Here is an 87,769-nt window from a genome sequence, read left to right as displayed (position 1 = left end):
GTCCACACGTTCTTGCAGGTGACGGAACAGGTGTGACACCCGATGCATTTGTCGAGGTTCAGAACCTTGCCGATTTGCGCGCGAACTCTCATTCTGCTGCCTCCACTTTGCGGGTTGTGGGCTGATCCAGCCAGTCAACCTTTTTCATTTTCCGAACGATGACGAATTCGTCACGATTGCTGCCCACGGTGCCATAATAGTTGAAACCGTAGGACAATTGCGCATAGCCGCCGATCATATGCGTGGGTTTCAGCGTGGTGCGGGTCACCGAATTGTGGATGCCGCCGCGATGGCCGGTCTTTTCGGACCCGGGCGTGTTCACGATCTTTTCCTGCGCGTGATACATAAACAGGGTGCCCTGCTTGATCCGCTGGCTTACCACCACCCGCGCGGTCAGCGCGCCGTTGATGTTATAGGCCTCGACCCAGTCGTTATCGACAAGGCCCGCCTTTGCGGCGTCCACCTCTGACATCCAGACCACCGGCCCGCCCCGGTTCAGCGTCAGCATCAGCAGGTTGTCGGAATAGGTGCTGTGAATGCCCCATTTCTGATGCGGCGTGATGAAGTTCAGCACCACATGCGGGCTGCCCTCGGCGGCGTCGTTGTTGACGGCCTTGGTGATGGTTTTCAGGTCCACCGGCGGGCGGTAGCTGACGAAACCTTCACCAAAGGCGCGCATCCACAGGTGATCCTGATACAACTGCTGGCGGCCTGTCAGGGTGCGCCACGGGATCAGCTCATGCACGTTGGTATAGCCCGCGTTGTAGCAGACATCTTCGCTTTCGATCCCCGACCATGTGGGCGAGGAGATGATCTTGCGCGGTTGCGCGGCAATGTCGCGAAAGCGAATTTTTGTATGATGCGCGCCTTCCGCCAGATGGGCGTGGTGGCGGCCGGTGGGTTTCTCCAGCTCCTCCCAGGCCTTCACGGCCACTTCGCCATTGGTCTCGGGCGCCAGCATCAAGATCATCTCGGCCGCGTCGATGGCGGTTTCCAGCTTCGCGTGGCCTTTCGAGACACCCTCGTCCAGCACCACCCCGTTCAGGTCGCGCAGATGGCCGACCTCAACCGATGTATCCCAGTTGATGCCCTTGCCGCCGTTGCCGAGCTTTTCCAGCAGCGGGCCGACAGACGTGAACTTTTTATAAAGGTTTGGATAATCCCGTTCGACCGCGATATAATTCGGCGCGGTCTTGCCGGGGATCAGGTCGCATTCGCCCTTTTTCCAGTCGCGAACATGGGCCTGCGCCAATTCGCCGGGGGTGTCGTGCAGCAGGGGAAGCTGGACGATGTCGGTCTCGACCCCCAGCACTTCGGGTGCGACCTCAGAGAACTTTTTGGCTATCGACTTGAAGATTTCCCAGTCCGATTTGCTTTCATATGCCGGATCAACCGCCGCTTGCAGCGGGTGGATGAACGGGTGCATGTCGGACGTGTTCAGGTCGTCCTTTTCATACCAACTGGCGGTCGGCAGCACGATATCGGAGTAGACGCACGTGGTGGACATGCGGAAATCAATCGTCACCAGCAGGTCGAGTTTGCCCTTGGGGGCCTCGTCATGCCAGACGGCTTCCTTCGGCATTACGCCGCCTTCTTCGCCCAGATCCTTGCCCATCACACCGTGATCGGTGCCCAGCAGGTGCTTGAGGAAATATTCATGCCCCTTACCCGACGATCCCAGCAGGTTAGACCGCCACACGAACAGGTTACGCGGCCAGTTTTCCGGCGCGTCCGGGTCTTCGCATGACATTTGCAGCGCGCCGGATTTCAGCTGTTCCGCCACATAGGCGGGAATGTCCCTGCCCGCCGCCTTGGCGGCTTTTGATACCTCCAGCGGGTTGGATTTCAACTGTGGGGCCGATGGCAGCCAGCCCATGCGTTCGGCGCGGATGTTGTAATCAATCAACGACACGTCCCAATCGCCCTTGGGCGCTGTGGGCGACAGGATCTCGCCCGCGCGCAGGGTTTCATAGCGCCACTGGTCGGTATGCGCATACCAGCAGGATGTCGAATTCATGTGCCGTGGCGGGCGCGACCAATCGAGCGCAAAGGCCAGCGGCTGCCAGCCGGTCTGCGGGCGCAGCTTTTCCTGCCCCACGTAATGCGACCATCCGCCGCCTTCCTGGCCGATACAGCCGCACATCACCAGCATGTTGATGATGCCGCGATAGGCCATGTCCATGTGATACCAGTGGTTCAGACCGGCCCCGAGAATGACCATGGACTTGCCATGGGTCTTTTCCGCATTGCCGGCAAATTCACGCGCCACGGCGATGATTTTTTCGGCAGCCACGCCGGTGATTTTCTCGGCCCACGCAGGGGTATAAGGGCTGTCGTCGTTGAAATCCTTCGACACCCAGTCGCCGCCAAGGCCCCGGTCCAACCCGTAGTTGGCGCAGAACAGGTCAAACACCGTGGCCACCAACGCGCTGGAGCCATCTGCCAGCGTGACGCGCCGCGCGGGGATGGCCCGGGTCAGCACCTCGGGGTGGTCGCATTTCACGAAATCGCCTGTGGCGGCACCGCCGAAATAGGGGAAATCGACGCCGACAATGTCGTCGTGATCGCCCTCCAGAATCTGGCTCAGTCGCAGATTGGCCTCGGCCCCATTTGCACGTTCCTCAAGGTTCCACTTGCCTTCCTCGCCCCAGCGAAACCCGATCGACCCGTTGGGGGCCACGATCTGGCCGCATGCCGCGTCATAGGCGACGGTCTTCCAGTCGGGGTTGTTTGCTTCGCCAAGTTTCCCGTCAAAGTCATCTGCGCGCAGCATCCGGCCCGGCACAAGGCGGCCGTCCGTTTCATCCAGCCGCACCAGCATCGGCATGTCGGTGTATTTGCGGGCATAGTCCTCGAAATACGCGGCCTGACGGTCCAGATGGTATTCGCGCAGAATCACATGGCCCATGGCCATCGCCAGTGCCGCATCGGTGCCGGCCTGCGGGTTTAGCCAGATGTCACCGAACTTGGCGGCCTCGGAATAGTCGGGGCTGACAACCGCCGATTTGGTGCCGCGATAGCGCACTTCGGTATAGAAATGCGCGTCGGGCGTGCGCGTCTGCGGCACGTTCGACCCCCAAAGCATCAAAAAGCCCGCGTTATACCAGTCGGCCGATTCCGGCACGTCGGTCTGTTCGCCCCAGGTCTGCGGGCTGGCTGGTGGCAGATCGCAATACCAGTCGTAGAAGGACATGCACGTGCCGCCCAGCAGCGACAGATAGCGCGAGCCTGCGGCATAGCTGACCATCGACATGGCCGGGATGGGCGAGAAGCCGAACACCCGGTCGGGACCATGGGTTTTCGCGGTATAGGCGTTGGCGGCGGCGACGATCTCGGTCGCCTCGTCCCAGGTGGCGCGCACAAAACCGCCCTTGCCGCGTGTCTTGGTGTAGCTGGCGCGCAAGGTGGGATCGTTCTGGATCGCAGCCCAGGCGGCCAAGGGCGTCATCGTCTCGCGCATTTTGCGCCATGCCCGCATCAGCGCACCCCGGATCAGCGGGTTTTTCACGCGGTTGGCGCTGTAAAGATACCAGCTGTAGGAGGCGCCGCGCGCACAGCCGCGCGGCTCGTGGTTGGGCAGGCCCGCGCGGGTGCGGGGATAGTCGGTTTGCTGCGTTTCCCACGTGACGATGCCGGATTTGACATAGATCTTCCACGAACACGACCCGGTGCAATTCACCCCATGGGTGGACCGCACGATCTTGTCATGCCGCCAGCGGTTTCTGTAGGTGTCTTCCCAGTCGCGGTTCTCGCGGGTGGTCTGCCCCCAACCGTCCGAGAATTGCTCCAGCTCCTTGTTCTGGAAGAAGTTCAGTTTGTCGAGCAGATGGCTCATTGGGTTGTCCTTTCGGGTGTCTGGGTCCGGGCGACGACCTGCGCCGCCCGAGTAATCGGTTGGGTCATTGTGCGGGTTGCGTGGCGGCACCTAGCGGCGCGCGGCCGTGTTCGATGTCGTGCAGCAAGCCACCGGGGCGCGTGTAGACGACCCAGGTAATGACGACGCAGATGGCGTAGAACACCAAGAAGGCCCAAAGCGCCCCCACGGCAGACCCGGTCATCGCGATGGATGTGCCATAGGCCTTGGGGATGAAGAAGGCGCCATAGGCCGCGATGGCCGACGTAAAGGCGGTGATTGCCCCTGCCTCCATCCCGATCTGGCGTTTGGTCTCATCCGCGGTCAGATGCGGCATCAGGCGCGGCACTTCGCGGCCCATGATCACCGGGATCATCTGGAAGGTGGACGCATTGCCGACCCCTGTCAGAAAGAACAGCGCCATGAAGCAGGCGAAGAACCCGACGAAAGACCCCAGTCCAAGGAAAGTGATCACGCCAAAGGTGGCCACGATCATCAGCGCAAAGGTCCACAAGGTGACGCGCCCGCCGCCAAAGCGGTCGCTGATCCAGCCGGTGCCGGCACGGCTGAGCGCGCCCACCAGCGGCCCAAGGAACACGAAGTTCAGCGCGTTCACCTCGGGGAAGGCCAGTTTGGTCAGCAGCGGAAAGCCCGCCGAATAGCCGATGAAGCTGCCGAAGGTGCCGGTATAGAGGACGCACATCAGCCAGTTGTGCTTGCGCCCGAAGATGACCGCCTGATCGGCAAAGCTGGCGCGCGCATCGGCAATGTCGTTCATGCCCAACCACGCGGCAATCGTCGCCACAAGGATGAATGGCACCCAGACAAAGCCCGCGTTCTGCATCCAAAGCTGCCCGCCGTCCGACATTGTCACAGGCGCGCCGCCCAAGGCGCCGAACACCCCCGCTGTGATGACGATGGGCACAAGGAACTGCATCACCGACACGCCCAGATTGCCCAGGCCCGCATTCAGCGCCAGCGCATTGCCCTTTTCGGCCTTTGGGAAGAAATATCCGATATTGGCCATTGAGGACGCAAAGTTGCCGCCGCCGAACCCGCACAATAGCGCCAGCACGAGGAAGATCAGGTAAGGCGTCTGGGGGTTTTGCACCGCATAGCCGATGCCAAGCGCAGGCAGGATCAGCGAAGCGGTCGAGAGTGTCGTCCATAGCCGCCCGCCAAAGATCGGCACCATAAAGCTGTAGAAGATGCGCAGCGTGGCACCCGACAAGCCCGGCAGCGCCGCCAACCAGAACAACTGGCCCGGCGTAAAGTCGAACCCAATGGCAGGCAGGCGCGCCACGACCACCGACCACACCATCCAGACCGAGAAGGCCAGCAGCAGTGCCGGGATGGAAATCCACAGGTTGCGGCGCGCGACGGCGCGGCCCTTTTCGGCCCAGAACTGCGCGTCCTCGGGGCGCCAGTCCTCCAGCACGCGGGGCATTTCGGTGCGTTCCGGGTGGTGGATGTCCTGCATCTCGGGCAGTTGCGGCAGACGGTCCAGCGCGTCACCATGGGCGGCCCGTTCCATTGCACGCACCGACAGGTGCATCCAGACCAGCGACACGGCCACCAGCACGAACAGCAGCGCAAAGCACGAGGTATAAATGCCCGTCAGGTCCAGCAGCGCGCCAAAGGCGATGGGCAGGACGAACCCGCCAAGGCCGCCGATCATACCCACAAGACCGCCGACCGCGCCCACGTGGTTGGGATAATAGACTGGGATATGCTTGAATACAGCGGCCTTCCCGAGGCTCATGAAAAAGCCAAGCCCGAAGAGCGTGACGATAAAGGGCCACAGACCCATCTGTGTGGAAAAGGCGATCGCGCCGTCCTTGCCCCGGATGATGTAATCGGTCGGCGGATAGGACAGCATGAACAGGAAGATCATGCTGAAGCCGAAGGTCCAGTACATCACCTTGCGCGCGCCGAACTTGTCCGACAAGACGCCACCATAGGCGCGAAACAACGACGCCGACAGGCTGAACGATGCCGCCGCCATGCCTGCAAAGCGCACATCGATGCCATAGACGTCGATCAGGTAATGCGGCATCCAAAGCGCCAGCGCGACAAACGCCCCGAAAACGAAAAAGTAATAGAGCGAGAAGCGCCAGACTTGCAGGTTCTTAAGCGGCGCGAACTGTTCAGCAAAAGAGGGGGCGTTGGCACCGGTCCTGCGGCGTTCAACAAGTTGGGGGTCGTCCTTGGCAAAGACGTAGAACAACACCCCGATGATCGCAAGGCCGGCCGCCCAGGCATTGGCCACACCCTGCCAGCCATAGGCCACCATGACGAACGGCGCGACGAACTTGGTGACCGCCGCACCGATATTACCCGCGCCGAAAATCCCCAGCGCGGTGCCCTGCCGGCCCGCCTCATACCATCGGCTGACATAGGCCACACCGATGATGAACGATCCACCCGCAAGCCCGATCCCGAGCGCTGCAACCAGATACATCACATAGGTATGCGCCAGCGTCAGCGCCCATGTCGCCAGCGCCGCAAGAATCATCTGCGCCGAAAACACCAACCGCCCACCATATTTCTCGGTCCAGACACCCAGAAAGATGCGGGTCAGCGACCCGGTCAGGATCGGCGTTGCGACCAACAGGCCGAATTGGGTGTCGTTCAGACCCAGTTCAGCCTTGATGGCGACACCGATGATGGAAAATATCGTCCAGACCGCAAAACAGGCGGTAAAGGCGATCGTGCTCAGGCTCAATGCGCGATTTTGATCGGCGCGCGAGGCTGTGGCGTGGGTCTGCATGGCGGATCTCCGGCAAGAAAAGCAATGTCACCCCTGCGTGGGGTTCAAGGCCAAACCTGCGGCCAGAACGGCGCACATGACTTGATCCAGATCATGAAATTACAAGAAAATACAATGAAATAAATGGTTTAGATAAATATATCATCCTGTGCGCCGGGGTGGGTCAAGGTTTCTGCCGCGATGATCAACTGAATGATTGACTTTTATCAATCAGCCTTGCAAGACTTGCCGCGTACGAGATTACGGATGGGACACCATGCCAAATCCAGAATACCAAGATATCCGTAAACTCGATCTGTTCTCGCAGATGGCGGATGATAATTTCACATCCTTGATGCGCGGCGCCTATGTGCAAAATTTCCCGGCGCAGATCGAATTGATCACCGAAGGAGAGCCGAGCGATTTCCTCCACGTTGTCATTTCCGGTTCGGTTGATCTGTTCTCAGTCTGGAACGGGCGTGATACCAGCATGGCCACGGTCCGCCCCATATCGACCTTCATTCTTGCTGCGACAATCAAGGATGCGCCCTATCTGATGTCGGCCCGCACGCTGGAAAAAAGCCGCATTGCGCTGATCCCCAGCCAAGACGTGCGCGCAATCTTCGACGCTGACAACAACTTTGCCCGCGCCATCGTCACCGAGCTGGCGCAGTGCTATCGCTCTGTCATCAAGGCGCAGAAGGATCTCAAGCTCAGAACCTCGCTCGAGCGGGTCGCGAACTACCTGCTCAGGCAACAAAGGCACGCTGGCGGCGGGCCGGTCTTCGCGCTTGATTTCGAAAAGCGCCGCCTCGCCTCGGTGCTGGGCATGACACCTGAAAACCTCAGCCGTGCCTTTAAGGGCCTGCAGCCCTATGGCGTTAAAGTGACTGGCACCCGCGTCACTATCGACAATCAGGCGGACCTTGAGAACTTTGCAAAACCCAATCCGCTGATCGACAGTTTCAAGTCCTGACAACCATCATGGCAAGGGGCTGACACCAAAAAGAACAGGATGCACCCAAAGAAACGCCGCGTAGAGGATAGCACCGGCCACGGCCCGCGCAGGAACTGTTCCCGACCTGCGCCAGAACGGGATCGGCGCGCTTTTGGCCACCAAGCGCAGGCGCTGCCACTCCGCCCCCATTTCACGACGCTTCCTGCGGTCGATCAGACGACCGCCAAGGACCGCAAAACCGGCAAAGGTGCCGAACACGATCACATGCGCCAGATCCCCATTCGGCACAACATGGGCCGCCGCCCAAAGCGCCAGCGCCAATAGCAGCGGATGACGTGACCAACGGACGATGCCGGGCTGCGCCGGGTCGAACTGTTCGTTGCGCGCGCCACCGAAGGAAAACGGGTTGGGCCGCCCGATGGACAGCGCAAGGATCAGGCAGACCGGCCCCATGACCGTCAGTGGCACATGGACCTGCCATGGCGCCCAGTCCCACAGGGTCACATGTGGCGCGCGGCCTGCCGCTGCGATCAGCCATGCCAGCACCGCAAGCGAGAAGGTAGAATAGGCCAGCGTGAAGCCGGAAGCGCCAAGTCGCGCCTGAATCCAGGGCCGCAGCGGCGGGCGCACGGGCAAGGAATGCGACAGCAAGAACACAACATAGGCCAGGGCGAACGCGAACCATTCCATCGGTGCGCGCCTCAGACCCGCTTGGCGGCAGGCAGGCGCAGCAAAACCGCACCATAAACGACGGCGAAGCCGCCGAAGGCCAGCATCCAGGACAGCCCCGCCAAAATGTTCAACGCGCCAGAGAATTCGGGCCATACGCCGCCCGCAACCCGCGCCAACACCGACAGGATCAGGGCCAGATAGATCGTGACAGTCCCCGCCCCCGCCGTCAGCGCCTGCCCGGTATGGCCGAGCGTGGCGCGTGTCATCACGGCCAGTGTCATCAACCCGACCGCCCCAGCCATCCAGAAATGTTGCGCGCCCGCCATCCCGAAAGACCCCAGAGCCAAGATTTCAGCGGCCAGTGCCAAGGCCCCCAGCGGCACAAAGGCATAGCCCGCGTGCAGCACCGTCACCAACGGTTCGGCAAAGGTCCGGTGCCCTTTCCAACGGGACAGGCGGACCGCGTGCAACACGCCCGCCAGGGCAAGAACCACCCCGGTCAGCGGTGCCAGCGGCAGGGCGCCCCACAACACCAACGCCAGCGCCAGCACCACCAGCGCCGCCTTGTCAAAGTGTTGCATCGGCGGCACCGGCAGGACTCCGCTGCGCCGTTTCACCAGCCAGTTGCGGGTGAAGGACGGCACCACACGGCCGCCGATCACGGCTATCATCATGATGCCCGCACCAAGGCCCAGCCGCAGGCCATAGCCTTGGGCGGCATAACCGCCCTGTGCCGCTTCCCAGTGAAACAGCGCGTTGCCGGCGATAAAGACCACCAGCATCGCCAGCACCATCAGGTTGCGCCAGTTCTTGGCCGCCACGATCTCGCGCGCGATCAGCAGCGCAAAGACCACCGGAAACGCCAAATCGACCGCCGCCCCCAGCAGGGGCGACAGCCCCGCCGAAACGGCGACCGCCCCGCGCCCCGCCAGCCACAGGCCCGCCAGCATCCCCAGCCGCCAGCCGACAATGGGCAAGCGACCCGTCCAGTTCGGCACCGCGGTCAGCAGAAAGCCCGCGACGACGGCCCCCAGATACCCGAACAGGAATTCATGCGCGTGCCATGACACCGGGTCGAAAGCGGTGGGCAACATCAGATGCCCCGATAGCATCGGCACCCAAAGCGCCACCGCCAGCACCGCCCAGACCGCCGCGCCGAAAAAGAACGGGCGGAACCCAAAGGTCAGGATCGCGGGGCCGGTCCAGGCGCGCATTTGTTCGGACGTGGTGCTCATTTGTCTGTCCTTGTTTCTGGCCTTGTGGCTGCGACGCCGTCCTCGGTCAGGATCAGGCCCAGCGGGATGTCATGGGGTTGCGGAAAGATCGTAGGCAAACGCGCGGCGGAAAATGCCACACCGATGGTCAGGGGGCGCGGCGAAAGCGCGGCCAGCGTCCGGTCGAAATATCCGCCACCCCAGCCCAGCCGATAGCAGCCGTCAGCCCACCCAAGGCAAGGCGCGAGTGCGGTATCAGGCACCAACTCATCGGCCTCGGGCGGGGGAACCGGGATGTTCCAGTCGCCGCGCACCAGTCTGGTCTGGGGTGTCCAGCGGCGAAAAACCAGCGGCGCGGCGCGCGTCTCGACCACCGGCAAGGCGATGGTGACGCCCGTGCGGTGCAGATCGGACAAGGCCGGGCGCAGGTCGGGTTCGCCCTTGATCGGCCAGTAGCCGGACAGGACGCATCCGCGCCCCACCCCGCGATCGGCCAGCACTGTCACCAGATGCCCCACGATCCTGTCCGAAACCTGCGCCCGCCCGGCTTGGCCCAGGCCCTCTCTCAGCGCGGCCAGCCGTGCCCGTTCGGCGCGACGCCAGCGCGCCACATCACGCGCCTGTTCGGGGTCAATGCCCAGCGGATCAAAATATGCGCGATCCACTTCTGCCGCCATGCAAGGCGGCGATGCATATGTGCCGTCCTTGGTCATCTTGCCGGCGCGAACCGGGGGAAAAACACGTCGTTTTCCAGCGCGATGTGGGCGGCCAGTTCATCAATCAGCGTCGTCGTGCCAACATAAAGGGACCGCCAGAACCCGCAGGCATGTTTTGGCGGTGTCAGATCGCCTGTCAGCTTGCGGATCAGCGATATGGACACGGCGTGATCATCATGATCGGCGCGCGTCACCGCTATGGGGTGTTCGATGCCCGCCCCGCCACCCACGCGCATGGCCGGAAACAGAATCATTTCTTCTTTGGTCATGTGATCTTCCATCTCGTGCGCAAGCCTTGTCAGGACACGGGCAAGACCCTTGGGGGCATCGGAATCATCGGCGTGAACCTGTTCGACGCGTGCGGCCAGAGGGATCAGCGATGCAAGGTCGGCCCTGTGCATCGCATGATAATTGGTCAGGATGTGGTCGATCAGGGCGCCGGTTTCCTGCGGCACTGCGGCTGTGGCATCGTCGTGCATGGCATGTCCCTTTTGTGGGAATCATCAGCACCGAGTGAATTCGGCATTTGATTTACCGATTAAACCATCGTAATACGCATTGCAAATACCAAATCAGGAACGCGACCATGCGCCTCACCTCTTTTACCGACTACGGTCTGCGTGTGTTGATGCGCATGGCGGGCACGCCAGGTCGCGCATTCACAGCCGCCGAGCTTGCCGCCGAGTTCGGGGTGTCGCGCAACCATCTGGCCAAGGTGATTTCGGCGCTGGCGGCGGCAGGTCTTCTGGAAACCCGGCGCGGGGGCGGCGGCGGGGCGATGCTGGCCCGCGCGCCTGCGGACATCCGCCTGGGCGATGTCGTCGCGATCCTCGAGACCGATCAGGCGCTGGTGGAATGCTTTGCCGCTGGCGCCAACGCCTGCACCCTGACCCCGCACTGCCGGTTGAAGGCGCGGCTGGCCCATGCCGAGGCGGTCTTCATCGACGACCTTAACCACAGCACCCTGGCCGATTGCCTCTATCGCCCCGAAAGCGCCTGACGCGCCAACAGCGCGATGCCGCCCGAAAGAACCGTCAGCAGGCCAGAGGCAGTCGCAAAACCCCCGCAATGCGCAGCACATTACCTTGTGACTTCATCGAAAACGCCCTCCTGCACCTTTCGCTCTTGCGCGCTTTGACGGCCCGACATGTATAACCTTTTGTGAGTTATAGATCACCAACATACACGATTGACAGCTGCAACCTCTATCCCGAGTCGCCACCGTTGCGGTCGATCTGCCCGGCGCCGAGACACGGGCCAGCATCGCAGAGGTTACCGTGGCGCGGGGTTGGGACAGCATCACACGCCGCAACGGTCTGCGCGCACTGACCGATGCGGCCGAAGTGCACGGCCGGATTGGCAATGGTGACGCGATCATCGCACGGCTGGCTGACGAATTTCTGCCCGGTCTGGTGGCCACACCCCCGGCCTCATCTTCGAGATCGGCGGGCAAGCCGCGAATTTGGCGAAAACCGTCGGCTCCTTCCTGCGCGGGTTCCTGATCGGGCTCGTGGGTATCTATCTTGTGCTCAGTTTCCATTTCCACAGTTACGTCGCGCCGCTGATCGTGATGATGACCATTCCGCTGGCATTTCTGGGCGCGATCTGGGGCCGTGTTCTGATGGGCTACAAAATCGCGATGCCGTCGCTGGTAGGCGCGGCGTCACTTGCGGGCATTGTGGTGAACAACGCCGTCGTACCGAAGGACTTTCCGCAGCGCTGGCCGCAGGCTAGGCCGTGCGGTCGCGGTTCCGCCCGATCTTCGTCTCGGTGTCGATCACGATCATGGGCATGGCGCCCCACCTGCTGGAGACCTCGACCCAGGCACAGACACCCAAGCCATCGGTGATCTCGATCGTCTTCGGGCTCTTGGCGGCAATGGTCCTGATCCTGTTGGTGATGCCGGCGTTCTACACAACGCTTGAGGACATACGGCCAAGGACACCGCGCCATGCTACCGTTCCAAAAAGTCGCTGACACCGCCCCGACTCCGCAAGAGACACGAACAGTGGGAACTGGCGAAAACCGAAGCAAATTAACAAGAAAACGTTTATTTCGCCGCAATTTTCGGGCGCATTTCGCCCGGTCGCAAGCTGGACACCCAGCGGCGGTCGCGACCCCAAATAACCTGCAATGGAACACACCTGGCTGACAGTCACGCGCCTTCGCCCATTTGGCCGCACGAAAGATTCGATGGGTTATCGATACAGACTCAGGTCACTGCCGCGATTGCACTGCTTACGCGACTTTTCCACATAAGCGTAAGGTCCACAAATGCGCGGAATTGTAAGTTATTTATATATCCTGATTTTTGGTGCACCCGAGAGGATTCGAACCTCTGGCCTCTGCCTTCGGAGGGCAGCGCTCTATCCAGCTGAGCTACGGGTGCATTGCGGTTCTCTTACGCGTTCTTTCCGGTTGCTGCAACGGCCTGTTTTCGAAAATTTCAGGGTTGTCGTCATGGTCCACAACGCGCAATGTCACGTGACCCGAAATCCAGAGAAAACCAATGCGCACACCACCTTTATTTCTTCTTGTCTTGTTACAAGCTACTGTTTCAGCCGCATCGTTGGTTGTTGAAATCGTCGCCGGGCGGATGCTGGCACCCTATGTCGGCATGTCGCTTTATACGTGGACAGCGATCATTGCGGTGGTGCTGGCGGGATTTTCCGCAGGGCATTGGTGGGGCGGGCGACTGGCCGAACGCATAGGCGAAGATGCGCTGCGCCGCACCGGCTGGATCTTGCTGGCGGCGGCGCTCAGCACTGCGGGGGCGAGCGCGCTTCTTGCGATGACGGCAGGACCGATCCTGAATATTGTCGGGCATCCTGTCTGGTCGATCGTGATCATTGCAATGGCGGTGTTTTTTCTGCCGTCACTTTTCGCCGGCGTGCCTGCGCCGGTGCTGACGCAGATCGCGATTTCAGGTCAGGCGCGCTCTGGCCGGGCGCTGGGGGCGCTTTTTGCCTCGGGGGCAATCGGGGCGATTGCCGGGACGTTGCTGGCGGGCTTTGTCTTTATTTCGTGGTTGGGATCGACCGGCACGCTGGCCGTTGTGACGCTGGCTTATATCGGCACCGCATTGATCTGCCTGAGACTGGGGCGCGCGCGGCTCGTCTGGCCTTTGCTGTTGGCGCTGGCTGCGCTGGGTCTTGCGGCGCGTGGGGCCTTTGCCTCTGGCCCATGCGATGTGGAAAGCCACTATTTCTGCATCCGCACCGTTGATGTCAGTGCCGACCCGGCCTTTCCGGTGCGGTTGATGGTGATTGACCACCTTGTTCACGGGATCAGTGCGCAAAATACCCCCGATGTGGCCTTTACCGAACATGCCGCGATGCTTCAGTCGCTGGCGGCTCTGCGTGCGCCACGGCCGGACTTCAGCGCATTTTTCATTGGCGGCGGGACCTATTCGGTCCCGCGGGCGCTTCATGCCACGGGCGCAGGTCCGCTGACCGTGGCCGAAATTGACCCAATGGTGACACAGGTCGCCATGCGTGACTTCTGGTTCGATCCCGCCAGCGCCACGGTCTTGCACGAAGATGCCCGCACCGCCCTGCGGGGCCGTCCGGCGGCAACCTATGATCTGATCATCGGGGATGCCTTTACCGATATCGCCGTGCCGGCGCATCTGATCACGCAGGAATTTTTCAAGCTGGTCAAATCCCGGCTGAACCCGCAGGGCAGTTACCTCATGAATGTCGTCGATTTCGAGGATCGGCTGGATACATTGTCAGCATTCGTGCGGACATTACAAACGACGTTTCCCACGGTCGAGGTTTGGACGCAACAGATTGTGCCAGATCCCGGTGCGCGCATGGTTTTCATCGTTGTGGCGGGTGATGCGCCAACGCGGGTTGACAGTTTTGTCGCCCCTGCCCCTGATCCGATGATCTTTGGCGCATTGGCACAGTCTTGGGTTGACCAGCTGGTTGCGCGGTCGGACCTGATCCTGACGGACGACTATGCGCCCGTTGACCGCTTGATGGGGCGCACGGACTAAACCGCGCGCGTTACGCAAACAGATCGTGGCAAAGCTCCAACGCCTCGATCAGCACATCCACCTCTTTCGTTGTGTTATACATGCCAAAAGAGGCACGGCAGGTCGCTGTCGTGCCCATGTGATCCATCAGCGGCATGGCGCAATGGCTGCCCGCGCGCACAGCCACGCCTTTTTTATCCAGCACGGTGGAAATATCATGCGCGTGCGCTGCACCATCCAGCGTAAAGGAAAAAATCGCCCCCTTGTTTGCCGATGTGCCCTGCACGCTAAGCCAGTTCAACCCGTCCAGCCGGTCGCGGGCATAATCGCGCAAGGCGTGTTCGTGCGCTGCGATATTTTCCATACCGACATTTGTCATATAATCCAGCGCCACACCCAGCCCGATCATCTGGACAATGCCAGGTGTGCCTGCCTCGAATTTCATCGGCGGATCGTTCCACGTGACCGTATCGCGCCCGACTTCGCGGATCATGTCACCGCCCCCCATAAAGGGACGCATTTCCGCCATTCTTTCCTGGCGCACGTAAATCGCGCCAGAACCTGAAGGCCCATAAAGCTTGTGCCCTGTGATCGCATAGAAATCGCAACCGATATCCCGCACATCAACAGGCAGATGCACCGCCGCCTGTGACCCGTCCACCAGCACAGGCACACCTTTCGCATGGGCACCCTGCGTGATCGTCTTCACATCCACCACCGTGCCCAACACATTCGACATATGGGTCATGGCAACCAGCTTGGTTTTTGGGCTGATGGCGTCAATCACCTTTTGCGGGTCCAGATCGCCGTTACTGTCAACTTCAACCCATTTGATCACCACGCCTTGCCGTTCGCGCAGGAAATGCCATGGCACGATATTGGCATGGTGTTCCATGATCGACAGCACGATTTCATCGCCTGCCTGCATCCGCGGCATGGCCCAGCCATAGGCCACCATATTGATGCCTTCGGTGGTGCCCGAGTTCATGATGATCTCGTCCTCTGACCCGGCATTCAGAAACCGCGCGATCGTGCCGCGCACGCCTTCGTATTTTTCGGTCGCAAGGTTGGACAGGTAATGCAGGCCGCGATGCACATTGGCATATTCATCGCTGTAGGCGCGGGTAATCGCATCAATCACCACCTGCGGTTTCTGCGCCGAGGCCCCGTTATCAAGGTAAACCAGTGGCTTGCCGTTCACCTGACGCGACAGGATTGGGAAATCAGCGCGTATCTTTGCCACATCAAAGGTCATATTGTTCCTCCGGGCACATTCACGCCCACAACCGCAAGGATCATCGCCGCGCCGATCGCGGTGCCGATCAGGGCCAGCACAAGGGTGAACAGCGCCTTTCCCCGGCTTTCAAACCCATGCAATACATTAATAAAATTCAACATGCACCAGAACAAGACAACCAAGGATGCCATGCCGAACAGGCCACCCAGAAACGGGCTGACCAGCACAAGCAAGACCTGCACCGCCTCGAAAACCAGACTGATCACCTGAAACCAGACCATCAGCGTCAGCGTTGCGTCAAAGCTGCCCTGCCCGCCCAACATCCGGCCAAAGGCCTGAATGGAAATCACGAACAACACCAGAAACGACCCCACCAAAATGGTGTAAGTGAACGGCGTCAGCATGATGCCCTGTTGTTCTAGCGCATCCGGCACGGGCGACAGCATTTGCATCGTCGCCAGCAACAGAACATTCAACACCGTTACCAGCGCCAGGGCCGACCACAACGCGCTGCGGTCCCACTGTGTGGCCAGCACCTCGCGCGCGACAACCGCCGGTTCGGCGACGGACCGCCCCACCATGTTCAACAAATTCTGAAAATTAAATGCCATCAGTCGCTTTCCGCCTCGCGCAGGGATTGCACCCAGATGTACCCAAAGACCACAGCCCATGCAGCCCCCACCAGGGTGGATTGTATGCCAGGCCCAAGCAGGCCCCGCACCAGACCGTGTAGCAGCAAAAGAGGTGTCGTCGCCAGCAAAGTCCAGAAAAAAGCCAGCCGCGCGCCATACCAGCTGCCTTGCCCGCCGAACGCCTTCGCCACCAGCCGCGACAGTGCCGCCACCGCATAAAGAGCCAACGGCAAAATGATGACGACCGCATAAAACGTATAGGTCATCATGCCTTCAAAATTGATGTCACCGGGCCATGGAGATGGTTCAAAACCCGCTTGAATGCGTGACAGACGCGGCCATTGCGCCACGAAGATCAGGAAACACCCGATCAACAGATAGGCAATTGCCCGATCTTCGCGTTTGCCCTGATCAAGCAGGTCACGCATCACGGCACGCGGCGCGCGCCAGCTGCGCAACATGTCACCGGTCACCGACATCAGCGATGACGCGCCAGCCAGGATTCCAGTCGATCACGCAGATCGTTGGCCAAGGCCGGATCTGCAATTTCTTCCAGCGATTCAGCCAGAAAGGCCAAGGTCAGCAAATTGCGCGCCTGATCCGCAGGCACACCGCGCGACCGCAGATAATACAGCGCCGTTTCATCAATTGCCCCGGTGGTTGACCCATGCGAACAGGCCACATCATCGGCGTAGATTTCCAATTCCGGCTTGGCAAGGAATTGACTGTCATCATCCAAAAGCAACGACTGGCTGATCTGATAGCCATCCGTTTTCTGCGCGCCCTGTTTCACAAGGATCTTGCCCTGAAACACGCCCACCGCCCCGTTGCGCAACACCTTTTTGAACACCTGGCGGCTTTCGCCGCGCAGCGCGTCATGGGTGACGAACACCGTGTCGTCGTGGTGAAAATCATGCCCGTCGCCGACGCAAGCCCCCGCCACATGGGCGGTTGCATCATCGCCAACAATGTCAATCACACATTCATTCCGCGTCAGCACGCCGTTAAAGGTCAGCGTAAAGGACTTGAATGTGCTTTGGGCAGAAATCCTTGCAAAACAATGGGTTACAGCACGACGTTCATGATCGCGCCCCTGCACCCGCACGTGGTGAAACGCGCCACCTTCGGCCACATCCACCTCAAGACATTTCGAAAACCGCGCCGCCGCCGGGCCAGTTTCCAGCAATGTCACCTCTGCACCTGCATCGACCTTGACCAGATTGTGCAGCACAACGTCAGATGCCGGATCACTGTGCAGATAGATCAGGTTGATCGGCTTGGCTGCCTTGGCCGTTGCATGAATAACCACACCATCGGTGGCCATTGCCGTGTTCAGCGCCGCCAGCGCCCGTTCGACGGGTTTTTGGCCGCAGGTTTCCAGCACGCCGTAAATATCCCTGGCCCAATGAATATCCGCCGCCATCACATCGGCCAGCCGTTCGATCACGACCCCTTCAACGGTCAGATCGTCGGACGCAGCCGCATCCAGAATACCATCGACGAATACGATTTTCACGCGGTCGACGGCATCAAACAGCGGTGCCTCATCCGTATCAAACAAGGCCGCCGCAGGCGCATCCACCGCCGTCAGCGATGTCGGATCGGTGAATTTCCAATATTCATCCCGCCGGGTCGGCAGGCCCATCGCACGCACACGCGCCAAGGCATCAGCCCGCGCCGCATTTGCCCAAGCAGCACCCGTAGGCAGCGTCACATCCGCCAGCCGCGCCGCTGTCGTGTCCTGTTTCAGTTTTGCCAACGCCATCAGGCCACCTCTGTCAGGATATCTGCGTAACCGTTGTTTTCAACCTCAAGCGCCAATTCGGGGCCGCCGGTTTTGATGATGCGGCCATCGGCCATGATATGCACCACATCGGGTTTGATATGATCCAGCAAACGCTGATAGTGGGTGATCACCAGAAACGACCGCCCTTCGGACCGCAGCGCGTTCACGCCTTCTGCCACCAGTTTCATCGCATCGACATCCAAGCCGCTGTCGGTTTCGTCCAGAATGCACATCTTGGGTTCCAGCATCGCCATTTGCAGGATTTCATTGCGCTTTTTCTCGCCGCCGGAAAACCCGACGTTGACCGGACGTTTCAGCATTTCGGCGTCAATTTTCAGGCTTTTGGCTTTTTCGCGCACAACCTTCAGAAAATCCCCAGCGCTCAGTTCATCCTGCCCGCGCGCCTTGCGTTGGGCGTTCACCGCTGTGCGCAAAAATGTCATGTTGCCCACACCGGGAATTTCGACCGGGTACTGAAAGGCCAGAAACAAACCGGCAGCAGCACGTTCTTCGGGCGCCATGGACAGCAGATCAACACCGTCCAGCGTTGCCGACCCGTCGGTCACGACATAACCGTCGCGCCCGGACAACACATAGGACAGGGTTGATTTGCCCGACCCGTTTGGCCCCATGATCGCATGCACCATACCAGGCGCGATGTTCAGATCCACCCCTTTGAGGATTTCTTTATCTTCTTCTTCCAGTTTGACCTTCAGGCCCTTGATTTCCAGCATCTATTTCTCCTCAAAACGGTTATACGGCGGAACGGGAAAAGCCCCCGCACGGCGCGCGCCGTCGGAAGCATTTCCCAACAATGTAAACGGGATCAGAGGTTGATCGTCACGTCCTGCAACACCGGCAAACCGGGCTCTGTCGTGTCGCGCACGCTCTGCACGTAGTCGGCTGAATAGATCACCGCCATCTGGTCGGGATAATACCACATCAGATTGTGCCCCAGTCCCAGCACGGCGACCACGCCAAGCGCCTGCGCCACGCGGTAACGCAACAACCGGTATCGCAGCCCGCCCGTGACCGTCAGAACGATCAGCAATGCCAGCAAAAGATCGACAAACAGCGCGGCATTGCCGGGTTCTGTCAGCCCAAGACCGCGCAACCGCAACACTTGCGCGACAATCACCGCCCCTGCGCCAATCACCACTGACAAGCCAAACGCCTTGAACGATGGCCGCTTTGCCTTGGCGGTCCGCCGAATGGTTTCGTGCGATACGCGCTTGGGTATATTCATACCCAGTTCGGGGTCGAAATAGGATGTATTTCGCGCACTGTTGATCCGCTTGATCCGGCTGTTGAAATCGTCCAACCCACTGACTGACATGGCCTTCGTCTCCACCGCTCCGATATGATGTCGGGTATCGGCAGTAACTACGGCAATATCGCGGCCCCGCCGTGACGGTCCGGCGACGATTTGGTGCAACTGTCCCAAACATGATCAGCCAACCGACCCTTCCAGCGAAATGGCCACCAGCGCCTGCGCCTCCATGGCAAATTCCATCGGCAGGGCTTGCAGCACCTCTTTGCAAAATCCATTCACAACCAGCGCCACCGCCTCTTCTTCGTCCATGCCGCGCGACCGGCAATAGAACAGTTGGTCGTCGTCCACCTTGGATGTCGTCGCCTCGTGTTCGACGCGGCTAGAGTTATTCTTGACCTCGATGTAAGGCACCGTATGCGCCCCGCATTTATCGCCGATCAACAGACTGTCGCATTGGGTATAGTTACGGCTGTTTTTAGCCTTGGGGTGCATCGACACCAACCCGCGATAGGTATTCTGCGCCTGGCCTGCCGAAATGCCCTTGGATACTATCCGGCTTTTGGTGTTCTTGCCCAGATGCACCATCTTTGTGCCGGTATCGGCCTGCTGCATGTTGTTGGCGATCGCGATGGAATAGAATTCGCCCTGTGAATCATCCCCGCGCAAAATGCAGCTTGGGTATTTCCACGTCACGGCAGATCCGGTTTCAACCTGAGTCCACATCACCTTGGCCCGGTCGCCCCGGCAATCGGCGCGCTTTGTGACAAAGTTATAGATACCGCCAACACCGTTTTCATCACCGGGATACCAGTTTTGCACGGTGGAATATTTCACCTCGGCGTCTTCCTCGACGATGATTTCAACAACCGCGGCATGCAACTGCGCCACATCACGCTTGGGCGCTGTGCAGCCTTCCAGATAGGACACATAAGACCCTTTGTCGGCGATGATCAGCGTGCGTTCAAACTGGCCGGTGTTTTCGGCATTTATGCGGAAATAGGTGGACAGTTCCATCGGGCAGCGCACACCGGGCGGGATGTAAACAAACGACCCGTCCGAAAACACGGCACTGTTCAGCGTTGCATAAAAGTTATCCGAAGGCGGCACGACAGACCCGAGGTATTTCTTGACCAGGTCGGGATGCTTTTCGATCGCTTCGGAAATCGAACAGAAAATCACACCGGCCTTTTTCAATTCCGCCTGAAACGTCGTGCCGACAGACACGGAATCAAACACCGCATCCACCGCGACCTTGCGGCCTTCGGCGGGCGTGTTTTCGGCCCCCTCGACACCGGCCAAAATCGCCTGTTCCTTCAGCGGGATCCCCAGCTTGGCATAGGTCGCCAGCAGTTTCGGATCGACCTCATCCAGCGACTTGGGCTTTTCTGCCATGCTTTTGGGGCGGGCATAATAATAGATGTCCTGAAAGTCGATCTTGGGATAGCTGACCATCGCCCATTTGGGTTCGTTCATCTGGCCCCAACGGCTAAAGGCCGACAGACGCCATTCGGTCATCCAGTCGGGTTCGTTGTTCTTGGAAGAAATCAACCGCACGATGTCAGGGTTCACGCCCTTGGGGGCGTAATCCATCTCGATTTCGGTATTCCAGCCGTGCTTGTAGGTGCCAGACAGTTTCGAAACAGCATCTACCGTTTCCTGATCGACACCTTCCTTGACGTCCACATCATCCAAAGCAGCCATTGTTCTTCCTTCCATCAGGCAGCCATACGCGCCCGTTTTTTCGTCCAGGCCTCTGCGAAACGCAGAACCTGATCTTCTGTCGTGGCGATCCCCAGCGACACGCGCAATGCGCAGGCCGCAAGATCATCGTTCAATCCCAAAGCGCGCAACACGCGGCTTGTCTTGACCTTGCCGCTGGAACAGGCCGACCCCGCCGATACGGCAAACCCCGCCAGATCCATCGCCATCACTTGCGTCTCGCCTTTCCACCCCGGCGTGACAAAACAACTGGTGTTGGGCAAACGGTCATTTTCTTTCCCGACAAAAATAGTGCCCTTTTCAGTGTCAGCAATGGCCTTTTCTAGAATATTTCTAAGTTGTGCAACCCGTTCCCAGCGTCCTGCGGCCAAATCAGCCTGCGCCGCGATGGCCGCCGCCCCCATTCCGGCGATGCCGATCACGTTTTCGGTGCCTGACCGGCGCCCCATTTCCTGCCCACCACCCCGAATTTGCGCAGCTATATCCGTGCCTTGAGGGAAAACCAATGCACCCACACCCTTGGGGCCGCCAAACTTGTGCGCCGACAAAAACACCATGCCGACACCGACCCATGAAAAAGCAAAAGGCACGCGCCCAAATCCTTGCGTAATGTCCGACACAGCCAATCCGGCGGGCAGTGCCTGCAATATTCCGGTTTCGGAATTGGCCAGCTGCACCACCGATTGCGCCGGATCATCCACAATCACCCGGCCATCCACCACCGGCAAAACTGGATCAACCCAGGCATGAACCGCATCATGTTCAATCGGTGCCCCGCGCAAACCGCGCCCCGCCAGTGCCAGCGCCGCGGCTTCTGTCGCCCCGGATGTAAACACCACATCCGCTCCTGATGCGCCCACGGCATCTGCCACCTGCGCGCGCGCGCGCTCGACAATCGCCTTTGCCTTGCGCCCTTCTGCATGCACCGACGACGGGTTACCCACCACATCCATTGCCGCCAGCATTGCCGCGCGCGCCTCGGCCCGCAGCGGGGTTGTGGCGTTATGATCCAGATAGGCTCTCATGGCTTCATCTTGGCCAGAAAACTCCGGGGGAGGCCCGCAAGGGCCGGGGGCAGCGCCCCCTCTGCATCAGTCATCATCGACGACCTCGAACAAGGCAGGCACGGCAGGGCAAGGCGCAAGACCATTGTCAACCACATCCGACAAACGCGCCTGGTGCAAAAACACATAGACATGCGCGCTCAATCCTTCCCACAATCGGTTGGTCAGCGATTGCGCCCGGCTGCCCGAGGTGCCCCCTGATACACCGGCCCCCTTGTGCATGGCCGAAACGGTTTCATCCACCGCCGCCAGAATATCAACAACACGAATATCCGACGCAGGCCGCGCCAGCCGATACCCCCCGCCCGGCCCGCGCACCGAATCCACCAGCCCGGCGCGGCGCAGCTTTACAAACAACTGTTCCAGATAGGGCAGCGAAATATCCTGCCGCTTGGAAATCTCGGTCAGGTTCACCAGGCTGTCCTTGGGTTGCAAGGCAAGATCGGCCAGCGCAACCATGGCATAGCGCCCTTTGGTGCTCAGCTTCATGATCTCTCTCCTGTTGCGGAATCGGGCGACTCCATTGACGCGACGCGGCTGCGTGATTACTTCATCAAAAGCCACAGATCAGGAATAAATCCCGGATTTAGAATCTTTCTAATGTGCCTGAGCATTTTCGTCAAGAATTTGCATGGCCCACAGCAATAACGGAACCCGCATGCCCGAAGTCATTTTTCCCGGACCCGAAGGGCGCCTTGAAGGGCGTTACCACCCCCAAAAAGACCGCGACGCACCCATTGCGATCGTTCTGCACCCCCATCCGCAGTTTGGCGGGACCATGAACAACCGCGTGGTTTATAACTTGCATTATGCTTTTTATAACATGGGCTTCACCGTGTTGCGGTTCAATTTCCGCGGCGTGGGCCGGTCGCAGGGCGAATACGATCAGGGCGTGGGCGAATTATCAGATGCCGCATCGGCGCTGGACTATCTGCAATCCATGAACAGCAATTCCAAACATTGCTGGGTTGCAGGTTTTTCCTTTGGGGCGTGGATCGGGATGCAGCTGCTGATGCGCCGCCCCGAAATCACCGGTTTCATTTCAGTCAGCCCCCCGGCGAATATGTATGATTTCAGCTTCCTGGCCCCCTGCCCGGCATCCGGCCTGATCATCAACGGATTAAACGACCGTGTCGCCCCGCCGCAAGACACTGTCAGCCTGGTCAACAAACTGCACGAACAAAAGGGCATCACCGTCACCCATGATGAAATGGCAGGCGCAGGTCACTTTTTCGAAGACCCCCATATGGACCCGATGATCAGCACAGTGAAATCCTACGTCAAACGCCGCCTGACAGAAACAACGAGGTAGCGGATGGCTGACGCTTATGTTGACAAGGTCGCAAATGAACTGGCTGATCTGGCGCTGGCCGATCAAAAGGCGTCGGGCGATATCGGCATTGTTGACATGATCGGCGAAGTTCTTGGCGCGTCGTCCCAGACCCTTCAGGAAAGCTATCTGACAGCAGTGCGCGTCCGCCGCGCCGAGGAACGCGCCCGCGAAATCCTCGCACAGCGTGCCGCCAGCGGATACGCCCCGCCGCCGAAACCCAAACCGGCCCCGCTGCAACATGCCGGTGACGCCCCCGCCGCCGACGCGCCAGCGCCGCAGGACGCCGCCCCCCAAGGCCCGCCAATGTCAAAGCCAAGCCACCCTGACGCGCCCGCGCCCAATATGCCGCGCCGCGTGACCCGCTGAACAATGACACGGATCACGGCACAGCTGGCTTTTCTGACAGAAGCGGACAAACTGAAATCAACCCTGCGCGCAACCACGCTATGTGATGCATCCCGGCGCGAAAATTCGGGCGAACACAGCTGGCATATCGCGCTTTATGCCATGGTGCTGGCCGAACACGCTGTCAAACCGGTCAATATCGCCCGGGTGATCCAGATGCTATTGATTCACGATCTGGTCGAAATCGACGCTGGCGACTGCCCCATTCACGGCGATCATGACCCCGCCGAAATGGCCAGGATCGAACAGGCCGCCGCCAACCGCATCTTTCACCTCTTGCCACCTGATCAGGCTCTGGCCTTCCGCGCCCTGTGGGATGAATTCGAAGCCGCCGAAACCGATGATGCCATTTTTGCCAAATCCATCGACCGGGTGCAGCCGGTCATTGCAAACCTGGAAACAGACGGTGGCACCTGGCCGGCCTTCAACGTTACGGCCGCCCAGTTGCAAGCGCGCGTCGGGGTCAAGGTGGAACGCGGCGCACCTGCAATCTGGAACGCCCTGCGCCACCGGATAGATGCCTGGTTTGCGGCCTGACACCCCGCGCCTTTGCTTCTTGCGCGCATGAATATCCCGGGGTCCGGGGCAGAGCCCCGAAATATCCCGCCCTATGAAACAACGCGCTTTGCCCCTATACAAACACCTGCGACACGCGTAGTGCGCAGGACTTATTCGCCCGGAAAGCCCAAACATGACCACGATGATCCCGACCCTTGCCGCTGCTCTTGCCAAACAGGGCTATACCGAGATGACACCGGTGCAAACCGCTGTCACCGACCCCGCGCTGGAAGGCAAGGATTTGCTGGTCTCTGCGCAAACGGGCTCGGGCAAAACCGTGGGCTTTGGCCTCGCCATCGGCCCGACGATCCTGACCGAAGACGGCACCTTTGGCCCGGCCGGTCGCCCGCTGGCGCTGGTGATCGCACCAACGCGCGAATTGGCCCTTCAGGTCAAACGCGAATTGCAATGGCTTTATGCCAGCGCAGGCGTGACAATGGCATCCTGTGTTGGCGGCATGGATATGCGCGACGAACGGCGCGCGCTGGATCGCGGTGCGCATATGGTCGTTGCGACGCCCGGGCGGCTCAAGGATCATATCATGCGCGGCAGCCTTGATATGTCCGATATCCGCGCCATCGTGCTGGATGAAGCCGACGAAATGCTTGATCTGGGTTTTCGCGAAGACCTTGAATACATCCTCAGCGAAGCCCCCGACAACCGCCGCACATTGATGTTTTCGGCCACCGTGCCACCGATGATCGCAAAGCTGGCAAAATCCTATCAGCGTGACGCGGTGCGCGTGGCCACCACCGCCAAGGAAAGCCAGCACGCCGATATCGAATACCGCGCGCTGTCTGTGGCCAACCACGACATCGACGCCGCGATCATCAACGTGCTGCGCTATTATGATGCGCCCAACGCCATCGTGTTCTGCAACACCCGCGCCTCGGTCACGCGGTTGACCACGCGACTGGCCAACCGTGGGTTTGCCACTGTGGCGCTCTCGGGGGAACTGTCGCAAACCGAACGGTCGCACGCGTTGCAAGCCATGCGCGACGGGCGCGCGCGCGTCTGTGTTGCCACCGATGTGGCCGCGCGCGGCATTGACCTGCCCAATCTGGAACTGGTTATTCACGCCGAATTGCCCACCAATGCCGAAACCCTGCTGCACCGCTCTGGTCGGACAGGGCGCGCAGGCCGCAAGGGGATTTCGGCGATGATCGTGCCCGCCAAGATGAAACGGCGCGCGCAGAACCTGCTTACATGGGGCAAATTACAGGCCACATGGGCCCTGCCCCCAACGGCAGAAGAGGTCACAGCGCGTGACGAAGAGCGCCTGCTGACCGATCCGGTCTGGTCGATGGATTTCACCGAAAACGAACAGGCCTTTGCAGCCCGCCTGCTGGCCACCCATGCACCGGAAAAAATCGCCGCTGCCTATCTGCGGCTTTATGCGGGCAAGCAATCCGCACCCGAAGACCTGAGCGATTACAAAGATGGCCCCGCCGCGCCCACCAAGGAACGCGCCCCGCGTGAACACCAGTCTTTTGGTCCGTCGCGCTGGTTCAGCGTCGATGTGGGCCGGGACGGCAAAGCCGAGGCGCGCTGGCTGTTGCCGATGATTTGCAAGGCGGGCGGGATCACCAAGAACGAAATCGGTGCGATCCGTATCCAGCCCAATGAAACCTTTATTGAAATTTCCGAACCCGCCGTCGCTGACTTTCTCAAATCCATCGGCAGCGACATGAAGCTGGAAAATCAGGCGACATTATCCGCGCTTGATGGCCCGCCACAACTGGGCGAACGCGGCCCGCGCAAGACCAAGCGTGATTATGACGACAGCGCGCCTGCCAAACCAAAACGCCATGCGCCGCGCGATCAGTCCCCGCCGCCCCCATCCGCCCAAGACGATCTGGCCCCGATCAAACCGATCCCCGGTGCCGCGGATGACAGGCCTGCGCCGCGCAAACCGCGCCAGAATCCTGCGCAGAAAAAGGAACGCCGCGATCACGGCGACGCCTTGGTCGAAAAACGCCCCGGCAAGCCCCCTTACAAAGGCAAGCCGGCGGCGGGAAAACCCGGCAGACCAGGCAAACCTGCCTATAAATCCGATTCAAAACCGCGCGACGCGGCCAGCAGCGGCAAGCCACAGGCAAGCGCCAAAGACACGTCAAAACGCTTTGTCCCCCCCGGCGGCAAAGCCAAGCCGCGTAAGGCACCCAGCAAGGGCGGGCAGACGACACCACGGCGCGGGAAAACATAAACCCAACCCAAAGTCGCATTTTTGCCACAGCAATCGCGCTTGCCGCGCAAACATGCGTGCTGTAATCGCTTACATCTGCTATCATCAAAAAATAACTCGATCAGGATACGACACGATGGCCACTTCAAAGCCGACCACGGACACGCCGAAACCTGCCCCGGCGCCAACCGCACCAGCGGCCCAGCAGGTAGTGGGCAAACCAGAAAAAACCGTGTTTACCGATTTCGCCAGCATCTGACCGGCTGGCGGACCCTGGAACCAGCAAGGGCAAGCTTTGCATGATTGTCCTCCCCAATGATGCAGCTTACCTTGCTGGTTTTTCTTTGTCCGCTTGCTAGACTGCGCATATGGCCGCGTTGACCACCATCCGCAATATTGGCCCTGCGTTTGAAAAGGCGTTACAGGCCGCAGGCGTCATGACCGCTGAAGAACTGCACGCGTTGGGCGCAGATGCGGCCTATATTCGCTTGCTGGAACAGGGCGCAAAGCCGCATTTCATCAGTTATTATGTGCTGCATATGGCGTTGCAAGGGCGCCCGTGGAACGACTGCAAAGGCCATGAAAAAACCGTATTGCGCCGGCAATTCGATGCGATCAAAACGCGCATCTGTGATCCCCACCAGTCAGAACTGGAACGTATGCTGAACCGGATCGGCGTGCGCCCCGCACCTAAATGAACACCGCCCGCGCCAATGGCAGCGGGCGGTGCGATGCATGTCAGATCACCCCATAGGCCGGGGTCAGCCCCGACTTATCCGACCAGTTCAAGCCCGGAAAAGAAGAATGCAATTTCTTCTGCCGCGGTTTCGGGCGCATCCGATCCATGGACCGAATTTTCGCCGATCGACAGCGCGAATTCCTTGCGGATCGTGCCGGGGGCGGCGTCGGCAGGGTTGGTGGCCCCCATCACTTCGCGATTTTTCATGATCGCGTCTTCGCCTTCAAGCACTTGGACGACGATGGGTTCGGACACCATGAATTCACACAACTCGCCAAAGAAGGGGCGGTCCTTGTGGACGCCATAAAATTGCTGCGCTTGCGCCAAGGTGAGTTGAATCCGCTTGGATGCAACAACGCGCAACCCTGCCTCTTCGAATTTTGCGGTGATGGCACCCGTCAGGTTCCGCTTGGTCGCGTCGGGTTTGATGATTGAAAAAGTCCGCTGGATCGCCATGATAAGCCTCTTGTCTGTCTGCGGGAACGCCCCGGTTTCATGATGGCAGCGCCCTATCATGCAGCCCCGTCCATGAAAAGCCGCGAATTGCGCAGGCCTGCGACGCGCAGTATCGTATAACGATGTGGAAGCTTTTGTTTCATCCCATCTTTGGCAGGCTGTTTGCCGCCCAGATCGTTGCGCTGACTGGCACGGGCCTGTTGACGGTCGGACTGGGTCTCTTGGCGTATGATCTGGCCGGCGGCGCGGCGGGGGCCGTGTTGGGAACCGCGTATGCCATCAAGATGCTGGCCTATGTTGGCCTGTCACCCGTGGTCAGTGCGCTTGTCGCAAACCTGCCGCGCAGGGCGGTGCTGATCGCGGCCGACATGACCCGCGCGGCTGTCGCCTTGTCACTGTCCTTCATCACGGATGTGGCGCACATTTATCTGGCGATTTTTGTGCTGCAAACCGCTTCAGCGACGTTTACCCCGACGTTTCAGGCCATCATTCCCGATGTGTTGCACGACGAAGATGATTACGCCAACGCCCTTTCACTGTCGCGGATGGCGTATGATCTGGAAAATCTGGTCAGCCCCATGCTGGCGGGGCTGCTGCTGCTGTTCTTCAGCTATCACTGGCTGTTTGGCGGCACCGTGTTGGGGTTTGTAGGCTCTGCTATGTTGATCAGCGCGACCGCCCTGCCGCCACGCAGCCTGCAAAAAGCACGTCCCTTTCACGAACGGATGACGCGTGGCATCGTGATTTATCTGGCAACACCGCGGTTGCGCGGGCTTTTGGCACTGAATTTGACTGCCGCCGCCGCTGGCGCCTTTGTGATCGTCAACACCGTTGTCATCGTGCGCACCAGCTTTGGCGGTACAGATGGCGATGTGGCGCGCGCACTTGCAGCCTTTGGCGGCGGGTCAATGCTGGCGGCATTGGTGCTGCCGCGCCTCCTGAAACGGCTGGGGGATCGGCCAGTCATGATCAGCGGGGCGGTTCTGTTAACGCTGCTGATGTTCGGCCAGGCGTTCACCAGCCCGCAATGGGGCGCATTTTTGGCCCTTTGGGCACTGATGGGCATCGGCTATGCCACCACGCTGACACCGCAAGGGCGGGTGTTGCGCCGGTCGGCCCATAGCGCCGACCGACCTGCGGTTTTCACCGCACAATTTGCCCTGTCACATGCCTGCTGGTTGCTGACCTATCCGCTGGCGGGACAGATGATGACGGCCTTTGGTAAGGGCACGACGCTGGGGGCTTTGGGCCTGGTGGGCGGGCTTGGTATTGGGGTGGCGCTCTGGCTGTGGCCACAGGGCGACCCGGTCGTCGTCGCACATACCCATAACGATCTGCCCCCTGACCACCCGCATCTGCAAGGCGGTTCACCGCAACACGCCCATCCGCTGATCATCGACGATGACCACCACCGGTGGCCAACACATGGCTAAGCCCGATTGACGCCACCCCCGACATCAGGCAAAGCCCCCACATGCTTAAGATTTCAGAACTCACATATTCCGTCGAAGGCCGCACATTGGTCGAAAACGCAACCGTGACGATTCCGACCGGTCACAAGGTCGGGCTTGTGGGGCGCAACGGGTCGGGCAAGACCACGCTGTTTCGCATCATCCGGGGCGAAATGGTACTGGATACCGGCAGCGTCAGCATCCCGCGTGGTTGGAAAATTGGCGGTGTCAGCCAGGAAGTGCCGGGCAACGAGGTGTCGCTGATCGATACGGTCCTGCGCGCCGATACCGAACGCGAGGCCCTGCTGGCCGAGGCGGAAACCGCCACCGATCCCTCCCGCATCGCCGAGGTGCAGACACGGCTGGCCGATATCGACGCATGGTCAGCCGAGGCACGCGCCGCCACGATCCTGAAAGGTCTGGGGTTTACCCACGAAGAACAGCAAATGCCCTGTTCGGCCTTTTCAGGCGGTTGGCGTATGCGCGTGGCGCTGGCCGCGGTGCTGTTTTCCGAACCCGATCTGCTGTTGCTGGACGAACCGACCAACTATCTCGACCTTGAAGGCGCGCTCTGGCTCGAGGCGTATCTGGTCAAATATCCCCACACCGTTCTGATCGTCAGCCACGACCGCGAACTGCTGAACCGGTCCGTCGGCGGCATCCTGCATCTGGAAGACAAAGGGCTGATCTATTACACCGGCACCTATGATATGTTCGCCAAGCAGCGCGCCGAAAAACGCGCGCTGATGGCGTCAGCCGCCAAGAAACAAGATGCAAAGCGCGCGCATATCCAGTCATTCGTGGATCGTTTCCGCGCCAAGGCGAACAAGGCCAAACAGGCGCAGTCCCGCATCAAGATGTTGGAAAAGATGGAAGACATCCGCGCGCCCGAAGACGCCGCGCGCACCGTGTTCACCTTTCCCGAACCAGAGGAACTGTCCCCCCCAATCATCGCCACCGAAGGCGCCGCAGTGGGATATGGCAACCAGATCATTCTGCATGACCTGAACCTGCGCATTGATCAGGACGACCGCATCGCCCTGTTGGGCCGCAACGGCGAAGGCAAATCAACCCTGTCAAAAATGCTGTCAGACCGGCTACCACTGGCGCACGGCAAGATGATAACGGCCAACAAACTGCGCATCGGCTTTTTCGCCCAGCATCAGGTCGATGAACTGCGCATTGAAGAAACCCCGCTGCAACACCTGCTGCGCGAACGCCCCGAAGAAGGCCAGGCGCGGCTGCGCGCACGGCTTGCCGGTTTTGGACTTGGCGCCGATCAGGCCGAAACCGAGGTCGGGCACCTGTCTGGCGGGCAAAAGGCGCGGTTGTCACTGCTGCTGGCCACACTGCCCGCACCGCATCTGCTGATTCTCGACGAACCGACCAACCACCTGGATATCGAAAGCCGCGAAGCGCTGGTCGAGGCACTGACCGCCTATTCGGGCGCGGTGATCCTTGTCAGCCACGACATGCACCTTTTGTCGATGGTCGCCGACCGGCTGTGGCTGGTCAAGGACGGGCACGTCACCCCCTATGAAGACGACCTGCAATCCTATCGCAAGATGCTATTGAACCCCGAAAAGCCGGGCGAAAAGGATAAACCCAAACCCGCCAATGCCCCCAAGCCAAGCCGCGAGGCCCTGCAATCGCTACGCGCCGATGTGCGCAAGAACGAGGAACGCGTCAAGAAAATCAACGACATGCGCGACAAGCTTGCCAAAAAACTGGCCGACCCCGCCCTTTATGAGGACGCGAAAGCAGGCGAACTTGCCACATGGAACAAGAAATATGCCGAAGTGATGGACGGACTGGACCGTGCCGAAACAATGTGGATGGCCTCGCTCGAAAAACTCGAAAAGGCTGAAAAAGCCTGATCTTCATCTTGGCCAGAAAACTCCCGCCGGAGGCATCAAATTTCTAGAAATTTGATTGCCCCCCTGTCACACAGGATACCATGACCGAACTGCCCGCCCTGATCGCTGCTTTTACCACGATGTTCATCATCATGGACCCGCCGGGGCTGGCGCCCGTGTTCATCGCGCTGACCCAAGGGATGACTGCGGCACAGCGCCGCATCATCGCAATCCGGGCCTGCGTGGTGTCTGCCGGGCTGATGCTGTTGTTTCTGTTTCTGGGCGAGGCAGTGCTGGGCTTTATCGGCATTTCAATGGATGCCTTCCGCATCGCAGGTGGGGTTTTGTTGTTCCTGACAGCGCTGGACATGCTGTTTCAGAAACGACAGGCCCGGCGCGAAGAAAATGCCGCCGAAGGGCAGGCAGAACACCATGACGACCCGTCCGTCTTTCCGCTGGCCCTGCCGCTGATCGTCGGACCGGGCGCGATTACAACGATCATCCTGCTGGCTGGCCAATCTACAGAAGCGGCAGATTTCGCTGCCATTGCGGGCGTTTTGTTGGCCATCCTGCTGATCACCTTTTTATCCTTTCTGGCCGCCCCCGCGATCGAACGGGCGCTGGGCAAGACCGGTCTGAACATTGTGACCCGCGTTTTGGGCATGTTGCTGGCAGCTTTGGCGGTGCAATTCATTCTTGATGGCCTGCGGGGTTTTGGCATCGGCGGATAAGCCCTATATACATCTTCATGACCAGTCATCAGATCATGCAGCTTGTCTATCTGGGCCTTTTGGGCGCGGCGATTGCCGGAGCTTTTTTCGTGTCAAATCGCAATAGTCTGGGCAAGAATTTGCAACAGGGCGCCATTTGGGTGCTGATTTTTATCGGCGTTATCGGCGTGTACGGTTTGTGGAACGATATCGCCCGCAATGTCACCAGTCGTCAGGCCATCATCACCAACGACCAGATCGCGGTACCGCGCAGTGCGGACGGGCACTATTATCTGACGCTTGACGTAAACGACACACCAGTGCGCTTTGTCGTCGATACCGGCGCAACGCAGGTCGTGCTGGCGCGCGAGGATGCCCTGCGTATCGGGATCAACGCCAATGATCTGGCGTTTTACGGTTCGGCAATCACCGCCAATGGCATCGTGCGCACGGCACCGGTCTTGCTGGAAAAGGTTGCATTGGGGCCAATCATCGACAGGCAGTTGCCTGCGGTCGTCAATGGCGGGGAAATGGACGCATCCCTGCTTGGGATGACCTATCTCAGCCGCTTTGACCGGATCGAGATTGCAAATGGCGAATTGGTGTTGTCGCGATGATCCGGGCCGCCTGTCTTTTGTTGATCCTGGCCGCTTGCGCCGCACCGCCCGCCTTGCCCGAAGGGTTTGACCCCAGCTTTGCGTATTTTCAAAGCATCAGGTAAGGCGCGGATCACTGCGCCCTAGCCTTTTTCTGCCTTTTTCAACCAACGGCCATTTTCCTGCGCCCAATACTGCGCCACGCAGCCTGCATCGGTCAGGCTTTTCCACTGGCCGCGCGCCCGCGCAAGGGCCGCATCATCATGGCCATCGAACAGAATACAGGTGCGTTCCAGCGCGTTCACTTCGTCAACATTCACATCGGCGCCACCGACGCTCATCACGCAGGCAAATCCGGTCGCATCCACATTGCCCAGCAGCACAGGCTGATCGGCGTCATTTGGGCCACCAGCCAGGGCATGCGGCAAAAACCCATCCTCTGGCCCCAGCCACAACACGTCATCCAGCCGTTTCAGCAGGTCTGTATCCGTTGCGCGCACCAGCACGCGCCAACCAGCCGCGCGCGCCTTGGTGATCAGCATCGGCAACGTCGCCTCAAGGGGGCTGTCGGTCAGGTGGTAGAAAAACGCCAGCCCCATGTCAGTCTTCGTATCTATCAGCGATCAGCCGGTTCAGGGCCATCACACCCCAACCCGTGGCCCCCGCAGGCGCAAGCGCTGTTTCCTTTTTCACGCTGGCGACACCAGCAATGTCCAGATGGCACCACGGCACATCGGGTTTGACAAAACGCTGCAAAAAATGCGCCGCCGAGATTGACCCGGCATAGCGGCCGCCCACGTTTTTCATATCGGCAATACGAGATTTCAGCAGATCGTCATAGGCTGGCCCCATGGGCATCCGCCATGCGCCTTCGCCCTCGGCTCCGGCCGCCTTGATAAAGGCGGCAGACAGGTCGTCGGAATTGGAAAAAACCCCTGCATTTTCATGCCCCAGCGCCACCAAGATGGCCCCGGTCAAGGTTGCAAGATTGATCATGGCTTTCGGCTTGAACCGATCCTGCGCATACCACAGCACATCGGCCAACACCATGCGGCCTTCAGCATCGGTGTTGATCACCTCGATCGTATCGCCTTTCATCGACCGGACCACATCACCTGGGCGGGTGGCGGACCCCGAAACCATATTTTCCACGATCCCCACGATTCCGACGACATTGGCGCGGGCCTTGCGCAGTGCCAGTGTGCGCATCACACCGGCCACCACACCGGCGCCGCCCATGTCCATGGTCATGTCTTCCATGCCGGCTGCGGGTTTCATGCTGATCCCGCCGGTGTCGAACACAACACCCTTACCCACAAGCGCAAACGGCGCGTCATCGCCGCCCCCGTTCCAGTGCATAACGACCACCTTGGAAGGGCTAAGTGAACCCTGCCCGACAGCTAAAAGGGTGCGCATCCCCAATTTTATCAGGTCGTCTTCTTCAAGGATCTCTACATCCAGCCCCAGTTCCTGCATGGCGGCCAGACGGGCGGCAAAATCATGGGTGGTCAGGATATTGGCGGGTTCATTGGTCAGATCGCGGGTAAAGAACACGCCTTCGGCAATCGCGGCCATGGGGGCTGCGCGTTTTGCCACGACTTCGGGCTTGGCCACCATGAAGGTGACACCGCCCACCGGTTTCTTTTCCCCGGTTTTGTGGGTGTCAAAATCATACCCGCGCAGGGCCAGCCCCAGGGCAATTTCATCGACATGCGCAATGCTGCCCGCCACCACCAAAAGGTCTGCCCCGTTTTGAACCTTGGCCAGTTGCGCCCCGGCCTTGCGCGCCTCTTGCTGGGACGGACGCCGCCCCAGTTTCACAACCAGGATCGCGGCCGCTTCTATTCCGGCTGGCCATGTCAACGCGAAAAGATCCCCGATTGCCATTTTTTCAAAGGCTTCCGTGGCAACAAACCGGGCCAGGCTCTTGCGCGTCAGCGTGTTCAGCTTGCGCGCGCCAGCTTCAAGTTTTCCGTCGGCACCGATAAATACCGCCACCTTGCCTGGCGCATGGGCCAGCGCGTCAAGATCGACATCTTTGAACTGGATTTCGGCGGGGGTTGTCATGGCGGCTCCTTTGCGCGAACAGGGTGTTGCGCAATTGGTAGCCCGCCACCGCGGCAAAGGCCAGATAGCTGTTCAAACCGCCGCCTGGATGGGCTAGTTTGCCGCAACAGGCAGGACAGGCAGCGCAAAGGACACCGGGCATTGGGCCGATTTGACAGATATCTGCTGTCGCAGCTGATGGCGCTGTTCGGCTTTTTCAGTCTGGTGCTGGTGATGGTGTATTGGATCAACCGGGCGGTTGTGTTGTTTGACCAACTGATCGCCGACGGCCAGTCAGCCGGCGTTTTTCTGGAATTCACGGCCCTGTCGCTGCCTGCGGTGATAAGGCTGGCGTTGCCGCTGGCGGCCTTTGCAGCGGCGGTTTACGTGACCAACCGGATGACGACGGAATCAGAAATGGTCGTGGTGCAGGCGACCGGCTTTTCTCCGTTCCGTCTGGCGCGGCCCGTCTTGTATTTTGGTTTGATCGTGGCGGTTTTGATGTCTGTGCTGATGCATATCCTGATCCCGCTCAGCACCGCGCGGCTGGCGGAACGGCAGTCTGATATTGCCCAGAACATCACCGCGCGCCTGTTGACACCGGGGCAATTCATCGAACCCGTGGCAGGCGTCACCTTCTACATCCGCGACATCACACCAACCGGCGAACTGATTGATATCTTTGTCTCTGATGCACGCCGTAGCGACGAACAACTAACCTATACCGCAGCACAGGCGTATTTGTTGCGTCAGGGCGGGCAGACCCAGATCGTGATGCGTGAAGGCATGGTGCAGACGCTGCGTCGCGACAGTCAACAGTTGTTCATAACATCATTTGCTGATCTGGCCTATGATATCACAAGCCTGATTTCACACAGCCGCCGCGCCGGGCGCAGCGCGGGGGCGCTTTCGACATGGGAATTGCTGCACCCCACACCGACATTAGAGGCCGAGACCGGCCAAAGCGCCGCGCGGCTTTTGTCAAGCGGTCACGACCGGTTCAGCCAGGCATTTCTGGGGACGGTCGCGGCACTTTTGGGGTTTGCAACGCTGATGGTCGGCGGGTTCAGCCGGTTCGGGATCTGGCGGCAGATCATCGCGGCGATTTGCCTTATCGTTGTTGTCAAGGCGGTGGAAACCGGCGGTCTGAACATGGCGCGCGCGCATGAAAACCTGTGGTTTGCCACGTATTTTCCCGTTTTGACGGGGCTTGTCATTGTCTGGGGGCTGCTTTTCGCCGCGACACGGCCCTATCTGTTCAAACGGCGCATCAAGGCAGGTGCCCTGTCATGATCCTGCACCGTTACTTTGCGCGCCGTTTCATGATGACATTTGCCGGTATTTTTGGCGTGTTTTTCATCATTATGACCTTTCTTGATCTGGTCGAACAATTGCGCCGCTATGCCAGCACCGAGGCCAGCTTTTCCGATATCGTCGTGCTGACAATGCTGAATGTGCCCAAAGGCATTTACGGTATTTTGCCGCTGATCATGATTTTGACCGCGATTGGTCTGTTTCTGAGCCTTGCAAGGTCGTCCGAACTGGTCGTGACACGCGCCGCAGGGCGTTCCGCATTGCGCGCTTTGCTGGCACCGCTTAGCGTTGCGCTTGTTATCGGGGTGGCAGCGGTTGCCGCGTTCAACCCGATCGTGGCCAGCACATCCAAACAGTTCGAGATGCGCGTCAACGCCATTCGCGGCGAAACCTCCGTGCTGTCGATCAGCGCATCGGGGTTATGGCTGCGGCAGGGCACAAGCGAAGGCCAGACTGTCATTCGCGCGCAAAACGCCAATCTGGACGGCACAGCGCTGCGCAACGTCAGCTTTATGACCTTTTCACCCGACGGCCGCCCCAGCCAGCGCATCGAGGCCGCGTCGGCACAGTTGATCACCGGGTCATGGACTCTTTCGAACGCCAAGATCTGGGATCTGCAAACAGCCCCCTTGCCAGAGGCATCCGCGACACGGCGCGATCAGCTTTCTGTGCCGTCCAGCCTGACACCGGACCAGATCCGCGATAGCTTTGGCACGCCATCGTCCATCCCGATCTGGGAATTGCCCGCCTTTATCGACCGGTTGCACACTGCCGGGTTTTCCGCGCAACGGCATCTTGTCTGGTTTCACACGGAACTGGCACTGCCCGTGTTTCTGGTGTCGATGGTCATGATCGGGGCCAGCTTTACCCTGCGCCATCAACGGGGCGGGCGCACCGGGCTGATGGTCATGTTTGCCATTCTTTTGGCATTCGTGATTTATTTCATCCGCAATTTTGCGCTTGTCTTGGGTGAAAACGGACAATTGCCAGCCGTGCTGGCGGCTTGGGCACCGCCCTTGGCCGCTGTCGGGCTGTCACTGGGCTTTCTTTTACATCACGAGGATGGCTAATGCGGCTGATCGTGTTTCTCTTGCTGCTGGTGCCGGGATTTGCCGCGGCGCAATCCGCAGCCACATTGGTCGCCGATCACGTCACGATTGGCGGGCAGGATCAGCTGATTGCCAGCGGTAACATCGAAGTTTTCTACGACGGCACAACCCTGCGCGCCAGCCGGATCGTCTATGATGCGCCAACCGACCGGCTGACAATCGACGGGCCAATCGTGATTCGTGACCCCGATGGAACAGTCTTGACCGCCAGTCAGGCAACGCTGGACCCGCGATTGCAAAGTGGCATTCTTTTGGGCGCGCGGCTGGTTCTGAACCAACAGTTGCAGATCGCGGCCAACCAGATCAACCAGACTGAAAGCAGGTATGCCCAGCTTTACAAGACCGCAGCTACGTCGTGCCGGGTTTGCGGCACCCGTGCGCCCTTGTGGGAAATCCGGGCCGAACGCGTGGTGCGCGATGCCGACGCACAGCAGCTTTATTTTGAAAATGCAACGTTCCGGGTGCGTGGGGTGCCGGTCATCTGGCTGCCCCGGATGCGCCTGCCTGAGCCGGGGCTGGACCGGTCCAACGGATTTCTGATCCCGCGTCAACGCAACACCAGCCAATTGGGTTCGGGGATCAAGATCCCTTATTTCCTGACATTGGGAAATGACCGCGACGTGACCGTGACGCCTTACGTATCGTCGCAAACGCGCACGCTGGAATTGACCTATCGTCAGGCCTTTGCACGCGGTGATCTGCGCATCGAAGGTGCCGTCAGCGATGACACATTGCAAGACGGCCTGCGGTCTTATGTTTTTGTCCAGTCCGCTTTTCGGCTGCCCGATGACTATCAGTTCGGGCTTCACATCGAAGCCGTGAGTGACCCAGCGTATTTGCTGGATTACGCCTATTCAGACAAAGACCGCCTGAACAGCGGCGTTTCCGTGTTGCGCGTGACAGACAGCACACTGCGCGCGGCAAACCTGACCTATTACCAGACCCTGCGCGATGACGAATCAAACGCATCGCTGCCGCCGCTTGTGGCAGACGCGGCCTATGAAACGCGGTTGCGGCCAGACTTTGGCGGCACGCTGACCCTGCGCGCCAGTATGGATGCCGCCCACCGTTACAGCACCGTTGACGGGCCAGCGGGGCGCGATGTGACACGCGCCGGACTGGAAAGCACCTGGCGACAGGACTGGGTGCTGGACAGCGGCATCATCGGCAGCACGGCATTTGGCGCGCGCGGCGATCTTTATCATGTTGACGACGACAGCAGCTTCCCGGCAAACGACCTGCGATTTGTGCCTTCGGCGGAACTGCACTTGCGCTACCCACTGGCGCGAATCGGGGCCAATGGTGCCGCGCACATGATCGAACCCACACTCAGCCTGGGGTGGGCCGACAGCTTTGGCAGCATCCCCCCGAACGAAGACAGCACCCGCAGCGAACTGGACCGGGCCAATCTGTTGGACACGCAACGCTTTACCGGGGATGATGCCGTTGAAACCGGCGCACAGGCCGCCGTTGGCCTGACATGGACACGGATCGGACCGCAAGGCACGACATCGACGCTGACATTCGGACGGATCTTTCGCAATCGCACGATGGCTGATTTTTCCCCGTCTTCGGGGCTGGATGGGGCCACATCCGACTGGCTGATCGGGGGGCAAGTCGTGACAGGTGACGGGTTTCTCTTTGACACGCGCACCCTGTTGGATGGCGACCTGCAACTGACGCGTGCCGATAACCGGATCGCATGGCGCAATGATGCGATTGATCTGGCGGCCGCTTACATCTGGCAGGCCAGAGACCTGACCGAAGACCGCCCCGAAACCGTATCGGAATGGACACTGGATGCGGGCATCAGGATCACGCCTGCATGGGCCATGACGATGGCTGCCCGTTATGACATTGCCGCAGACAGACCAGTGCGCGCGGGGGTTGGTTTTGAATGGCGCAATGAATGCGTCACAATCGAAGTTTCCGCCTCGCGCCGATACACGTCTTCCTCTACAGTTGACCCGACAACGACCTTTGGGCTAGCTGGGTCGCTGACTGGCTTTTCTGCGGGCCGGTCACAGGGCGGACCCGCCGCTGCCTGCAAAAATTGAAGTCCAAGACGAGGAACCGCATGCGCGCCTTTACCATCACCGCCTTTGTTCTGGCCTTGTTGCTGGGGGTTGGTGCAAACCGCCCTGCTCTGGCGCAAGGACAATTTGACGCCGCCATCACCGTGAATGACCGCGTGATCACCCGCTATGAACTGGCGCAGCGCATCCGCCTGCTCGAGGTTTTTCGCACCCCCGGTGATCTGAACCGGATCGCCCGCGACGCCCTGATCGAGGACCGCCTGAAAGAACAGGAACTGGACCGAGTCGGTCTGCGCCTGTCAGACGCGGCGCTGGCGGCTGCGGTGGATGACTTTGCCAGCCGGGCAGATATGACGGCCGACCAATTCGCACGGATGCTGGCGCAAAACGGGGTGGATCGCGTCACGCTGGAAGATTTCGTACGGGTCGGTGTCAGCTGGCGCGATTATGTTCGCAGCCGTTTTAACCGTCAGGTCACTGTCACTGACGCCGATATCGACCGCGCTCTTGCACGGCAGGGAACCGGCGCTGCGGGGATCGAGGTGCTTTTGTCGGAAATCATTATCGCCGCGCCACCGGAACGCGCCGCAGAGGCGCAGCGCGTGGCTGGCCAAATCGCGCAGATGCGATCTTTTGCGGCCTTCGAGGATGCCGCGCGCCAAGTGTCTGCCCTGCCATCACGTGACAATGGCGGGCGGCTGGGCTGGTTGCCGATCGACAACTACCCACCGCAACTGCAAAACCTGCTTTTGGGTCTGCGCCCGGGCGAGGTGACGCAGCCGATCGACATTCCCAACGGGATCGCGCTGTTTCAGATGCGCGCTGTGCGCGAAGGTGCCCGCCGGACCCAGACGCCGGCCAGCATTGCCTATGCCACCTATGCGATTCCGGGCGGGCAAACCCCGGCAGCACGCGCAGCGGCGCAAGACATTGTGGACCGGCTGGACACCTGCGACGATCTTTATGGTGTCGCCCGCAACCAACCACCCGAAATGCTGCAACGCGCCGATCTGCCCCCACAGGACATTCCCGGTGATATTGCACTGGAACTTGCACAGCTTGATCCGGGCGAAATATCGCTGAACCTGACGCGCGACAACGGGCAAACGCTTGTCCTGCTGATGCTGTGCGGGCGCACTGCCGTCGGCCAGCAAGGTCTTGACCGCGAGGCGGTGCGCAACCAAATTCGCAGTCAACGACTGGCCGGCCTGGCCAATGCGCTGGTCGCCGATCTGCAAGCTGCGGCCACGATCACGCAGCGATGAAACCGATTGCCATCAGTTGTGGGGAACCTGCCGGGATTGGCCCCGAAATTGCCGTGGCCGCATGGGCCGCGCTGCGCGACGAAGTGCCTTTGATCTGGATCGGCGACCCCCGGCACCTGCCTGCGGGCACCCCCTTTACGCAAGTGCGCACCGCTGCAGAGGCCGCGCAGACCAACAGTGCGCACTTGCCTGTGCTGGCGGATGATTTCGGTTCGGGTGTGATCGCAGGGCGCCCCGATCCAGCCCATGCCAAAGGGGTGATCAGGGCCATCGCCACGGGTGTTGATCTGGTGCAGACCGGACAGGCCCGCGCGCTTTGCACCGCGCCCATCCACAAGGCGGCCCTGATTGACGGCGCCGCCTTTGCCTATCCCGGCCATACCGAATATCTGGCCGCACTTTGCGGCACCGAACAGGTTGTCATGATGCTGGCCTGCGATGTGCTGCGGGTGGTGCCCGCCACGATCCACATCCCGCTGGCCAAAGTCCCCACCCGCCTGACGGCGTCACTGTTGCGCGACACGATCCAGATCACAGATGCGGCACTGCGCTGTGATTTCGGCATCGCCAAACCGCGCATTGCTGTGGCGGGGCTGAACCCGCATGCAGGCGAAGACGGCAAGATGGGGCGCGAAGAAATCGACCTGATCATCCCTGTGCTGAACGCCTTGCGTGCAACCGGGCTGGACATTCGGGGGCCATTGTCTGCGGATACGATGTTTCACGCAACCGCACGGGCGGGTTATGATGCAGCTGTGTGTATGTATCACGATCAGGCGCTGATCCCGATCAAGACGCTGGATTTTTCAGGCGGGGTCAATGTCACGCTGGGTTTGCCGATCATCCGCACATCACCCGATCATGGCACGGCATTCGATATTGCGGGCAAGGGTGTGGCTGATCCCACATCGATGATCGCGGCCATCAGGATGGCCGCAAAAATGGCTGATGCCCGTGCAGATTGATGGTGTGGGAGACTGCGGCGGGGATATTCATGCGCGGAAGAAGCGATGAGCGGCATTGATGATCTACCGCCGCTGCGTGACGTGATTGCCAGATACGATTTGGCGGCAAAGAAATCATTGGGCCAGAATTTTCTACTGGATCTGAACCTGACGGCAAAGATCGCCCGCCTTGCCGGGGATCTGACCGGTGCCGATGTGCTGGAGATCGGCCCCGGCCCCGGCGGGTTGACCCGCGGATTGCTGGCCGAAGGCGCACGTCATGTGCTGGCGATTGAAAAAGACCCCCGCTGCCAGCCGGCATTGGAAGAGATTGCGCGCGCCTATCCGGGGCGCTTGACTGTGCTGATCGGTGATGCGCTTGATCTGGACCCTTTGGCGTATCTCACGCCACCGATAAAAGTGGCTGCGAATCTGCCCTATAACGTGGGAACAGAATTGCTGGTGCGGTGGTTGACGCCCCCGGAATGGCCGCCATTCTGGGGCAGTCTGACCCTGATGTTCCAGCGCGAAGTGGCGCAGCGGATTGTCGCACAACCGGGCGGCAAGGCCTATGGGCGTTTGGCCTTGCTGGCGCAGTGGCGCACAGATCCCCGCATTGTTCTGGAACTGCCGCCCGAGGCATTCAGCCCGCCGCCCAAGGTCAATTCTGCCGTCGTGCATCTGACTGCTTTGGCCGCACCGCGGTATCCAGCCAACGCTGCGACCTTGAACAAAGTGGTTGCTGCGGCGTTTAACCAGCGGCGCAAAATGTTGCGATCAGCGCTGAAGCCGCTGCACCCTGAAATCGAGGACTACTTGACAGCCGTCGGAATCAAACCGACAGAGCGGGCCGAACAAATTGGGCTAGAGGCATTTTGCGCATTGGCCCGAGCGCTTGATGCGTGAAAGCCCCCAATGTTTGGGGGCTTTGGTTATTCAGCGGCTTCGGATGGTGCAGGGCCATCATTATCTTTTGGAGGGGTCGCCTTACGTGGCGCGCGCGGCTTGCGCGGGCGCGGCTTGGGTTTCTCTTCTGGCGTTTCGACAAGGCCCGACTGCGCCTGATTATCATCGCGCGTATCTGTCATGACCGGCTGGTCTGATTCGCTGTCATCACGCGCCACCGCTTCCTGTGCGCGCAGGCGGTCCTGACGTTCCCGGTCGCGTTCGGCTTGCCGCTGGCGGTTCTGTTCTTCCATTTCTTCGCGCTTGGCATCCACCTCGCGCTGGGCTTCGGCCAGCAGGCGGGTGTAGTGTTCAGCGTGTTGCGCAAAGTTTTCTGCGTTCACACGATCATTCGTCAGTTGCGCATCGCGGTGCAGCTGGTTGTATTTCTCGATCACCTGCTGCGGGGTGCCGCGCACCTTGCCATCAGGGCCGCTGCTTTCGAAAACGCGATTGATGATGTTGCCACCCGTTGGGCGATTGCTGCGGCTTTTGTTCCGCGGCCGTGACTTTGATGGTCTCATGAATATGCTTTCAAGTCTTTCGCTGACGTTGCGCTTGCGCCGTATCGCGCCTGCCTGCGCGTCGTAAATATCTGGCCTTACGATGTTCTGGCGACTGATCGGGGAGAGGTGAGATTTACCTGCAAGCCATCCGATGCTTCTGAATAAACATGCGCGAAGCAGCAAGACAAGTCAAAATTACGCGAAATGAGAGAATTTCGCGCATCTGATCACGTCAGAGCCGCCGCACCCGGCATACGGCCCACAACAACGCGGTCGCGGTGATCCAGATCGGGGACCACCTGAACACGCATAAACCCCGAATCGCGCATCATTTTGGCGACCGAGGCCCCTTGGGTCGGGCCGATTTCAACGATCAACTGCCCATCGGAATGCAAATGCCCGGGTGCAGCGGCTGCGATGATCCGATACGCTGTCAAACCGTCGCCATCATCTGTCAGTGCCATGCGCGGTTCAAACAGGCGCACCTGTGGTTGCAGCGAAGCCATTTCATCGGCAGCGATATAGGGCGGGTTCGATACGATGAGATCAAACCGTCCCGTGACAGCGGCAAACCAGTCGGATTTCACAAGGTGCAGTCGCGCGGCAACACCCAAGGCATTGGCATTTTGTCGGGCCACATCAAGCGCCTGATCGGACAGATCTGTGGCAACACCCGTGGCCTCTGGCCGCTCTGCCGCCAGTGTGATGGCGATGGCACCACTACCGGTGCCAAGGTCCAGAAAGGTCGCAAATGGCGTGCGCAGGGCTTCGGCAATCAGGCATTCGGTTTCAGGGCGCGGATCAAGCACACGCGCGTCAACGTGAAAATCACGGCCATAAAACGCGCGCCGCCCGATGATATGGCTGATCGGTGCGCCCGCCGCGCGCCGCGCGGCAAGTTTGCGCGCCGCGATCAGCGTGGCTGCGGGCAGGCTGTCTTGGGCCAGCAGGGTTATCCGGTCGGGGGCCACACCCATCGCATGGGCCAGCAGCAAACGCGCCTCGCGGGCTGGGTCGGGGCTGGCGCTTTCGCGCAGGATCGTGATCAGCGCTGACACACCATCGTTGACCGTGCCTGTCACGCGCCCATTTCCGCAAGCAGCGTGGCCTGTGCGTCTGATTGCAGCGCATCTATGATTTCATCCAGATCGCCCTGCATCACCTGCCCTAGCGCATAAAGCGTCAGGTTGATGCGGTGGTCGGTCAACCGGCCTTGGGGGAAATTATAGGTGCGGATCCGTTCCGACCGGTCACCCGACCCTACCTGTGACTTGCGGTCGGCAGATCGGGCGTCGTCCACGCGTTGTCGTTCCAGATCGAACAGGCGGGTTTTCAGCACCTGCATGGCGATTTCACGGTTACGGTGCTGGGATTTTTCGGCGCTGACCACGATGATGCCGGTCGGAATATGCAGGATACGCACAGCAGAATCGGTGGTGTTCACGTGCTGGCCGCCAGCCCCAGAGGCGCGCATGGTATCAATGCGCAAATCGCCGGGGTTGACCTGGACATCCACATCCTCGGCCTCGGGCAGAACAGCGACGGTTGCGGCAGATGTATGGATGCGCCCGCCGCTTTCGGTTTCTGGCACACGCTGGACACGATGCACCCCGCTTTCGTATTTCAGCCGCGCGAAGACGCCATCACCCACAACCCGCGCGACAACTTCCTTGATGCCACCCAGCTCGGTTTCAGCCTGTTCAAGGATTTCGAATGTCCAACCCTGTTTTTCAGCGTATCGCTGATACATCCGCAACAGGTCGGCAGCGAAAAGCGATGCCTCTTCCCCGCCGGTTCCGGGCCTGATTTCGATCAGGGCGGGGCGGGCATCGGCGGCATCCTTGGGCAACAGCGCCAGTTGCACCTGTTGTTCGGATACCTCCAGTTGCGCGCGCAGGTCGGTCAGCTCTGCCTCGGCCATTTCGCGCATTTCGGGGTCTTTCAGCATCGTTTGCGCATCGCTGATCTGCGCCAAAAGATCCTTGTAGGCGGTGACGGTTTCGACGACCGGGCGCAATTCGGCATATTCGCGCCCAAGAGCCGCGATTTCGTTGCCGGCAGCACCTTCGGCCATTTTCGCCTCCAGATACTGGAAACGATCGATCAGTTGTTCAATCTTGTCAGAGGCTATCATGGCAAACCGATTGGCCGATCACAGCTCTGCGGTCAAGGGGCCAAGCGCATCAAGCCAGCCCTGCACCCGCGCGCGGTTCACACCCAGATCGGACTGACCAAAGCGCAAACGCCCGTGGATGGTCAGCGTGTCGCCATCGACCTGAACAGTGGTGTAATCGGGAAAGCCCATGATTCGCGACCGGGTGACAAAGGTGATCATGCCCTGATCAACACGGCCTGCGACCACTCTGGTGCGCGGCGTGGCCAGCGCGCGTTGTTCAAGGGTTGCCAACACCTGCGCTGCGGGCGCGATGATCGTGCGCACGGCGGTAAAGCCACCGGTGGCGGCATAATCGCCCGGCGGCTGGGGGGCTGATGCCTGATGCACGCGCGCCGGGTCCATCGGGGCAAGCCGGACATAGGCCATGCCTGCGACGATCAGCAGAATGAGTATGGTCAGGATACGCAGGATCATATTGACGTTTTCCTTTTATTCCAAAGCGCCAGGCAGCAAAGCTCCATCGCGACATGCGCGCCCGCAATCGCGGTGGCACCTGTGGTGTCATAGGGCGGCGACACCTCGACCACGTCACCGCCAAGCATGTGAATCCCCGCCAGATCGCGCAGCATCGCCGCCGCCTGCCATGTGGTCAGCCCACCCCAGACCGGCGTGCCGGTGCCGGGGGCAAAGGCGGGGTCAAGCACGTCTATATCAAAGGTGATATAGGTCGGGTGCAGGCCGACAATTTCTTTCATGCGGTCCACCACATGGGCGGTTCCCTTTTCGTGGCACGTCCGCGCGTCGATATAGGGCATGCCAAGGTAGTCGTCACAATGGGTGCGGATGCCCACCTGCACTGACCGCGTGACATCGACCAGCCCCAGCTTGACGGCTTTGTACATCATGGTGCCATGGTCGATCCGGCCCATATCGTCATCGACCCACAGGTCGGAATGCGCATCGCACTGGATCACCGACAAGGGTCCGTATTTCGCCGCATAGGCCCGCAGGATGGGCAGGGTGATGAAATGATCGCCCCCCAGTGTCACGGTAGCGGGGCCTTGCGCAATGATGGCGGCGATATGCGCCTCGACCAGGGCCGGCACGCCTGCGACATTGGCGTAATCAAAGGCCATATCGCCATAATCCACGATGGAAAATTCTGACAGGGGGTCAAACCCGTTCCAACCATAGGGCGGGTCATAGGGTTGCAGGCACGATGCCTCGCGGATGGCGCGGGGGCCAAAGCGGCAGCCGGGGCGGTGGGTGACCGCCTGATCAAAGGGCACGCCGGTGACTGCCAAATCAACGCCAGTCAGATCCTTGGTATAGCTGCGGCGCAAAAATGATGTGGCCCCGCCAAAGGCATTTTCATAAGCTAACCCGCGATGGTCTTTGCGGGTGAAAGCAAGATCCACCTGCCCTTTTGCGTCTTCCAGTGCCATGTCAGTCCTCTTTCGTTCTTTTACGTGCTGTCCGGGATCAAATTTAGCTAAATTTGATCACCGCAACGGCAGTGCGCGTTCCACCAGCCGGGCAAAAAATGACGCCCCCACAGGTAAGACCGCATCATTGAATTCATAGGCGGGATGATGCAGGCCTGCGCTGTCGCCATTGCCGATGAACAGATAGGCGCCGGGTCGCTTTTCCAGCATATAGGCGAAATCTTCCGCGCCCATCTCGCGCCTATGATCTGCCACCACATCCGCCGACACCGCGCGCGCCACATCGGCCGCAAAAACGGTGCTATCGGGGTCGTTGACCGTCGCAGGATAGCCCACGTCATAAACCAGTTCTGCCATAACACCATAGGCCGCCGCCTGCCCCGCCACGATCTGATCAAGCCGGGTCATCACCATTGCCTGCACGGCAGAATCGAATGTGCGCACGGTGCCGTTGATATAAGCGGTGCCGGGGATCACGTTATCAGCAGAGCCTGTGTGAATTTGCGTGACCGACACCACCAGATCATCGGTGGCGGCGTGGTTGCGGCTGACGATGGTCTGGATCGCCTGCACGATCCCGACAGCAGCCATGATCGGGTCAGCGGTTTCATGCGGCATCGCCCCGTGCCCGCCGCGCCCCGTGATATGAATCTCAAACGAATCGACCGCCGCCATGATTGGCCCCGGCGTGGTGTAAAACGCCCCGACCGGCGTGCCGGGCGCGTTATGCAGCGCATAGACCTGGCCGATGTCGAACCGCTCAAGGATACCTTCCTGGACCATCACCTGCGCGCCGCCGCCCAATTCCTCGGCCGGTTGAAAGATCAGCGCAACACGGCCCGCGAAATTGCGCGTCTCGGCCAGATATTTCGCAGCCCCCAGCAGCATGGTCGTATGCCCGTCATGGCCGCAGGCATGCATCCGCCCCGGCACGGTCGATGCATGATCCAGCCCTGTCATCTCGTCCATCGGCAGGGCATCCATATCCGCGCGCAGGCCAATCGTTGGCCCTGCCGCATTGCCATTGATGATGGCGACCACACCGCTGGTCGCAATACCTTCATGCACCGCGTCCACGCCGAATGCCCGCAGGAGGTCCACGACAAACGCGGCTGTCTGATGACAATCGAACTGCAATTCGGGATGCGCGTGCAGATGCCTGCGCCATGCAGTCAAATCATCGGTGAAATCAGCGATGCGATTGATCACGGGCATGGGTGGCACTCCGGGCGTCTGGGCAATACGGTGCCACTTGACCGCAACAAGGGGGCCTGCGCAATGGCTGATAACACAACGATCCACGATCCTGACGGCGGGATGCCGCGCCTTTTGGAAATCATGCGCCGGTTGCGCGACCCTGACACGGGCTGCCCGTGGGACATCGCGCAGGATTTCACCAGTATCGCGCCCTACACCATCGAAGAGGCTTACGAAGTGGCTGACGCCATTGCCCGGTCCGACTGGGCCGAATTGGAAGGCGAATTGGGCGATCTGTTGTTACAAACCGTCTATCATGCGCAGATGGGCGCCGAGGCAGGGCATTTCACGTTCGACAGCGTGGTGCGCGCCATAGCGGACAAGATGGTCGCGCGCCATCCGCATGTGTTTGGCGACGAATCGCGCGACAAATCGGCGGAACAACAGGTGGCCGATTGGGAAAAGATCAAGGCAGCCGAACGCGCAGGCAAGGCGCAGACCCGCACGCTGGACGGGGTCGCCATTGGGCTGCCCGCACTGATGCGGGCGGTAAAACTGCAAAAACGCGCCGCCCGCGTCGGTTTTGACTGGCCTGATACCAGCCATGTGATCGACAAGATCGTCGAGGAAGCCGCCGAGTTGGTCGAAGCCCGCGACACGCAGACCCATGCCGAAACGGTCGAGGAATTCGGCGATCTGCTGTTTGTCATGGCCAATCTGGCCCGGCATCTGGACATCGACCCCGAAGAAGCGCTGCGCGCTGCCAACGCCAAATTCACAAGGCGGTTCGAAGCGGTCGAGGATGCCCTGGCTGAACGCGGCAAGCGCCCCGCCGAAAGTGATCTTGCCGAAATGGATGCGCTTTGGGATGCCGAAAAAGCGCGGGAAAAGGCCGCGCACTAATACCCGATAAAAAGATTCAGGTATTGAACATATTAAAAGAGTCAGGTTTATACGTCACAGTTGAAAACCGGAGCCAGACCATGACATTTCGCGCCCTTCTTCTTGCCGGCACTTGCGTCGCCTTCGCGGCCCCAGCCTTGGCCGACGTTAATATTTACACCACGCGCCAGCCTGCATTGATCCAGCCGGTCATGGATGCCTTTACGGCGGAAACCGGCATTGCGGTAAATCTTGCCTATGTCGATAGCGGTCTGGCAGAACGCCTGCGCGCCGAAGGCAACCGTTCGCCCGCCGATCTGGTGATGACCGTCGATATCGCCAACCTCAAACAGATCGTGGATGCCGGCGTGATCCAGCCCGTGGAAAGCAACGTGTTGACGGCTGCGGTGCCGGAAACGCTGCGCAGCCCCGACAACCTGTGGTTTGGTCTGACAACGCGCGCGCGGATCGTTTATGCCGCGCGCGACCGGGTCGCCGATGACGAAATCACCACCTACGAGGATCTCGCGTCGGACAAGTGGCAAGGCCGCATTTGCACCCGTGCGGGGCTGCACGACTATAACCTTGCGCTGTTGTCGGCTGTCATCGCGCATCTGGGCGAAGACAAGGCGCGTGACTGGGCGGCAGGCGTGCGCAAAAACCTTGCCCGCAAGCCCGAAGGCAACGACCGCGCGCAGGTGCGCGCGATCTGGGCGGGGCAATGCGATATCAGCCTTGGCAACACCTATTATATGGGGGAAATGCTGAACAATGCAGAACAGGCCGCATGGGCCAATGCGGTGCGCATCGTTTTTCCGACGTTTGAAAATGGCGGCACACATGTGAACGTATCTGGCGTGGCGATGACGACCGCGGCGCCGAACCGCGATCAGGCGTTGCGCCTGATGGAATACCTCGTGTCGCCAGAGGCGCAGCGCATCTATGCGGACCTGAACTATGAATACCCGGTGCTGCAAGGTGTGCCACTGTCAGATCTGGTGGCAAGCTGGGGCGAGTTCACCCCCGACGACGTAAACCTTGACGATCTGGCAGGACACCGCCCCGCTGCCTTGCGGATCATGGAAGAGGTCAATTTCGACGGCTGACCAGCACCTTCGATGTTGCAGGGGGGCTGTCTGCCCCCCGCGCGCGCCACGGATATTTATGCGCGAAAAAAACGTTACCGGGCGGCTTTTTCTTCCAACGCCAGCCATTCGTCTTCGGCGTCTGACAGGGCGTTTTGACGGGCGACCAAGGCGTCGGTTGCTTTTTGGAATTTCACCGGCTCTTGCGTGAAAAGGTCGGGATCGGCCAGCAGTGTTTCGAGTTTTGCGATTTCCGCGCCCAAGGCATCAATCACGCTGGGCAGTTCATCAAGCCGGTGTTTTTCGGTAAATGACAGCCCGCCCGCGGTTTTCTTTTCCACCTGCTTTGGCTTTTTGGCCAAGGGCTTGGATGCCTCTTTGGCTTCGGTAAAATCGCCGCCGCGCTGGGCGCGGTAATCTGACCAACCACCCGCATAGACAACCGCCTGCCCCTGCCCTTCCATTGCGATGGTTGTTGTCGCCACCCGGTCAAGAAAGTCGCGGTCGTGGCTGACCAGCAGCACGGTGCCGTCATAATCGCCCAAGATATCCTGCAACAGGTCCAGCGTTTCAATGTCCAGATCGTTCGTCGGTTCGTCCAGCACCAAAAGGTTGCTTTCGCGCGCCATCAGCCGGGCCAGCAACAGCCGCGCCTTTTCGCCCCCCGAAAGCGAGCGGACCGGCGCACGCGCCTGTGCCTCGTCGAACAGAAATTCCTTGAGGTATCCCACCACATGTTTGGGCTGGCCGCGCACCATGATCTGATCAGATTTACCGCTGACGCCCAGTTCGGGATCATTGGCAAGGTTTTCCCACAGCGACATATCGGGGTTCAGCGCCGCGCGGCTTTGATCGAAAATCGCGATATCCAGTTTCGTGCCCAGCTTGACGGTGCCCGCATCGGGGGCCACCTGCCCCAGCAGCATCTTGATCAGCGTGGTTTTGCCCACCCCATTGGGGCCGACAAAGGCGACACGATCGCCGCGTTGCACGGTCAGGTCGAAATTGCTGATGATCTGTTTGCCGTCAAAGGATTTTGACAGGCCTGTTGCCTCCATCACCTTTTTGCCCGATGTGCTGCCGCCTTCGAATGCCATGGCGGCCGTGCCCTGGCGCCGGATCTGGGCCGCGCGTTCGGCGCGCAGGTCTTGCAAGGCGCGCAGGCGGCCCTGATTGCGGGTGCGGCGGGCGCTGATGCCTTCGACGGCCCAGCGGGCCTCGGCCTTGATCTTGCGGTTCAGTTTGTGGCGCTGCTGGTCTTCTTCTTCCCAGATCTTGTCGCGCCATTCCTCGAACCCGTCAAACCCCTGTTCGGCGCGGCGCACCGCACCGCGGTCGATCCACAGCGTCGCGCGGGTCAGCGCGCGCAGGAATGCACGGTCGTGTGAAATCAACACGAACGCGGCGCGGGTCTGTTTCAATTCGTTTTCAAGCCAGGCGATTGCTTCGATATCCAGATGGTTTGTCGGCTCGTCCAGCAGCATCAATTCGGGGGCTTCGGCCATCAGTTTGGCCAGCGCAGCACGGCGGCGTTCCCCGCCCGAGGCTGTGGCCACCGCACCGGCAGGGTCGAATTTCAGCCCTTCGGCGACCATTTCAACCTTGTAGGTTTCATCCATGTCCAGCCCGCTGGCGGCGTAATCGCCCAAGGTGGCGAAACCATCCATGGTGGGGTCTTGTTCCATATAACCGACCTGCACGCCGGGCGACGCGACGCGCGTGCCCTCGTCCGGCAGCACAAGGCCTGCCATGACTTTCATCAAGGTTGATTTGCCCGATCCGTTGCGGCCCACAAGGGCCACGCGGTCACCGGGCTGGATCACCAGCGAAAGGTCGGCAAAAACGGGATCACCGCCGTATGTCAGGGCGATGTCGGAAAGCTGAAGAAGGGGTGCACGTGCCATGACCGTCAGCTAGGGCGGCGCGCAGGAATACGCAAGGGGGCATTAGCTGGCAATTGCGCGCAAAATCCGGGCGCGCGCAGGTGGAACGGCCGCAATATCAACGCAGGTGAACACATGCTGGGTGTTCATCTGCCGGTCCACCACCACATGATCACCTACCCAAGCCCCCATCGCCAGATAACTGCGCAACACCGACGGCAATGGGCGTGTCCCTTGTGCAGGCAGTTGCGCAAAGGCCACTGCCTCGGGGGTTCTGGGCTTGGGGCAACGATCCGGCGGGCCAAGATGAAACGCGGCCAGTTGCGCAAAGACGCGCCCATAGTCATGCGGGTCAGTCCCTGCAAAACTGGTGCAGCCGAAAAGCAAGGTAATGTTTTCAGCATCCACCAGCCGCGTCAATGCGCCCCATAGCACGCGCAGGACATCGCCATCGCGCACATCGGCGGCAACACAAAGGCGACCCAATTCGATCACGGGTTCGGTAATTTTGGCAAAGCCTGCGAGATCATAGTATTGCGCGGTATAACCGGTGTTGGCTGCTGTGCCATCCGGCAAAAGCCAAAGCCGCAGCACAGCCACCACCCGCCCTGTCTGCCCCACCACCATCAAATGCCGGCAATCCGCGTCAAAGCTGTCAACGTCACGGCCTGGCCGCCGGAAAAATGCAGCATGACGCAAGCTATGGCATGCGGTCACGTCAGCGGCGCTTGTTGCGAAGCGGGCAACATAACGGCCCTTTTGAAATGGAATTGTCATTCACCCCCACCTTGGCGAACCTGCGCCTGCGCTCTAGTTTAAAGGGTAAGGCTGGAAAAGGAATGCCAACAGATGGACAAGATTGTCAAAACCGATTCCGAATGGCGCGCAATGCTTTCGGATCTTGCCTATAAGGTGACGCGCAAACATGGGACAGAACGGGCGGGCACCCATGACGATTTCCCCAAAGAACCGGGCACGTATCTGTGTGTGTGCTGTGGTGCGCCCCTGTTCGATCAAAGCGCCAAATTCGAAAGCGGCACGGGCTGGCCTTCATTCTTTCAGCCGATCGCACCAGAGACGGTGGGCGAAAGCGTTGACCGCAGCTTTTTCATGAAGCGAACAGAAGTGCATTGCGCCCGCTGTGATGCGCATCTGGGGCATGTTTTTCCCGACGGCCCGCCACCGACAGGGCTGCGGTATTGCATGAATGGCGTCGCCCTGACGTTTGAACCGGCAGACTGACCGGCAAGGCGTCAGTCAGAAGGATGGCGGCCACATGCAGGCAGATGCCGCCCTCGGTTTGGCGTCAGCGCGGTTCTTCGCCCAGAAGCGCACCGGCATCTACCCGCCCGAAAGCCCCCAGAAGCTGGCCGATAAATGTGACATCGTTGATGCCGTCCTCTGTTACGCGGCGGTCAAGAACCACGACCTGACCATCCTGCAACGTGTAGCGGGTGATATTGCGCACCACCGCGTTCGAATCAAAGCTGACCACCGTCACCTGACGGTCCGTTTCCTGCGGCGCAAAGGCGCCAAAATGCCGGAACGTGCTGGATACATAATAATAATCGCTATTGCCCAGCAACCCCACGGATGTGGGCGGACCAAAGCGGGCGATGACCGCTTCGCGTGTCGCTTGCCCGACCTGCACCGCGGCCTGATCTTCTGCCGATGGCGCAAAGCCGTGGAACCGTTCGATCGGCGCGCAAGCACCCGCCAGCCCCAAAACAGCCAGCATTGCCACTGTGCGCAGCGTAATGACTGGTTTGCCTGTGTGTCTGCTCATGACCGCCCTCTTGCTTTGGCAACTGATGCCTTTTATCCCGCTTACAGCAGAAACGGACCGCAATTCAAGAATGGAAGCACCCTTGGCCGCACTCCCACGTTCACAGCTGCGTCTGGCTGATCTGACAACCCGACGCGCAACAGACTTTTCGCTGGTGCCAACCGCCGATGAAAGGCGCGCCATTGCTGATGCGCTGGGGATCACCGCGATCAGAAAACTGCGCTTTGCCGGTCAGATCGCGCCGATCGGCACCACTGACTGGGCGCTGCGGGCCGATCTGGGCGCCACCGTCGTGCAAGACTGCGTGGTTACGCTGGACCCGGTCACCACCCGGATCGATGAAACCGTAACCCGCCAATATGTCGCCGACCTGCCCGCGCTGGACGGGCCAGACGTTGAAATGCCCGTGGATGACACGGTTGAAGAATTGCCCACGGTCATCGACATCGCCCAAGTGATGATCGAGGCGCTGGCGCTGGCGCTGCCACTTTATCCGCGCCGCCCGGATGCCGATCTGGGCACGGCCGTATCCGCCCCGAAAGGCGCAACACCGCTCACAGATGCGGACGCCAAGCCCTTTGCCGGTTTGGCCGCCCTGCGCGCAAACCTTGAAAAAAAAGAAGAATAGCGCATTAAATACAAGTCAGGAAAAATAGTTGCACCCTGTGTGAATCGCAGTATGTTCGCGGCCTCTTTCAGATCGCATCTCGACAGGGCGTCCGTAATGACGTAGGACGCCCCGAGAAATCAAAACACGCGGGCCGCCGGCCCATTTATCATAGGGTTGAGACATGGCTGTCCAGCAGAACAAAGTATCCAAATCCCGCCGCAACAATCGGCGTTCTCACGACTCGCTTGTCGCGGCAAACCCGAATGTTTGCGACAATTGTGGTGAGCTTAAGCGCCCCCACCACGTGTGCCCGTCCTGCGGGCACTATGCGACACGCGAAGTGATCGCAAATACCACAGAAATCGACCTTGACGACGACGCTGCGTAAGTAGCTGAACGGGCGCGGGGAAGATGACCAAAGGCCAGACGGGCACCGATCCGACAGGGGCTAACGCATCACACGTGCTTTCGGTTGACGCCATGGGCGGCGATGAAGGGCCTGCAACCGTCGTTGCGGGCCTGGCCGTGTTTCTGGGCAAATCGCCCAAAGCCAGCGCGATTCTGCATGGCCCTGCGGATGTATTGCACCCCATGCTGCGCAAACATGGGATCAGTGATCGGGTGACGGTTCATGATGCGGTCAGCGTCGTCAAGATGACCGACAAGCCAAGCCATGTCTTGCGTCAGGGCAAAGACACGTCGATGTGGTCTGCTATCGAAGCCGTGCGCAACGGTCAGGCCGCAGTCTGTATCAGTTGCGGCAATACCGGCGCGCTGATGGCCCTGTCGATGCTGCGCCTGCGCAAGGCCGAAGGTGTGAACCGGCCTGCGATTGCCTGTATGTGGCCATCGCGCAACCCGTCGGGGTTTAACGTGATGCTGGACGCGGGGGCCGACATCCGCGCCGATCAGGACGATTTGCTGACCTACGCACTGATGGGGGCATCTTACGCGCGCAACGGGCTGGGCATTGAACGGCCCCGGATCGGGCTTTTGAACGTCGGCACCGAAGAACACAAAGGCCGTGCTGAACTCAAGGTTGCGCACGAACTGATTGCAAATGCCGCCGCAAAAGGCGAATTCGATTATGTCGGTTTCATCGAAGGGGGTGATTTACCTTCGGACAGGGTCGATGTGATCGTCACCGATGGGTTTACCGGTAACGTCGCGCTGAAAACTGGTGAAGGCACGGCAAAACTGATTTCAGACCTGCTTCGCGAAGCTTTGATGAAAACGCCGCTTTCGATGCTGGCCGCCGTGATGGCGCGCGGGTCGCTAAAGCGGTTGCGCAAACGGATTGATCCGCGTCGGGTGAATGGCGGGGTTTTTCTGGGGTTGAACCAGACCGTGATCAAAAGCCATGGATCAGCGGATAAAACCGGCGTCACGGCTGCGCTTTTGCTTGCCTACCGCTTGGCGCAAAGCGGGTTTTCCGACAAACTGGCCGCGCGGGTTGCATCGGCGGCGTCCCTTGCCCAAGATACGACACAAGACAGCAGGACCGACAGGTCTGACACCAAGACAGGCAAATAACATGACACGTCGCGCAGTCGTCAAAGGGATCGGGCATTACCTGCCCCGGCGGATCGTCCCCAATGCCGAGTTCGAAAAAACGCTTGATACAAGCCATGACTGGATCGTCGCACGGTCGGGGATCGAACGGCGCCATTTCGCTGGCGAAGGGGAAACCACGTCAGACCTTGCCACGCATGCAGCCAAGGCCGCACTGGACAATGCCGGGATCACCGGCGACCAGATTGACGCCATCATTCTGGCCACATCCACCGCCGATATGACCTTTCCCTCTGCCGCGACGATGGTGCAGAATAACATCGGCAACACCACCGGCTTTGCCTTTGATATTCAAGCGGTTTGTGCCGGATTCACCTTTGCGCTGGCCAATGCCAATGCGCTGATCGCCTCGGGTCAGGCCGACCGGGTGATGGTGATCGGGGCCGAAACATTCAGTCGGATCATGGATTGGACAGACAGGTCAACCTGTGTGTTGTTCGGCGATGGTGCCGGTGCGTTGATCTTACAGGCACAAGAAGGTGACGGCACATCGCAAGATCGCGGCATACTGGCGACCGACCTGAATTCCGACGGGCGCTATCGCGACCTTCTCTATGTCGACGGCGGGGTTGCCACACAGAACACCGGCGTCCTGCGCATGCAAGGCAAGGAAGTGTTCCGCCATGCGGTCGAAAAACTGGCGCAGACGGCCGAAAACGCGCTGCGCAAGGCTGGGCTTGGCCCGGACGACATCACCTGGGTTGTGCCGCATCAGGCGAATATCCGTATCATCCAGGCCACTGCCAAGAAACTGGGTGTGGATATGGACCGCATCGTTGTGACGGTGCAGGACCACGGCAATACCTCGGCGGCGTCGATTCCGCTGGCCCTGTCCGTGGCGGTGCAGCGTGGGCAAATAAAACCCGGCGATCTGGTCCTGACCGAAGCTATTGGCGGCGGGCTGGCCTGGGGGGCTGTGGTGATCCGCTGGTAGGCGAAACCGTGCATCTGGTGGCAATGCCAAGTCATTGTTATTGACTCTTATTTTAGCGCAGGCTTATGTTCATTGGGAAGCGGGGGACATATGATGGCTGACAAGACCTTGACACGGATGGACCTGGCAGATGCTGTGCACAGCCAGGTTGGATTATCCCGCAACGACAGCGCCGATTTGGTGGAAAGCGTTCTGGGGCATATTTCAGATGCGCTGGTTGCCGGGGAAACGGTGAAAATATCTTCTTTTGGCACTTTCTCGGTTCGGGAAAAGGCCGCACGCGTGGGACGCAACCCCAAGACCGGGGAAGAGGTGCCAATCCACCCGCGCCGGGTGCTGACCTTTCGCCCGTCGCACCTGATGAAAGATCGTGTGGCGGCCGGGAACAAACGCTAGGTCATGGCCAAGGCAAAAGACGCATTCCGCACGATCAGTGAAGTTGCCGAATGGCTTGATACGCCGACCCATGTCCTGCGGTTTTGGGAAACCAAATTTGCGCAGATCAAGCCCGTCAAAGGCGCTGGTGGGCGGCGCTATTACCGGCCCGAAGATATGGACCTGTTGGCCGGAATCAAACAACTGCTTCACGAAGACGGGCTGACGATCAAGGGCACGCAAAAGCTATTGCGCGAAAAAGGCGTGAAATACGTTGCGGCACTTGGCCCTTCCATCACGGTCGCGCCTGACGCAGAATCGCATGCGCCGGCCAGCACCGCACCGGTGCGCACCGCTTCGCATAGACCCGCCGCGCCGCGACAGGATCATTTGCCTTTTGATCCGCCAGCGCCAGCACATGTAGCCGCAAAGCCTGACAAACTGTTCGAAAAGCCGGCGGATTCGAACGAAATCCCCCCCCTGCCCAGCCGTATTCTGGGGTCTGTGCCGGTCGATCCAACCGCCCTTAAGGCCAATGCCCACGAAATTGCGCAGCTGTTGACACGATTGGAAATTTTGCGTGACCGCATGCGCGCTGTCTGAAGATTTCGGGCTTGCCCCTGCACGCAATTTCGTTATGACAGCGATCAGTCGGGCTATAGCGCAGCCTGGTAGCGCGTCCGTCTGGGGGACGGAAGGTCGCAGGTTCGAGTCCTGCTAGCCCGACCAATCACAACCGCCCGTTTGCGTCATGGCGCAGCGGGCGTTTTGGTATCCGAAAGGACCACGCGATGACAAAACCCGGCGTTCTGGCAGACCACCAGATCAGTGGCTTGATCGCAAGCGGCGCCATCACGGCCAAATCTCCTGTGACGGCGGAACAAATCCAGCCCGCATCGCTTGACCTGCGGCTGGGGGAAACCGCGTATCGGGTGCGCGCATCGTTTCTGGCCGGACGGCACCGCACTGTGCGCGAACGGCTTGCGGAATTTCAGATGCATGCCATTGAGCTGGCCGGCGGCGCTGTCTTGGAAAAAGGCTGTGTCTACGTCGTGCCTTTGATGGAACATCTGTCGCTGCCTGCTGGCATGACCGCCGCTGCAAGTGCCAAATCGTCAATCGGGCGGCTGGACCTTCTGACGCGGATCATCACCGACCACGGCGTCGAATTTGACCGTGTGCCAGAAGGTTATGACGGCCCGCTTTACGTTGAAATCTGCCCGCGCTCGTTTTCGGTTGTGGCCCAGCCGGGGCAGATGCTGAACCAGATCATCTTTCGCCAAGGCAAAACGTGGCTGGATGATGACGCCTTGCGCGCCTTGCATGCGCAGACGCCCATCGTGTCGGGTGATCCGGTCATTTCAGACGGGTTGGGGTTTTCCGTTGACCTGAAACCGGCCAAGGGCAATCTGGTCGGCTATCGCGCCAAACCACATACCGGTGTGATCGACCTTGCAAGGGTCAACTATTATGATCCGGCGGATTTCTGGGAACCTGTTTATACGAAACATGGCTGGATCATTCTTGACCCTGGCGCATTCTATATTCTTGTCAGCCGCGAAGCGATTGTCATTCCGCCCCTGCAAGCCGCTGAAATGGCACCTTATCTGGCCATGGTTGGTGAATTCAGGGTGCATTACGCCGGTTTTTTTGATCCCGGTTTCGGCTATGCCGCCGCTGGCGGTGACGGGTCGCGCGGTGTGCTGGAAGTGCGCTGCCACGAAGCGCCATTTGTTCTGGAACACGGGCAGATTGTGGGGCGTTTGATTTACGAACATATGGCGGCCATGCCCAATGCGCTTTATGGCGCGCAAATCAAATCCAATTACCAGGGCCAAGGGCTCAAGCTGTCAAAGCATTTCAAACCGACAGCCTGATCGTCAGGCGACACGCAGGGCGCCCGGTTATTCCGCAAAAAGTTCGCTTTGATCCGAATCATCATCATCGTCACCCTCAGCCGGAAACCCCGCCCCTGGCAGCGGGCGGTTTTCCAGCAGGCCCGCGGCGCGCAATTCTTTCAGCCCCGGCAGGTCGCGGGCGTTTTCAAGGCCGAAATGGTCCAGAAACCCTTGGGTAACAACAAATGTCACAGGCCGCCCCGGTGTCATCTTGCGGCGGCCAAAGCGGATCCATTCCAGTTCAATCAGCTGGTCGATCGTGCCCCGGCTGACGCTGACCCCGCGGATTTCTTCAATCTCGGCGCGGGTGACGGGCTGATGATAGGCGATGATCGCCAGCGTTTCGATCGCGGCGCGCGACAGTTTGCGCACCTCGACCGTTTCCTTTTGCATCAGGAACCCAAGATCGGGCGCCGTGCGGATCGCCCAGGCGTTGTCGATACGCACCACATTCACCCCCCGCCCTTCATAGCGTTTGCGCAGATGGGCGATGGCCTCGGCGGGGTCGCAGCCGTGGGGCATGCGCCCCGCCAGTTCCTGCACCGTGATCGGATCGGCGGTGGCGAACAGGATCGCCTCGACCATGCGTTCCTGTTCACCCATCGGCGGGGCATCGAACAGGCTGTCGTTGTCACGTTTTCTCATGGGCGAGGGTCTTTCTTGCGGATCTGGATCGGGGCGAATGCATCCCCCTGCCGTATTTCGATCTTGCCTTCCTTGGCCAGTTCCAGACTGGCGGCGAATGTGGCGGCGGTGGTGGACCGGCGGCGTTGCGGGTCAACATCCCAACCATCGGGCAGGTAGCTTGCGATATCGGTCCATTCACCGGCAAAGCCGATCAGACGACGCATCCGTTCCAGCGCCTGTTCCATCGTCATGACATGCGCACGGTCCAGCACGAAGGGGCGGAAATCATCACGGGTGCGGATACGCGCATAGCCTTGCATCAGGTCCAGCAGCGTCGCCGTATAGGTCACGCGGCGCACGCGCTGCACATCCTCGGTGATGCCACGGGCAAAGAAATCGCGGCCCAACTGGTCGCGCGCCATCAGCTTGGCTGCGGCTTCACGCATGGCTTGCAGGCGTTCCAGCTGAAACGCCAGATGCGCGGCAAGTTCTTCGCCTGACGGGCCATCTTCCTTGGGGTCAGGGGGCAACAGCAGACGCGATTTCAGAAACGCCAGCCAAGCCGCCATGACCAGGTAATCAGCCGCCAGTTCCAGCCGCAGCTGTTTGGCCCGCTCTACAAAGGCCAGATATTGTTGGGCCAGCGCCAGAATGGAAATCTTGCGCAGGTCTACCTTTTGCGTGCGCGACAGGGTCAGCAGCAGATCAAGCGGCCCTTCGAAGGCGCCGACATCAACAATCAGCGCCTCAGCCGCGACACGGTCACTGACGCTGATCGGATCGGGCTGAAACGCATCGTCTTGCATATTACCTCACGCCAAAAGCGCTTTAAACTCGGCTTCCAAGGCGGGGATGTCAATTGGTGCGGGGTGTTTTCGCTGCGCCAGCGCATGATTTGCGCGGGTCATTGCCGCCGGGGTCATGGCCCCCGCAGCCGCGACAACAGCCTGCATTTCGGCAGCGTCACCATTGCAATGCAGCACGATATCGCACCCCGCCGCAACCGCCGCCGCCGCGCGGTCGGTCAGATCGCCTGACAGCGCCTGCATCGAAATATCATCTGTCATGATCAACCCGCCAAAGCCGATGTCCCGCCGGATTACCTGCATCATCGCGGGCGATGTGGTGACGGGATTGTCAGGGTCGACATCAGTGCAGACGATATGGGCGGTCATGCCCATGGCGATATCGTTCAGCGCCCGAAAAGGCGCAAAATCGCGCGCATTCAGATCCGCGCGCGGGGCTGTCACTGTTGGCAGCGCCTTGTGGCTGTCAACAGCAGCCCGCCCATAGCCGGGAATATGTTTCAGCACCGGCAGTACACCACCGGCCAAAAGCGCCGCAGCACAGATGCGCGCGGCCTGCACGACCGTATCCACATCGCGGCCATAAAGCCGGTTGCGCAGCACCGGATGGGTCACATCCTCGACCAGATCGGCCAATGGTGCGCAATTGACGTCGATGCCCACGTCATGCAGTTCTGCCGCAATCAGCCGATTGCGCAGCCATTGCGCGCGCATCGGATCACGGGCGCGCGCCATCTGGTCCAGCGCGGGCAGGTATGCGCGCCAATGGGGGGCGCGCATCCGCTGCACGCGCCCGCCTTCCTGATCAATCAGGATCGGCACCGCGCGGCCCAGCAGACCGCGCAGATCATCGGTCAGGGCGCGCAACTGGTCGGGCGTGTCGATGTTGCGGGCAAACAGGATAAACCCCAGCGGGTCAGCATCACGGAAAAACCCGCGTTCCCAGTCGGTCAGTGTTGGTCCGGCGGGGCCAAGGATCGTTGCGTTGATTGCCACCTAGTTCACAAGCACCGCGATGCAGTTCGCACCCTCGGCTTCGAGCGCCGTGCAGAAACGCCGCGCTTCGTCGCGGTCGGCAAACCCACTGGCCCGCAACCGGTACCACGTGCCACTGGATTGATTGCTGACCTGGATCACGCGGCTTTTGCCGTCAAGCAGGCGGCCAAAGCGGCGTTCAAGCTGTGCCCATTCGCTGGCAGCAAGGGTGGGTGACGGGAATGCGCCAAGCTGGACAAGGTTGGTGCCGGGGGCAAATTCGGTTGTGGTGACCGCCACCTCTTGCGTGCTGGATGGTGCCGCGCTGACAGGCGACGCCATTGCCACTTGCAATCCCATTGGGCGCAGCACCGGACGTGGCGACAAAGCCACCCCAGGCACAGACGCTGGAACGATATCAGTGCCATCAGATGGCGCGCTGGCGTCGGTGCCTACGGCGATCTGATCGGCCAAGGCAAGGATGTCGGCGTCGCTGGGGCCGTCGTTTTCGATGACCGGCGGATTATCGACAATCAGACCGGCCGGCATGACGATTTCTGTGTCCATCTCGTTCATGGTTGAAACATCCATTTCCTGCGCTTCGGCTGCGGGTTCCACATCCAGATCTTCGCGGGAAAGGCCCATGGTCATCGGGGCCAAGACCAACAAATCTTCGGGTCCGCCCGCCTCGCCAACGGCGGCCACCTCGTTCACGGCCAAACCAGTGTTCAGCGCCACATCTCCGCCAGGGTTATCAGGCAAAACGCGCATATCGCCTTCCATGGCGCGCACCACGGGAATACCGCTGACATCGCGTATGATCAGCTTGTAGCCCCAGAAACCGACGCCCGCCATCAGCGCCAGCGAAAGTGCGGCCCCTGCATAATTGACGATAGAACCGGCGCGCAATGCACCACTGTGCGGGGTGAACCCCTCATCATAAACTGCCATCTCTGCCTCACTGTGCCCCGTGCCTTTTGGCTTTTGGGGTCAATTCATTCAGCCTGATCCGGCAGCCCTGTGCGTTAGCGCATCTCTTCTGCCGGTGTGACCCCAAGAATACCAAGACCGTGCGAAATAACAATCGCAACCGCCCGGATCAGGGCAATTTTCGCCTGTGTGGTATCTGAGTCACCAATCTGCACGAAACGTAAGCCGGGTTCGCTGTTGCCCTGATGGTACAGCGCATGAAAATCTGACGCCAGATCGTACAGATAAAATGCGATCCTGTGCGGCTCGTGGCCCTTGGCAGCGATATCCACCAGACGCGGCCATTCCGCCAATTTGCGGATCAGCGTCAGTTCGGCGTCATGGGTCAGGCCCGACAGATCGACCCCTGCCAGCGTGGCATCGGACACATCCGCGAACTCTGCCGCCTTGGCCACGGCGGAATTCACCCGCGCATAGGCGTAGTTGACGTAAAAGACGGGGTTATCCTTGGATTGTTCCAGCACCTTGTCAAAATCGAAATCCAGCGGCGCATCGTTCTTGCGCGTCAGCATGTGGAACCGCGTTACATCGGGGCCAACCTGATCGACCACATCACGCAGGGTCACGAATGTTCCCGCGCGTTTCGACATCTTGAAGGGTTCACCGTTCTTATACAGTTTCACCAGCTGCGTCAGCTTGATGTCCAGCGGCACCTTGCCATCGGACAAGGCCGACACCGCCGCCTTCATCCGTTTGACATAGCCACCGTGATCGGCGCCGAAAACGTCGATCAAGGCCGCAAACCCGCGCTGCACCTTGTCATAGTGATAGGCGATATCGGGGGCGAAATAGGTCCATGCGCCATCGGATTTCTGCACCGGCCGGTCCACGTCATCGCCATGGGCGGTCGAGCGGAACAAAGTCTGTTCGCGCGGTTCCCAATCTTCGGGCATTTTGCCCTTGGGCGGTTCCAGCACGCCTTGATAGATCAGCCCCTTGGCATCAAGTTCTGCAATCGATTTTTCGATCAAACCACTGCCATACAATGATTTTTCAGAAAAGAAACTATCCATCACAATGCCAAGCTGCGCCAGATCTTCGCGGATCAGCGCCATCATCGCATCGGTTGCAAACAGGCGGATTTCATCCAGCCAGACATCTTCGCCCTTGCCCACAAAGGCATCGCCAACCTTGTCCTTCAACGCCTGCCCCACGGGGATAAGGTAATCGCCGGGGTAAGTGCCATCCTCGAACGCGACGTCCTGACCGTGCGCTTCAAGATAGCGCAGGTAGACCGACCGCGCGAGCACATCAACCTGCGCGCCGCCATCGTTGATATAGTATTCGCGGGTCACGTCATAGCCTGCGTAATCCAGCAGGCTGGCCAGCGCATCACCAAACACAGCGCCACGGGTGTGGCCCACATGCAGCGGGCCTGTCGGGTTGGCCGATACATATTCCACCAGCATCTTTTGCCCCTGCCCCAGCGTGGACCGGCCAAAGCCCGCATCAGTCAGCACGGTGCGCACAACCCCCTGCCAGACGCCGGGCGCAAGGCGCATGTTCAGAAATCCCGGACCGGCGACATCGGCGGCAGCGATACGCGGATCGGCCTGCAATTTCGCCGCAAGTGCCTCGGCAATCACGCGGGGGTTCATTTTGGCGGGCTTGGCCAACACCATCGCCGCATTGGTTGCCATATCGCCGTGCGCTGCGTCGCGGGGCGGTTCGACTGCGACAGCATCGGTGGACAAACCGGCGGGCAACGCGCCTTCGGCTGTCAACTGGTCAAGGCTATCCATCACGAGCACGCGGATATCGGCAAAAAGGTTCATCGTGTCATATCCCAAAAATTCCCATTCGGTTTAGCACCCCGCGCGCGGGCGTCAATCGGTCGGCAGGCGATCAGTTTCCATCAATGACCCCTGCGGGCACATCGGCCCCGCCAATCAGGCGCTTGTGTTCCTGAATGGCAAAGCGGTCGGTCATCCCGGCGATATAATCGGCCACGATGCGCGCCAATGCCGCCTGATCCGGGGCATCGGCCACGTCCTTGCGCCATTGTTTGGGCAGTTCATTGGTGTTTTCCAGAAAGAACGGAAACAGTTCATTAACCATCTGCGTGACGACCGCCCGCATCTCGACCACCGCAGGGGCGCGATACATGCGCGTGAACAGAAACTGGCGGATCACCTTCAGGTCGGTCCACAAATCAGGCGAAAACTGCACCACCATCCGCCCCGCATGGCGGATGTCATGCACCGTGGCCGGGGCCAGTTCGGTCAGGTTGCGGCGGCTGACGGTGATCACATCCTCGACCAGAACGCCAAAGAACCGGCGCAGCGCCTCATGCCTGCGGCGGTAATAGTTCAATCCGGGGTATTTCGCATCGACCCGCGCAAAGCAGTCGTGCAGAATCGGCAGGTCTGCCAGATCGTCGGTGCTGAACAATTCCGCACGCAACCCGTCGTGCAAGTCATGGTTATTATAGGCTATATCATCGGCCAATGCCGCTGCCTGCGCCTCGGCGCTGGCGTGGGTGTGCAGCTCAAGATCGTGCCGCGCATTATAGGCCGCCAGCGCATAGGGAATGTCGCCAACAACCGGCCCGTTGTGTTTGGCAATGCCTTCCAGTGTTTCCCACGTCAGGTTCAGCCCGTCCCATTCGGCATAATGCCGTTCCAGGTTGGTGACGATGCGCAGCGCCTGTGCGTTGTGATCAAAGCCGCCATAGGGCTGCATCAACGCATCCAGCGCCTCTTCGCCGGTGTGGCCAAACGGCGTGTGGCCCAGATCATGCGCCAGCGCCACCGCCTCGGTCAGTTCCACGTTCAGCCCCAGCGCGGCGGCGACGGTACGCGCCACCTGCGCCACCTCTATCGAATGGGTCAGGCGGGTGCGGAAATAATCGCCTTCGTGTTCAATGAAAACTTGGGTCTTGTGTTTCAACCGCCGAAACGCCGAGGCGTGGATGATCCGGTCGCGATCCCGCTGAAACAGTGACCGGAATGTGCTTTCTTCTTCGGGGTAAAGCCGCCCCCGCGCGTTGGCGGGGTCGGTTGCATAGGGCGCTGTCATTGGTCTGCCTGTCTTGTCCGTCTTGCCTATGCCCCCTATATTGCAAATGAACCCAAACCGATAGGTCTGTCTGATGCTTACCATCCCCCCCAAGGTCACCCCCCGCGCTTTTGAACGGCTTGCCGAAATCGGTGCCGCCGCCCAAGGCAAGGCACTGCGTGTCGCTGTCGAAGGCGGCGGATGTTCAGGGTTTCAGTATGAAATCGACCTTGACGCGCCGAAAGATGACGACCTGATCCTGTCGGATAAGGGCGAAACCGTGGTGATTGACGCAGTATCACTGCCGTTTCTGGCCGATGCCACGATTGATTTCACCGAAGAACTTATCGGCGCGCGGTTTGTCATCAACAACCCCAACGCGACATCATCCTGCGGCTGCGGCACGTCGTTTTCGATCTGAGCCTTGCACAGCGCTGCCCCCTGCGGCAGAACAGGTGAAAACTGGGGGCGCTGTCATGAAAATTGCCACATTCAACATCAACGGCGTCAAGGCCCGGATCGGTGCGCTGACCGATTGGCTGGATGCCGCGCAACCCGATGTGGCGGTCTTGCAGGAAATCAAATCTGTCGATGAAAATTTCCCCCGCGACATGTTCGAAGACAAGGGATACAATGTCGCAACCCATGGTCAAAAGGGGTTCAACGGTGTCGCGATCCTGTCGAAATTCCCGCTAGAGGACATCACACGCGGCCTGCCCGGCGACGACACCGATGAACAGGCCCGCTGGATCGAGGCGACGGTCGTGGGCCAAAAGGCGGTGCGCATCTGCGGGCTGTATCTGCCCAATGGCAACCCTGCGCCGGGACCGAAATTTGATTATAAACTGGCGTGGATGGACCGGCTTCACACCCGCGCGCAAGACTTGCTGGCACAGGAAGAACCCGCGCTGATGGCCGGTGACTACAACGTCATCCCCTTGGCCGAGGACGCCGCCCGCCCCGATGCATGGCGCAAGGATGCGCTGTTCATGCCCGAAAGCCGGGCCGCTTTCCGCCGTATCGTCAACCTTGGCTTTACCGAAGCCTTTCGCGCCCGCACAGCCGGGCCGGGCCATTATTCGTTCTGGGATTACCAGGCAGGTTCGTGGGATAAAAACGATGGCATCCGCATCGACCACTTCCTGCTTAACCCGCAGTGCGCGGACCTGCTGAACGATTGCTGGATCGAAAAACAAGTGCGCGCGGGTGAAAAACCGTCAGATCACGTACCCGTCTGGGTTGATCTGGCCGCCTGACGTTTGCAGCGTGAAGATGGTGCGAAATATCAGACGGTGACGTCGTGATCGTAAAGCCAGCCCAGACGTTTCATGAAAGCCCCCGGCGCCACACGCCCCAATACGCGCAGGCCAGTGTGGGCCACATGCCGTTGCAGACCCGACAGGTGATAGTTGCGCGCATTGGCATTGGCCGCCGCAATCGCCCGTACCACGCGCGCGCGCCGCGCTGTTTGATAGGCGGCCAATGCCGCACCAACATCGGCATGTTGATTGCAGGATTTCGCCAGAACATAAGCGTCCTCGATCGCCAGATTGGCCCCCTGCGCCAGAAAAGGCAGCGTCGGATGGGCGGCATCGCCAAGGATCGCGACAGACCCCTGCCACCAGTTTTCCGCAACCGGATGGCGGAACAGCCCCCAAAGGTTCGTTTTTTCAACCGCGCCCAGCAACCCCTTGATTTCCCAACTTGCATCGGCAAAAGCCGCGCGCAGGTTTCCGGGGTCGTCGGTGTGGTGCCAGCCTTCCTTGGCCCATTGGTTGCGCGCCTGCACAGCCACGATATTCATCATGCCGTCCGGCAAGGGATAGGTCACCATGTGGCGGTCGGGCAGCATCCAGATGCGGGCCACGGGGTCTGCACCGGGTTGCTTGATGATGGCGCGCCATGCGACCTGCCCTGTAAAAAACGGCTCTGTTGCGCGGGTGATCTGGCCGCGCACAACCGATTTTACACCGTCAGCCCCGATGGTCAGATCGGGGCGCACGGGGCCGTCAGCCGCCTGAAACGATCCATCAGGGTGCAGTTCGCGGATCTGCGCATCCAGCCGGATCGTAACGCCAGCATCCGCACAGGCCGCCGCCAACACATCAATCAGCGCGGCCCGATGGATGAAACGATAAGGTGGTATCTGGTGCGATAGATCAAAGCGCGCCACAGGCCGCCCTGTCAATCCGTCCATCGGCACGACTGCCTGTGCCGTCAGACTGGCGGCATCCAGCGCCGCGGCCAGCCCCAGATCATGCAATGCGCGGGCGCCGTTCGGTGTAATCTGAAGACCGGCACCGACAGCCATCAGCGCGGGTGCCTGTTCGTAAACCCTGACAGTGGCCCCTTGCCGCGCAAAAGCCAAGGCAGCCATCAGCCCGCCGATACCACCCCCGACAATGCCGACTGAGCGGCCGGCGTTATGACCTGTTTCAAGCCTCGCGGTGGACCTTTTCGCGGCGTTCATGGCGTTCTTGTGCCTCCAGGCTCATGGTAGCGATGGGGCGGGCGTCCAGTCGCTTGAGCGAAATCGGCTCGCCGGTGATTTCGCAATAACCGTATTCACCCTCGTCGATGCGGCGCAAGGCTGCGTCAATCTTGCTGACAAGCTTGCGCTGACGATCACGTGTGCGCAGCTCGATTGATCGGTCGGTTTCTTCGGATGCACGATCGGCGATATCTGGAATGTTGCGCGTCTGGTCTTTCATACCGGCCACGGTGTCACGGCTGTCTTCCAGAATTTCTGCTTTCCAGGTCAAAAGCTTGCGGCGGAAATATTCGGTCTGACGCTCGTTCATGAAAGGTTCGTCATCGGCTGGGCGATAATCTTGCGGCAAGAACACTTCTGCTTTCATCTGCGTACCTTTTTATACCAGGTCGTCCGGCTCAACACGATGGTTGTTTGCCTTTATTTTGCGTGCGGTTTACTCGGTTGTTGAAACGCTGTCACCCCCTCAAATGACGCAATCGCCACAGTTGATGATCCTGCGTGGCCTGCTAGTTTGATGCGAAAGAGAAAGGCCGCAAGACATGCAATTCACCGGCACCGACAGCTATATCGCTACAGACGATCTGACAATGGCCGTGAACGCCGCCGTGACGCTGGAACGCCCGCTGCTGGTCAAGGGCGAACCCGGCACCGGCAAAACAGAACTGGCCCGCCAGATCAGCGCGGCGCTGGGGCTGCCGATGATCGAATGGCACATCAAATCCACCACCAAGGCGCAACAGGGGCTTTATGAATACGATGCCGTCAGCCGGTTGCGCGACAGCCAGCTGGGCGATGCCCGTGTCAATGACGTGGCCAATTACATCAAGCGCGGCAAGCTGTGGCAGGCCTTTGCCGCCGATGGCAAAGTGGTTTTGCTGATTGATGAAATCGACAAGGCCGATATCGAATTTCCCAACGATTTGCTGCAAGAACTCGACCGAATGGAATTTCATGTCTATGAAACCGGCGAAACGGTCAGGGCGATCCACCGGCCCATCGTGATCATCACGTCAAACAATGAAAAGGAACTGCCCGATGCGTTTTTGCGGCGCTGTTTTTTTCACTACATCCGCTTTCCTGACATCGACACGATGCGCAAAATCGTCGGGGTGCATCACCCCGGCATCAAGGATGCGCTGCTGACCACGGCGCTGACGCAGTTCTATGACATCCGCGATACGGCAGGACTAAAGAAAAAACCCTCAACCTCCGAGGTGCTGGACTGGCTGAAACTGCTGCTGGCCGAAGATCTGACGCCAGAAGATCTGAAACGCGACGGGGCCAATGCGCTGCCAAAACTGCACGGTGCGCTTTTGAAAAACGAACAGGATGTGCATCTGTTCGAACGGCTGGCCTTTATGGCGCGGTCGGGGCGGTAGCGTATGCACGTGACCAGATGACACAGCATCACCGCACAAGGCAAATTGACTGGCCAGATGTGCAAAGCGCGGTATTCTTCCGCATTAGCAGAAAACAGGCGGCACCATGACCCCAACGACAACAACCAGCCCCTTGCGCGTTGCACATGAACAGGCATGGCACGGGCGGCATGACCGGCGGGCCGCGATGCGCAATGCCTCCGCATCCCAGCGCTCCGCATGATCCGCGCTGCTGTTGTTGCCCTTGCGCTGCTTTCGGGCTGTGCGCCCCTGCCCGAGGCCCCCGCGCCAATCCGGCTGGACATGCCCGCGATGCGCAGCTTTACAGCCGCCAGCCCCGGACCGCCGCTGCGGCCCAATTCCGAAATTGCGTATGATTTTCTTGATTTGGCGTTTCAATTGGAAAGCGGGCGCACACTGCCCATTCTGACCCGCTTCGAACAGCCGGTCACCGTGCGGGTCGCTGGCGAAGTGTCGCAGGTGATGATGAACGATCTGACCGCCCTGCTGGGCCGTTTGCGCAAAGAGGCGCGGATCGATATCCGTCTGACGGACAGTGCCACCGCCAACATCGTGATCGAGGCATTGCCCAAACGCGCCCTGCAACGTGTGGCCCCGAACGCCGCCTGCTTTGTCGTGCCCCGTGTCCAGACCTGGGAAGACATGCGCCGCAACCGCAACGGCCCGGCGCTGGACTGGGCCACCCTGCAACGGCGTGAAAGGGCCGCAGTCTTTGTGCCATCTGACGCCGCACCGCAGGAAATGCGCGATTGCCTGCACGAAGAACTGGCGCAAGCGCTGGGGCCGCTGAACGACATGTATCGCCTGCCCGATTCCGTTTTTAATGATGACAACCTGCATGCGGTCCTGACGGGTTTTGATATGCTGATCCTGCGTGCCTATTACGCACCCGAATTATCCAATGGCATGACGCGCGATCAGGTCGCGCGCCGCTTACCCGGTATTCTTGCCCGGTTGAACCCGGCAGGCGAACGCGCCGGTGGGCAAATTCCGTCTGATACACCGCGCGCATGGATCACGGCGATGGAAACTGCCCTGACCAATCGCGCCCCCGCCCAACAGCGCCAGCAAGCCGCCGCGCGCGCCATTGCAATTGGGCAAACCTTGGGTTGGACAGGGGCGCGCGAAGGTTTTGCCAGCTATGCCTTTGGGCGGTTGCAACTGAACAACGACCCAACGCTGGCGCTTGGGGCGTTCAACAGTGCCGCGCGCGCCTATGGGCAAAACCCCGTGACCGAAATCCAGGGTGCGCATGTCGCGCTGCAACTGGCCGCTTTTGCGCTGATTGCGGGCGATGCCGACACGACGCTGGCGATCACACGCCAAGCGATCCCCGTTGCGCGCCGCCACGAAAATGCAGCAATTCTGTCGCTGTTGATGATGTTTCAGGCCGAGGCGCTGGATCTGCAAGGCCAGACTGACGCAGCCATGGCGCTGCGGCTGGACAGTCTGGGGTGGGCGCGTTACGGGTTCGGCACCCGCGAAGAGGTGATAAACAGGTTGAATGAAATCGCCGCTTTGACACCGCGACAACCGCCAAGCTAGGACGTAAAACACATGATCTACCCGCTTTCCGGATTGATAATCGGCGCGATACTGGGGGCCGTGCGCGCCAAATTGCGTGACGGTAAAGTCACCGACATGCTGCAATGGGGGGCGGCTTTTGCCATTCTCTTTGGTGTGCTGGGCCTTTTCATCTTGATCTTTATCGAACGCAGTTACGTCTAGGCACATGTTCCTGCCGTTTTTCGACAATCTGCGCAAATCCGGGGTGCCGGTCAGTCTGCGCGAATTTCTGTCGTTTCTGGAAGGTATAAAGGTAGGCCTGGCCACCTATGACGTGGAGGCGTTCTATTTTCTGGCCCGCACCATCATGGTCAAGGATGAACGCCATCTGGACCGGTTCGACCGCGCCTTTGCCGCCACGTTTCAGGGGCTGGAAACAATCCCCGATCAGGCTGTGCTGGATGCCGTGGATATCCCCGCCGACTGGCTGGAAAAGCTGGCGGAAAAGCACCTGAGCGCCGCCGAAAAGGCCGAAATAGACGCCCTTGGCGGTTTTGACAAACTGATGGAAACCCTGAAACAACGGCTGGCCGAACAGAAAGGTCGCCATCAGGGCGGCAACAAATGGATCGGCACGGCGGGCACATCACCCTTTGGCGCTTATGGCTACAACCCCGAAGGCGTGCGCATCGGTCAGGATAAATCCCGCCAGCAGCGCGCGGTCAAGGTCTGGGACAAGCGCGAATTCCGCAATCTGGACGACAGCATCGAACTGGGCACCCGCAATATCAAGGTAGCGCTGAAACGCCTGCGCAAATGGGCGCGTGATGGTGCGGCCGAAGAACTGGACCTGAACGGCACGATCCGCGCGACCGCCGAACACGGATATCTTGACGTGCAAACAAGGCCCGAACGGCGCAACGCGGTCAAGGTGCTGCTGTTTGTGGATGTGGGCGGGTCGATGGACAGCCATGTGAAAGTGGTGGAGGAACTGTTCAGCGCCGCAAAATCCGAATTCAAGCATTTCGCGCATTTCTATTTCCACAATTGCCTTTACGAAGGCGTGTGGAAAGATAACCGCCGCCGCTGGAACGCCCAGACCCCGACGCAAGAGGTGCTGCGCACCTACGGGCCTGGTTACAAATGCATTTTTGTTGGTGACGCCAGCATGTCACCCTATGAAATCGCCTTTGCAGGCGGGGCGAACGAACATTGGAACGCAGAGCCCGGGCAGGTCTGGCTGGAACGCGCCCGCGACCAATGGCCCGCGCATCTGTGGATAAACCCGCTGGACGAACGCCATTGGCGCTATACCCAATCGGTCGGCATGATCCGCGATATTTTCGGTGCCGACCGCATGGTCCCGATGACGCTGGACGGGATCAGCCGGGGCATCCGCGCCATTGCTCGCTGACGCAGGATGCGGCAGTTTGCGCAGGGGTTTTCCCCTTGTGAACCGCCGTCGCTGCCCCATATTCTAGGGTATGATAAAGTTTACCCCGATCATTCTGGCACTGCTTTACGGATTGGCGATGTATCGTTTTTCGGTCTGGCGCACATCGCGCGAACTGGATGCGAAATCGACTGAACTGGCCGATCCGATCCTGAAGGTGCTGACCGACCAGATGGCGCGCGCGCTGGATATCGACCGGATCAAGGTGCATATCTATGAAATCGATCCGATCAACGGGCTGGCCGCCCCCGACGGGCGCATTTTCATCACGCGCGGTTTTTTCAACAAATACCGCCAAGGCGTTGTCAGCGCCGAGGAAATGGCCAGCGTGATCGCCCATGAATTGGGCCATGTCGCCTTGGGTCATTCGCGCCGCCGGATGATTGATTTTTCCGGCCAGAATGCCGTGCGCACGGCCCTTGCGATGGTGTTGAACAGGTTTCTGCCGGGCATTGGCCCGCTGATCGCGTCGGGGTTGATGACGCTGCTTGCAGCAGGATTGTCACGCAAGGACGAATTCGAGGCAGACGCATATGCATCTGCCCTGCTGGTCAAGGCGGGCATCGGCACGGCGGGGCAGAAATCGCTGTTTCACAAGCTGGAAAAGCTGACGGGCGGCGCCGGGCGCGGCACACCCGCATGGATGCTAAGCCACCCCAAAACACCACAACGCATCGCCGCAATCGAAGCGAATGAGGCGAAATGGCAGGCGGGTTAAGCGCCTTCGCTTTGGGCGGCCTCTAACGCCTTACCCAGTCGCGGCAACCGCGCCTTTTTCATCAATGCGCGCATGGTCCAGTTGTCACCCGACAGCCGCCGCGCCTCGGCCAGAACCGCATCGGCCACCGCACGCACACGGTCGGGCGATTGCGCATGAAGATCGCGCAGAAATGCATCGGGGTCACGCCGTTCCACCCCTTCGTCGGCCAGAATATTGCGGGGAAAATCCTTGGCGTTCAGCGTCAGGATCATATCACAAGACCCCGCCACCGCCGCCGCCAGCACGTGAACATCCGCAGGGTCCGGCAGCCAGAACCGTTTTTCAATGCCCGCATCATAGCGCACCAATGCGTCGGGAAACCGCGCGGTCAGGGCGGCGATTTCACCACGCGCGAAAACCTCTTGTTCGGCGCCCAGCTTGATCGTGGCGCGCGCCCATTCTTCCAGAATACGCGCGCTCCAACGCGGCTCGAACAGCCCCTGCGCGGCAACGCCCAACACCACCTCGCGCATCACCGTCGGATACAGCACGCAGGCGTCGATCATCACCCTCATAGGCGAAAGAACACAGCCTTCAGATAGCCGCTTTCGGCCAGATGCGGCATCAGCGGGTGATCCGGCCCGGCAAATCCGGTGTGGATGATCTGCCCACGCCGCCCGGCCCGGCCAATGCCCCGCGCGCTTGCGTTGCGGAATTTGGTCAGGTCTGCCGCGTGCGAACACGAACACAGGCCCAGGTATCCGCCATCCGCCACCAGCGGCGCCGCCAGCCGCGCAACCCGTTCATAAGCGCGCAAACCGGCCTCTAACGCATTGCGCGAGGGCGCGAATGCGGGCGGGTCGCAGATGATGACATCGAATTGCGCGCTTTCCTCTGCCAGGGCTGTCAGCACGTCGAATGCATCACCCTTGCGGGTTTCAAACCTGTCGGCAACGCCCATCGCATCCGCCCCCTGCCCGGCCAGTTCCAACGCAGGCGCCGACCCGTCAACCGCCAGCACCGATTTCGCCCCACCGGCCAATGCAGCAAGACCAAAGCCACCCACATGCGAAAACATATCCAGTACGCGCGCGCCCCGCGACAGGCTGGCGGCAAAGGCGTGGTTGGGGCGCTGGTCAAAGAACAACCCGGTTTTCTGCCCGCCCATGACATCGGCCATGTAGGTGGCCCCGTTCATCGGCACAGCAATCGGGCCAGCAGGGGCGCTGCCGATCATCACATCGGTGCGTTCCTCCAACCCTTCCAGCGTGCGCGCACGGCCCGTGCCGTTCATCACCACCGTGGCCACGCCGGTCACATCAACCAGGGCGGCGACCAGCGGTTCAAGCAGCAGATCAGCCCATGCCGCATTGGGCTGGATCACGGCCACATCACCGAAACGGTCGACGATCACACCGGGCAACCCGTCAGCCTCGGCATGGATCAACCGGTAGAACGGCGCGTCGTAAAGCCGCGCGCGATGGGCCAGTGCGCGTTGAAATTTCGCGACAAACCACGCCTGATCAATCACCGCATCGGGGTTCTGGTCCAACATGCGACAAATGATCTTGGATGCCGGGTTGACCGCGACCACGCCCATGGGTTGGCGGCCGGCATCCTCTAGCAGGGCCAGCGTGCCAGCGGTCAGGTTACGGGTGCGCCTGTCAGTGACAAGTTCATTGGCATAAACCCAAGGAAAACCGTGGCGGATGGCGCGTGCCTCGGCCTTGGGGATCAGGCGGACGGTGGGCAGCAGCGGGGGGGGGGCAATATCTGTCATGCCTGCCCTCTATCCTGTCTGCAACGCTGTGAAAAGACTGCCGTGCGCGGCTTACGCAAGTTCATTGCGCAGCACGGTCGTCAGAAAATCAGTCGCGCGCACTTTTTCTGTCTGCCCCGCGTTTTCAAGCGCGACAGCCTGCGCCCCGCCAAAAACAAAAACCCCATGACCCACAGTGCGCATTTGCGCATCATCTATCCTCTTCGGTTTGAACACGCCATCTTTTCAAATTTATTATTTAAACCCATAGCTTTAACAACATCCGACGGCTTCACTCTTGACGCGACAGGATGGACACTTGTTAGCGCTAACAAATCGTGTTATGCGCAAACCGATCAAGCAAAGGAGATGCGTCATGTCGCTTCACCCCACAATCGCAGCAGTCACTGACCGGATCAGGGCCCGTTCCGAAGGGCCGCGCCGCACCTATATGGAAACGATGGCCCGCGCCGCCGCCGAAGGTCCGCGCCGCGCGCATCTGACCTGCGGCAATCAGGCCCACGCCTATGCCGCCATGGATCAGGACAAAGACGCGCTGGCGACAGGGCCCAGCCCCAACCTTGGCATCATCACCGCCTATAACGATATGCTGTCCGCGCATCAGCCGTTCGAACATTTCCCCGATCTGATCCGCGCCGCCGCGCGCGGGGCCGGTGGCACCGCACAGGTGGCAGGCGGTGTGCCCGCCATGTGCGACGGTGTCACCCAAGGGCAGACCGGTATGGAACTGTCGCTGTTTTCGCGCGACGTGATCGCATTGGCCGCCGCTGTGGGGCTGTCGCACAACACCTATGATGCCGCCGCCTATCTGGGTGTGTGCGACAAGATCGTGCCGGGGCTGGTGATCGCCGCGGCGACATTCGGCTATATCCCCGGCGTGTTCATGCCCGCTGGTCCGATGACATCCGGCCTGCCCAACGATGAAAAAGCCCGCGTGCGCCAGCAATTCGCCAATGGCGAGGTCGGGCGCGATGCGCTGATGGCCGCCGAAATGGCCAGCTATCATGGGCCGGGCACCTGCACGTTCTACGGCACCGCCAACAGCAACCAGATGCTGATGGAATTCATGGGGCTGCACATGCCGGGGGCGTCCTTCGTCAACCCCGGCACACCGCTGCGCGACGCGCTGACCACGGCGGCCACCGAACGCGCGCTGGCGATCACGGCACTGGGCAATGCATATACGCCCGTTTGCGACATTCTTGACGAAAAGGCATTTGTGAACGGTATCGTCGGCCTGATGGCGACCGGCGGATCGACCAATCTGGTGATCCACCTGCCCGCAATGGCACGCGCCGCCGGGATCATCCTTGATCTGCAAGATTTCAGCGACCTGTCCAATGTGACCCCGCTGCTGGCCAAGGTTTACCCCAACGGGCTGGCCGATGTGAACCATTTCCACGCGGCTGGCGGGCTTGGCTTCATGATCGGGGAATTGCTGCACGCGGGCCTGCTGCACCCCGACACAAAAACCATCGCCGGTGACGGGCTGGAACTTTACACGCAAGAGCCCAAACTGACCGACGGGCGCGTCATCTACGGCCCCGGTGCCGGGGCCTCGCTGAATGAAAAGATCCTGCGCCCGGCCAGCAACCCGTTCCATGCCCATGGCGGGTTGACACAGCTAGCGGGCAATCTGGGGCGCGGCGTGATCAAAACATCCGCCGTCGCCGAAGAACGCCATATCATCGAAGCGCCAGCGCGGATTTTCCACACCCAGGAAGCGGTGAAAGAAGCATTCAAAGCCGGTGAGTTCACCCAGGATGCCGTCATCGTGGTACGCTTTCAGGGGCCAAAATCCAACGGCATGCCTGAATTGCACAACCTGACACCAACCCTTGCCGTGCTACAGGACCGGGGATTGAAAGTGGCACTTGTCACCGATGGGCGCATGTCGGGCGCATCCGGCAAGGTGCCCTCGGCGATCCACCTTAGCCCCGAAGCCGCCGACGACGGCCCGATCGCGCGGCTGCGCGATGGTGACATCATCCGGCTGGATGCCACAAAAGGCACAATCGAGGTCAAGGGCGTCGACCTGTCCACCCGCACCGCCGCCACCGCCGATCTGTCCGGCAACGGCAGCGGCGTCGGACGGGAATTGTTCGCCGCGTTCCGGGCGAATGTCGGCCTTGCCGCTGACGGGGCTGGCGTGGTCGTCTAAACTTCATCTTGGCCAAAAAACTCCCGCCGGAGGCAGCGGCTTTTTTGCAAAAAAAGCTGCTCTCCGTCCCTGACAAAAAGGACCACCCCAATGACCCCGCAAGAGTCATCCGCCGCCGCCGCAAAAGTCTGCAATCTGGCCCCCGTGATCCCGGTTCTGGTGATCGACGACGCCACCCATGCCGCCAACCTTGCCCGCGCGCTTGTCGCAGGCGGGTTGCCCGCACTGGAAGTCACCTTGCGCACCCCCGCCGCGCTGGACGCGATCCGCGAAATGGCCGCCGTGCCAGGCGGCGTTGTGGGCGCGGGCACCCTGCTGACAGCCAAAGACGTTGAAAACGCCAAGGCGGCCGGTGCGACCTTTGGTGTCTCGCCCGGCGCGACCGACCGCCTGCTTGACGCCTGCGAGGCGAACGACCTGCCCCTGCTGCCCGGCATTTCCACCGCGACCGAGGCGATGCGTCTGCTGGAACGCGGCTATTGGGTGATGAAATTCTTCCCCGCCGAGGCGAACGGCGGCCCGCCCGCGCTCAAGGCGATTGGCGCGCCACTACCGCAGATCAAATTCTGTCCCACCGGCGGAGTCAGCCTGAAAAACGCGCCCGATTACCTGTCACTTTCCAACACGCTTTGCGTTGGCGGATCATGGGTCGCGCCTGCAGACAAGGTGTTGGCAGGCGATTGGGCCGCGATCACCGCATTGGCCGCCGAGGCCGCCGCCCTTAGTCGCTGAACCGTCCGGCCCGCCCGCCTCTGCGGCGCGCGGGTCCGGCATCGCCAAGTCCCGCGCGCAAGGTTTGCGTCATCGGGTGGTCTTCGGCCCCTTGCGCGTAACGCGCCAGCAGCGCCCGGATCACCGGGTGCGCCTGCTCAGGGTCAGGCAGGCCCATCGCCCAATCCAGAAAAATCGACCGGCATTCACCTGCGGTAATGCCATCAATGCGATAGGCCTCGCGGATCAGCCCTTTGGGGTCGTTTGGGTCGCGGGCGTTCATCGCGCACCCAACTTGCGGCTGATGACTTGATCTGCCGCCGCCGCCAACCGGCCCATGGCCGTCAAAACATCATCCATCGCCTCAAACCCTGTTTCACGCAGCAAGAACCGCCGCCCGCCTTCGCCAAAGGCATCCGGGTCCACCGCCCCCCCTGTCAACAGCCGCGCCGCGGCCTGTAGGCGCCAGAAAAGCCCCGCCGCATCCGACAATGCAAGCGCGTCAGCGGCATCCAGCCAACCATCGGCGACACCCGCCGCCAACTGCCCGGCCACATCGCGGGCCGCTGTCCCTGCACCCAGCGCAGCCGCCTGCGCACATAATTCGATATCCTGCAACCGCCCCGGGCCGATCTTGGCATCCCACGCGCCTTGCGGGGCTTTTGCGTCGGCGATTCTTGCGCGCATCTCGGCCAGATCGGCGAGCACATCTGCCCCCTTCCCTTTCTGCCCCAATAGCGTTTGGCGAAAAGCCTCAAAGCGATCCGCCAGCGGGTCAGGCCCCGCGACGACACGGGCCCGGGTCATGGCCAGATGTTCCCACGTCCAGGCCTGCGTCATCTGATAGTCCTGAAAGGCGGACAAGGATGTCGCCACTGGCCCTTGCCGACCGGACGGACGCAAGCGCATGTCAACCTCGTAAAGCCGCCCTTCAGCCATTGGCGCGCTCAGTGCCGTGACCAAGGCCTGTGTCAGGCGCACATAATAAGCCCGCGTAGCCAAAGGCCGTCGCCCGTCTGATGTTTCGACCCCATCGGCATCGTAAATCACGATCAGGTCCAGATCGGAAGCCGCGTTCAACCGCGCAGCCCCCAGCGAGCCCATGCCGACGACAATCGCGCCCTTGCCAGGCATCTGCCCATGTTTGCGGGCGAATTCTGCGGCAATGACCGGCCACAGCCCCGCAACAACGGCCTGCGCCAGATCGGCGTATTGCGTGCCGCTGGTCTCGGCGTCGATCAGGCCGCGCAAATGATGCACCCCGATGCGAAAATGCCATTCCTTAGCCCATCGACGCGCCGCCATCAGTTGCGCTTCGTAGTCACCGACGGCGACCAGCACTGCGCCAAGTTGCACGGCCAGATCAGCCGCCCCCGGCCAATCTGCAAAAAACGCCCCGCCGATCACCGCGTCGAACACGCCCGCATTGCGCGATAAATATTGCGCCAGCGCCGGCGCTGTGGCGGCGATATCAACGATCAACTGCGTCAGTTGCGGGTTCGCCTCGAACAGGGAAAACAGCTGCACCCCTGCCGGCAGCCCCGCCAGAAAGCGGTCAAACTGGGCCAGCGCCTCGTCGGGTTTGGCGGCCTCTTGCAAACGGGCGATGATTTCGGGGGCCAGCCGCTTGAAAATTTCACTTCCACGGGTTGACCGCAGTGCCGGATAGGTCGGCCAGCGCGATGTCACATCAGCCCCCCAGTCTGTGCCGACAGGGGCTGCCGGTTCGGGGGCAAAGAAGCCTTCGATCAAGTCATTGACCTGTTCCAGCCGGTCGGTCAGATCACGGCGCAAGCTGGCGGTATCCGTGCCCATAAAGGCCGCAAGCCTGTCAAAACCGGCCATGTCGGCGGGCAATTCATGGGTTTGCGCGTCGTTGATCATTTGCAGGCGGTGTTCGACCGTGCGGTGAAAGCGGTAGTGATCATAAAGCGTATCGGCCGTGTGCTGCGGCACCCAATCAGCTTTGGCCAGCCGCGCCAGCCCGTCGCAGGTGGTGCGCACCCGCAGGCTGGGGTCGCGCCCGCCTGCGATCAACTGGCGGGTCTGGGTGAAAAATTCGATCTCGCGGATGCCGCCGCGCCCCAGTTTCATGTTGTGCCCTTCCAGCACCAGCGGCCCATGCAACCCGCGATGGTTGCGGATTTTCAACCGCATGTCATGGGCGTCCTGAATGGCGGCAAAATCCAGATGCTTGCGCCAGACGAATGGGCGCAGCGTGTCCAGAAACCGCTGGCCTGCCACGATATCGCCCGCGCAGGGCCGTGCCTTGATATAGGCGGCCCGTTCCCATGTGCGCCCGACGCTTTCGTAGTACCGTTCTGCCGCTTCCATCGACAGACAGACCGGCGTGACCGATGCATCGGGGCGCAGCCGCAGATCGGTGCGAAAGACATAGCCACCGTCCTTCACCTCGGACAGGATCGCGGTCATCCGCCGTGTGACGCGAATAAACGCGGCACGCACATCGTGGTAATCATCTGGGTCGAAGCGGGTTTCATCAAACAGGCAAATCAGGTCTATATCAGAGGAATAGTTCAGTTCGCCCGCGCCCATCTTGCCCATGGCAAGCGCGACCATCCCACCGGCACGCGCCGGATCATCCCCACCGGGCAGTTTTCCGCGCGCGACCTCGGCGGCGACCAGCCTGGTCAGGCAGGCTTGCACTGCGGCATCCGCAAGATCGGTCAGCACCTGTGTCACCTGTTCCAGCGACCAGACACCGCCAAGGTCACAAACTGCAGCAATTAGTGCAATCCGCCGTTTTGCACGGCGTAATTCTGTGGTCAATTGATCCAGGTCGATGTGCGCCACATCTGCCAAAAGCTGCGCCACCGCCTTCTCTGGATCATCCAGCGCAGATCGCAGCCAGGGTGCCTCTTGCGCGATCAGCCCGGCCAGATACGGGCTGCATCCTGCTGTGCCCCGAATCAGCGCCGCGACATCGGGCGGCAAATCCGGCAGATGCTGCAAGGCATCATCACCGCGCGCAGGATCAAAGGGTTTGGGGCAACGGTTCAGACGCGACACAATATTCATGTCGCTACAGTGATGCGGGACATGGGGCGGGTCAATCGCAACTGTTGCGCCTGTGCGACCCAAAAGTTGCATAAACATCATGTGCGCAGACCTGCCGGACATTAACGACGTGACACCGCAGGGGCTTGGCGCATGCGATTTGGGTTGTTAAGCTTTGCGAAACCATCAGGATCGCACCCATGCGTCACACGCTGCCGATTGCCCCGCAGTTCTATGTTACCGCCCCCCAACCCTGCCCCTATCTTGCGGGACGGATGGAAAGGAAGCTGTTTACCGCATTGCAGGGCGATTTAGCGACGAAGCTGAACGACAGTCTATCAAAACAGGGGTTTCGGCGGTCGCAGAACGTGCTTTACCGTCCGTCATGTGCAGATTGTGCAGCCTGCATGTCAGCCCGAATCAATGTCGCTGAGTTTGTGGCAACACGCAGCCAGAAACGTGTGACCAAACGGGCCTGCCATCTTAAACGCCGCGCAACATCGCCTTGGGCAACCGAGGAACAATATGCGCTGTTCCGCAAATATCTGGAATCCCGCCATGCAACCGGCGGCATGGCCGATATGGACATGTTTGAATTTGCCGCCATGGTCGAAGAAACGCCGATCCGGTCGCGGTTGATCGAATATAACGACGCCGATCAACTTAAAGCGGTGTGCCTGACGGATATTCTGGATGACGGATTGTCGATGGTTTATTCTTTTTTTGACCCCGACGCAGAAAAACTGTCGCTGGGCACCTACCTGATCCTTGATCATATCCAGATCGCGCAGGATTTGGGTTTGCCTTACGTCTACCTGGGCTATTGGGTGCCGGGCAGCCCCAAGATGGGCTACAAGGCGAATTATGCGGCGCTGGACGTTTATCGCGACAGCAGGTGGCAAAGGGTGAATGATCCTGCCGATTTTGTTGACGACCTGCATCCTTTATCCACCGACCCGATTGCCGAACAGGTCGCACGGATCACCCTGCCCGACGGGCGCAACTGATCACCTGACAACGCTAAAAAGCCAGCACATCGCTGGCCGCGTGTTGCGCCTGCGCGTTTATTTCAAAAGGTTTGGCACGATCGTCACGACGCTGGGCACCAGCCAAAGCAGCAGCAAGGCACCGACCTGAATGGCAATGAACGGCAAGACCCCGCGATAGATTTGGCCGGTGGTGATCACCTTTGGCGCAACCCCCCGCAGATAGAACAGCGCAAAGCCGAACGGCGGCGTCAGGAAAGATGTTTGCAGGTTGACGGCAATCATGATCGTCACCCATTTAGGGTCGAATGTGCCACCATAGATCACCGGACCGACAATCGGGATCACGATGTAAATAATCTCAAGAAAATCAAGCACAAAGCCCAGAATGAACAGCACCAGCATCACCAATAGGAACACGGTCAGTTCGTTATCGAATGACCGCAGGAACTGTTGGATATAATGTTCGCCACCGAAGGAAATCAGCACAAGGTTCAGCAATTGCGACCCGATCAGGATGGCAAATACCATCGCCGTCACCTTGGCGGTTTCGCGCACCACCGGCGTCAGCACACCGCCCAACAGCAGCACCCCGCAAGACCACAAAAAGCCGAACATCGCAAAAAGGAAACACGCAAAGGCCACTAAATAGGCGATACGATTTTCCAGCAGCACCACTTCGCGGCCCATGCGCATGTCAAAATTGACGCCGATAAGCAGCATCAGCACGATCGCAAAGGCAGTCAGGATCACCATGCGCCCCGACCGGCCCTGGTCCTGCAACTTGCGGTAGGCCGCCAGCAGGATGGCCCCGCCCGCGCCCAAGGCTGCGGCTGGTGTCGGGTTGGTAATGCCGCCAAGGATCGAACCAAGCACTGCGATAATCAGAACCAAAGGCGGGAAAACAACTCGCAAAATCTCGTTCCGGGCCAGATGCGCAGTGGCAGGGCGCAGCCCGACAAATCCGATCACAAGCGGCATGGCGATCAAAAGCGTTGTCATGCCGGGTGTGGTCAGCGGCCCGATCAGCAGGATATCAACCACCAGCAACAGCACCGTGCCGGCCGCACCAATCAACAATGGCAGCGGATTGGCAAAAGGCGCGACACCCCGCGCAATCGCCAATGTCAGCCCCATCAGCAACGCTGTGATGGCAATACCTGTGCCAATTGGCGGGGCGTCAGCGACACGTCCAAGGACCAGTGCCGCACGTTCTTCGGCTGACAGCGCGCGGGCCTGTGTGACGCCGCCTGCCGCATCAATGGCCTGCTGCTCGGCGACCGCCTGATCCCATTTCGCCTGCCCGTGCAGGTCAATCATGGATTGCTGACATTCTGCAGGGACATTCGTGCGCAGCGATGAAGTCTGGCCCGCGTCGGTAAAGCTGTCCACGATAACGGACTGATTACCGACGATCCCTACCTGCCCCAGTCCGATGACAAGCGCAATCATCCCGACCGGCACCCCAAGAAACCACGTCAGGCCGTGACCCGCAGGGGACGCATGGCGCGCGTCATCGCCGCCCAACTGGACGGCGGGTGCCTTGCTGGGGTTCCACAGCGCAAAGCCAAAGGCATAGGCCGCATAAAGCACCGCCAGCATGACCCCGGGCAACAGCGCCGCCTGAAACAATGTGCCAACAGACACCACAGCCGGTTCGCCCAGATAGGTCAGCGCATCCGAACACCCCGCCATGCGCGCACGTTCCTCTTGACCAGAGGAATACAGATCACCGGCCAATGTGCCCAGCAGCACGATCACAATTGACGGCGGAATGATCTGGCCCAACGTCCCCGATGCCGCGATCACCCCGGTTGACAGTTCGGGCGAATAGCCGTTTTTCAACATGGTCGGTAGGGCCAAAAGCCCCATCGTCACCACCGTCGCCCCGACGATCCCGGTCGATGCCGCCAGAAACGCACCCACAATCACGATCGACACCGCCAGACCGCCCGGCAGCGGGCCAAACACCTTGGCCATCGTGGTCAGCAAATCATCGGCAATGCGCGAGCGTTCCAACACGATGCCCATCATGACAAACATCAGCACCGCCAGCAGCGTTTCGATCGACGCCCCCGCCAGCACGCGTTCGTTCATCCGGTTGACCACAAAGCTGAGGTTGCGGTCCAGCGCGACTTCCCAGCCTTGGGGAAACAGGGCGACATCGGCGCGGGGCAATTCGGGGTATCGGAAAATCGAGACGGCATCGGGCCGCACGCCTTGGCCTATCAGCGCACGGTAAGCATCCGCGTTGGTATCAACGGCCATGTGGATCAGGTAGCCCGCGCTGTCCAGCGCCGCGATGATGGCAAAGGAAATCACCGCCGACCCGCTGATCGCAAAAGCAACCGGAAAGCCCGACAGGATTGCCCCAAACAAAGTCAAAAACACAATGATCAGGCCGACTTCGACGCCATCAAGTCCGAAAAGCATTACAATACCGCCCTGATTTTAGTGGATTTCTGCGATCTTCTCGGCGACAGGATCGCCAAGACGGTCTTTATCAAGATATTTTCCTTCGCTTTCGGGGCCTTCCTTGAATTCAAGATAAGACCTGTAAAAGAAAGCGACCGCCTGCAAAAGCACCAGCGCGGTAAAGGTGACAAGCAAAAGTTTGAATAGGAAATAAGCGTTGAAACCATTGGGCGAAAACCCGATCGTTTCGATGTTCCAGCGTAAGGCGCGCGCCTTTGACAACAACCGTTCCAGTGTGTCCGAGGCAGAGGGGTTCGGCACCACCAGATGCCGCCACAAGAAAAACCACCCGTAAAGCCAAGTCAGAATCGCCGCTGGCACCATGAACAAAAGCGACCCGATCATGTCGATCGCCCGCTTTGTCCGATAGCTGACGGCGGAATACACCAGATCAACCCGCACATGCCCACCCTGCACAAAGGTATAAGTCACGCAAAGCGTCACGATCATGGCGTTATAAAGCTTTAGTTCTTCAGACCACCAACTGACGTCTTTGGTAAAGGCCACGCCAAAGCCCAAGCTGATTTCAGATACAACAAAGACCCGCTGCATGAAAATGATGATGATCTGCTGAAACACCATCAGCAAACCGGCCCAAGCAAAAAAGCGCCCGATGCCGTTTGCAATCCCTTCCAGCAGGCGCACGCAGCCCCACATAAAGCGGTTGTTGATAAAGCCGATCACGCTGACAATCAGGAAAATCGCAAAGACGACGAAAAACAATTCGACCGATGCGCCGTAATAGATAAAGCGCATCAACGATTCCTTGACCGCCACATCGGTCATCGGTTCATTGATGAAAGGCACCCACGCCAGCCATTGACCGGGATGCAGGATGACATATCCAAGGTTGTAAAACGCCTCGATCAGATGGGCAAAAAACCATCCCGCGATATGACCGCCCCAAGCTTCAACCAAACCCATGATGCCCCCCCCCGCAAACGGCGCACGTCCCATATGTTTTTAATCGATCATGCAACAAGGGGGCGCGCGCACGCGCCCCCCGTCACATCAAGCGATGATCGGCGTTAGCTCATCACCCGGTCGCGCTGCGTGCGGTAAACACCTTCAGACAACTGGATCCAGCCAGACGAAGACCGTATGGATGCATCATGTGACGCGCGAATACGGTCATACAATTCATCACCGGCGTATTGGTCCAGCGTCGCCTTTGCAGCAGCGCCCATTGCATCCCAAACCGCGTCGTTGAATTCCAGAACCTTCACGCCACCGGCCTGAAGACGCTGCAATGCCGCAGCATTATTGTTCATGAACTGCGCAAGGTTCCACTGGCTTGCTTCGCCTGCGGCAATTTCGATAATCTTCTGATGGGTTGGCGACAGGCTTTCCCAAACGTCAAGGTTGGTGGCCAACGACAGGCCCGCACCCGGTTCATGCATCCCGGCGGTGTAATAGAACTTGGTGATTTCCTGGAAACCGGCCTTTTCGTCAGCCCACGGGCCAATCCATTCCGTCCCGTCAATCGCGCCAGATGCCAAGGCCTGATACACTTCTGCGCCAGGAAGGTTCTGCACCGATGCGCCCATCTTGCCAAGCGCTTCGCCACCCAATCCGGGCATACGGAATTTCAACCCCTGGAAATCTTCCGGGCCATTGATTTCCTTTGAAAACCAGCCGCCAGACTGCGCCCCGGTGTTCCCGGCAAGGAACGACTTCAGGCCAAATATCTGGCCCAGCTCATCGTGGAACGCCTGACCTTCGCCATGATAATACCAGTTGTTCAGTTCTTGTGCTGTCATCCCGAAAGGAACAGATGTGAAGAAAGCAAACCCCGGATGCTGACCCACGAAATAATAGTCAGGCCCATGATACATATCAGCCTGCCCGGAAGTCACCGCATCGAATACTTCGAATGCGCCTACCAATTCACCAGCGGCTTTCAGGTCGATTGTCAGCGCGCCATCGGTCATCGCGGTAATTGTATCGGCAGCGCGCTGTGCGGCATCATGCACACCAGCCAAACCGCGCCCCCAGGTCGTGACAAGTGTCAGCGTCCGGTTGCCTTGGGCATATGCGGGGGCCGCCAGCGCCGTTGCGGCCGCCATGCTGCCACCAAGTGCCGATTTTTTAATAAAAGAACGACGATCCATTTGATTCCTCCCGGTAAAAACAGTGGGCAACTAGAAAACCGTAGCACACTGCCAGATCATCGCGTTTCGAAAGCACACTCAATGCTGGATTTCAATGCAGAATTATCAATACGCACCGGAGTGCGTCATTTTTCCGCACCGACTGCGGTAAATTTTCCCCCTTGTGTGCATTAACGCAAGTGACGCGAAACCCGTTGAAAGGTGCCGCGTCAAAAGTTTTTACAGCTGTCGGTTCCTGCGCCGTCAGTTTGATATGGTTGCCTGAATGCCGCTGCGCACGATTTCAAACCATTCACCCGACAGCCGCAATTCTTCCAGACCCGCGTTAAGAATAGCAAGCGTTTCCGCGCCATTGGGGTTGGTTTTGGGTACAAAGACATGCAGCGTTTCACTTGTGGCAAGTGGCTCAATCGTCGCCACATCCCCCGCCATGCCCATCGCGGTGTAATCATCTTGGGCCGGCAAGGCATCGTAAGTCACGACATCAACCTCGCCCGCGCGCAGCAAGTCCCAGCAGGCCTCTTCTGACCGCGCAAAAGTCAGCGGTGTTGTCGGCGGCACCAGATTGACAGCTTCCAGATCAAACGAAAACCAGCCGTTCGGGCGGCACAAACGCGCGCCGATCAGGTCACTGTGCTGCTGCGCTGTGGCATAGGGGCTGCCCAGCAGCGTATAATACCCGACAAGGGCATCGTAAAACGGATCAGAGGCATCAAATTCCGTGCAGCGGATCGCATTCGATTCTGACAGGTTTTCGACGCGCGCACAATCTGGCAGGAACCAGGGAAACCCTGCATCAAAAGCGCCAACGGGCAAAAGTTCTGTCAGATGCGCGCTCCAGTCGTTGACGAAAATCACGCGAAAATCCTGATCGGGGTTGCCCAGTGCCATCGCCCGTTTCACCATATTGGTGAAAAATCCGCCTTCGGGCATGTCTTCTTCGGTAAAGGGGGCATAGCCGCTGGCCGTCAGAAACCGCACCGGGCGATCAACAGCAACCTGCGGCACCGGTTGTGCAGGGGTCGCAATGCGCAACGCCGCGGTTTCAGGCAATGACCCGTCAGCACAGGGAATTTGCAGAACATCACCTATTTCCAGCAGGTTAGGGTTACGCATCACATTGCGGTTGGCATCAAACAAACGCTGAAACCCGCCGGACACACCCGCTTTTTGCGCGATTTTGCTCAAGCTATCGCCACGCACGGCGGTGTAGCTGGAACAAAGCGTTTGCGCCGCTGCCGGGCCTGCCGAAAACGCGCTGACCCCTGCCACAGCAGCGACCACCGCCACAAACCCCAGCGCGCCCGATGTTATCCCGGCGATAAGGCGATGGGTGATTTTCGTCTTTGTCATAGCGGCTCCATACAATCATTCAGTTTCTTCTTTGGATACTATCACATAAAAAGGGGCGAAATGTTGACGAAATAACCACATTTAAAAGGAAACGCCCTGATGGACAGGTCAGAGTGCGGTCTTTACCTCGTGGCGGCTTGCAGCGATCGGTCGCGCAACCTAGATCCATAGCAACCGCAAATGACGTGAACGGAAAATAACATGGCTGACACCCCCACCTTTGCCCCACCAACGGTCTGGAAATGGGACGCTGAAAGCGGTGGACAATTTGCGCATATTAACCGCCCCATCGCTGGCCCGACACATGAAAAACCCTTGCCAGTCGGGCAACATCCGCTTCAACTTTATTCGCTGGCCACACCTAATGGCGTCAAGGTCACCGTCATGCTGGAAGAATTGCTTGCCGCAGGGCACACAGGCGCGGAATATGACGCATGGCTGATCCGTATTCAGGACGGTGACCAGTTTGGCAGCGGTTTCGTGGACATCAACCCCAATTCCAAGATCCCCGCGATGGTCGATCATTCCGGCACAACCCCGGTCCGCGTTTTTGAAAGCGGCGCAATCCTGCTGTATCTGGCGGAAAAATTCGGCGCCTTCATCCCGACCGACGCCGCCGGGCGCACGGAATGTCTGAACTGGTTGTTCTGGTTGCAAGGCAGCGCGCCCTATCTGGGCGGTGGTTTCGGGCATTTCTATGCCTATGCCCCGTCCAAGATGGAATACCCCATCAACCGTTTCACGATGGAAGCCAAGCGCCAGCTCGATGTGCTGGATCGTAATCTGGCAGAGCGGCGTTTTCTGGCGGGCGACACGTATACCATCGCCGATATGGCCACCGCGCCATGGTATGGCGCGCTGGTCAAGGGCATGGTTTACGATGCGGCGGAATTTCTTGATGCGGCCAGTTACAAACACGTGAACCGCTGGACCGATGAGGTTTTCGCCCGTCCCGCCTTTCAACGTGGCCGCATGGTCAACCGGACCTATGGCGATCCGGCGACACAACTGCACGAACGCCACGATGCCCGCGATTTTGAAACCCAAACGCAAGACAAGATCGGCGCAAAAGACTAGATCACTGCAACAAAGTTTCGTTTAGCGCGCTCTTTGCGACATTTTATCCATATGTGGCGG

Annotated in this window: 85 protein-coding genes and 2 tRNA genes; 42 read left to right on the top strand and 45 right to left on the bottom strand. The window is 60.0% G+C overall.

Translation table 11 applies throughout. The features are described from left to right. Positions 1-88: 88 nt before the first annotated feature. Positions 89-3,835, bottom strand: a complete 3,747-nt coding sequence (locus IBX59_RS04640) for a nitrate reductase subunit alpha (RefSeq protein ID WP_296372896.1) — start codon at positions 3,833-3,835, stop codon at positions 89-91. 64 nt (positions 3,836-3,899) lie between these two features. Further along, positions 3,900-6,623: an MFS transporter gene (locus IBX59_RS04635; RefSeq protein ID WP_296372894.1), complete on the bottom strand. Its 2,724-nt coding sequence runs from the start codon at positions 6,621-6,623 to the stop codon at positions 3,900-3,902. Positions 6,624-6,879: 256 nt separating this feature from the next. Between IBX59_RS04635 and IBX59_RS04630 the strand changes: the two genes are divergently transcribed. After that, positions 6,880-7,578, top strand: coding sequence for a cyclic nucleotide-binding domain-containing protein (locus IBX59_RS04630; protein WP_296372892.1), 699 nt, complete (start codon positions 6,880-6,882; stop codon positions 7,576-7,578). A gap of 6 nt (positions 7,579-7,584) precedes the next feature. Here the strand turns inward: IBX59_RS04630 and IBX59_RS04625 are convergent, their stop codons facing one another. Genes IBX59_RS04625 through IBX59_RS04610 form a run of 4 tightly spaced genes read right to left on the bottom strand, consistent with a single transcriptional unit; the run spans position 7,585 to position 10,641 of the window. Next, positions 7,585-8,250, bottom strand: coding sequence for an NnrU family protein (locus tag IBX59_RS04625; RefSeq protein ID WP_296372890.1), 666 nt, complete (start codon positions 8,248-8,250; stop codon positions 7,585-7,587). 11 nt (positions 8,251-8,261) lie between these two features. Beyond that, a complete protein-coding gene (locus IBX59_RS04620; RefSeq protein ID WP_296372888.1) occupies positions 8,262-9,467 on the bottom strand; it encodes an NnrS family protein in 1,206 nt (401 codons plus the stop codon). Continuing rightward, entirely contained in the window at positions 9,464-10,111 is a 648-nt protein-coding gene (locus tag IBX59_RS04615) for a 5-formyltetrahydrofolate cyclo-ligase (protein ID WP_296372885.1), read from the bottom strand. Before IBX59_RS04615 ends, IBX59_RS04620 begins: the two co-directional genes overlap by 4 nt. 44 nt (positions 10,112-10,155) lie before the next feature. Continuing rightward, on the bottom strand, positions 10,156-10,641 hold the full coding sequence (locus IBX59_RS04610) for a hemerythrin domain-containing protein (RefSeq protein ID WP_296372883.1): 486 nt from the start codon (positions 10,639-10,641) through the stop codon (positions 10,156-10,158). Between the two features lie 107 nt (positions 10,642-10,748). Here IBX59_RS04610 and IBX59_RS04605 point away from each other — a divergent pair, with 107 nt between their 5' ends. From IBX59_RS04605 to IBX59_RS04595, 3 genes are all read left to right on the top strand, one after another. Beyond that, a complete protein-coding gene (locus IBX59_RS04605; protein ID WP_296372882.1) occupies positions 10,749-11,162 on the top strand; it encodes an Rrf2 family transcriptional regulator in 414 nt (137 codons plus the stop codon). 462 nt (positions 11,163-11,624) lie between these two features. Beyond that, positions 11,625-12,011 carry an efflux RND transporter permease subunit gene (locus IBX59_RS04600; protein ID WP_296372880.1) on the top strand — a complete coding sequence of 129 codons (387 nt, stop codon included), beginning with the start codon at positions 11,625-11,627 and terminating at the stop codon, positions 12,009-12,011. After that, positions 11,948-12,139 carry a hypothetical protein gene (locus tag IBX59_RS04595; RefSeq protein WP_367119358.1) on the top strand — a complete coding sequence of 64 codons (192 nt, stop codon included), beginning with the start codon at positions 11,948-11,950 and terminating at the stop codon, positions 12,137-12,139. The genes IBX59_RS04600 and IBX59_RS04595 overlap by 64 nt, the downstream gene beginning before the upstream one ends. A gap of 335 nt (positions 12,140-12,474) precedes the next feature. Here the strand turns inward: IBX59_RS04595 and IBX59_RS04590 are convergent. Continuing rightward, positions 12,475-12,551, bottom strand: a tRNA-Arg gene (locus tag IBX59_RS04590). Positions 12,552-12,671: 120 nt separating this feature from the next. On the opposite strand from IBX59_RS04590, the gene IBX59_RS04585 reads away from it, so the two are divergent. After that, complete coding sequence (locus tag IBX59_RS04585; protein ID WP_296372876.1) at positions 12,672-14,162, top strand: fused MFS/spermidine synthase; 1,491 nt, start codon at positions 12,672-12,674, stop codon at positions 14,160-14,162. Between the two features lie 10 nt (positions 14,163-14,172). Here IBX59_RS04585 and IBX59_RS04580 read toward each other — a convergent pair whose 3' ends face one another. The 9 genes from IBX59_RS04580 to IBX59_RS04540 all read right to left on the bottom strand — a co-directional run bounded on the left by IBX59_RS04580 (position 14,173) and on the right by IBX59_RS04540 (position 22,341). Continuing rightward, positions 14,173-15,396, bottom strand: a complete 1,224-nt coding sequence (locus IBX59_RS04580) for a cysteine desulfurase (protein WP_296372874.1) — start codon at positions 15,394-15,396, stop codon at positions 14,173-14,175. After that, positions 15,393-15,989 carry a YIP1 family protein gene (locus IBX59_RS04575; RefSeq protein WP_296372872.1) on the bottom strand — a complete coding sequence of 199 codons (597 nt, stop codon included), beginning with the start codon at positions 15,987-15,989 and terminating at the stop codon, positions 15,393-15,395. The genes IBX59_RS04580 and IBX59_RS04575 overlap by 4 nt, the downstream gene beginning before the upstream one ends. Further along, complete coding sequence (locus tag IBX59_RS04570) at positions 15,989-16,489, bottom strand: YIP1 family protein (protein ID WP_296372870.1); 501 nt, start codon at positions 16,487-16,489, stop codon at positions 15,989-15,991. Before IBX59_RS04570 ends, IBX59_RS04575 begins: the two co-directional genes overlap by 1 nt. Then, positions 16,489-17,775 carry a SufD family Fe-S cluster assembly protein gene (locus tag IBX59_RS04565; protein ID WP_296372868.1) on the bottom strand — a complete coding sequence of 429 codons (1,287 nt, stop codon included), beginning with the start codon at positions 17,773-17,775 and terminating at the stop codon, positions 16,489-16,491. Before IBX59_RS04565 ends, IBX59_RS04570 begins: the two co-directional genes overlap by 1 nt. Further along, a complete protein-coding gene (sufC, locus tag IBX59_RS04560) occupies positions 17,775-18,530 on the bottom strand; it encodes a Fe-S cluster assembly ATPase SufC (RefSeq protein ID WP_296372866.1) in 756 nt (251 codons plus the stop codon). Before sufC ends, IBX59_RS04565 begins: the two co-directional genes overlap by 1 nt. 92 nt (positions 18,531-18,622) lie before the next feature. Beyond that, complete coding sequence (locus tag IBX59_RS04555; protein WP_296372864.1) at positions 18,623-19,132, bottom strand: hypothetical protein; 510 nt, start codon at positions 19,130-19,132, stop codon at positions 18,623-18,625. Positions 19,133-19,246: 114 nt separating this feature from the next. Then, the gene (gene sufB, locus IBX59_RS04550) at positions 19,247-20,770 is read right to left on the bottom strand and encodes a Fe-S cluster assembly protein SufB (protein WP_296372862.1); all 1,524 of its coding nucleotides are present in this window, start codon (positions 20,768-20,770) and stop codon (positions 19,247-19,249) included. Positions 20,771-20,784: 14 nt separating this feature from the next. Further along, on the bottom strand, positions 20,785-21,813 hold the full coding sequence (locus tag IBX59_RS04545; protein WP_296372861.1) for an aminotransferase class V-fold PLP-dependent enzyme: 1,029 nt from the start codon (positions 21,811-21,813) through the stop codon (positions 20,785-20,787). A 66-nt stretch (positions 21,814-21,879) separates the two neighbouring features. Beyond that, the gene (locus tag IBX59_RS04540; RefSeq protein WP_296372859.1) at positions 21,880-22,341 is read right to left on the bottom strand and encodes an Rrf2 family transcriptional regulator; all 462 of its coding nucleotides are present in this window, start codon (positions 22,339-22,341) and stop codon (positions 21,880-21,882) included. Positions 22,342-22,510: 169 nt separating this feature from the next. Here IBX59_RS04540 and IBX59_RS04535 point away from each other — a divergent pair, with 169 nt between their 5' ends. The 5 genes from IBX59_RS04535 (at position 22,511) to IBX59_RS04515 (ending at position 27,031) form a co-directional block, all read left to right on the top strand. After that, on the top strand, positions 22,511-23,164 hold the full coding sequence (locus tag IBX59_RS04535; RefSeq protein ID WP_296372857.1) for an alpha/beta hydrolase: 654 nt from the start codon (positions 22,511-22,513) through the stop codon (positions 23,162-23,164). 3 nt (positions 23,165-23,167) lie between these two features. Beyond that, the gene (locus tag IBX59_RS15160) at positions 23,168-23,551 is read left to right on the top strand and encodes a hypothetical protein (protein ID WP_367119357.1); all 384 of its coding nucleotides are present in this window, start codon (positions 23,168-23,170) and stop codon (positions 23,549-23,551) included. Positions 23,552-23,554: 3 nt separating this feature from the next. Beyond that, on the top strand, positions 23,555-24,127 hold the full coding sequence (locus IBX59_RS04525) for an HD domain-containing protein (RefSeq protein WP_296372855.1): 573 nt from the start codon (positions 23,555-23,557) through the stop codon (positions 24,125-24,127). 163 nt (positions 24,128-24,290) lie between these two features. After that, positions 24,291-26,354, top strand: coding sequence for a DEAD/DEAH box helicase (locus IBX59_RS04520; protein ID WP_296372900.1), 2,064 nt, complete (start codon positions 24,291-24,293; stop codon positions 26,352-26,354). 347 nt (positions 26,355-26,701) lie between these two features. Continuing rightward, positions 26,702-27,031 (top strand): TfoX/Sxy family protein, encoded by a 330-nt coding sequence (locus IBX59_RS04515; protein WP_296372854.1) that lies wholly within the window; start codon positions 26,702-26,704, stop codon positions 27,029-27,031. Between the two features lie 74 nt (positions 27,032-27,105). Here IBX59_RS04515 and ndk read toward each other — a convergent pair whose 3' ends face one another. Continuing rightward, positions 27,106-27,528, bottom strand: a complete 423-nt coding sequence (gene ndk / locus IBX59_RS04510; protein ID WP_296372852.1) for a nucleoside-diphosphate kinase — start codon at positions 27,526-27,528, stop codon at positions 27,106-27,108. A 122-nt stretch (positions 27,529-27,650) separates the two neighbouring features. Here ndk and IBX59_RS04505 point away from each other — a divergent pair, with 122 nt between their 5' ends. The 4 genes from IBX59_RS04505 to IBX59_RS04490 all read left to right on the top strand — a co-directional run bounded on the left by IBX59_RS04505 (position 27,651) and on the right by IBX59_RS04490 (position 32,162). Then, positions 27,651-28,961, top strand: coding sequence for an MFS transporter (locus IBX59_RS04505; protein ID WP_296372850.1), 1,311 nt, complete (start codon positions 27,651-27,653; stop codon positions 28,959-28,961). A gap of 41 nt (positions 28,962-29,002) precedes the next feature. Next, positions 29,003-30,856, top strand: a complete 1,854-nt coding sequence (locus IBX59_RS04500; protein WP_296372848.1) for an ABC-F family ATP-binding cassette domain-containing protein — start codon at positions 29,003-29,005, stop codon at positions 30,854-30,856. A gap of 80 nt (positions 30,857-30,936) precedes the next feature. Next, positions 30,937-31,566, top strand: coding sequence for a MarC family protein (locus tag IBX59_RS04495; RefSeq protein WP_296372845.1), 630 nt, complete (start codon positions 30,937-30,939; stop codon positions 31,564-31,566). 17 nt (positions 31,567-31,583) lie between these two features. Next, positions 31,584-32,162 carry a TIGR02281 family clan AA aspartic protease gene (locus tag IBX59_RS04490; RefSeq protein WP_296372843.1) on the top strand — a complete coding sequence of 193 codons (579 nt, stop codon included), beginning with the start codon at positions 31,584-31,586 and terminating at the stop codon, positions 32,160-32,162. A gap of 122 nt (positions 32,163-32,284) precedes the next feature. Here IBX59_RS04490 and IBX59_RS04485 read toward each other — a convergent pair whose 3' ends face one another. Together IBX59_RS04485 and IBX59_RS04480 are read right to left on the bottom strand one after the other, a co-directional pair. Continuing rightward, a complete protein-coding gene (locus IBX59_RS04485; RefSeq protein WP_296372842.1) occupies positions 32,285-32,740 on the bottom strand; it encodes a DNA polymerase III subunit chi in 456 nt (151 codons plus the stop codon). Between the two features lies 1 nt (position 32,741). Continuing rightward, positions 32,742-34,208 (bottom strand): leucyl aminopeptidase, encoded by a 1,467-nt coding sequence (locus IBX59_RS04480; protein ID WP_296372840.1) that lies wholly within the window; start codon positions 34,206-34,208, stop codon positions 32,742-32,744. Positions 34,209-34,349: 141 nt separating this feature from the next. Between IBX59_RS04480 and lptF the strand changes: the two genes are divergently transcribed. The 6 genes from lptF to rsmA are packed head-to-tail and all read left to right on the top strand — an operon-like array spanning position 34,350 to position 41,761. Then, positions 34,350-35,480 (top strand): LPS export ABC transporter permease LptF, encoded by a 1,131-nt coding sequence (gene lptF, locus IBX59_RS04475; RefSeq protein WP_296372838.1) that lies wholly within the window; start codon positions 34,350-34,352, stop codon positions 35,478-35,480. Next, positions 35,477-36,571: an LPS export ABC transporter permease LptG gene (lptG, locus tag IBX59_RS04470; RefSeq protein WP_296372836.1), complete on the top strand. Its 1,095-nt coding sequence runs from the start codon at positions 35,477-35,479 to the stop codon at positions 36,569-36,571. Before lptF ends, lptG begins: the two co-directional genes overlap by 4 nt. Continuing rightward, positions 36,571-38,667, top strand: a complete 2,097-nt coding sequence (locus tag IBX59_RS04465; protein ID WP_296372834.1) for an LPS assembly protein LptD — start codon at positions 36,571-36,573, stop codon at positions 38,665-38,667. Before lptG ends, IBX59_RS04465 begins: the two co-directional genes overlap by 1 nt. Positions 38,668-38,687: 20 nt before the next feature. Next, positions 38,688-39,911, top strand: coding sequence for a peptidylprolyl isomerase (locus IBX59_RS04460; RefSeq protein WP_296372832.1), 1,224 nt, complete (start codon positions 38,688-38,690; stop codon positions 39,909-39,911). Then, complete coding sequence (pdxA, locus tag IBX59_RS04455) at positions 39,908-40,876, top strand: 4-hydroxythreonine-4-phosphate dehydrogenase PdxA (RefSeq protein WP_296372830.1); 969 nt, start codon at positions 39,908-39,910, stop codon at positions 40,874-40,876. The genes IBX59_RS04460 and pdxA overlap by 4 nt, the downstream gene beginning before the upstream one ends. Before the next feature lie 45 nt (positions 40,877-40,921). Then, on the top strand, positions 40,922-41,761 hold the full coding sequence (rsmA, locus tag IBX59_RS04450; protein ID WP_296372828.1) for a 16S rRNA (adenine(1518)-N(6)/adenine(1519)-N(6))-dimethyltransferase RsmA: 840 nt from the start codon (positions 40,922-40,924) through the stop codon (positions 41,759-41,761). A gap of 26 nt (positions 41,762-41,787) precedes the next feature. On the opposite strand, the gene IBX59_RS04445 is transcribed toward rsmA, so the two are convergent. The 6 genes from IBX59_RS04445 to IBX59_RS04420 all read right to left on the bottom strand — a co-directional run bounded on the left by IBX59_RS04445 (position 41,788) and on the right by IBX59_RS04420 (position 47,082). After that, on the bottom strand, positions 41,788-42,324 hold the full coding sequence (locus tag IBX59_RS04445; protein ID WP_296372826.1) for a DUF4167 domain-containing protein: 537 nt from the start codon (positions 42,322-42,324) through the stop codon (positions 41,788-41,790). Positions 42,325-42,533: 209 nt separating this feature from the next. Beyond that, entirely contained in the window at positions 42,534-43,364 is an 831-nt protein-coding gene (gene prmC / locus IBX59_RS04440) for a peptide chain release factor N(5)-glutamine methyltransferase (protein ID WP_296372898.1), read from the bottom strand. Positions 43,365-43,384: 20 nt separating this feature from the next. Further along, positions 43,385-44,440 carry a peptide chain release factor 1 gene (gene prfA, locus IBX59_RS04435; protein WP_296372824.1) on the bottom strand — a complete coding sequence of 352 codons (1,056 nt, stop codon included), beginning with the start codon at positions 44,438-44,440 and terminating at the stop codon, positions 43,385-43,387. 18 nt (positions 44,441-44,458) lie between these two features. Continuing rightward, positions 44,459-44,896: a DUF1499 domain-containing protein gene (locus IBX59_RS04430; RefSeq protein ID WP_296372822.1), complete on the bottom strand. Its 438-nt coding sequence runs from the start codon at positions 44,894-44,896 to the stop codon at positions 44,459-44,461. Further along, a complete protein-coding gene (gene speB, locus IBX59_RS04425; RefSeq protein ID WP_296372820.1) occupies positions 44,893-45,867 on the bottom strand; it encodes an agmatinase in 975 nt (324 codons plus the stop codon). The genes IBX59_RS04430 and speB overlap by 4 nt, the downstream gene beginning before the upstream one ends. Positions 45,868-45,924: 57 nt before the next feature. Next, positions 45,925-47,082: a M20 aminoacylase family protein gene (locus tag IBX59_RS04420; protein WP_296372818.1), complete on the bottom strand. Its 1,158-nt coding sequence runs from the start codon at positions 47,080-47,082 to the stop codon at positions 45,925-45,927. Between the two features lie 63 nt (positions 47,083-47,145). Here IBX59_RS04420 and mazG point away from each other — a divergent pair, with 63 nt between their 5' ends. Both mazG and IBX59_RS04410 read left to right on the top strand, forming a co-directional pair. Next, positions 47,146-47,967: a nucleoside triphosphate pyrophosphohydrolase gene (gene mazG, locus IBX59_RS04415; RefSeq protein WP_296372816.1), complete on the top strand. Its 822-nt coding sequence runs from the start codon at positions 47,146-47,148 to the stop codon at positions 47,965-47,967. Positions 47,968-48,047: 80 nt separating this feature from the next. After that, on the top strand, positions 48,048-49,052 hold the full coding sequence (locus IBX59_RS04410) for a Fe(3+) ABC transporter substrate-binding protein (protein WP_296372814.1): 1,005 nt from the start codon (positions 48,048-48,050) through the stop codon (positions 49,050-49,052). A 74-nt stretch (positions 49,053-49,126) separates the two neighbouring features. On the opposite strand, the gene IBX59_RS04405 is transcribed toward IBX59_RS04410, so the two are convergent. Together IBX59_RS04405 and IBX59_RS04400 are read right to left on the bottom strand one after the other, a co-directional pair. Further along, complete coding sequence (locus tag IBX59_RS04405; protein ID WP_296372811.1) at positions 49,127-50,935, bottom strand: ABC-F family ATP-binding cassette domain-containing protein; 1,809 nt, start codon at positions 50,933-50,935, stop codon at positions 49,127-49,129. 42 nt (positions 50,936-50,977) lie between these two features. Continuing rightward, the gene (locus tag IBX59_RS04400) at positions 50,978-51,691 is read right to left on the bottom strand and encodes a GNAT family N-acetyltransferase (RefSeq protein WP_296372809.1); all 714 of its coding nucleotides are present in this window, start codon (positions 51,689-51,691) and stop codon (positions 50,978-50,980) included. 72 nt (positions 51,692-51,763) lie between these two features. Here IBX59_RS04400 and msrB point away from each other — a divergent pair, with 72 nt between their 5' ends. Beyond that, positions 51,764-52,156: a peptide-methionine (R)-S-oxide reductase MsrB gene (gene msrB, locus IBX59_RS04395; RefSeq protein WP_296372806.1), complete on the top strand. Its 393-nt coding sequence runs from the start codon at positions 51,764-51,766 to the stop codon at positions 52,154-52,156. A 64-nt stretch (positions 52,157-52,220) separates the two neighbouring features. Here msrB and IBX59_RS04390 read toward each other — a convergent pair whose 3' ends face one another. Then, entirely contained in the window at positions 52,221-52,700 is a 480-nt protein-coding gene (locus IBX59_RS04390; RefSeq protein ID WP_296372803.1) for an outer membrane protein assembly factor BamE, read from the bottom strand. A gap of 82 nt (positions 52,701-52,782) precedes the next feature. On the opposite strand from IBX59_RS04390, the gene IBX59_RS04385 reads away from it, so the two are divergent. The 8 genes from IBX59_RS04385 (at position 52,783) to IBX59_RS04350 (ending at position 58,068) form a co-directional block, all read left to right on the top strand. Next, a complete protein-coding gene (locus tag IBX59_RS04385) occupies positions 52,783-53,328 on the top strand; it encodes a DUF177 domain-containing protein (RefSeq protein WP_367119356.1) in 546 nt (181 codons plus the stop codon). A 163-nt stretch (positions 53,329-53,491) separates the two neighbouring features. Then, entirely contained in the window at positions 53,492-53,698 is a 207-nt protein-coding gene (gene rpmF / locus IBX59_RS04380; RefSeq protein ID WP_296372800.1) for a 50S ribosomal protein L32, read from the top strand. 23 nt (positions 53,699-53,721) lie between these two features. Further along, positions 53,722-54,843: a phosphate acyltransferase PlsX gene (plsX, locus tag IBX59_RS04375; RefSeq protein WP_296372799.1), complete on the top strand. Its 1,122-nt coding sequence runs from the start codon at positions 53,722-53,724 to the stop codon at positions 54,841-54,843. A gap of 1 nt (position 54,844) precedes the next feature. Continuing rightward, entirely contained in the window at positions 54,845-55,816 is a 972-nt protein-coding gene (locus IBX59_RS04370; protein ID WP_296372797.1) for a beta-ketoacyl-ACP synthase III, read from the top strand. Positions 55,817-55,909: 93 nt separating this feature from the next. Then, positions 55,910-56,212 (top strand): integration host factor subunit alpha, encoded by a 303-nt coding sequence (ihfA, locus tag IBX59_RS04365; RefSeq protein WP_296372795.1) that lies wholly within the window; start codon positions 55,910-55,912, stop codon positions 56,210-56,212. Positions 56,213-56,215: 3 nt separating this feature from the next. Then, positions 56,216-56,794 carry a MerR family transcriptional regulator gene (locus tag IBX59_RS04360; RefSeq protein WP_296372793.1) on the top strand — a complete coding sequence of 193 codons (579 nt, stop codon included), beginning with the start codon at positions 56,216-56,218 and terminating at the stop codon, positions 56,792-56,794. Between the two features lie 49 nt (positions 56,795-56,843). Then, positions 56,844-56,920 (top strand) — tRNA-Pro (locus IBX59_RS04355). 62 nt (positions 56,921-56,982) lie between these two features. After that, a complete protein-coding gene (locus tag IBX59_RS04350; RefSeq protein WP_296372791.1) occupies positions 56,983-58,068 on the top strand; it encodes a 2'-deoxycytidine 5'-triphosphate deaminase in 1,086 nt (361 codons plus the stop codon). Between the two features lie 27 nt (positions 58,069-58,095). Here IBX59_RS04350 and scpB read toward each other — a convergent pair whose 3' ends face one another. The 6 genes from scpB to IBX59_RS04320 all read right to left on the bottom strand — a co-directional run bounded on the left by scpB (position 58,096) and on the right by IBX59_RS04320 (position 64,505). Then, on the bottom strand, positions 58,096-58,734 hold the full coding sequence (gene scpB, locus IBX59_RS04345; protein WP_296372789.1) for an SMC-Scp complex subunit ScpB: 639 nt from the start codon (positions 58,732-58,734) through the stop codon (positions 58,096-58,098). Further along, positions 58,731-59,522 (bottom strand): ScpA family protein, encoded by a 792-nt coding sequence (locus IBX59_RS04340; RefSeq protein WP_296372787.1) that lies wholly within the window; start codon positions 59,520-59,522, stop codon positions 58,731-58,733. Before IBX59_RS04340 ends, scpB begins: the two co-directional genes overlap by 4 nt. Before the next feature lie 6 nt (positions 59,523-59,528). Continuing rightward, a complete protein-coding gene (locus tag IBX59_RS04335; RefSeq protein WP_296372786.1) occupies positions 59,529-60,518 on the bottom strand; it encodes a glycoside hydrolase family 3 N-terminal domain-containing protein in 990 nt (329 codons plus the stop codon). After that, positions 60,519-61,448 carry an SPOR domain-containing protein gene (locus IBX59_RS04330; RefSeq protein ID WP_296372784.1) on the bottom strand — a complete coding sequence of 310 codons (930 nt, stop codon included), beginning with the start codon at positions 61,446-61,448 and terminating at the stop codon, positions 60,519-60,521. 74 nt (positions 61,449-61,522) lie between these two features. Beyond that, positions 61,523-63,262, bottom strand: a complete 1,740-nt coding sequence (gene argS / locus IBX59_RS04325; RefSeq protein ID WP_296372782.1) for an arginine--tRNA ligase — start codon at positions 63,260-63,262, stop codon at positions 61,523-61,525. Positions 63,263-63,332: 70 nt separating this feature from the next. Then, positions 63,333-64,505, bottom strand: a complete 1,173-nt coding sequence (locus IBX59_RS04320) for a deoxyguanosinetriphosphate triphosphohydrolase (RefSeq protein WP_296372779.1) — start codon at positions 64,503-64,505, stop codon at positions 63,333-63,335. Positions 64,506-64,578: 73 nt separating this feature from the next. Between IBX59_RS04320 and IBX59_RS04315 the strand changes: the two genes are divergently transcribed. Both IBX59_RS04315 and xth read left to right on the top strand, forming a co-directional pair. Then, on the top strand, positions 64,579-64,905 hold the full coding sequence (locus IBX59_RS04315; RefSeq protein ID WP_296372777.1) for an iron-sulfur cluster assembly accessory protein: 327 nt from the start codon (positions 64,579-64,581) through the stop codon (positions 64,903-64,905). A gap of 55 nt (positions 64,906-64,960) precedes the next feature. Continuing rightward, positions 64,961-65,740, top strand: coding sequence for an exodeoxyribonuclease III (gene xth / locus IBX59_RS04310; RefSeq protein WP_296372774.1), 780 nt, complete (start codon positions 64,961-64,963; stop codon positions 65,738-65,740). A gap of 29 nt (positions 65,741-65,769) precedes the next feature. Here the strand turns inward: xth and IBX59_RS04305 are convergent, their stop codons facing one another. Together IBX59_RS04305 and dksA are read right to left on the bottom strand one after the other, a co-directional pair. Continuing rightward, positions 65,770-66,954, bottom strand: a complete 1,185-nt coding sequence (locus IBX59_RS04305) for an FAD-dependent monooxygenase (protein WP_296372772.1) — start codon at positions 66,952-66,954, stop codon at positions 65,770-65,772. Continuing rightward, complete coding sequence (gene dksA / locus IBX59_RS04300) at positions 66,920-67,342, bottom strand: RNA polymerase-binding protein DksA (RefSeq protein ID WP_296372770.1); 423 nt, start codon at positions 67,340-67,342, stop codon at positions 66,920-66,922. The genes IBX59_RS04305 and dksA overlap by 35 nt, the downstream gene beginning before the upstream one ends. Positions 67,343-67,517: 175 nt before the next feature. On the opposite strand from dksA, the gene IBX59_RS04295 reads away from it, so the two are divergent. From IBX59_RS04295 to IBX59_RS04275, 5 genes are all read left to right on the top strand, one after another. Then, the gene (locus tag IBX59_RS04295) at positions 67,518-68,357 is read left to right on the top strand and encodes a MoxR family ATPase (RefSeq protein WP_296372768.1); all 840 of its coding nucleotides are present in this window, start codon (positions 67,518-67,520) and stop codon (positions 68,355-68,357) included. Positions 68,358-68,576: 219 nt separating this feature from the next. Next, complete coding sequence (locus IBX59_RS04290) at positions 68,577-69,923, top strand: DUF2927 domain-containing protein (RefSeq protein ID WP_296372766.1); 1,347 nt, start codon at positions 68,577-68,579, stop codon at positions 69,921-69,923. Positions 69,924-69,935: 12 nt separating this feature from the next. Further along, on the top strand, positions 69,936-70,106 hold the full coding sequence (locus IBX59_RS04285; RefSeq protein WP_296372764.1) for a hypothetical protein: 171 nt from the start codon (positions 69,936-69,938) through the stop codon (positions 70,104-70,106). A gap of 4 nt (positions 70,107-70,110) precedes the next feature. Beyond that, positions 70,111-71,298, top strand: a complete 1,188-nt coding sequence (locus tag IBX59_RS04280; protein ID WP_296372762.1) for a VWA domain-containing protein — start codon at positions 70,111-70,113, stop codon at positions 71,296-71,298. Positions 71,299-71,368: 70 nt separating this feature from the next. Continuing rightward, a complete protein-coding gene (locus IBX59_RS04275) occupies positions 71,369-72,055 on the top strand; it encodes a M48 family metallopeptidase (protein WP_296372760.1) in 687 nt (228 codons plus the stop codon). On the opposite strand, the gene IBX59_RS04270 is transcribed toward IBX59_RS04275, so the two are convergent. From IBX59_RS04270 to IBX59_RS04260, 3 genes are read right to left on the bottom strand one after another with little or no spacing between them, the layout of a single operon-like run. Continuing rightward, complete coding sequence (locus IBX59_RS04270; RefSeq protein WP_296372758.1) at positions 72,052-72,612, bottom strand: RSP_2648 family PIN domain-containing protein; 561 nt, start codon at positions 72,610-72,612, stop codon at positions 72,052-72,054. The two genes, IBX59_RS04275 and IBX59_RS04270, sit on opposite strands and share 4 nt — an antisense overlap. Beyond that, positions 72,609-73,817 carry an RSP_2647 family RNA methyltransferase gene (locus IBX59_RS04265; protein ID WP_296372756.1) on the bottom strand — a complete coding sequence of 403 codons (1,209 nt, stop codon included), beginning with the start codon at positions 73,815-73,817 and terminating at the stop codon, positions 72,609-72,611. Before IBX59_RS04265 ends, IBX59_RS04270 begins: the two co-directional genes overlap by 4 nt. Positions 73,818-73,868: 51 nt before the next feature. Next, positions 73,869-74,000: a hypothetical protein gene (locus tag IBX59_RS04260; protein ID WP_296372754.1), complete on the bottom strand. Its 132-nt coding sequence runs from the start codon at positions 73,998-74,000 to the stop codon at positions 73,869-73,871. Between the two features lie 172 nt (positions 74,001-74,172). Here IBX59_RS04260 and edd point away from each other — a divergent pair, with 172 nt between their 5' ends. Continuing rightward, on the top strand, positions 74,173-75,978 hold the full coding sequence (gene edd, locus IBX59_RS04255; protein WP_296372752.1) for a phosphogluconate dehydratase: 1,806 nt from the start codon (positions 74,173-74,175) through the stop codon (positions 75,976-75,978). Positions 75,979-76,068: 90 nt separating this feature from the next. Further along, entirely contained in the window at positions 76,069-76,710 is a 642-nt protein-coding gene (gene eda, locus IBX59_RS04250; RefSeq protein ID WP_296372750.1) for a bifunctional 4-hydroxy-2-oxoglutarate aldolase/2-dehydro-3-deoxy-phosphogluconate aldolase, read from the top strand. Here the strand turns inward: eda and IBX59_RS04245 are convergent. After that, positions 76,700-76,972 carry a hypothetical protein gene (locus IBX59_RS04245; RefSeq protein WP_296372748.1) on the bottom strand — a complete coding sequence of 91 codons (273 nt, stop codon included), beginning with the start codon at positions 76,970-76,972 and terminating at the stop codon, positions 76,700-76,702. The genes eda and IBX59_RS04245 overlap by 11 nt on opposite strands. After that, positions 76,969-79,728, bottom strand: a complete 2,760-nt coding sequence (locus IBX59_RS04240; protein ID WP_296372897.1) for a glutamine-synthetase adenylyltransferase — start codon at positions 79,726-79,728, stop codon at positions 76,969-76,971. Before IBX59_RS04240 ends, IBX59_RS04245 begins: the two co-directional genes overlap by 4 nt. A 179-nt stretch (positions 79,729-79,907) precedes the next feature. On the opposite strand from IBX59_RS04240, the gene IBX59_RS04235 reads away from it, so the two are divergent. Then, the gene (locus tag IBX59_RS04235) at positions 79,908-80,714 is read left to right on the top strand and encodes an arginyltransferase (RefSeq protein ID WP_296372746.1); all 807 of its coding nucleotides are present in this window, start codon (positions 79,908-79,910) and stop codon (positions 80,712-80,714) included. Between the two features lie 57 nt (positions 80,715-80,771). Here the strand turns inward: IBX59_RS04235 and IBX59_RS04230 are convergent, their stop codons facing one another. The 4 genes from IBX59_RS04230 to IBX59_RS04215 form a co-directional block, all read right to left on the bottom strand. After that, positions 80,772-83,126 (bottom strand): TRAP transporter large permease subunit, encoded by a 2,355-nt coding sequence (locus tag IBX59_RS04230; RefSeq protein ID WP_296372744.1) that lies wholly within the window; start codon positions 83,124-83,126, stop codon positions 80,772-80,774. An 18-nt stretch (positions 83,127-83,144) separates the two neighbouring features. Then, the gene (locus tag IBX59_RS04225; protein ID WP_296372742.1) at positions 83,145-84,092 is read right to left on the bottom strand and encodes a TRAP transporter small permease subunit; all 948 of its coding nucleotides are present in this window, start codon (positions 84,090-84,092) and stop codon (positions 83,145-83,147) included. A 104-nt stretch (positions 84,093-84,196) separates the two neighbouring features. Further along, positions 84,197-85,279 carry a TRAP transporter substrate-binding protein gene (locus tag IBX59_RS04220; protein WP_296372739.1) on the bottom strand — a complete coding sequence of 361 codons (1,083 nt, stop codon included), beginning with the start codon at positions 85,277-85,279 and terminating at the stop codon, positions 84,197-84,199. A gap of 243 nt (positions 85,280-85,522) precedes the next feature. Beyond that, positions 85,523-86,632, bottom strand: a complete 1,110-nt coding sequence (locus tag IBX59_RS04215; RefSeq protein WP_296372737.1) for a LysM peptidoglycan-binding domain-containing protein — start codon at positions 86,630-86,632, stop codon at positions 85,523-85,525. A gap of 201 nt (positions 86,633-86,833) precedes the next feature. Here IBX59_RS04215 and yghU point away from each other — a divergent pair, with 201 nt between their 5' ends. Then, positions 86,834-87,709: a glutathione-dependent disulfide-bond oxidoreductase gene (yghU, locus tag IBX59_RS04210; RefSeq protein ID WP_296372735.1), complete on the top strand. Its 876-nt coding sequence runs from the start codon at positions 86,834-86,836 to the stop codon at positions 87,707-87,709. The last annotated feature ends 60 nt before the right edge of the window (positions 87,710-87,769 follow it).

Source organism: Yoonia sp. (assembly GCF_014859355.1).
GTDB lineage: Bacteria > Pseudomonadota > Alphaproteobacteria > Rhodobacterales > Rhodobacteraceae > Yoonia.
This window is presented reverse-complemented; position numbering and strand designations above follow the sequence as displayed.

What these genes read in the sequence shown, in the direction of transcription:
- IBX59_RS04555 (WP_296372864.1), bottom strand. Translation starts at nt 19,132, where the DNA reads ATGTCAGTCAGTGGGTTGGACGATTTCAACAGCCGGATCAAGCGGATC.
- IBX59_RS04460 (WP_296372832.1), top strand. Translation starts at nt 38,688, where the DNA reads ATGCGCGCCTTTACCATCACCGCCTTTGTTCTGGCCTTGTTGCTGGGG.
- pdxA (WP_296372830.1), top strand. Translation starts at nt 39,908, where the DNA reads ATGAAACCGATTGCCATCAGTTGTGGGGAACCTGCCGGGATTGGCCCC.
- sufB (WP_296372862.1), bottom strand. Translation starts at nt 20,770, where the DNA reads ATGGCTGCTTTGGATGATGTGGACGTCAAGGAAGGTGTCGATCAGGAA.
- sufC (WP_296372866.1), bottom strand. Translation starts at nt 18,530, where the DNA reads ATGCTGGAAATCAAGGGCCTGAAGGTCAAACTGGAAGAAGAAGATAAA.
- IBX59_RS04535 (WP_296372857.1), top strand. Translation starts at nt 22,511, where the DNA reads ATGCCCGAAGTCATTTTTCCCGGACCCGAAGGGCGCCTTGAAGGGCGT.
- IBX59_RS04370 (WP_296372797.1), top strand. Translation starts at nt 54,845, where the DNA reads ATGACACGTCGCGCAGTCGTCAAAGGGATCGGGCATTACCTGCCCCGG.
- speB (WP_296372820.1), bottom strand. Translation starts at nt 45,867, where the DNA reads ATGGCACTGGAAGACGCAAAAGGGCAGGTGGATCTTGCTTTCACCCGC.
- IBX59_RS04270 (WP_296372758.1), bottom strand. Translation starts at nt 72,612, where the DNA reads ATGAGGGTGATGATCGACGCCTGCGTGCTGTATCCGACGGTGATGCGC.
- IBX59_RS04480 (WP_296372840.1), bottom strand. Translation starts at nt 34,208, where the DNA reads ATGACAACCCCCGCCGAAATCCAGTTCAAAGATGTCGATCTTGACGCG.
- IBX59_RS04235 (WP_296372746.1), top strand. Translation starts at nt 79,908, where the DNA reads ATGCGTCACACGCTGCCGATTGCCCCGCAGTTCTATGTTACCGCCCCC.
- IBX59_RS04215 (WP_296372737.1), bottom strand. Translation starts at nt 86,632, where the DNA reads ATGACAAAGACGAAAATCACCCATCGCCTTATCGCCGGGATAACATCG.
- IBX59_RS04290 (WP_296372766.1), top strand. Translation starts at nt 68,577, where the DNA reads ATGATCCGCGCTGCTGTTGTTGCCCTTGCGCTGCTTTCGGGCTGTGCG.
- ndk (WP_296372852.1), bottom strand. Translation starts at nt 27,528, where the DNA reads ATGGCGATCCAGCGGACTTTTTCAATCATCAAACCCGACGCGACCAAG.
- dksA (WP_296372770.1), bottom strand. Translation starts at nt 67,342, where the DNA reads ATGAAAGCAGAAGTGTTCTTGCCGCAAGATTATCGCCCAGCCGATGAC.
- IBX59_RS04360 (WP_296372793.1), top strand. Translation starts at nt 56,216, where the DNA reads ATGGCCAAGGCAAAAGACGCATTCCGCACGATCAGTGAAGTTGCCGAA.
- IBX59_RS04220 (WP_296372739.1), bottom strand. Translation starts at nt 85,279, where the DNA reads ATGGATCGTCGTTCTTTTATTAAAAAATCGGCACTTGGTGGCAGCATG.
- IBX59_RS04500 (WP_296372848.1), top strand. Translation starts at nt 29,003, where the DNA reads ATGCTTAAGATTTCAGAACTCACATATTCCGTCGAAGGCCGCACATTG.
- IBX59_RS04230 (WP_296372744.1), bottom strand. Translation starts at nt 83,126, where the DNA reads ATGCTTTTCGGACTTGATGGCGTCGAAGTCGGCCTGATCATTGTGTTT.
- IBX59_RS04410 (WP_296372814.1), top strand. Translation starts at nt 48,048, where the DNA reads ATGACATTTCGCGCCCTTCTTCTTGCCGGCACTTGCGTCGCCTTCGCG.
- IBX59_RS04505 (WP_296372850.1), top strand. Translation starts at nt 27,651, where the DNA reads ATGTGGAAGCTTTTGTTTCATCCCATCTTTGGCAGGCTGTTTGCCGCC.
- IBX59_RS04610 (WP_296372883.1), bottom strand. Translation starts at nt 10,641, where the DNA reads ATGCACGACGATGCCACAGCCGCAGTGCCGCAGGAAACCGGCGCCCTG.
- IBX59_RS04445 (WP_296372826.1), bottom strand. Translation starts at nt 42,324, where the DNA reads ATGAGACCATCAAAGTCACGGCCGCGGAACAAAAGCCGCAGCAATCGC.
- IBX59_RS04525 (WP_296372855.1), top strand. Translation starts at nt 23,555, where the DNA reads ATGACACGGATCACGGCACAGCTGGCTTTTCTGACAGAAGCGGACAAA.
- rpmF (WP_296372800.1), top strand. Translation starts at nt 53,492, where the DNA reads ATGGCTGTCCAGCAGAACAAAGTATCCAAATCCCGCCGCAACAATCGG.
- IBX59_RS04495 (WP_296372845.1), top strand. Translation starts at nt 30,937, where the DNA reads ATGACCGAACTGCCCGCCCTGATCGCTGCTTTTACCACGATGTTCATC.
- argS (WP_296372782.1), bottom strand. Translation starts at nt 63,262, where the DNA reads ATGAACCTTTTTGCCGATATCCGCGTGCTCGTGATGGATAGCCTTGAC.
- IBX59_RS04265 (WP_296372756.1), bottom strand. Translation starts at nt 73,817, where the DNA reads ATGACAGATATTGCCCCCCCCCCGCTGCTGCCCACCGTCCGCCTGATC.
- IBX59_RS04245 (WP_296372748.1), bottom strand. Translation starts at nt 76,972, where the DNA reads ATGAACGCCCGCGACCCAAACGACCCCAAAGGGCTGATCCGCGAGGCC.
- IBX59_RS04640 (WP_296372896.1), bottom strand. Translation starts at nt 3,835, where the DNA reads ATGAGCCATCTGCTCGACAAACTGAACTTCTTCCAGAACAAGGAGCTG.
- IBX59_RS15160 (WP_367119357.1), top strand. Translation starts at nt 23,168, where the DNA reads ATGGCTGACGCTTATGTTGACAAGGTCGCAAATGAACTGGCTGATCTG.
- IBX59_RS04405 (WP_296372811.1), bottom strand. Translation starts at nt 50,935, where the DNA reads ATGGCACGTGCACCCCTTCTTCAGCTTTCCGACATCGCCCTGACATAC.
- IBX59_RS04280 (WP_296372762.1), top strand. Translation starts at nt 70,111, where the DNA reads ATGTTCCTGCCGTTTTTCGACAATCTGCGCAAATCCGGGGTGCCGGTC.
- IBX59_RS04285 (WP_296372764.1), top strand. Translation starts at nt 69,936, where the DNA reads ATGATCTACCCGCTTTCCGGATTGATAATCGGCGCGATACTGGGGGCC.
- IBX59_RS04420 (WP_296372818.1), bottom strand. Translation starts at nt 47,082, where the DNA reads ATGCCCGTGATCAATCGCATCGCTGATTTCACCGATGATTTGACTGCA.
- IBX59_RS04490 (WP_296372843.1), top strand. Translation starts at nt 31,584, where the DNA reads ATGACCAGTCATCAGATCATGCAGCTTGTCTATCTGGGCCTTTTGGGC.
- IBX59_RS04635 (WP_296372894.1), bottom strand. Translation starts at nt 6,623, where the DNA reads ATGCAGACCCACGCCACAGCCTCGCGCGCCGATCAAAATCGCGCATTG.
- IBX59_RS04315 (WP_296372777.1), top strand. Translation starts at nt 64,579, where the DNA reads ATGCTTACCATCCCCCCCAAGGTCACCCCCCGCGCTTTTGAACGGCTT.
- IBX59_RS04240 (WP_296372897.1), bottom strand. Translation starts at nt 79,728, where the DNA reads ATGAATATTGTGTCGCGTCTGAACCGTTGCCCCAAACCCTTTGATCCT.
- scpB (WP_296372789.1), bottom strand. Translation starts at nt 58,734, where the DNA reads ATGAGAAAACGTGACAACGACAGCCTGTTCGATGCCCCGCCGATGGGT.
- IBX59_RS04390 (WP_296372803.1), bottom strand. Translation starts at nt 52,700, where the DNA reads ATGAGCAGACACACAGGCAAACCAGTCATTACGCTGCGCACAGTGGCA.
- rsmA (WP_296372828.1), top strand. Translation starts at nt 40,922, where the DNA reads ATGAGCGGCATTGATGATCTACCGCCGCTGCGTGACGTGATTGCCAGA.
- yghU (WP_296372735.1), top strand. Translation starts at nt 86,834, where the DNA reads ATGGCTGACACCCCCACCTTTGCCCCACCAACGGTCTGGAAATGGGAC.
- lptG (WP_296372836.1), top strand. Translation starts at nt 35,477, where the DNA reads ATGATCCTGCACCGTTACTTTGCGCGCCGTTTCATGATGACATTTGCC.
- IBX59_RS04400 (WP_296372809.1), bottom strand. Translation starts at nt 51,691, where the DNA reads ATGACAATTCCATTTCAAAAGGGCCGTTATGTTGCCCGCTTCGCAACA.
- xth (WP_296372774.1), top strand. Translation starts at nt 64,961, where the DNA reads ATGAAAATTGCCACATTCAACATCAACGGCGTCAAGGCCCGGATCGGT.
- IBX59_RS04575 (WP_296372872.1), bottom strand. Translation starts at nt 15,989, where the DNA reads ATGGCATTTAATTTTCAGAATTTGTTGAACATGGTGGGGCGGTCCGTC.
- IBX59_RS04465 (WP_296372834.1), top strand. Translation starts at nt 36,571, where the DNA reads ATGCGGCTGATCGTGTTTCTCTTGCTGCTGGTGCCGGGATTTGCCGCG.
- ihfA (WP_296372795.1), top strand. Translation starts at nt 55,910, where the DNA reads ATGGCTGACAAGACCTTGACACGGATGGACCTGGCAGATGCTGTGCAC.
- IBX59_RS04580 (WP_296372874.1), bottom strand. Translation starts at nt 15,396, where the DNA reads ATGACCTTTGATGTGGCAAAGATACGCGCTGATTTCCCAATCCTGTCG.
- IBX59_RS04295 (WP_296372768.1), top strand. Translation starts at nt 67,518, where the DNA reads ATGCAATTCACCGGCACCGACAGCTATATCGCTACAGACGATCTGACA.
- IBX59_RS04620 (WP_296372888.1), bottom strand. Translation starts at nt 9,467, where the DNA reads ATGAGCACCACGTCCGAACAAATGCGCGCCTGGACCGGCCCCGCGATC.
- IBX59_RS04330 (WP_296372784.1), bottom strand. Translation starts at nt 61,448, where the DNA reads ATGGCAGTTTATGATGAGGGGTTCACCCCGCACAGTGGTGCATTGCGC.
- IBX59_RS04350 (WP_296372791.1), top strand. Translation starts at nt 56,983, where the DNA reads ATGACAAAACCCGGCGTTCTGGCAGACCACCAGATCAGTGGCTTGATC.
- IBX59_RS04275 (WP_296372760.1), top strand. Translation starts at nt 71,369, where the DNA reads ATGATAAAGTTTACCCCGATCATTCTGGCACTGCTTTACGGATTGGCG.
- IBX59_RS04605 (WP_296372882.1), top strand. Translation starts at nt 10,749, where the DNA reads ATGCGCCTCACCTCTTTTACCGACTACGGTCTGCGTGTGTTGATGCGC.
- edd (WP_296372752.1), top strand. Translation starts at nt 74,173, where the DNA reads ATGTCGCTTCACCCCACAATCGCAGCAGTCACTGACCGGATCAGGGCC.
- IBX59_RS04225 (WP_296372742.1), bottom strand. Translation starts at nt 84,092, where the DNA reads ATGGGTTTGGTTGAAGCTTGGGGCGGTCATATCGCGGGATGGTTTTTT.
- IBX59_RS04430 (WP_296372822.1), bottom strand. Translation starts at nt 44,896, where the DNA reads ATGATCCTGCGTATCCTGACCATACTCATTCTGCTGATCGTCGCAGGC.
- plsX (WP_296372799.1), top strand. Translation starts at nt 53,722, where the DNA reads ATGACCAAAGGCCAGACGGGCACCGATCCGACAGGGGCTAACGCATCA.
- IBX59_RS04540 (WP_296372859.1), bottom strand. Translation starts at nt 22,341, where the DNA reads ATGAAGCTGAGCACCAAAGGGCGCTATGCCATGGTTGCGCTGGCCGAT.
- IBX59_RS04630 (WP_296372892.1), top strand. Translation starts at nt 6,880, where the DNA reads ATGCCAAATCCAGAATACCAAGATATCCGTAAACTCGATCTGTTCTCG.
- IBX59_RS04320 (WP_296372779.1), bottom strand. Translation starts at nt 64,505, where the DNA reads ATGACAGCGCCCTATGCAACCGACCCCGCCAACGCGCGGGGGCGGCTT.
- eda (WP_296372750.1), top strand. Translation starts at nt 76,069, where the DNA reads ATGACCCCGCAAGAGTCATCCGCCGCCGCCGCAAAAGTCTGCAATCTG.
- IBX59_RS04625 (WP_296372890.1), bottom strand. Translation starts at nt 8,250, where the DNA reads ATGGAATGGTTCGCGTTCGCCCTGGCCTATGTTGTGTTCTTGCTGTCG.
- IBX59_RS04545 (WP_296372861.1), bottom strand. Translation starts at nt 21,813, where the DNA reads ATGAGAGCCTATCTGGATCATAACGCCACAACCCCGCTGCGGGCCGAG.
- IBX59_RS04515 (WP_296372854.1), top strand. Translation starts at nt 26,702, where the DNA reads ATGGCCGCGTTGACCACCATCCGCAATATTGGCCCTGCGTTTGAAAAG.
- mazG (WP_296372816.1), top strand. Translation starts at nt 47,146, where the DNA reads ATGGCTGATAACACAACGATCCACGATCCTGACGGCGGGATGCCGCGC.
- IBX59_RS04305 (WP_296372772.1), bottom strand. Translation starts at nt 66,954, where the DNA reads ATGAACGCCGCGAAAAGGTCCACCGCGAGGCTTGAAACAGGTCATAAC.
- IBX59_RS04565 (WP_296372868.1), bottom strand. Translation starts at nt 17,775, where the DNA reads ATGGCGTTGGCAAAACTGAAACAGGACACGACAGCGGCGCGGCTGGCG.
- IBX59_RS04485 (WP_296372842.1), bottom strand. Translation starts at nt 32,740, where the DNA reads ATGGGGCTGGCGTTTTTCTACCACCTGACCGACAGCCCCCTTGAGGCG.
- IBX59_RS04570 (WP_296372870.1), bottom strand. Translation starts at nt 16,489, where the DNA reads ATGTCGGTGACCGGTGACATGTTGCGCAGCTGGCGCGCGCCGCGTGCC.
- msrB (WP_296372806.1), top strand. Translation starts at nt 51,764, where the DNA reads ATGGACAAGATTGTCAAAACCGATTCCGAATGGCGCGCAATGCTTTCG.
- IBX59_RS04595 (WP_367119358.1), top strand. Translation starts at nt 11,948, where the DNA reads ATGGGCATGGCGCCCCACCTGCTGGAGACCTCGACCCAGGCACAGACA.
- prfA (WP_296372824.1), bottom strand. Translation starts at nt 44,440, where the DNA reads ATGATAGCCTCTGACAAGATTGAACAACTGATCGATCGTTTCCAGTAT.
- IBX59_RS04260 (WP_296372754.1), bottom strand. Translation starts at nt 74,000, where the DNA reads ATGCGCACTGTGGGTCATGGGGTTTTTGTTTTTGGCGGGGCGCAGGCT.
- IBX59_RS04340 (WP_296372787.1), bottom strand. Translation starts at nt 59,522, where the DNA reads ATGCAAGACGATGCGTTTCAGCCCGATCCGATCAGCGTCAGTGACCGT.
- IBX59_RS04520 (WP_296372900.1), top strand. Translation starts at nt 24,291, where the DNA reads ATGATCCCGACCCTTGCCGCTGCTCTTGCCAAACAGGGCTATACCGAG.
- IBX59_RS04585 (WP_296372876.1), top strand. Translation starts at nt 12,672, where the DNA reads ATGCGCACACCACCTTTATTTCTTCTTGTCTTGTTACAAGCTACTGTT.